Genomic DNA, 111,399 nt, shown 5'->3' on the forward strand with positions numbered 1-111,399 from the left:
ACCGTCGGCCCGCTGACCTCGAACGGATCCTGTTAAAGCTCGTCCGCGATGTCTGGGATGCTTCGGGTATGCCGTAGAGGCGTACGGGGGGCAGGGCCGTCGCGTTCGCGACTGAAGCACCTGCATCTAGTGCTACTGCCGTCGGGCGCCCCGGGGATCTCAGACCCGCGACGCGGGCGTCCTCGAGCATGGAAGCGAAAGGCGCCCGGGTGGCGGCGAGAGGCCACCATAGACGCCATGCCCGAACGAACGTCACCCCGGGCCTGAGCTGGAGTCCCGCTCACCTCCGCCGTGGCGAAAGGAGCGGGACCCCCGATCAGATCCGGGGTGCCAGAGCTTCTGAAATCAGATGCCGCTCAGGCGGCGGTCTTTGCCTTCTCGACCGCCATGGCGACGCGGTTCGAGATCGGCTGGGCGATCTCGCCGGCCAGCTTCAACGCCGTCTCCGTGGAGCGCGAGGTCTCGGCAACGAACGCGTCGAACGACGCACGGGCGAAGTCGCTCTGCAGCTGGAACAGCTCGGCTGGCGACTTGACGCCGCTCAGCAGGCGGAACGCGCCGGTCGCGCTTTCATAAGAGGTCTTGAGATAGCTGGCGGCGTTCTGCCCCATCTGCTCGAAGCCCTTGGCAGCGATCTTCGAGGATTCAACCACGGCTTCAAGGTTCGCCTTCTGGAAGGCGTTCATATCCTCGAACGCCTTGGCGCTCTGTTCCATCTGCGCCTTGGCACGCTCGTTCGCCTGAGCGAAGATCGCCTTCGTCTGTTCGGTCATCGACTGAAATGCTTCGACCATTATCCGTTCCTTCGCGCTGCGGACCGCCCCTGCAGGGAGGGCGTTCGTTAAGGGCGGTCTCGTGCGGGATAATCGCCTGCCGCCTTATGCTGATATGCTGCGGTGCAAAATAATATGCGGCAAGCTATTGTTCAAGCACATTGTGCGGTGCAGCATGACGGTAGTTATCGCGCCCGCACGTAGCTGCCCGGCGCGTCTTCAAGAGCCGGTAGCGCGCCAGCGCCGGGCACGCGGGCGCCGTCCGCCGGAACGGTGGCTCCGCCCTGCCGCCGCAACCAGGCGAGCCAATGCGGCCACCAGCTGCCCTTGGTCTCGGTGGCACCGCTCACGAACTCCGTGAAGGAAGCCACCGGCGCAGTGTTGGTCCAATATTGATATTTGCCGGCGGACGGCGGGTTCACGACTCCGGCGATGTGGCCGGAACCGGCGAGCACGAACTCGATCGGACCTCGGAAATGCCGGGTGATTTCCCAGACGCTCTCCGCCGGCGCGATATGATCCTCGCGCCCCGCCTGCACGAAGCATGGGGTGTCCACCTTGCCGAGGTCCAGCGGCGTGCCGTCGATCGTGAGCGCGCCGGGCGAGACCAGCAAATTGTCACGATACAGGTCGGTCAGATAGCTGTGATGCCATCCGACGGGCAGGTTGGTGGTATCTCCGTTCCAGTGCAGCAAATCGAAGGGAACGTAATCGTTGCCGAGCAGGTAATTGTTGGTGACGTAGTTCCAGATCAGGTCGCGCCCGCGGAGCAGATTGAACGTCGCGGCCATGTAGCGGCCATCGAGATACCCCTCCGGCGACAGCGAGGCGAGCAGCTGCAATTGTTCGTCGCTGATGAAGGTCTTCAGGTCGCCGGCACTTCGAAAATCCACCTGGGCGGTGAAGAAGGTGGCGCTCGCCACCTTTGCGGCCTCGCCGCGCGCGGCGAGCAGTGCAAGCGTGGCGGCAAGGGTCGTGCCCGCGACGCAATAGCCGATCGTGTGAACCGACGGGACGGCGAGCAGGTCGCGGATCACGTCCACCGCCTCGACTTGCGCCGAGATATAGTCGGCCCAGACGACATCCTTCATCGATGCATCCGCCGATTTCCAGGACACCATGAAGACGCTGATCCCCTGATCCAGGCACCATCGGATGAAGCTTTTCTCCGGCGTCAGATCCAGGATGTAGAAGCGGTTGATCCACGGCGGGAAGATCACCAGCGGGATGGCCAGCACCTCGCTGGTCGTCGGCGCGTAGTGGATCAGCTCGAACAGGGGCGTGCGATGGATCACCTTGCCCGGTGTGGTGGCAAGGTTCCGGCCAAGCTCGAACGCGTCGGGCGGGGTGTGAGTCATTTGCCCGCGACCGATGTCGGCCAGCATGTGCTGCAGGCCCTTCAGCAGATTCTCGCCGCGCGTCTGCAGCGTGCGTTCGATCACTTCGGGATTGGTGAAGGGGAAATTGGTCGGGCTGATCGCATCCACGAAGCCGCGCATGGCGAAACGAAGCTGCGCCCGCTTCGTGTCGTCGACACCCTCCAGTGTGTCGACGCTGCGCAGCAGGTGATCGGCGAGCAACTGGTAGGATTGGCGGATCCAGGCGAACAGCGGGTTCTGGTGCCAGGCGGGGGCGGTGAAGCGCTTGTCGATGCGCCCTCCACCAGGCTCCGGCGCCGGCGCGGATGGGGCGCTCGCAGCGAGGAACTGCTGCCACATCGACAGGCTTTCGGACCAGAAGTCGCCCGTTTTCGCGGCGCCGCCGTCCCCGCCCGCCGCCTCATCCTTCGGCCGGGCGTCCAGCATCGCGAGCCCCTGTTCCAGCATCATCTGCTGCGCACGGCCGATCACCCATGTCCAATGCTGCAGATCGGCGAGGTTCGGCGGCGGGGGCTGGTCGGTCATCTGATCCTCTCCGCGCGTCACCATAGCGTGGCTATACGTGGGCGATAGTCCTCGCCTGCTTTCGCTGCGGCGGCGCAGGGTCTATGCCACCGACTCCGCAACCGAGGTTCGCATGTCCGACGAATTCTACCGCATCAAGCGTCTGCCGCCCTATGTCATCGCCGAAGTGAATGCGATGCGGGCCCAGGCGCGCGCGGCCGGTGAGGATATCATCGATCTAGGCATGGGAAATCCCGATCTGCCGCCACCGCCGCATGTGATCGCCAAGCTGGTCGAAGTGGCGCAGAAGCCGGATGCGCATGGCTATTCCGCATCCAAGGGCATTCCCGGCCTGCGCCGTGCCCAGGCGAATTATTACGGCCGCCGTTTCGGCGTGGACGTCGATCCCGAAACCGAAGTGGTGGTGACCATGGGTTCGAAGGAGGGGCTGGCCAGCCTCGCCACGGCTATCACTGCGCCTGGTGACGTGATCCTGGCGCCAAATCCGTCCTATCCCATCCACACGTTCGGCTTCATCATTGCGGGCGCGACGATCCGCGCGGTGCCGACGACGCCGGATGACCGTTATTTCGAAAGCCTGGAACGGGCGATGGCGTTCACCGTACCGCGGCCGAGCGTTCTGGTGGTCAATTACCCATCGAACCCGACCGCCGAGGCGGTGGACCTTTCCTTCTATGAGCGGCTGGTTGCCTGGGCGCGGGAGAACAAGGTCTGGGTGATTTCAGACCTCGCCTATTCTGAGCTGTATTACGACGGCAATCCGACGCCTTCGATCATGCAGGTGAAGGGCGCCAAGGATGTGGCGATCGAATTCACCTCGCTCAGCAAAACCTATTCCATGGCGGGCTGGCGGATCGGTTTCGCCGTCGGGAACAAGACGCTGATCGCGGCGATGACCCGCGTGAAGTCCTATCTCGATTATGGTGCCTTCACGCCCATCCAGGCCGCCGCCTGTGCCGCGCTGAACGGCCCGCAGGACATCGTGGATCAGAACCGGAAGCTTTACCACAAGCGCCGCGACGTGATGGTCGAAAGCTTCGGCCGCGCGGGCTGGGATATTCCAAGCCCCCGCGCCAGCATGTTCGCCTGGGCACCGCTGCCGCCGGCGCTGGCGCATATGGGCAGCCTGGAATTCTCCAAGCAGCTGCTGACCCATGCCAAGGTCGCAGTGGCTCCTGGCGTCGGCTATGGCGAAAACGGCGAGGGCTTCGTGCGCATCGCCATGGTCGAAAACGAGCAGCGGCTGCGCCAGGCCGCGCGCAACGTGAAGAAGTATCTGGCCAGCATGGGCGTGAACGTGCCTGCGCGGAACGCCGGTTGATCGCGACGTTGCCGCCCGCCACGGGCCTCGCATGACCGGCTATGATCCGCTCTATTCCCTCGCCGGAGTCCTGGTGGGGATGCTGGTGGGATTGACCGGCGTCGGCGGCGGCTCGCTGATGACGCCGCTGCTGGTGCTCGCATTCGGCTTTCATCCGGCGACTGCGGTGGGCACGGACCTGATCTATGCTTCCGCCACCAAGACGGTGGGCGGGGCTGTGCACGGGTTGCGCGGCACGGTGGACTGGAAGATCGTTCGCCGCCTGGCTGCCGGGAGCCTGCCGGCCGCCGCCCTGACCCTGCTGGTGCTCAGCCGCAGCGCGGACCGGGGTAAGGACAGCGGCGCGACAATCGCCTTCGTGCTTGGCCTGGCTTTGGTGGGGACCGCCGCGGCCACCTTCTTTCGCGGGAGGATCGTTGCGGCGATTGGCCCGAAGTTTCGAGGGATGGCACCGCGCACGCTTGGCGTGTTGACGGTGGCGCTTGGCGTGGTGCTCGGCGTGCTGGTCTCGCTCACCTCGGTTGGGGCAGGGGCGCTGGGCATGACCGCGCTCCTGCTTTTGTATCCCACAGCGCCGGTCAGCCGTCTCGTTGGGTCCGATATTGCGCACGCGGTGCCGCTGACGCTGATTGCCGGCATTGGCCATTGGTGGCTTGGCTCAGTTGATGTGATGCTGCTTCTGTCGCTTCTGGCGGGTTCGATCCCTGGCATTGTGATCGGCAGCCTAGTCGCCTCGCGCGTGACGGACCGCGTGCTGACGCCGATCCTTGCGGCCACGCTGGCGGTGGTCGGGCTCAAGCTGATCCTGTAGGTGCTTCCCGCTCGTTTCGGACCCTGGCCGTAGAAGGGCTGCGGCGCCACGCTCGCGCCCGTTGTCCCGACCGGCCTATCAAGATTCAGGACTGAACCCATGCCCCGTCCCGGCTTTTCCTTTTCGACCGCGTTCAAGGTGCGTTATGCGGAGATCGACGGCCAGCGCGTCGTCTTCAATTCGCGCTATCTCGAATATGCCGATGTCGCCGTGACCGAGTTCTGGGAGTGGACCGGGATCGCCGACGCGTTGGGCGATACGTGGCGTGAGATGGAGTTTCACGTCCGCCGCGCAAATGTCGATTATCTGAAGCCACTCATGCTGGGTGATACGGTGGATACGTCGGTGCGGATCGAGCGGATCGGCTCATCCAGCCTTACCAAGCGGTTCGAGATCGCCAACCAGCACGGCGAATTGTGCAACATCATCGAGTTGGTGAGCGTGAACGTCCATCTGCCGACCGGCCGGCCGGTGCCGATCGAGGGGGAAGTGCGCAGCTTCCTGGAAGCCCTGATGGTGGCACAGCCCGATCGGGTGGCGTAAGGTAGCCGCCATGCTGGAAATGCGCCCCGACTGCGAACGCTGCGGTACCGATCTGCCGGCCGATGAGGGCGGCGCGTTCATCTGTTCGTTCGAATGCACCTTTTGCGCGGACTGCGCTGAGGCGCTGGACGAACGTTGCCCGAATTGCGGGGGCGAGTTGCTCGACCGGCCGGCGCGAGTTGGGGCCGCGCTGAAGAAGCATCCGGCATCGACCAAGCGACACTTTCAGGGCTGACGGACCGGACGGCTGACGCACCGGCCTGCTTGCGGGCCGGTGCAGGGACGGGCATGCCGCTGGCGTGCCTGTTGACGTAACCGCCGCTTCTACCGCAGCCCCCGCGGGAGCCCTGCGCACCAGCCGCATCCTGATCATCGCCGGATCGGATTCTGGCGGCGGCGCTGGTATTCAGGCGGATATACGCACGGTCACGATGCTGGGCGGCCATGCAATGACTGCGATCACGGCGCTGACCGCGCAGAACACGCTGGGCGTGCAGGCCGTGCATGCCATTCCGGCCGCCATGGTGGTCGAGCAGATGCGCTCTTGCCTCCATGATATTGGCGCCGACGCGGTGAAGATCGGGATGATCGGATCGGCTGAGACCGTTCACGCTGTCGCCGACGTGCTGGAGCCGCTGGGGCAGGCCGGCGTGCCAATCGTGTTCGATCCGGTGATGATCGCGACCTCGGGTTCCGTGCTGGCCGACCCGGAGACCATCGGTGCCTTCGCCCGGCTGATGCGGGTGGCGACACTGATTACCCCCAACGCCCCGGAACTGGCCGCGCTGACGGGCCGGGCGGTGGAAACGGCCAGTGATGCGATGGTGGCCGGCCGTGATCTGGCGCGCGAGACTGGCGCGGCAGTGCTGGCGAAGGGCGGGCATCTGACGCTCGGCGCGGCAGAGCAGGCGCGGTCGAGGGAAGCGGACGCGCGTGATCTGGTCGCGGATCATCTGATCCTCCCCGACGGCACGGACAGGGTGTGGACCGACCCGCGCATCGAATCGCAACATACCCATGGCACGGGCTGTACGCTCGCCAGCGCGGTTGCGGAGGGGCTTGGCCGTGGCCTGACGCTGGCCCACGCGATTGCACGGGCGCGGTGCTTCGTCCGGGTTGCGCTCCGCGAAGCGCCGGGCCTGGGTGCCGGCCATGGTCCGATGGGGCACCAGCGGGTGCGGCTGGACTGCGATATCGGCGGCGCAACGCCCAATCACGTGACGCTGCCCGCCGATGATCACGCCGCCAGCATATCCTTCTATCGGGCGCTTGGCCTGACCATGATCGTGGAAAGCGCCGGCCGCTACGCCCGGTTCGAGAGCGTCGGGGGAACCACCCTCTCGGTCGAAGCTGTGGACGAAATTGGTGACAGGCCCGTCATCTTCGTCGAGGTCGCGGACCTTGACCGCGCGGTCGCTTCAGCACGCGCGCAAGGAATTGCGGTTGCCGATCCGCGCGCGGAGCCTTGGGGCTGGCGCGAGGCGCGACTGACGGATCCGGCGGGCAACAAATTGTGCCTGTATGTCGCGGGTGAGGAACGGCGCTTCCCGCCGTGGCGGCTCGTCTGACGTTGCTGCCGCCCCGACGTTCGGGGCAGCTGCTTTCGTCAGGCGGCGTCCAGCGCCTGCTCCAGCCGATCGCGAATAGCGCGTAGAGCCGCGACCATATCGGCGGAGGGCTTCGCCGGTGCCGCTGGCGGTTGGGCGATCGCGGGCGTTTCAGCCTCTGGCGCAGGCGACGGCGCCATCTTGCCGCCGCGGCCTTCCGCCGCCAGCAGCTTCTGCACGCCCTTCACCGTATAGCCTTCGGTTCCCAGCAGACGCTGGATACGCTCGATCAGCGCGACGTCGGCCGGGCGATAATAGCGACGGTTGCCAGCCCGGGTGACCGGGCGAAGTTCGGGGAAGCGCGTTTCCCAGTATCGCAGCACATGGGGGGCGACGCCGGTCGCGGTCGCCACCTCCCCAATGGTGCGAAAGGCACCTTCAGACTTTTCGTTAACGCTCACGCGCCTGCATTGACGATGCGATCGCGCATCATCTGGCTGGCCCGGAAGGTAAGCACACGACGCGGTGCGATCGGCACTTCGACCCCGGTCTTGGGGTTGCGACCGACCCGCTCGCCCTTGTCACGCAGGACAAAGGTGCCGAAGCCGGAGATCTTCACGTTTTCGCCACGGGCAAGCGCACCGCAAAGCGATTCCAGAATCTGTTCCACCAACCGGGAGGAATCAGCGCGTGACAGCCCCACTTGGCGATGCAGCGATTCCGCCAGATCGGCCCTGGTCAACGTGCCAGCATCACTCATGTGTAAACTACTCCCCGCCGCTTATTGCGTCAGGTTATCATCAATATGCGGGAATCGGAAGGCGCAACTGGCAACTCGCCGCGTCTCAGAACCGGACGACGGCGGCACCCCAGGTGAAGCCGCCGCCCATCGCCTCCAGCACGACGATCTGGCCGGGCTGGATACGCCCGTCGCGTACCGCGGCATCAAGCGCCAGCGGCACCGACGCGGCCGAGGTGTTGGCGTGCTGGTCCACCGTCATCACCACCTTTTCGGCGGGCAGGCCAAGCTTGCGCGCGGTGGCGTCGAGGATGCGCGCATTGGCCTGGTGCGGCACGACCCAGTCGACATGATCAGCGGTGAGGCCGGCGATCACGAGCGATTCCTCCATCACCGCAGCAAGGTTGACCACGGCGTGGCGGAATACTTCGCGGCCCTTCATGCGCAGCTTGCCGACGGTCCCGGTAGTGGAAGGACCACCATCGACATAAAGCAGGTCGTTATGCCGGCCGTCTGCATGAAGGCGGCTGGCAAGGATGCCGCGGCCGTCGGCTTCTTCGCTTTCCTGCGCTTCCAGCACGATGGCGCCGGCGCCGTCGCCGAACAGCACACAGGTGGTGCGGTCTTCCCAATCAAGAATGCGGCTGAAGGTTTCTGCCCCGATCACCAGTGCGCGGCGGTGTGCCCCGGCCCGCAGCATGCTGTCGGCGACCTGCACGGCGTAGAGAAAGCCGGAGCAGACTGCTGCGACGTCGAACGCGACGCAGTCGTCGATGCCGAGCATCGCCTGCACCTTGGTGGCGCTCGACGGAAAGGTCTGGTCAGGCGTGGCGGTGGCAAGAACGATCAGGTCGATGTCCTGCGCGTCCACGCCAGCGCTCACCAGCGCGACCGTCGCCGCGTCGCGCGCCAGGGTGGCGGTGGTTTCCTCCGGGCCGGCGATGTGGCGGAAGCGGATGCCGGTCCGCTCGACGATCCACTCGTCGGTGGTGTCGACCATCTCGGCCATCTCGGCGTTCGAAACGCGCCGCGCCGGCAGCGCCGATCCGGTGCCGGTGATGACGCTGCGAATCATGCCGCCTGCCTCTCGAAGTTCCTCAGATCCTCGGCGATGCGCCGGGTCAGATCCGCCCGCACCATCTTGGCCGCAACGCCAATCGCCGTCGCCACGCCGAGTTCGTTTGCGCCGCCATGGCTCTTCAGCACCAGGCCGTTCAGGCCCAGGAAGACAGCGCCGTTGTGATTATTGGGGTCCAGCCGGTCGCGCAGCAGCTGGGTTGCGGGGCGCGAGATCAGGAAGCCGATCTTGGAGCGGATCGAACTGGTGAACGCGCGTTTCAGCAAATCGGCGACGAACCGAGCGGTGCCCTCCGCCGTCTTCAGCGCGATGTTGCCGGAGAAGCCGTCGCAGACAACCACGTCATGCGCGCCGCGCGACAGCCGGTCGCCTTCAACAAAGCCGGTGAAGGTCATCGGCAGGTGCGATGCGTTGCGCAGCACGGCAGCAGCGTCGCGGATCTCCTCCGTGCCCTTCTGATCCTCGCTGCCGATGTTCAGCAGCGCCACACGCGGACTTTCGAGATCCATGGTGACGCGAGCATAAGCCGCACCCATGACCGCGAACTGAACAAGGTTCTTGGTCTCCACCTCGGTATTGGCACCGAGATCGAGCATGACGAGATCGTTCTCGCCCAGTGTCGGAAGCAAAGCTGCCAAGGCAGGGCGATCGATGCCGGGCATGGTGCGCAGCGCAAGCTTCGCCATCGCCATCAGCGCGCCGGTGTTGCCGGCCGAAACGGCGGCGGCAGCGCGGCCTTGCTTCACGCAATCAATCGCGACGCCCATCGAGGTCGTCTTGGCACGACGCAGCGCCTGACCAGCCTTTTCGTCGCCCGATATGACATCGGGCGCGTGGACGATCTCGGCATTTTGGCTGAGATTCGGGTGGCGCTTCAGGCCGTCGCGAATCGCTGCTTCATCACCGACGAGGAGAAACTTCATCTCCTCGAATTGATGACGCGCACGCGCGACGCCCGCCAGCATGACCGCCAGCCCCTCGTCGCCGCCCATCGCATCGACGGCGATCCAGGAACTATCGGCCATGACGGGACGATCTCCGTGCTCTAGTCAGCGTAACCGAATCTCCGGCGGGCACGCGTGTGCGGCCCACCGCAGACGGCGTCAGCCCTCGACCGAGATGACCTCGCGGCCATTGTAGTGGCCGCAGGACGTGCACAGGTTGTGCGGACGGCGCAGCTCACCGCAGTTCGGGCACTCCTGGAACGCCTCGACCGACAGTGCGTCATGGGCGCGGCGCATGCCACGACGGGAGGGAGAAGTCTTTCGCTTGGGGACGGCCATCGCGGCACCTTGATCAATATTGTTCTAAACAAATACGATTGGCCCGACGACGATCAGCGCAGGCCGGAAGATCACCGGCCGCGCCGGGCAGTCGGGCGCATCGCGAAGACCCGCGCCTATAGCGGATCGCGCGGGCGTTGCAAGCGGCGTGGCAGGCTGGCAGGCTCCCTTGCAACAAAAAGGGGGAGGATAGGATGGTGTTGCCAGTCACGCTCGTCATCGCTGCGGCCTGCGCGGTGATCAACATCTGGCTGGCCGTGCGCTTGGTGCGCGGGCGGCTGAAGGGCAAGGTGATGGTCGGGGACGGCGGCGATCCCGCGATGCTCTCCGGCATGCGCGCTCATGCCAATTTCGTCGAATATGCACCAATCGTGCTGATCCTGATGGCCTTGATCGAGCTCGCGCGTGGGCCGCAGGTGGCGCTGTGGATCATCGGCGCGGTGTTCGTCGTCGCGCGAATCGCTCACCCGCTGGGCATGGGGCGGTCCGCGCCCAATCCGATGCGGGCGGGCGGCGCCATGGCAACGTGGATCGTGACGCTCGTGCTCGCCGGCTGGGCGCTGGCGATCGTCCTGGGCGGTGAGAGCACGAGCAGCTTCACGATTGCGCCTGTGGAAGCGCCGCGCGGCTGACCACGGCGCCCGTTGCCGCTGCGCCGCCGGGTAACGGGCCAGCGGGATCAGTCTTCGCGCTTTACCCCGTCGAGCAGGCGATCGTGTCGCGCGGCCTCTGCAACGGCTGCCTCACGTTCCGCCTTGGTCCGACCGAAGGCGAGGCGATTCGCGGCGGCCTTGTCCTGGGCGTCGGCGCGAGCGCGGGCTTTTCGGGCTCGCCGCAGGTTGATCACCTCCCCCACTTAGGGGCGCACCTCGCGAGCGATTCCGTCGAGCAGGCCATTCACGAAGCCGGCCTCGCGCCGCTCGTAGAAGGCGTGGGCGACGTCGACATATTCGCTGATCACCGCGCCCTTCGGCACGTCCACGCGCGACAACAATTCATAGGTGCCGGCACGCAGGATCGCCTTCATCGGCTTGTCGAGCCGGTCGAGCGTCCAGCCACTGGCCAGCTTGCTTTCGATCAGCTTGTCGATCTCGCCGATCCGGGCGTGGGCGCCGGTAACGATATCGTCGAAGAAGGCGACGTCCGCTTCCGCATATTCGGCGCCTTCGATGGTCGCGCCTATGCGGTGGTGGTGGAATTCATGAAGGAGGGCCTGCATGGCCGTGCCCTCCATCTCATGCTGGTAGAGCGCCTGGGTGGCGGCGAGGCGCGCGGCGGCGCGGGCCTTGGAACGAGCAGCGGTACGGGACATGGCGGCCGCCCTTACGCGGATGGGCGCGGATCGGCCAGTCCCTCGACGCAAGCCCGCGCGAGGCAGCAATGCTGCGGGCGGCGTGTTTGTATGCACGAAAGTGAATCATTCCGGGCCTGCGCCGGCCTCCCAGAGGAGCTGCGAGTCGCGATCGCTGGTCTCCCCGGCCGGAGCGCCCGCGACATCATGGATGCTCGGCTCTCTGGATCGGTGATTTACTTCCGAAGCCGCAGGGCCACCGATTGCGCATGCGCCGGGAGACCCTCCGCCTCGGCCAGCGCCACCGTTGCGGGACCCAGCTTCGCCAGCGAATCAGCGTCGAGCTGAAGAAAGCTGGTGCGCTTCATGAAGTCGGTCACGCCCAGCCCGCTGGCGAATCGCGCGCGCCGTCCGGTGGGCAGCACGTGGTTGGGTCCGGCGACATAATCGCCGATGGCTTCGGGCGTGTGCCGGCCAAGGAACGCTGATCCGGCGTGGCGCAGGAGATCGAACAGCGGCTGCGGATCGTCGACAGCAATCTCGACGTGCTCGGGGGCCAGCGCGTCCACCAGCGGCATCGCTTCGACCAGGTCGCGCACGATCACGATCGCGCCGCTACGATCCCAGGCGATCCGTGCAGTTTCACGCGTCGGCAGGTCGTCCAGCTGCCGCTCAACCGCAGCCACGACTGCGTCGGCGAAATCGGGCGAATCGGTGAACAGGATCGATTGGGTGGTCACGTCATGCTCGGCCTGGCTGAGCAGGTCGGCGGCGATCCAGTCCGGATTGTTGGCCCCATCGGCGACCACCACGATCTCGCTCGGGCCAGCCACCATGTCGATGCCAACCACGCCATAAACCTGGCGCTTGGCCTCCGCGACCCAAGCGTTGCCCGGCCCAGTGACCACATCGACGCGGGCGATCCGGTCGGTGCCCCAGGCGAGCGCGGCGACTGCTTGGGCGCCGCCGACCCGCCACACCTCGTCTGCGCCGGCCAGATGCGCAGCGGCGAGGACCAGCGGGTTGATCGCGCCTTTGGGCGTCGGCGTCACGACCACAAGCCGCTCCACACCCGCAACCTTGGCGGGGATGGCGTTCATCAGCAGCGTGGAAGGATAAGCCGCCCGGCCGCCGGGAACATAGACGCCGGCTGCATCCACCGCCCGCCACCGGGCGCCGAGGCGCACGCCGGCCGCATCGGTGAACTCGGTATCGGCGGGACGCTGCTTTTCGTGATAGGCACGGATGCGCGTTGCCGCGAGCTCAAGCGCTTCGCGCAGCACCGGGTCCAGCGCCTCGAACGCGGCCGCGCAGTCCGACAGCGGGATCATCCAGCCGCTCTCGTCCAGGTCATGGCCGTCGAGCTTTTGCGTGAACGCCTTCAGCGCGGCATCGCCCTCATCGCGCACGCTGCGCAAGATGGTGGAGACGTCACGCGCCACGTCGGCGTCCGATTCGCGGCGCGCATCCACCAGCGCGGCGAAATCGCGCGCGAAGGATGGATCGGCGGTGGAAAGGCGGATCATGCCGCCAACGCCTCATTCACGGCGCGGCGGAACGCCTCCACCAGCGGCACCACCAGCCCGGCCCGCATCTTCATGGCCGCGCGGTTGACGATCAGGCGGGACGATACTTCGACGATCGTCTCCACCTCAACGAGGCCGTTTTCCTTCAGCGTGCGACCGGAGGACACCAGATCGACGATGCGCGGCGCAAGACCAAGCATCGGCGCCAGCTCCATCGCCCCGTTCAGCTTGATGCATTCCGCCTGCACGCCGCGGTTGGCGAAATGCTGGGCGGTGAGGTGGGGATATTTGGTGGCGACGCGCACATGGCTCCAGCCGCGCGGGTCATCCGCCTCGGCCAGTTCCTTCGGCTCTGCGACCGAGAGGCGACAGTGGCCAATGTTGAGGTCCACCGGCGCATATAGTTCGGAATAGGCGAATTCGCCGAGCACGTCGGAACCGACGATGCCCAGCTGCGCCGCGCCGTGTGCGACGAAGGTGGCAACATCGAACGCGCGTACCCGGATCAGCGCGATGGCCGGATCTTGGGTGGCAAAACGAAGGGCGCGGCTGTCCTCATCGAAGAAAGCAGCTTCGGGCACGACGCCAGCGGCGGCGAGCAGGGGCTGCACCTCGGCGAGGATCCGCCCCTTGGGTACGGCGATGACGAGCGGTTCGGCCATGGTGGCGGGCTTTACGCACGGGCCGGAACAGGCGCAACACGTCACCATGGGCAGCGAAGCAGAGAACCGCGAGTCGTTTCACGTCCAGGCGGCCTATTGCGAGGCCATGGCCGCGCCGATCACGGCGCGCGTCTGTGTTGCGCTGGCCGATGCGCTGGATTGCGACAGCGAGACCGGGCGGCGGGTGCTCGACTGGTCGGGAGAGCCGGTGGCGGATGCGCTTGTCCTGCGCCTGGTCGGCGGACTCCATGCGCTGCATCGGCGCGGGGGCGACGCAGGGCTCGATCGGGTCTTCACCGGGGCAGTCACGGATGGGGCGGAAGTGACCGCGATCTTGCGATCGGTGGTGCGGGCGCATGACGCAGCATTGCTGCCGTGGCTGGACGGCCCGCCGCAGACGAATGAAGCGGGGAGATCAGCCGGGTTGATGACCGGGCTGCTCCATGTCGCGGAGCGATACGGCCCCGAGATGGATCTGCTGGAGATCGGGTCGAGTGCCGGGCTCAACCTGCTGATTGATCGCTACGCCTTCGATCTTGGCGGAATGCGGCTGGGGCCGATCGATTCGCCGGTCCTCATCGCGCCGGAATGGCGTGGTCCGCCGCCGCCGGACGCCGCCATGACGATCCGCTCGGTCCAGGGCGTCGACATCGCGCCGGTCGACGTGGCCGATCCAGACCAGGCGGAGCGGCTGGCCGCTTACGTGTGGGTGGACGCTGCCGAGCGCCTCGAGCGTATCGAGCGCGGTATCGCCATGATCCGCGCGCATGGCGTGTCGCTGGCGCAGGGGGATGCAGCGGAGTGGGTGGAGGCGCGGCTTGCCGAACCGCAACCCGCCGGGACGACCCGCGTGCTGATGCACTCCGTGGTCTGGCAATATCTTCCACCTGCATCACAGGCCCGCATTCGCGAGGCGATGGACGCGGCCGGCGCGCGCGCGACGCCGGAGCGGCGGCTCGCCTGGGTGATGATGGAGCCCAACCGCGATCTTCACCGCCACGAAGTGCGCGTACAGACATGGCCCGGCGATCGACCGATGGAGCTGGTGGCGCTCACCCATGCACATGGTGCCTGGGTAGAGGCTTTGTCCCCGCCCTATGAAACGCGCGACTATGTGATGCGGCGCGGCCCCTACGAGCGGGATTGAGGAGCGGGCCGAACGCGTCCGGCCCGCCCGTGCCAGTCAGGGGTAGCTCACTGTGTTCGGCTGACCGGGGATGGGGATCCATTCAATTTCGTCACCGGGCACGACCGGGAATTCGCGCGCCATCCAGGCCCGCTTCGCTTCCTGGATCCGCTCGCGCGAAGAGCTGACGAAATTCCACCAGGCATGGCGCGGCGTTGCAAAGGCATCGCCGCCCGCCAGCATCGCGCGCGCGCCGCCGCTGGAGCGCAGCATCGCCGCGATGCCGGGGCGAAGAACGTACAGCCGCTGCGGCTCCAGCGGCACGCCCTCCAGGGTGGCGTCTCCCTCCACCAGATAGATCGCGCGCTCGTCCGCCTCCGCGTCGATGGGCACGCTTGTGTTCGGGCGAAGCAAAATGTCGGCGTAGATCGTGCCGGCATAAGTGGTGGTCGGCGCAGCCTGGCCCCACAGACTGCCCATGATGACACGGGCGCTGACGCCGCCGTCGCTGATCACCGGCAGGTCACCGGCCGCGACATGCTCGAACGCGGGATCGATCTCCTCGCGCCCATCCGGCAGCGCAAGCCACGTCTGGATGCCCGACAGCGCCGGCCCGCCGGGCCGAACGTCTGCCGGGGATCGCTCCGAATGAACGATGCCGCTGCCCGCCGTCATCAGGTTCACCGCGCCAGGCTGGATGGTGATCGCGGTGCCCAGCGAATCGCGGTGTCCCATCGCGCCTTCGAACAGATAGGTGACGGTGGCGAGGTTGATGTGCGGGTGCGGGCGCACGTCGATGCCCTGGCCCGGTGGCAGGTGTGCGGGGCCCATCTGGTCGAAGAAGAGGAACGGGCCGACCATCGTTCGTTCGCGATGCGGCAGGGTACGGTGAACCTTGAACCCGCCGATGTCGTGGGTCGCTGGCAGCAGCGTCAATTCGATCAGTTCGTCACGCGTCATGGTCCGTTGCCTCCAGCATCGCGAGTAGATCGTCGGGATAGATCGTTTCGTACCAGCCGGCGATCTCGTCCCGACGGAACCATCGCCATTTCGTCATCACCCGCTGCTCCAGCTCGGTATGGCCGGATGGGTCGATGTCGCCAACGTCCACATCGACGCGGAACCAGCGTTCGTCCGCTGTCACTTCGACGCGTTCGATGGTGAGAAAGTCGACCTGCCGCCGGGCCACTTCAGGGCCGGGATCTGCGCGAATGCCGGTTTCCTCGAACAATTCGCGCCGGGCCGCCTCGGCATAGCTTTCGCCCGGGTCGACCGCGCCGCCCGGCGTGCACCAGAACGGCGCGCGATCGTCGCCGGGGGCGAAGCGGAACAGGAGGACATCGCCGTTCCGGTTGACCAGCAGGATGCGCGCTGCCGGCCGCGCGACCCGGGCGATTAGCGGTTGCCCGGCGGCGCCCGCGCTGCTCACCGCGGCTCGCCGGGCGCCAGGGTTTTCATGGCCAGCGCGTGGACATGGTCGCGCAGCAGATCGGCGAGGGCCTGATTGATCAATCGCTGTCGCGCAACCCGGTTAAGCCCTGTAAAGACGGCACTTTCCACGACGACGCGAAAGTGCGATTCGCCCGATCCGTCGTCCCCGGCATGGCCGCGGTGATGCGCGCTTTCGTTGATCACCTCGAGGTGTGTCGGTTCGAGCGCCGAGGCGAGGCGGGCGGTGATGGCTTGCTGAACGGGGCCGGTGGAAGGCGTGGTCATCGCGCCTATATAGTCGGTTTTGCTGGGGATGTTCTGATTTTGGCAAAGGATCGGCCGAACGCGCGTTTTCACGGGAGGATCGAGGGCAACCGGCCGTGCGAAGCGCCCGGATGCGAGGCGGCTGGCGAGTTCCGCGCCCCGCCGCTGGAAGGCCCGGGGGGCGATGGGCCCGGCACCTATCGCTGGTTCTGCCTCGACCATGTCCGCGCGTTCAATTCGAGCTACAATTACTTCGACGGCATGACGGCGGAGGAAATCAACCGCGCGCAGCGGCCGATGGCCGGCTGGGAACGGGAGACTCGCGCCTTCGCCCGTGCCGGTGGCGGTGATCAGGGGCCGCGCTGGGCCGATTTCGCCGATCCGCTGGATGCGATCGGCGCGCGGTACCGCCGCGAAGTCGCGCCCGAACGTACCGATGGCAAGCCGCTGTCGGGACAGGACCGGGCGAGCCTGAAGGTGCTGGGCCTCGCGCCCGACGCCGACCGCACCGCGCTGCGCAAGCGGTACAGCGAATTGGTGCGAAAATATCATCCCGACCGGAACGGCGGGGATCGCAGTCATGAGGGAATGTTGCAGAAGGTGATTGCCGCGTATCAGCAGTTGCGGCAGGCGCCGGCCTTCGCCTGAGCGGCGGAATTCGGCAGAATTCTGTCGTGCGGCGGCAATGCTGGGCCCTTGCCCTCGATAGGCGACGTGCCATATTTCAGGCGGTGACGATGACCAGCTTTCAGATCGACATGGCGGAACGACGGGAGGACGGCGGTCGCGAGGATGGCGGCGGCACCGGCGTTGGCGTGGCGACTCGGACCCGCGCCAAGGTCAAGGAGCCGACCCCGTATCGCGTCCTGATGCTCAACGACGATTATACGCCGATGGAGTTCGTGGTGCTGTGCCTGCAGCGCTTCTTCCGCATGAATGCCGAGGAAGCGACCCGGGTGATGCTTCACGTTCACCAGAAGGGCGTCGGCGTGTGCGGCGTGTTCAGCTACGAAGTGGCGGAAACCAAGGTGGGGCAGGTGATGGATTTCGCCCGTGCCAACCAGCATCCGCTGCAATGTACGCTCGAAAAGGCCTGATCGCCCCCGGGCGGCCGCTATGATCCTGGCATTGTTGCTTGCCGCGGCGGCTCCCGCGGCTGCGGAGCGCGACGCCTGGTACGCGTGCCTTGAGGATTTCACGCAGGTCGCGATGGCGAGTTCCGGTACGCCGGCGACCATCGCGCTCCAGACCGAACGGGCCTGTGCCGCGGAGCGGAAGGCGTTCCAGATCGCACTGTTCCGCTCCCGCACCGTGGACGGCGATGCCGGGGCGCTGACGGCACGCTTCGCCGCCGAGGACCGTTCCGCCTACGAATATGTGATCGCTCTGGTCGATCGCCTGCGCTGACCGGCGGCGGTCGCCGGCTCTAGTGAAGGCGGCGGGCGCCTGCTCAGGCCACCATTCGCCAGCCGAGCGTTTCCCCGGCATGGAACGGGACCACGGATAGTGCATCATCGCCGATCCGGTCAGGTACGCGCACCTCGGTGCGCTTGAGCGTCACCGTGCCTTCGTTCAGCGGCAGGCCGTAGAACCGTGCGCCATTCTCGCTGGTGAACGCTTCGAACCGATCCAGCGCGCCTTCCTCGTCGAACACCCGCAGGTAGCTTTCGAGCGCAAAGGGCGCGTTGAAGATGCCGGCGCAGCCGCAGGACGATTCCTTGGCCTCCACGACGTGCGGCGCGCTGTCCGTGCCGAGGAAGAACTTGGGCGACCCCGACACTGCCGCCTGACGCACGGCGAGACGGTGCATCTCGCGCTTGGCGACGGGCAGGCAGTAGGCATGGGGGCGAAGGCCGCCGTCGAAGATCGCGTTGCGATTGATCAGCAGGTGCTGCGGCGTGATCGTCGCCGCGACATTGGCGGGTGCTTCGGCGACATATTGCGCCGCCTCGGCAGTGGTGATGTGCTCCATCACGATCTTCAGCGCGGGAAAGTCGCTGACCAGCCGCCGCAGGATACGATCAATGAACACCGCTTCGCGATCGAAAATGTCGATGTCGCGATCGGTCACCTCGCCGTGGATCAGCAGCGGCATGCCGATCGCCTGCATGCGCTCCAGCACGGGCGCGAGCGCGAAGATGTCAGTCACGCCGTGCGCGGAGTTGGTGGTCGCATGCGCGGGATAGAGCTTGCACGCGGTGAACACGCCCTCGGCATGGGCGGCAGCAATCGCGTCGGCATCGGCCTGATCGGTCAGGTAACAGGTCATCAGCGGCGTGAAGCCGGCATCCGCCGGCCCGCTATTCGCCGACAGGGCGGTGAGGATCCGATCGCGATAGGCGCGCGCCGCATCGGCGGTAGTCACCGGCGGGGTCAGGTTCGGCATGATGATGGCGCGGGCGAACTGGCGCGCGGTGTGCGCTGCGACCAGCTCCAGCATCGCGCCGTCGCGCAGGTGGACGTGCCAATCGTCGGGGCGGCGGATGGTGATGCGGTCGGTCATGCGGGTCCTGCGATGCTTGGAATGCGCGCGCGATCCCCTAGCTTGTCGGCATGACTGATGCCACCACCCCTGCAACGACCCTGATCGACCGCGCCGTGATCCGCCTTTCTGGGGAGGACGTGCGCGGCTTCCTGCAGGGATTGGTGACGAACGACGTTACGGGCCCGCTGCCGGTCTGGGCTGCGCTGTTGTCGCCGCAGGGCAAGGCGCTGTTCGATTTCATCATCTGGGGAGAAGGCGACGACTTGCTGCTCGACTGTGAAGCCGAGCAGGCGGACGCGTTGGCCAAGCGGCTGACGCTGTATCGCCTGCGTCGTCCGATCACGATTGCGCGCGATCAGACGCTGGCTGTCCATTGGTCGCGAGAAGGCGAGCGGGGGGTATCCGATCCGCGTCTGGCGGCGCTGGGTCGCCGGTGGATCGCGCCAGCGAGCGGGACGGCAGCGGAGGGCTGGGTAGCCCATCGCTTGTCGCTCGGTGTCACGGAGGGCGTGGCGGAGCTCGGCAGCGCAGAAACGCTCTGGCTGGAGTGCAATGCCCGCGAACTGAACGGCGTCAGCTTCATCAAAGGTTGCTATGTCGGGCAGGAGAATACGGCCCGGATGAATTACCGCTCGAAGGTAAACCGGCGCCTGGTAGTCGCTCCGATAAGCGAGCCGGGCAGCCGCACCCGCGCGACCTATCCGGAGCTCGGCCTGATGGTGGAGCATCGCCGCATCGAGTCGCTCGGCGATGCGCTGATTCCCGCATGGCTGGCCGGGGCGCTCGCGGAGTAGACGGACCGGAACTTCCCGCCCGCCCGTCATCCCCGCGCAGGCACGGATCCATATGCGCCGGTCTCGCGAGAGCGCTCTATGTCAGCTCATGGATTACCGCCTGTGCGGGGATGACTCGCGGTGATTGCCCACCCAGCACCGCCGGCCCTCAGCTTGTCGAAGACCGTACCCACAGGAAGGCGCATCGTGAAATGCGCGTGCTACAACAGGCGCAGCGGCCGCTGATCTTGCGCGCACGCATCACGCCATTCCGAACGGCACCACCCGATTGGTTTGCGTATGGCCGATTTCCGCTTGCCCCAGGAACGGCACGCCCATGTCGCGGCACCAGCGCTCGATCATCACCGACAGCGTCTCACCCCAGGGCGGGTTATTGTCCTTCACCCCAGTCACCGCGCCCAGCCGCACGCCGGCAATGCCGCGCAGCTGCGTCGCGTTCGCCATGGTGAAAAGCAGCCTGTCGATGTTGTACATCGGCTCCGACACTTCCTCGATCAGGATTTCGTGGTCGGTGAGGTCCGGCAGCCAGGGCGTACCGATCAGTGCGCCCAGGATAGCCAAGTTAAAGGCCGCGGCCGGGCGCTTGCCAAGCCCCGGCTCCAGTCCCTGGCGCTCGCCCCGCGCGATCCAGCCGAGCGATCGTGCGACCGTTGCATCGCCCCCGCCGGCGCTGCGCAGAATGTCGGTCGGCATCGGTCCATGCGCCACCCGCCCGATCCGGCGGGCGTAAAGCGCGCCCAGCATGAATCCCATGTCGGAATAGCCGACATATTTCTTGCGCCGTGCCGCATTGTTCAGCCGCGGCATGACGTGATCGAGGATCCTGTTGGACCCATAGCCGCCGCGCGCGAACCAAATCGCCTCGAACCCCGGGTCATTGGCGAATTCGAGAAAGGCGGCCGCACGCCGCGCGTCCGGCCCCGCGAAATGGCCGTCGCTTTCCCAGCATTGCGGATGAAAGATCAGCTCGACATCGGGATAGGCAAGGGCGGCGTAAGCGGTGAGCGGCGCCACCATCTGCGGGTTGGCCGTGTTCGCTGGCGCGACGATCCCGATTTTCATGAGGGCCCGATCTTCATACGTGTCGCCGCCTTCGCCTTGCCCGAATACGCCGGCGGCGATAGCCCGCTGCCATGCAGGACGGCAACATCGCAGGACAATCCTTCTTCTTCGTGGGCGTGGGAGGCTCCGGGATGATGCCGCTGGCGATGATCCTCGCCGGGCGCGGCGCAGTCGTTGCCGGATCCGATCGCGGGCTCGATCAGGGGCGGGTGCCGGCGAAGTTCGCGGATCTGGAGGCAAAGGGCGTGCGCCTCTTTCCGCAGGACGGCAGTGGGATCGTGTCGCCCGACCAGATCGTCGTCGCCTCCGCCGCGGTGGAAGCCACGGTGGCCGACATGGTGGCGGCGGACCGGCTCGGTTGCCGCCGGATGAGCCGCGCGGAGCTGAACGCTGCCCTGTTCAACGCCAGCCGTTTGCCGATCGGCGTGGCCGGGACCAGCGGCAAGTCCACCGTCACCGGGATGATCGCGCGCATCCTCCACGATGCCGCTCTTGATCCGACCGTAATGAACGGCGCCGTGATGAAGGATTTCGCCGGCGCGGATCGCCCTTTTGCCAGCGCGCTGGTCGGGACGGGCGAACCCTATGTCAGCGAGGTGGACGAAAGCGACGGCTCCATCGCCCTGTACGCGCCGTGCATCGCAGTGCTGAACAACGTCAGCCTGGATCACAAGTCGCTGGAGGAGCTGAACGTCCTGTTCGGCGATTTCATCGGCAAGGCGGCTCATGCCATCGTCAATGCCGGCAACCCCGATGCCGCCGCCCTGGCGATGCGCTTGCCGCGTGATCGCGTCACGACCTTTGCGCTGAACGGCGAGGCCGATCTGACTCCGCTCGATATTGAGGAGGAGCCATTTGCGGTCTCTTTCACCCTGCGTGGCACGCGCATTCGGCTGAATGTGCCCGGCAAACACAACGTCGCGAACGCGCTGGCGGCAATCGGTGCAGCGCTGGCGGCGGGCATTGCGTTCGATACGGCAGCAGCCGCGATCGCCCGCTATACCGGGTTGAAGCGTCGATTTGACCTCGTCGGGGAGGCGGGCGGCGTCGCGGTGATCGACGATTTCGGGCACAATCCCGACAAGATCGCCGCTACCCTGGCGACACTCCACGCCTTTCCCGGCCGTCTGCTCATGCTGTTCCAGCCGCACGGCTACGGGCCCCTGAAAACCATGCGAAAAGAGCTGGTTGAGACCTTCGCTCAAGGCCTCGGCTCGGACGATCTGCTTGTCCTGCCGGATCCGGTTTACCAGGGCGGCACAGTGACGCGGGAGGTGACCAGCGGCGACATCGTCAACGATATTGCCATCGGCGGCGGCAACGCCCGCCACATTGCAGACCGCGGCGCTGCCGCGGCGCACCTTGTTGCGAATGCGCGTGCTGGCGATCGCATCGTGGTGATGGGCGCCCGCGACGACACCTTGCCGCTGCTGGCGGCGGAGATGGTGGCGCAGCTCGGTGCGCGTGATACTATCGCCTGAACGACGACGAATTCACTAGGGAACCCTTCCTATGCTGCGCCGCCTGTTCCTCGATCATCCCGCCTCGGTCGGGGAGAGCTATGCCGAGCATTTCGGCGTTGCCTCACGCTTTGGTGCCCGGATGATGGCGGGCGGTGTCGGTGCCCTGGTCCACGCCGTGCTGCCATTTGCGTTCAAAACCACCGGCAGTCGCACCATCGCTGAGCTGCATGCCGAGATGGTGGCCAAGCGAACGGCGAAGCGGGACGCCGAAACGCAGCTCAAGACGGTCGAATATGTGATCTGACGAGGGTGGGCCGGGTGGCTCGGCGCAGCTACCCGGCCCTCTCGCCTTTCACTCGCCGCTACCCGTCGCTACATCGCGAAGGATGACCTCCGCACAGCGACCCCGCCTTGCCTATCACCTCACCGAAGGCGCCGGCCCAACCATCGTCTTTCTTCCCGGCTATGCCTCCGACATGACCGGCACCAAGGCGCTCGCGCTGGAAAAGTGGGCGCAGGACAGCGGCCGTTCCTTTCTCCGGTTCGATTATGGTGGCTGCGGCGCCAGCGAGGGGGCGTTCGAGGAACAGTCGCTCATCGACTGGCGGGACGACGCCCTCGCAATGATCGACCATGCGGTTCAGGGTCCGGTGGTACTGGTCGGTTCCTCGATGGGCGGATGGATCATGCTTCTGGCGGCGCTTGCCCGTGCCGACAGAGTCGCTGCCATGGTAGGAATCGCCGCGGCGCCGGACTTCACCGACTGGGGCTTCAGCCAGGAAGAAAAGCTCTACATCCTTCAGCATGGTCGGCTCGAGCGACCGAACCCGTACGGTCCGCAGCCAACGGTCTACACCCGGCGTTTCTGGCAGGCGGGCGAAGCCAGCCGGCTGATGCATGGCCCGATCGCCTTGGACATGCCGGTGCGGCTGATCCATGGGCAGCGCGATGCTGACGTGCCGTGGGCGCAATCGGTTCGGCTCGCAGAGCTGATCCGCTCCGACGATGTTCAGGTGACGCTGGTCAAGGACGGCGACCATCGCCTGTCGCGCGACGAAGACATCGCCTTGTTGATCCGCACGGTCGAGGATGTGCTGCGATGATCCTGCTCGGCCTTGCCTTGCAGGCCGCCGCCCTGCCGCCGGCAGAAAACTGTGCTGCAATGGCCGCCAGCGACCCGCTGGCGGCAGAGCGGCGCGCGAGCGCCGATCGAAGCGCGAGCGGGCGTGCCTGCCTGGGCATCGCGCTGACGGGGCAGGATCGCTTCGTTGAAGCGGCATCGGCATTCGAGGAGGCCGCCCGGGTGTCCGAACTCGCCCGCGACGGTTCGGCAGCGCGATACTGGGCGCAGGCGGGCAATGCCTGGCTGGCGGGACAGGATCCGACCAAGGCGCGCGCTGCGCTCGACGCTGCTCTTGCGGCGGGAACCCTGACCGGCCTTGAGCGGGGGGAGGCTGCCCTCGACCGGGCTCGCGCTCTTGTGGCGCTGGGCGATGTCAAAGCCGCGCGTGGCGATCTTGATCTGGCGCTGAAGGATGCGGCGGACGATCCGCTGGCTTGGCTGCTTTCCGCCACGCTGGCGCGGCGTACCGGCGATCTGGTGCGGGCCAAGGCGGATATCGGCCAGGCGCTTCGGCGCTCCGCTGACGACGCGCAGGTGCAGCTGGAAGCCGGCAATATCGCGGCAGCGAGCGGCGACGAAGCAGGCGCCAAGGCTGCCTGGACCGAGGCTGCACGGCTCGCGCCCGATCGCCCGGCGGGCCAATCCGCCGCTCGTGCGTTGACGCAATTCGCTGCCGACCAACAGAAGTAACCTGGAGGATAGATGCGTTATCTCCACACCATGATCCGGGTCGCCGATCCGGAAAAGACCATTGCCTTCTTTGAGGTGCTGGGGCTGAAAGAAGTCCGCCGCATGGATAGCGAGGCAGGCCGTTTCACCCTGATCTTCCTCGCGACGCCGGAGGATATGCGCGGGCCAGGCGAGCGTGCGCGTGCCGAGGTGGAACTGACCTACAACTGGCCTGCCGAGGACGGCAGCCCGGCGGAGGAATATACCGGCGGGCGCAATTTCGGGCATCTCGCCTATGATTGCGACGACATCTACGCGACGTGCCAGGCGGTGCTGGACGCAGGCTACACCGTTCACCGCCCGCCGAGGGACGGCTATATGGCGTTCGTGAAGACGCCGGACGGCATTTCGATCGAACTGCTGCAGCTCAATGGTCCGAAGCCGCCACAGGAACCCTGGGCGTCGATGCCGAACACCGGCACCTGGTGATGCCGGCGCCCGCGCGACTGATCGTGAACCTTGATGTTCCCGATCTCGCGCGGGCGGAGCGTTTCTACTGCGACGTATTCGGCGTGACCGTCGGTCGACGGCTTGGTGGCGGCGCGGTCGAACTGCTTGGCCTGGAAGCGCCGCTGTATCTGCTGGAGGTGGCCGGTGGCAGTGTGGCAAGCCGCGCTTCCCCGGCGGTGCGGGACTATCGCCGTCACTGGACGCCGGTGCATCTGGACGTGGCAGTCGAGGATATCGACCGTGCCCGTTCCGTCGCGATTGCCGCAGGGGCCGTGGACGAAACTGGCGTGCGCGATGCACCCTATGGGCGGATCGCAACCTTTGCCGATCCGTTCGGCCACGGCTTTTGCCTGATCGAATTCAATGAAGGGGGCTATGATGCCATCGCCACTTGAGATCGTCCGCGTGCCCGTGCTGAGCGACAATTACAGCTGGCTGGTCCACGATCCGGACAGCGGCGCCACCATGGTGATCGATCCGGGCGAAGCGCAGCCATTGCTTGATGCCGCTGCGGCGCGGGGGTGGACGATTGGCGAGATCTGGAACACGCACTGGCACCCCGATCACGTGGGCGGCAATGCGGCAATCGTCAGCGCCACGGGCGCGAGCGTGACCGCACCGGAGGCCGAGCGCGCAAAGATCGGCGCAGTCGACCGGGGTGTTGGCGAAGGTGACACGGTGATGCTGGGCGATCATCGCGCAACGGTCTTGGCGGTACCCGGCCATACCCAGGGCCATGTCGCTTTTCACTTCGCCGACGATGCGGCCATCTTCACCGGCGACACGCTTTTCGCCATGGGCTGTGGGCGGTTGTTCGAGGGTACGCCGACCGACATGTTCGGCAACATGCAGCGTTATGCCCGATTGCCGGCCGAAACGCGCGTTTACTGTGGCCACGAATACACCCAGTCTAACGGCCGCTATGCGCTGGTCGCGGAGCCGGAGAACGCCGCAATCAGGGAACGGATGACTCGGGTCGACGCAGCGCGCGCCGCTGGAGAAGCGACCATCCCGACCACGATCGGGGAGGAATTGGCCACCAACCCGTTCCTGCGCGCGCAAAGTGCCGAGCAATTGGGCGAACGCCGCACGGCGAAGGATAATTTCCGCGGGTGACGGCGTTATGCGGATGAGCGGCGGGCAGGAGTGACGATGATGGCCAAGGTACTGATTTCCTTTGCGCTCGCGGCCGCGGCCGGGGCTGCTGCCATGTCTGCCGCCAGCGCTGCCGACGATCGCCGGCCCGGTCCCTACACACGCGAACAGATCCGGCTGGAAAAGGAGCTTGCGCGTCTGCAGCCGCAGCAGCCGGTCGATTGCATCGACACGCGCTTCCGCAACATCTCCCTTCGGGCGATCGGTGACAAGCTGATCTATCGCGAAAGCCGCAATCGCATCTTTGTCTCTCAAACCGCCGGCGGGTGCGAGAATGTCGCCAGGGGCGACGCATTGGTAACGCGCCAGTTCGGCCCTCGCCTGTGCCGCGGCGATATCGCGACCACCGTCGACCGCGCAGCGCGTTTTCCCACCGGCAGCTGCGCCATCGGCCCGTTCACGCCTTATACTGCCGGTTGATCGCCAGTTCGGGGTGTTGGTGCTAGGTGCAGCGTCTGGCGCTGAATGCGCCCCTATTTCCTAGCGGAGCCAAAGAATGACCAAGGAAACCGAAGCCGATCTGACCGGCGTTGCGCCGCGTGTATCGCCCAAGCCGGCGGTGGACGAGATCGGCGGACGGAAGCTGAAGCCGGCAACGCTGATGATGGGGCATGGCTATGATCCGGCCTTGTCCGAAGGCTCGCTGAAGCCGCCGATCTTCCTCACCTCCACCTTTGTGTTTCCCAACGCCGCGGCCGGCAAGCGCCACTTCGAGGGCGTTACCGGCAAGCGGCCGGGCGGCGCGGAAGGGCTCGTCTATTCGCGCTTCAACGGGCCGAACCAGGAGATCCTGGAGGATCGCCTTTCCGTCTGGGAAGATGCCGAGGATGCGCTGATCTTTTCAAGCGGCATGTCGGCCATTGCGACCTTGTTCCTGTCCATGGTGAAGCCCGGCGATACGATCGTCCACTCCGGCCCGCTTTACGCCGCCACGGAGACGCTGATCGCCCGCATCCTCGGCCGCTTTGGCGTGCACTGGCTCGATTTCCCCGCCGGCGCGACACGCGAGGAAATCGATGCGGTGCTGTCGAAGGCGGCGTCGGGCAATGTGGCCCTGATCTATCTCGAAAGCCCCGCAAACCCGACCAACGCGCTCGTCGATGTGGAGGCAGTTGCGGCGAGCCGCGACGCGATCTTCACCGGCGCGAACAAGCCGCCGATCGCCATCGACAACACCTTCCTTGGTCCGCTGTGGCATAAGCCGCTGCGCCATGGCGCCGACCTCGTCGTGTATAGCCTCACCAAATATGCCGGCGGCCACAGCGATCTCGTTGCTGGCGGTGTGCTTGGGTCGAAGGCGCATATGGACACGATCCGGCTGATGCGGAACACGATCGGCACGATCTGCGATCCGAACACCGCCTGGATGCTTCTGCGCAGCCTGGAAACGCTGGAACTGCGCATGAGCCGTGCTGGCGAGAATGCGGCCAAGGTCTGTGCCTTCCTGCGTGATCACCCCGCGGTTGAAAGGGTCGGCTACCTCGGCTTCCTCGAAGGCGGCAGCGATGAGCGGCAGGCCGACATTTACCGCCGCCATTGCGACGGCGCCGGCTCCACTTTCTCCCTGTATCTGAAGGGTGGTGAAGCGGAGGCGTTCGCGTTCCTGGATGCCTTGAAGATCGCCAAGCTGGCGGTGAGCCTGGGCGGCACGGAGACGCTGGCGAGCCACCCGGCCGCCATGACTCACCTGTCGGTGCCGGATGCGCGCAAGGCCGCGCTGGGGATCACCGACAATCTGGTGCGCATCTCGATCGGTGTGGAGGATGCGGACGATCTGATTGCCGACTTCGCCCAGGCCCTGGACGCGATCAGCGGCTGAGGCCGCGCATCGGCAACTCGCGTGATTGTCGTCGCGCCGGGCAAACCGGCGCGACGGCAGAATCATCAGGCTGCGGCGAGCGGCGTTACACGATGCCGTAGCAGGTCCTTTTGATAACCATGCAGTCGACGTTCCAATCTTGCTGCCGCCGCGTCGCTTGCTGCGCCGCGCAATGTGAGAGCGTAGCCGTAGCCAACGTGCGCTTCGAGCTCGTGAACTTCGACGCTCCCGAGCACCCACGCCAGCATTGCCGCGACATAGACGGAATCAAGCGCGCGCAAGAGTGGGTCGATCTCCAGATCCGGGAGCAGCGCACCCTCGCCGCTGGCTTCGTTCAGAAGCGCCCACCAGAAGCCGTAGCGTTGCGGTGTTTGCAGTTCGCCGCGCAATTCCTTGCTGTCGAAGCGCAAGGCCTCGGTCCACAAGGTACGATAGAAATCGGGATCGTCCGCGAGGTAGGCGAGCGAGATGGACACCGCCTGAAAGATCCGGTCGATCGCGCCGACACGATGGAGTTGCGAAAATCGTTCGTGGAATTCGCGAACATCCTCAAGAAGCGCGATGACAATGGCGCGCTTCGATCCGAACAGGTTGTAAGGCGTCGTCAGTGACACGCCGGCCCGTGCCGCGATGGCGCGCATCGACAGGCCCGTATCGCCCGTTTCCTTGATCAGATCCCGTGCCGCGGCGATGATCCGACGGCGACGTTCTGCCTTGGCGTCCTCTCGCCGGCTCATCCCTTTATCCTTCGCATCTGCAGGGCAGTAGGCTGCGGGGCGGCCGGCTGCAACGCCGCGGCGCCCCTGATTACCATAACGCGTTCAAAAAGTGTCTAGTCACGCGAGCATGCCCGCCCTAGCATCCGCCACAAAGATGATCGGAGGAGAGAGAGATGGCCGGGGACAAAATCCGTTTCGGCGCCTTCATTGCGCCGTTTCACCCGCTGAACGAAAATCCCACGCTTGCGCTGGAGCGGGATCTCGACCTCGTCGTGCATATGGACAAGCTTGGCTTCGACGAGGCGTGGTTGGGTGAGCACCATTCCGCCGGCTACGAACTGATCGCCAGCCCGGAATTGTTCATCGCTACGGTTGCCGAGCGTACCCGCCACATCCGCCTGGGGACGGGCGTGTCGTCGCTGCCCTATCACCATCCGTTAATGCTGGCAGATCGTATCAACCAGCTGGATCATATCACGCGGGGTCGCGTGATGTTCGGCATTGGCCCAGGCGCGCTGCCTTCCGACGCCTTCATGATGGGCATTCCGGTGTCGCGGCAGCGCGATCGCATGGACGAGGCGCTGGACGTGCTGGTGCCCTTGCTGCGCGGCGAGCAGGTGACGAAGAAGACTGACTGGTTCGAGCTGAACGAGGCGCGGCTGCAGATGCTGCCGTACAGCCGCCCGTCGGTGGAGATCAGCGTTGCCAGCCAGGTGTCGCCATCAGGCGCGACGGCGGCTGGCCGGCACGGGCTTGGGCTGTTGTCGATTGGTGCGACCCAGACCGGCGGGTTCAACGCACTGACCTCGAACTGGGCGATTGCGGAGCAGCAGGCCGCCGAAAGCGGGACAAAGGTGGATCGCAGTCAGTGGCGGCTCGTCGGCCCCATGCATGTGGCGGCATCCCGTGAAGAGGCGCGCGCGCAGGTTCGCGCCGGCCTGGACAAGTGGCTGTATTATTTCCGCGAAGTGGCGGCTTTGCCGCTGGCGCCCACCGATGGTTCGGATCCGGTCGATGCGATCGTCAACTCCGGCATGGCAGTTGTGGGTACGCCGGAGGATGCGGTGAAGCAGATCGAGCGCCTGCGCGAGCAGTCAGGTGGCTTTGGCGCCTTCCTCCTTCTCGATAACAATTGGGCCGAATGGGAGAACAAGAAGAAATCCTATGAAATGATCGCCCGCTATGTCGTGCCGGAGGTGAATGGCATGAACGCCAATCGCCAGGCTTCGATCGAATGGGCGGCCACCAACCGGCCACGGTTCATCGGCGAGGCGCAGGCTGCCGTCGGGGCGCGGCTGGCGGAGCATATCCAGAAGAAGGGAACGGAAAACATCCGTCCCGAAATTCTCGCCGCGATGGGCCTCGACAAGAAGGCGGAGGCCGCGGAGTGAGCGCCGCCGCAAACGGCCGAAAGGCGATCTTCATCACTGGCGCGGCCTCCGGCATGGGGTTGGAAACGGCGCGGCTGTTCGCCCGGCAAGGCTGGTTCATTGGCGGCGTCGACATCAACGAGGCTGGCCTGGCACGGTTGGAGCAGGAGCTGGGCAGCGACAACTGCTTGGTCCAGCGTCTGGATGTGACCGACCGGGCGGCCTATGCGGCGGCACTGGATCGGTTCGCCGCGGCCAGCGGGGGTCGGCTCGACATTCTCTACAACAACGCCGGCATCGGCCGCGGCGGGCCCTTTGCGGATCAGCCTTGGGAGGACGTGCTCGCCGTCGTGAACGTGAACCTCGTCGGAGTGTTGACCGGCATTCACCTGGCGATCCCGTTGCTGAAGGCTACGCCGCAGTCGATGTGCTTCACCACATCCTCCTCGTCGGCCACTTATGGCATGCCGATGATCGCGGTCTATTCGGCCACCAAACATGCGGTGAAGGGGCTGACCGAGGCGCTGGCGATCGAGTTGAAGCCATACGGTATCCGCGTGGCGGACGTGCTGCCGGCGCTGATCGACACGCCGATCCTTCCCGAAGGCGCAGCAGCAGCAGCACCGAAGGCAGGCGTTTTCCGTGCGATCCCGCCGCGCGAAGTGGCCGAGACGGTCTGGGAAGCATATCATAGCGATCGCTTGCACTGGTATGTTCCGCGCGAGCTGGTCGCGCTGGACCATATGGCCACGTTGCACCCGGAACAGACCCGCGACGAGATGGCGGAAGGCCGATTGTTTGCCACGATCGACGCACAAGTGGCCGCAGCCACACCGGTCCCGATCGGCGCTACGGCAGGTTGAACACGGGTGCAGGCGCGGAACGGCGCCGCTCGCCCATGCTCCGGTGCGTGTTGAGGGCAGAATAGTCATGGCAAAACGGGTGCTTATCTTGCCGCGAAGCAGCGTTGGCGACTACCTTCGCTGGCAACCGCGTTCCTGCGTTTAAATGGTGCTCCTTCGAACCGAGTCCGTTACTCGGCCTCTCTTCGGTACCGCTTTTCGTTGGTGATGCGCTCTGCCCTTAGGGGAAGTTGTGCCGTAATCGTGCGTGACTCGAGCAACGAAGTGACCTAATAGATTGTTCGCGATATAAGTCCGTCGGGTCGTGTAGAGGTGATGTGGGCATATGTTCCAGCACGACTCCCCGACGCGGATGCTTGTTCCAGTCACTTCGATTGCTGTTCCGGAGCCTGGCGCATCGCGGATTAGCGTCGGTACATCCGCTGCCTTATCTGCGAAGTCGGGATCTCAGGCGCTCGGCGGAGCGGTCTTGTGGTCATGCCGGAACGATTGCTCCCCAGACCTGAATGGGGGAGAAAACCATGGCTGACGATACACTGGCCGAGCTGGCGCGCGCGATACTGGCGGTTCGGCGCGATCGCCGCCGGGAATTGCCAGCGGAGCTGTTCGGCGGCGAACTCGCCTATGAACTGCTCCTCGTGCTGTTCGTGGCAGATGCGCGCGGCGAGCGGCTGACCGGCTTCACCGCACTCGAGCAGATCGGCGGGGTGAGCGCCACGGGCCGCCGATGGATTGAGTATCTCACTCGAGAGAAGCTGATCCTCGGCGACGGCGAAGGGGACCTGAGCGATACGCTTACCCTGACCGCCAAGGCGCTGAACGCCCTTGAGGGCTGGCTTTCGCGGGCGCGCGAGACGTTGGACGGCTTTCCCGGGGATAATGACCCAGCTTGGGCGCGCCTGTCCCGGTGACGTTCGGACCGACATCGGGAGTGATTGGCCTTGATCCGGAGGTGCTTGGCCTCGACCGGTTGTTCGTTGGAGCACCGTCCCGATGCAGGCCGATCACCGCCGCGGCCGGCCCGGATAGCGCGGCGCGGCGTACCAAATCGTCGGTTCGGAGCGCGCTTTGCCGATCTCAGGCGGCCTCCAGCAAATCGGCGCGGGCATCAAGGCCGATGGTCGCCATCAACTCTGGACGGTCAGGCCCAGGCTGCGGCGCATAGGCATCGGCGTTGAGGCGTCGCCCACGCGCCCAATAGCCAAGCACCTTGCTGAGATTCTGCGGACGCTTCAGCCAAGCCTCAGGATGTTCGAGCATGTGGAAGCCGCGCATCATTGCCCGCATTAGCTGAACATCGGACCGGGCTGCGATCGTGATGCCGTCTTCCACGAAGCTTTTTGCCAATCGTGCCTTGAGCCGTGGCCGATGGTCCGGTGTGAGGGTGGCGCGGGCGCGACGAATGGCGGCGCGATCCTGCTTCAGCATGAGATCGTAATAAGGCCTAACCTCCGCCAGGATGCCGCTGTCATAGATGCCCAGCCGGGCAGCAGGATCGCGCGTGCTGTCCAACGCGCGGCGCAGGACTCCGGCACTGACGGCGGCGAGCGAACAGCCCCGTCCATAAAGTGGATTGGTGCGCACCAACGCGTCGCCAATGGCGAAGAAACCCAGCACTGCCGGTCTGCCATCCACCATGAGGCTACGCCATCGGCTGTGCAGATCGCCCATGCCGATGACCTTGCCCACCGGCTCCGATGTGGCGGGATCCACCCATGGGGCCATGCCGGGCATGGCCATGCAGATGCGCTGGAAAGTGTCGCCGTCCATGACCGCCTTGCGCAGCTCATGCTCGATTTCCGGCACGCAAAGGGTGATCGAGAAGCGGCGATTGTCCGCAGGGAATACGCCGAACTTGAGATAGCCAAGATCGCCCGAGGCGGGCACGTCGCCCCGCGGCGGCTCCTCCTGCCCATCGCGCAGGCGATAATGGCGGGTGAAATAAAGGACGCCCGCCGTCTCCGCCGTTTCGGCGATCGGGGCACCGGCCTTGATGAGCTGTTCGATAAGGTTCGCCGCCTTGCCGCCAGCGTCGACCACCACGTCGGCGGTGATTTCCTCGCGCCCGTTCGCGGTATCCGCGGCGACGCCCGTCACCACCATCGTGCCCTCAATGTTCTTGTGGAACAGCGGGCTGCGCACCTTCACGCCGCTGCGGATCGATACGCCGGGAAGACGCTCGACATAGCGGCGGATCACCAGCTCCAATGTGGTGCGGCGGCTGGTGAGAATGGTGAGATCGCTGTCACCCGGCGCCGGCACATAGGTCGCCTTCAGCTTGGGCGGCAGCATATCCTGAAAGGTAATGTCGCGGCAGCCGGCGGCGTAGAGATCCTCCAGCAGCCGGGGATGTTCGTCGCGGATGATGTTGCGCAATCGCGCCAGAAAGGCGTGGCTCTGACGCAGCTGGCTGACGCCGCGGCGCTGCCATTGATCGAACGCGACATCGGGCCCACCCTCCGGCGGCGCTTCGTCGCGCTCCAGCAGGGTAACCTGACGCGATCCGCCGCCGAGGCGAAGCGCCGTGCACAGGCCCGCGATGCCGGCCCCGACGACGATCACCTGCTCGCCCGACGCGCCTGAAATGGTGCTGCCCGACATTCATCCCTCCGACATTTTGGCGACATATATTTCCAAAAACGATCAGCCGCAATAAATTCAAACGCGTTATGAATATGCGGCTTGCGCCCACCAACGGCAGGGGCCACGATGCGGCAACGATCCGGCGATCACGTCGGACAATCGGAGAGGGAGGGGCTGCGATGCGGGCCGTGGTGAGACGCAACAAGCAATTGATCTGCGACGAGGTGCCCGATCCGGTACCGGGCCAGGGCGAAGTGCTGGTGAAGACGTTGGCTTGCGGCATCTGCGGATCGGATCTTCACGCCGTCCATTCATTCGAAAACATGCTGGAGCTTGGCGCGCGCACGGGTGAAAAGCCGCGCACGGATCCGTCCAAGGACATGATCTTCGGTCATGAATTTTCGGCCGAAATCCTGGATCACGGCCCTGGTTCGGCCAAGACGCTGAAAACGGGTACGCGCGTCGTCTCCATGCCGATCGCGATGAAGCCCGAAGGCTATGAAGCGATCGGATATTCGAACACGTACCCGGGCGGTTACAGCGAGCAGATGGTGCTGAGCGAGGCAATGCTCCTCGAAGTGCCCAACGGCCTGTCCGATGTGCAGGCAGCCATGACCGAGCCGTTTGCAGTGGGCGAACATGCCGTCGCCATGTCTGCGGCTGGCGCGGATACGGTGAACCTGGTCATCGGCTGTGGCCCAGTGGGCCTGGCGGTGATCGCGGCGCTGAAATCGCGCGGGCTGGGGCCGGTGGTGGCGGCGGATTTCTCGCCTGCCCGGCGCGCGGTCGCGGAGAAGATGGGCGCGGACATCATCGTGGATCCAGCGAGGGAATCGCCGCACACGAAGTGGAGTGAACTGGGCGTGCCGCGCACGTCCTCGGAACGGATGGCCGCCATGATGACCGGCCAGACCGGCAAGCGCGCGATCGTGTTCGAATGCGTCGGCGTGCCAGGCGTTCTCCAGAACATCATCGAATCGGTGCCGGTCAGCACCCAGGTGATCGTGGCGGGCGTGTGCATGGAAACGGACACGATCGAGCCGTTCCTGTGCATCAACAAGCAAATCGATTTCCGGTTCGTGCTTGGCTACACGGCGGGCGAGTTTGCCGCGACGCTGACCAACATCGCCGACGGCAAGATCGACGTTCTCCCGGCAATTACCGACGAGGTGGGCCTCGACGGCGTCGCCGCTGCCTTCGCCGCGCTCGCCGACCCCGAACAACAGTGCAAGGTCGTCGTCCGACCGGGAGTGACCGCATGAGCTCGGCCGTGAACGATGTGATCGAAGCGCCGCGGGCGCTCGCGGAGGCAATGCCACCGGTACAGTTCGTGGAAACGAACGGCATTCGCATGGCCTATTACGAGGTCGGGCCGAAAGGCCAGGGCGTGCCCGTGATCTTCTGCCACGGCTTTCCCGAGCTCGCCTTTTCGTGGCGCCACCAGTTGGACGCCTTCGAAAAGGCAGGTCGTTGGGCAATCGCGCCGGACCAGCGCGGCTATGGCCAGACCAGCCGGCCCGAGAAGATCGAGGATTATGACCTGGAGCATCTGACCGCCGACATTGCCGGCATGATGGATGCGCTGGGCATCGAAAAGGCGATCCCCTGCGGCCATGACTGGGGCGGCATGGTGGTGTGGCAGTTCGCACTGCGTTACCCCGAGCGATGCGCCGGCGTGATCGGGGTGAACACGCCGTTCCTGCCCCGCGGCGAGATCGATCCGATCGCCGGCATGCGCGCGGCCTATGGCGACGACATGTACATCGTCTGGTTCCAGAAGCCGGGCGAGGCGGATGCGGCGCTGGCAGCGGACCCGGAGCGGTCGATGCGCTTCTTCATGCGCAAGCCGCAGATGACGCTGAAGGAATATGAGCAATTGCCAGCCGAGCAGCGCACGCTGGCGCTGGGCGAGGGGCTGAAGCTCTATGATCCAGCGAACGATCCGCAACAGTTCCTGAGCGATGACGAGATCGCTGCATTCGCCGGGACCTTCGCGGAAACGGGCTTCACTGGCGGCATCAACTGGTATCGCAACTTCACCCGCAACTGGCAGAATTCCGTCGATCTGGTCGAGAAGGTCGAGGTGCCGTCGCTGATGGTGATGGCGGAGAATGACGTGGTGCTGAGCCCCGCGATGACCGAGGGCATGGAGCGCTACGTCCCCGATCTGGAGCGGGTGCTGGTGGAGAAGTCCGGGCACTGGACCCAGCAAGAATTTCCCGAGGAGGTGAACCGAGCGCTGCTTGGTTGGTTGGACAAGAGGTTTCCGGGCTGACGCCGTCGGCCCGAGTGTCTCGGGCCTAGCATTTGGCGGGTTGCTTGATTCTGGGCTGAGCTGGGGGGAGGAGCGGAACTCCGCCCGTTCGGATGAGCCGGTCGGAGGTACAGGCCGCGGCACTCCACGCGGTTGACTTCGGCAGGCTCGGCTCGTTTCGGCGAGTGTGAGGGTATGGCTCGTGTCGGCAGATGGATGGCTGTCGATGCGGGCTGTGCCTTTGCCGGGGGCACAAGCGTGGATGATGGGGGTTGGTCTGCAAACGTTCAGTTGCGGACATACCCATTTGCGGGAACCCTACGCGTCTTGGCAGGGACTTGTTGATGCGGGGAAACCGAATGGCGCGCGGTGTGATGCTGGCAGTTGCGGTTGCTGCCGCCGTCGCCGGTTCCTTCATCGCTCTTGGAACGCGCCCGGACGGCATCGCTGACTACTATCGTGACACGCTAACCAGACCGGCGTTTACCGTTTGGGTCTTCGGCCTAGTAGTAGCCACGCTGTCCCCACCCATCATAGGGATAACCTTCTGGTTCAGCTCGACAAGAAGTCGCCGCGGCTGGCTTCTTCACTTTCTTCTTTTGCCCGCTAGCTACGCAATTGTACGCGGGGCCATTGCTATCATGCTGATGGTCGCCGGTGAGCCGGACAATGATGGTCTGACAGGATGGGCTACCGAACCCGCCGTCATGCTGATGCTGCTTTGCCCGCTGGTGTACTTCGCCGCTCTTGCTTTCACAAAATCGCATAGGCGCGCGCCCGGGCACGGCAGCTAACCAAAAGCCGCCATTTCGCTCGTGCTATACCCGGCTTGCGCGCAGCGCTCTGCCTAGTCCGCAAATCCCACGAAGCGCGCCGCTTCGCTGACCGACTTGCGGCGGGAGACGACGGCATTGGCGGGGAAGCTGTCGTCGGGCCAACCCATGGCGACGCAGGTCTGGATCACCTGATCGTCGGGAATGCCGGCGTGTTCGCGGACCACCGGCGATTGCATGATGCCCTGGCTGTTGATGACGCAGCCCAGGCCGCGCGACCAAGCGGCGTTGACGAGGGCGGTGGTGACGGCGCCGCAATCGAACGGTGCAATGTCGCTGCCGAGCAGGACGCGATCATAGGTGACGACGATCGAGACGGGGGCGTCGAATTGGCGAAAGCCGCGCAGCACCCAGTCGTGGCGCTTCGCCTTGTCCTCGCGCGCGATGTCCATGGCGCCGAAGAGTTGCTTGGCGATCTCGATCTGCCGCTCGCGGTGGACCCCGCCATATTCCTCGCCCAGGCGGAATTCGCGCGAATGGGGCACGCCGGCGAGGTTGCGCTCAGTGTTGCCCTGGCGGATGCGGTCGAGCGGTTCGCCGGTGACGACGGTGAAATTCCACGGTTGCGTGTTGAGCGAGGAGGGGGAGCGCATCGCCAGCGCCAGCACTTCTTCAATCAGCGTGCGGGGGACGGGATCGGGCTTGAAACCGCGGATGCTGCGGCGGCCGTTCACGACGTCGTCATAGGTCTGCATTGATGCCTCTCCCGTATTTTCCTCCGCACATAACCAAGTCCGTCATCCCCGCGAAGGCGAGGATCCATAGACGCTGAGGCTGGCGAAAAAGCCGGTGCGGTAGCGCTCATGGATCCCCGCGTGCGTGGGGATGACGGATCGAGTGGTCAGGCCTTCAGCATCCGCTCCGTCACCATGCGCTCCAGGATGGTCAGCGGCATCGCGCCGTCGAGCAGTACCGCATGGAACTTGCGCGGGTCGAAGGCGGCGCCCTGCTTCTGCTTCACCGCATCGCGCAGGCGCACCCACACAGTGTGGCCGATCTTGTAGCTGCACGCCTGGCCCGGCCAGCAGGTGTAGCGATCGATCTCATTCTGGCTGCGACCCCGCGCGATTCCGGTGGTTGCGATGAAGTAATCGGTCGCCTTCTCCCGGCTCCAGCGCTTGTGGTGCATGCCGGAGTCGACGACGAGGCGCGTCGCGCGGAACAGCAGCGACTGGAGATAGCCGACCTGGCCGAGGGGATCGCCCTCGTACATGCCCATCTCGTCCGCCAACTGCTCGGTGTAGAGCGCCCAACCCTCGGTATAGCCGCTGAAGCCGCCGCGGCGGCGGATGAGCGGGATGTCCTGCGATTCAAGCGCGGTCATCACCTGCAGGTGATGGCCCGGCACCGCCTCATGGTACGACAGGGTTGCAAGGCCGAACTTCGGACGGTCGAAGCTATCGCGCAGGTTGATGTAATAGATGCCCGGGCGCGACCCATCGAGCGAGGCGTTCTGGTAATAGCCGCCGGGAGCCCCCGCCTCGATCGACTTGGGCACGCGGCGGACCTCCACCGGCGCCTTCGGGATAAACGAGAATTGCTCTGGCAGGCGCTTCTGCATGGCGATGACCTGCGAATTGAGCTGCGCGATCAGCTGCTCCTTGCCGGCATCGGTATTGGGATAGACCTGATCCGGGCGCTTGTTGAGCGCGACCAGCCGCTCGCCGACGCTGCCCTGCGTCATGCCCTGCGCCTTGAGGATGCCGTCGATCCGGTTGCTGATTTCTGCCACCTGCGCGAGGCCAAGGCGGTGAACCTCCTCGCCCGGCATGGCGACGGTGGTCGCAGCCTCGACGGCGGCGGCATAATAGGCCTCGCCGTCGGGCAGGCGCCACGCGCCGGCGTCGTGCGACGCGCGGCCGCGCAGCTCGGTCACCAGCGCACGCTGGCGATCGAGGGCGGGGAAGACCTGATCGTTCATGATCTTCGTCACCTCGGCGACGCGCGAGTTGGGTAGGTTGGCGGCCTTCAGCTTGCCGGCGAGCGCCGTGACCGGCACCGTGGACCCTGCCGGCTGATCGCGCAGCCCGCCCATCAGCTTCAGCGTGGTGTCGAGGATGTAATCGGGCGCGAACACGCCGCGTGCGGCGTCTGCCCGCTGGCGCTCGGTATCCTGATCGATCGCGGTGGCGAAGGCGGCGACACGGGCGACATAGGCGTCAGCGTCGGCGGCATCCTTGATGCGGTGCTGCGCGTCGAGGAAGTCGGGCACCTCGCGATAAGCGCCGGTGAGCTGCGTCAGGATGTAGGGCGCGAAGCGGCCCATGCTGGCGCCGTACGTGAACTTCTCACCACCTGCGATGCTGCGCTGGAGCTGGTACGACACGACCTCATAGTCGAGCCGCGCCGTCGGGGAGAGCGAGGCGGGGTTGATCTTGCGCAGTTCCGCCAGCTCGCGCTTGGAGCGGGCAAGATCCTGTTGCGCGCCAGCGGCGGATCCGTCGTTCAGCTTTGACTTGAGACCGGCACGCTCGCCGGTGTCCAAGCCCAGCGCAGTGGCGCCTTCTGGGTTTTCGCCGATGCGATCGTAGAAGAAGCGGTCCAGCAACGTGCGCAGCTGGGCGTCGTTCGCGTTGGTGCCGGCGGCGGCTGCCTTTTGCGCTGCAGCCGGAACGGCGGTCGCCAGAGCGGCAGCGCCGGTGCTGCCAAGAAAGGTGCGACGATCCATGTTTCTTACTCCTGGGGGGGGACTGCCCGTTCGTCCCGAAGCGGATCGGGACGAAACGGGAAGGGTGAGCGGTTAGAGCCGGAGAGCGGCGGTCATTCGGTGGTGGCGCCGGCCTCCCAGAAATAGCGGCCGCGTTTCGCCGAGCCAGTCGCGACCTCGTTCAAGGTGGCGGCATCGTAGAGACGCCCGCCCAGCATGACCTGGCGCACCTTGTCGCTGTTGCGGATGTCGGCGGTGGGATCGGCATCGAGCACGAGCAGGTCGGCGAGCTTGCCCGCCTCCAGCGAGCCGATGTCCTTGGACATGCCCAGCGATCGGGCGGAGACGATCGTGCCCGCGCGCAATGCCTCCAGCGGGGTCATGCCGCCGCGCACGAAGGACCAGAGCTCCCAATGCGCACTCATGCCAGCCTGCTGGCCATGAGCGCCGATCGACACCAGCACGCCGCGCTTGGCGAGCTTGTGGGCCTCGCGCGCATTTTCATCGTCAACATAGTCGCTTTCCGGCGCCATCAGCCGCCGCGCCGATTCCGCCCTCAGCTGCGCCGGCGGCGTATGCGCCTGAAGCAGCGGGTGAGCGAACAGGTCGGTGTGCTGACGCCAATAGGGATCGGCGGCGAGTCCGCCGAAGGTGACGACCAGAGTGGGCGTGTAGTTCGTCTTCGAGCCGGAGAAAAACTGCACGATATCCTCGTAGAACACCTCCAGCGGGATGTTGTGCTCGATGGTAGAATTGCCGTCTGCGATGTGCGTGACGTCCAGGCCGTAGATCGAGCCACCTTCGGCCACGACCTGCATGTTTTCGCGCCGGCCAGCCTCCGTCACCTGCTGGCGCTGTTCGCGCCGCGGCTGATTGTAGTTCTTCACACTATGCCCGCCCTGCGCCTTCAGGCGCCGGACGTGGGCGAGCGCATCGTCGAAGCTGTCGATCTGAGCGTAAACGTCGGTCGCCTTGGCGCCATAGACCGCTTCACCGGTAGAGAAGATACGCGGGGCGAGGATCAGCCCGGCGCGCTGCATTTCCGAAGCGACGAAGATCTCGCTGGCGCGGTTTGAGGGATCGTGCAGCGTCGTGGTGCCGAGCGCGAGGTTCTGCATCATCGACCAGTTGCGCTGTGGCACCAGTTCGTCCGTGCCCGCCGGGCCGTGGGCGTGCGCATCGATCAAGCCCGGGATGATGGTCTTGCCGGTAGCATTGACGGTGGTCGCACCCGCCGGAATGGCGGTGGACGCGCGCGGGCCGACCGCGATGATGCGGTCGCCGCGGATTACCACCACGCCATCATCGATGATGCCGCCATCCTCGCTAGCCATGGTGACAAGCCGTGCGCCGGTGATCGCGACGGTGCCGGTCGGCTTGGCCGCAGTTTGCTCCATCGCCAGCGAAATGCCGGTTGTCGGGGGCACGAACGAAGGCGTGCCATCGGCGCGCGGTGCCGCGGCGAACAGGCTGGACGTTTCCACGGTGTACAGCGTCGGGCCGAGGCTCCAGTGCAGACGTGTGCCATCGTTCGACCAGTTCATATAGTCCGCGCCGCCGGCGCTGACCCGTGTCACCGGCAGGGCGCGCGCTTCCGGCGACAAGGCAATGGTCTGCCCGCCCGGCATCAGCGGCACGACATAAGCGGCGTAGTTCTGCCGGAAGGCGACATATTCGCCGGTTGGCGAGACGATATAGTCCGTGGCCAGTTCACCGTTGGCGTGAACGCGCTTGTCCTGCCCGGACAGATCGGTGCTGACGAGCTGACGCACGGCCTTGCCGTCCTTGCGCTCATCCTCCAGCATGAAGATGCGATCGTTGCCCGCGCCGAATTGCGGCGAAGCGGCGCCCCGCGCCACGCGTGCGACGGCGCCGCCGGTGGTTGGGACGCGGTACACTCCCGCATCCTCCGCCCATTTTGGGCTGGTCAGGCCGCCATGGCTGGTGCGTTCGAAGACGATCGTCTTGCCATCGGGCGAGAAGCGGGGACGCGCGTAATGGCCCGGCTGACCGGTCACGTCGCGCGCGGTGCCGCCGGTGGCAGCGATCACTCGCAAGCGGCCCAGGCCCTCATCAGTCCAGCTGACGAACACGAGGCTCTTGCCGTCGCGCGACCAGCTGGGGAAGAGTTCGAACCCGTCATCGCCGCGGGTCAGCCGCCGCGGTGCGCCGCCCGCGACGGACTTGACCCACAGTTTGCCAAGCGTCTCGAACACGACCTGTCGTCCATCCGGCGACACGCTGGCGAAGCGCGGCATGGACGTCGTGAAGCGATCAGGCGCGACCGCAATCTGCGGGTGCGGCCCGTCAATGACGCCGCGGCTGTCGTCGATGGAGAAGGGGATCTCGCGCGCGTTGGTGCCGTCCGCATTGATGCGGCGGATCTTGCCGCGCGCCCAGAATACCAGACCGCTGTTATCCGGCAGCCAGGCCATGTTCGGATAGACGCCCGTGACCGCCCAGGTTTCCTGCACGTCCTGATCGAGATCGTCATAGATCTTGCGCTCCTCGCCGGAGGCGAGATCCTTCACGTACAACTTCGATCGGGTGGCTTCGCGGCGGACAAAGGCGATCTTCTTGCCATCGGGCGACGGCGTCGGGCGCACCGAGCCGCCAGCGCCCGTCACCGCCTTGGTCACTTCGCCGGTTTGCAGATCGTAGCGCTCGATGTCGAACAGGTCGGTGTTTGAATCCTGCGCATATTCGAAGATCGGGCCCGGCGTCACGTTGCGCGTGTAGAAGACGGATTTCCCGTCGGCGGCGTAGATCGGCTCGCCCAGTTCCTTTTGATGCGCCTCGTTCGGACGCTTGACGAGCGGCACGCCGGCGCCCCCGGAAACATGGTACATCCACACTTCACCGGTGCCGAGCGAGCGGCCGGTGGTGAAATGCTTCTTGGCGACGATGAAGCGGCCGTCCTTGCTCCAGCTCGGCTGGTTGAGGAGGCGGAAATCCTCCTTCGTCACCTGGCGCTTGTCGCTGCCGTCGACGTTCATCACCCAGATGTTGTCGCCACCGCCGCGATCGGAGGTGAAGGCGATGCGCCGGCCATCCGGCGAGAAGCGCGGCTGCACTTCATAAGCGAGCCCTTCCGCGATCCGCGTCGGCGTGCCGCCGGTGATCGGCATGGTGTAAATATCGCCCAGCAGGGTGAAGGCGAGCGTGCGGCCATCGGGGCTGACGTCCACGTCCATCCAGCTGCCTTCGTTCACGCGGATCGGAACCTGGCGAATGGTGGCCCCCGGAGGAGCGTTCACATCCCACTTCGGCTTGGCAGCGGAGGTACGGTCCGCGCTCTGCGCCGAGGCGCCATGCGCAACAAGCGCGGCCAGAGAAACGAGCGACGCCGCGTAAAACTTCATGAATTCCCCCGGAAACGACAAGATGATTGCCGTACTATCCGGCTGCACGGCGAACTGGCAATGCCGTACGGTCAATGTTCGCCGGTGCACCGAAAGCGGGCGTCGGACGATTTGGGAGAGGGCCGATGAGCGAGCGAACGGTGCTGATCGCAGGGGCAAGTGGTGTGATCGGCCAATCGGCGGTTCAACGCTTTGCCGCCGCCGGGTGGCGGGTGATTGCGGTTTCGCGGCGAGCGCCCGATGTGTCGGCCGACACGCCTTTTCAGCATCTGCCGCTGGATCTGCTCGATAGCGCCAGGTGCCGTGCAGCCGCTGGTGAGTTCGGCGGCGTAACGCACGTGGTTTACGCCGCGCTCTACGAGAAGCCGGGTCTGTACGCCGGCTGGTTCGAACAGGACCAGATGGACACCAATCTCACCATGATGCGCAACCTGATGGAGCCGCTGATCGCCGCAGCGACCGGGCTTCGGCACGTCAGTGTATTCCAGGGGACCAAGGCATATGGCGCGCACGTCCACCAGATCGCGGTGCCGGCGCGTGAACGGTCGGCACGTGATCCTCATGCCAATTTCTATTGGTTGCAGGAGGATTTTCTGCGCGAGCGACGCGCGCGGGCGGACTGGTCGCTGACGATCTGGCGACCGCAGGTGGTGTTTGGCGGTGCGACGGGCGTGGCGATGAACATCGTGCCGGTGATCGGAGCCTATGCCGCGATCCAGCGCGAGCTTGGCCAGCCGCTGATCTATCCGGGCCGGCCGGGCGGCGTGGCGGAAGCGGTGGACGCGGACCTGATCGCGGACGCGCTGCTATGGGCGGGCGAGGCAGAGGCGGCGCGGGACGAGACGTTCAATATCACCAATGGCGATGTCTTCACCTGGGCCGATACCTGGCCGGCGATCGCCAGCGCGCTGAACATGGAGCCGGCATTCGGCGAGCCATTCTCTCTGGTCGATTACCTGCGGCAGCATGAGGGCGTGTGGGACGATCTTGTCCGGCGGCAGGGATTGCGCGCCACGCCGCTGCCTGAATTACTAGGCGAATCGCATCATTATGCCGATCTCTTGTTCGGCGTGAACGCGCCGGCGGATGCGGCCCGTGCACCTGTGCTGGTGAGCACGATCAAGCTGCGGCAGGCCGGATTTGGCGAGTGCATCGATACGGAGGAAATGTTCGCCAAGTGGCTGTGGCGCCTTGCCGAGCGCAAGGTCATTCCGGCCGCCTGACCGGTACCGGACGCAGCGGAAAGCTGCGTCACCCCAACGACGTCGGGGTGACGCCAATCGTTCAGATGTCGAGGCAGATCTTGCCGAAATGCTTGCCCGATTCCTGATGGCGGAAAGCATCCGCGATCTGTTCGAGCGGGAAGTGGCGGTCAATCACAGGACGGATCCCGTTCGCCTCGATGGCGCGAATCATGTCCTGTTGATGCCGGCGCGCGCCGACGGTGAGGCCGATGATGCGCTGGTTGCCCTGCATGACAAAGACGGTCGGCACATTGCCGCCGACCCCGGCGAGGACGCCGATAAGCGAGATGTGACCCCCGATCCGTGTTGCGGCGATCGATTGCGGCATGGTGCCGGATCCGCCGATCTCGACGACATGATCAACGCCGCGGCCGCCGGTCAGCTTGCGTGCGGTTTCACCCCATTTTTCGTCCTGACGATAGTTGATGAGGTGATCAGCGCCCATCGCGCGCAGACGCTCCAGCTTCTCGTCGGAAGAAGAGGTGGCGATCACCGTGGCGCCAGCCGCCTTGGCGAACTGCAACGCAAAGATCGAGACGCCGCCAGTGCCCTGAACCAGCACGGTCTCCCCGCTCTTCAACTGTCCGTTCACGACCAGCGCGCGCCATGCCGTGAGGCTGGCGCAGGTCAGCGTGGCCGACTCCGCGTCCGAAAAGCCCTGGGGCGCGCGAGTGAATGACGTCGACGGAGCAGTGACGAATTCACGGGCAAAGCCGTCAGCGCCGTCGCCGGGCACATCGCCCATGACTTCGCGGGCGGGCTCGCCATCCATCCAGTGCGGGAAGAAGGTGGATACCACCTTGTCGCCAACCGCGAACTCGGTGACGCCTTCACCGACCTCGACCACCTCGCCCGCGCCATCGGACATGGGGATGCGACCGTCCGGCGTCGGGATCATGCCGGTGACAACGGCGTAATCATGAAAGTTCAGCGAGCTGGCGCCTACACGAACAACGATCTCGCCGCGGCCCGGCGCCTGGCGCTCGGTGTCGGTTACCTGGAGGCGGTCAAGCCCACCGGGCTTCTGCAACTGGATTGTGCGCATCTATCTCTCCCTGGCACTGATGGCCTTTGGGAGAGGGCGTAGATGGCCCGCGTACGAGGCGCAACGACAATTAAGTCGGACCGATTAAAGTGCCACTTTCCGCAGCTGCCACCCTGCTGGCGGTAGTCGCCGGCAGGGTGGGGCAGAAGCGATCAACCGGCCAGATCAGCGTCGATCGTTGTTGCCACGCCGGGGGCCGCCCCGGGCAGGGCCATCGCCCTGCTGACGCGCGCCATGCTGACGGGGCGCATGCTGACGAGTGCCGGCGGGCGCGCGTGCCGGGACAGGGGCGCGGTCGGACGGCTCGATCAGCACATCATCGTCAGCGGTTGCCGTCTTGGCCACTGCGGCCATGAACTTGTTGGCAAGCGCCCGCGGGATCTGGAACGCCGTTTCGTTCGGGCCAATGCGGATCGCGCCAACATCGTTCTTGGTCAGATTGCCGCGGCGGCAGATCAGCGGCAGCACCCAGCGGGGATCGGCGTTCTGGCGGCGGCCAAGGTTCATACGGAACCACAGCACGTCCTCAAAGCCGGGGCGGTGCTTTTCGCGTTGGGCGGCGCGATGCGCCTCCGGCGTCGCCGCGATGATCTCCTCCGGCTCCGGCATGGCGGCACGATACGCGCGGACCAGCGCGGCCGCGATATCCTCGGGGCTCTTCTCAGCGATCAGCTTCTCGGCAAGGGCGCGATCCTCGTCCTCCACCTCTACGGGTGCGAGCAACTGGGAGAGCAGGCGGTCCCGATCCTTGGCGCGCACGTCCTCGGGCGTGGGCGCGTCGACCCATTCCACCGGGATGCGGGCGTTGCGCAGCATCGATTCGGCCCAGCGGCGGCGCTGATACGGGACAATCAGCACGGCTGTGCCCTTCTTGCCGGCGCGTCCCGTCCGGCCGGAACGGTGCTGAAGCGTTTCGCCGTCGCGCGGCAGTTCAACGTGAATGACGAGGCTGAGGCTCGGCAAGTCAATGCCGCGAGCGGCCACGTCGGTGGCGACGCAGACACGGGCGCGGCGATCGCGCAGCGCCTGGAGCGCCGCGTTGCGCTCATTCTGGCTGTGCTCGCCAGAGAGCGCGACCGCCGCAAAGCCGCGCTCGACGAGGCTGGCATGGAGGTGGCGCACGTTATCGCGCGTCGCGCAGAACAGGATGGCCGTTTCCGCCTCGTGCAGTCGCAGCAGATTGATGACGGCATGTTCGATGTCGGACGGGCTGACCGCCACAGCCTGATAGCTGATGTCGCCGTGTCCGCGATCTTCCTCGACCGTCGAAATGCGCAGCGCGTCCTTCTGGTAGCGGCGGGCAAGCTGAACGATCGGCTTCGGCATGGTGGCCGAGAACAGGAGGGTGCGGCGGCCATCGGGCGTCGCGTCGAGGATCTCTTCCAGATCCTCACGAAAGCCCATGTCGAGCATCTCGTCCGCCTCGTCGAGCACCGCGACCTTCAGCGCCGACAGTTCCAGCGCGCCGCGCTCCAGGTGGTCGCGAAGCCGCCCCGGCGTGCCCACGACGATATGGGCGCCATGGTTGAGATTACGCCGTTCCTTGGACGCATCCATGCCGCCTACACAGGTGACGATCCGCGCGCCCGTCGGGCCGTAGAGCCAGATCAGCTCGCGGCTGACCTGAAGCGCCAGCTCGCGCGTGGGCGCGATAACCAGCGCGTGCGGTTCCCGGGACGGGATGATGCGATCGTCCTCGCCAAGCAGCTCCGCGGCCATCGCCATGCCGAACGCGACCGTCTTACCCGAGCCGGTCCGGGCCGAAACAATGAGATCGCGACCAGCCGCGTCCGGTTCGATGACGGCAGCCTGAACGGGAGTGGGCGCCTTGTAGCCACGCTCGGCGAGCGCACCGGCGAGCGGCGCGGGTAAAATGTCAAATGTCATGATTGGCCCCTAGATGGCCCATCTGGCGTACACTGCAACCCTGATTGTGGTTGAAGAGGGCGAACCGTTGCCCGGTTGCATCAGATAATTCGCCGCGGCCGCGGGCGCATTGCGTGCCGGCATGGGCCAGCGCACAAGTGCCGCGCCCTGCCATGATCAATCCTGCCATCACTACCGCATCCTCCCGCAATGCCGGGCAGCGATCCTGGCTATTCCTGCTGGCCTATGCCCTGGCCAACGCCGGGGGTGTCATCGCCTATATGCCGCTGCTGACGCTGCTGCTGCCGCTCAAGGTGGAACAGCTGGCTGGCGCGGAACGGATCGGCCTGTTCAGCGCCACCGTGATTGCCGGCTCGCTGGCGGCCAGCATGTGCAACGTGCTGTTTGGCTGGCTGAGCGACCGCTCGCTGCGACGCGGGGGAGGGCGACGCCGGTGGGTCGTTATCGGGCTGGCGGCGACATGCTGTTCCTTTCTTGGCGTCGCCCTGGCTGATGCAGCGGCAACGATCATCGCTGCAATCGTGCTGTTCCAGGCATCAGTGAATGCGCTGCTCGCGCCATTGACGGCGATCATGGCGGACGAAGTGCCGGATGCTCAGAAAGGGGTGGCCGGCGGGTTGCTGTCGGCCGCGGTCCCGATCGCGTCGGCCGTTTCAGCCGGGATCGTGGGGCTTGCCTGGGCGGGCGAGGGCATGCGGCTGACGATCGTCGCGGCCGTTCTGATTGCGACGTGCCTGCCGCTGCTGCTCATCCCGGCGCAGGCCACGCCGCTTGCGCCGCCGCCTCCGCGCGAGGCCGACATTCGACGCCGCGACCTCGTCAGCGCATGGGGCGCGCGATTGCTGGTGCAAGTCGCGGGCAACGCTTTGTCCCTGTATCTTCTCTACTATTTTCAAAGCATCGTGCCGACCATGGCGGGGCGTGAACTCGCGCCGCGGGTCGGCAACCTGCTGACCCTGGCCTATGTGCTCGCCCTCCCAATCGCGCTGGTGGCGGGGCGCGCTTCCGATCGCTTCGGCCGGCGCAAAGCGGTGCTGCTGGTCGGGGCAGTGATCGCCGGGGCGGGGCTGCTTGGCATGGCCTTCGCGAGCGACTGGCGCTGGGCGGCGGTGGCCTTTGCCGTTTACGCCGTCGGTTCGGCGGTGTTCCTCGCGCTTCATTCAGCCTTCGCGATGCAGCTTCTCCCGACTCCGGCAAACCGAGGGCGGGACCTGGGGCTGCTCAACCTGGCCAATACATTGCCCGCACTGCTTGGCCCGTTCCTTACCTGGGCACTCGCCACGCCGGAGGATTTCGCCGCCGTCCTGCTGGTGCTCGCCTTCCTGACCCTCTCGGGGGGAGCGGCGATGATCGGGGTGCGCAGCCGTAGCTGAGCCGCCGGCACAGCCCCGCGGGTGGCCGGCAAAGCGGGGTGGTGGTGACGTCGATCAGCCGTCCAGGATGGAATCAATAGCGGCAGCGAGCTCCACGTCGCGTTCGGACAGACCACCCGCGTCGTGCGTCGTCAGCGTGATTTCGACACGATTCCAGACGTTGGTCCACTCCGGATGATGATCCGCCCGCTCGGCGATCAGCGCGACCTGCGTCATAAAGCCGAACGCTTCCGCGAAATCGGTGAACACGATGGTGCGGGTGATCGCATCGCGCCCTTCGTCATAATCCCAATCGGGCAGGCTATCGAGCGCATCGGCCCGTTCGGCTTCGCTCAGTTGATCGACCACAGTTTCTATCCTTCCGACAAGCTTGTCGCGTGGGAGGCGCAACGCCTATGGCGGTAGCGATGAGCGGACAAGACCTTCCCGGCGAACCGCCCTCCCTGGCGGCGATCGAGCGACATGCGCGGAACGTGATCGAGCGCCTGCCCGAGGCGTTTCGCGCGCATCTGGGCGATGTTGTGCTGCTGGTGGAGGAGGAGGCGGATGTCGAGACGCTCGCCAGCGTTGGGCTGGAGCATCCGTTGGAGCTGACCGGTGTCTATCACGGCCGTCCGATCGGGGAGAAATCAGCTTTCGATTCAGGGGCGATGCCCGACCGCATCCATCTGTATCGGCAAGCAATCCTGGCGGAATGGTGCGAAACGGGCGTCCGGCTCGATGATCTGGTGGCGCATGTCACCATCCACGAGATCGGCCATCATTTCGGGCTGAGTGATGAGGACATGCACGCGCTAGAGGACGCGGTGGCCGATTGAGCCCGGCACTGGCGCTGACAAATGTAGCCTGCCGACGGGGCGGACGGCTGTTGTTCACGGGTCTGTCGCTGGACGCCGGCGCGGGCGGCGCGCTGGTGGTAACGGGCGCGAACGGCTGCGGCAAATCAAGCTTGTTGCGCATGATCGCGGGCCTGCTGCCGCCAATTGCCGGAGACGTGCAGGTTACCGGGCGGATCGCGCTGCTGGGCGAGGCAAGCGCACTGGACGGCGATCGCTTGCTAGGCGCTGCGCTGAATTTCTGGGCGAAGCTCGACGGGTCGGCTGACGAGCACGCGAGGGTTGCCGCCGCATTGGCGGATGTGGCGCTGCAGGATCTCGCTGACGTGCCGGTGCGGTTGCTGTCAACGGGGCAGCGCAGACGAGCTGCGCTCGCGCGGGTAATCGCAAGCGGTGCCGACCTGTGGCTGCTGGATGAACCCGCGACCGGGCTGGACAGCGCCTCCGTCGCGTTGCTCGAAGCAGCGGTGGCGCGGCACCGAAGCGGAGGCGGCATCGCGATGATCGCGACCCACCAACCGCTGGACCTGCCCGGCGCGGCCACGATCGATCTCGCCCTTTTTCGCGCGGAGGTGGCATGATCGCCCTGATCCTGCGCGACGTTCGTCGCGGCTATACAAGCGGGGGAGCCACGCTGACGCTTGGCTTCTTTCTGCTTGTCGCCATCCTGTTTCCCTTTGCAATCGGACCGGATGCCAAGCTGTTGGCCAGGGTCGGCGGCGGTGTGATCTGGGCGGCGACGTTGCTGGCGGCGCTCCTGCCGGTTGAGCGGCTGATCGGGCCGGATCTTGAAACGGGAGTGTTCGATCAACTGGCGGTGCGCGGACACCCGCTGGCGATCGTGGCAGCGGCCAAGATGGCGGGTCATTGGCTCGCCTTCGCTCCGCCGGTGATGGGCGCGGCGCTGCTATCGGCCGCGCTGCTGGGGCTGGATGGCCCGACGATCCTGGCGGTAATGGCCGGGCTGGCTATTGGCACGCCGGGGCTGGCCGCGCTGGCGGTGGCGACAGGCGCGCTTACCGCCGGGCTGCGCGGAGCCGGGGCAATCGCCGGCCTGGTGCTGCTGCCGCTCGCCATTCCGCTGCTGATCTTCGGCGCGGGCGCCATCGAGAGCGGTATGGGCGGGTTGAAGCTGCTCGGGGCCGTCAGCCTTCTGCTGGTCGCGGGGGCGCCGTTCGTCAGCGCGGCGGCAATTCGTATCGGGATGGAATAACCGCTGCGCTGCTCCACGGACGATTAGAGTACGAAGTCGCCCCCAACACTAATGTCTGCGGTTCGGAAGCGCGCATAGGGCTTGGCTGAGGCGTTCGCCCCAAGTCGGCGGTCCGCCGATCTGCCACGGCCCCCAAGGCCACAGCCGCGCCAGAACGTGCGTGATGGTCGGCAGCGCGGCGGATCAGCGCAAGGGCTTGCCGCTGTCCTTCCAGCGATCGAGAATTTGCGATTCCGGCAGGTTGTCCTGAGACGGGGGTGGCGGCAGCGGCAGGCTATTTTCCGCAGGGTGCGGCTGGACCTCGTTTGCTGCGGCGAGCGGCGGCGCGACAGCCACGGCGCGGTTCAGTGCGATCACCGGATCGACGGTGCGCGACGGCGGCCCCGGCACGGGCTCGTGACCAGCATAGGCCTGATGAAAGGCAGCAGAGGTACCCCAAACGCCCTTCCAGCGATGGAAGAAATGCGCGCCGATGGCGTCCGTCATCACCAGCGAGCGGTTCCACGTCGGGGTGACGGCGTAAGTATGGTAATGGGTGGCCAGGCCGACCGGGGCAAAGACATAGCCTGCCAGTGCTGCCGCTGCTGTCCGGGTGGCGCGAGCCCAGGCCGCGCGGGCAGGAACGCGCGCCATCGCGCCGTCACAGGCGAAGCTGAACTGACAACCGCTCGCCCGCTCCGCACCCTGGTAGACGACGCCGCACACTGTCGCGGGGAAGGCTGGGTGGCGGACGCGGTTGAGCACCACTTGAGCCACGGCGCGTTGCCCGTCGTCGGCCTCGGAAGCGGCCTCGTAATAGATTGCTGCGGCAAGGCATTCGAGCGCGCGGCTGCGATCCTGGGCGGACGCTCCGCGCATGGCGAACGGCCGAGCCGGCACAACGCCGTTCGCAAGCGTGTCAGACAGACCGCGCAGCGCGGCGGGGAGCGGAGGCAGCGGCGCGGTGCCGGTCGTGCCATCACCCGGCGAGGCAAGGGCCTCTGGATCGCGGCTGCTTGGTTGGAGCGTGGTTTCTGACGACAGGAAGGGGCGATTGGATGCGGCGGCTGTAGGCCAGTCAAACAAGGTCAGGGTAGCAAACACCACGCCTGCAATAACAGCGACGATCGGCGCAGCGATGCGGGCGGCCTGATACCAGGCACGCCGACGCGCCGGGCCGCTCAATCGGCGCCGCGCAGCGCGTTCGCTGGGATGCAGCGCGATCGTCATGGCCACCCTCCCCCTTCGCGCGCGGCAAAAGCGCCGCGCGCGAGCGCATCTAGGCAATCGGTCGCGCGATTTCTCGGGTGAATTCAGCAGTGTCCGATAGTTGGACGGAAGAAGGTTAACACGAAATGCCTTATTTCGGCTCGGTCGGCGGCGGCGAGGCCGAGTTACTCAGCATGTTGCGGCTGGGATCGTTACTGTCGGTTCCTGGAACCGGCATGGTTGCGTTGCCCGGACCGCTGGCGTTGTCCATGATGTTGCCCTCCGGAGGTGGCGAGGGATCCGAAACCTGGGCGAGTGCGGCGGTGGACAGCGCGATCAGCGCAGCACTGATAGTGGTAGCGAGGCGCATGGTGAGTGACCCTCTATCTCGGTTGAGAAACGATCGTGGGTGGCGAAGCCGAAGGAGCCGGCGCCACACCCGAGCCGAGCCGCTGAACGCCGGCGGGACCGTCGATCAGGGTCGATGTGGTCGGCGGTGCGCGGCGTGCGGCGGCATCGCGCGCAGCCTGTTCAGCGCGCAATCGATCCACCTCGGCCGGACTTGCTGACTGAGATTGGCTCCGCATCGCACTGCCGGAACTGAGCGACCGATCGATCGCGTTCGGCCCCATCCCACGGGAGAGGCGATCGGCAACCTGGGCGGCGGCATTACCGCTGACGAAAGCGGCAACGGCGACCAGGATGGCGAGGCGCATGGCTCATCTCCCTCTGATTCTCGGCGATGATATCACAAAAACGAAAACCCGGCAGCTGGGCTGCCGGGCTCCCGCCCCGTAGTAACTGTCTTAGCGGTGTGGCGGGACCGTAGGTGTGGTGGTCGACGGCGAGGTTGGGCTCGCCGTGCTGTCAGCACTCGGATCATTCAGATCGCTGCTCGGCTGTGTCGACGAAGGAGCCGTACTTGGCGAGCGCGTCGATGACGAGGTGCCGGTTGTCGGATCCTGCGTCGAAAGCGTGGAGTCAGTCGCGGTACCTGCCGGGGCCGTGGTCGTCGACTGCGACGGCGAGCTAGTGGTAGACTGAGCCAGCGCTGCGCCCGGAAGCGCCAGCGCCGCGGCGGCAATAAGACCAAAGGTCTTCATTTTACTCTCCTATGAGAAGTCTGAAACTTGTAGGAGTAAAATGCGCGGCGACGGAAAAGGTTCGCCCAGTCGTCTCCAATCAGGCTCGTTTCATCTCAAGATCAGAATCAAAATAGAGAGCGTATTTTGAGGGCCCTGTTCATCCGCATTGTGCGCGATGAAGCAGGAATTGATCGGCGAGCGCCAGTGCCATCATTGCCTCAACCACGGGAACACCGCGGATGCCGACACAAGGATCGTGACGTCCACGCGTTGCAATTTCGGTGGCCTCGCCCGTTCGCGATATGGTTTGCACCGGCGTCAGGATCGAACTCGTGGGCTTGAACGCGGCTCGAACTCGGATGGGCTGCCCGGTCGCGATACCGCCTGCGATGCCGCCGGCGTGGTTGGCAAGAAATGCGGGACCATTTGCGCCGGGACGCATGGGATCGGCGTTTTCCTCCCCGCGCAGCGCCGCGGCGGCAAAGCCGTCGCCGATCTCCACGCCCTTTACGGCATTGATCGACATGATTGCTGCCGCGAGTTCGCTGTCGAGCTTGGCATAAAGCGGCGCCCCCCAGCCTGCCGGCACGCCAATCGCTTCGCAGGCGACGACGGCACCAAGCGACGATCCGGCCTTGCGGGCGGCATCCACCTGTTCCTCCCAGCGGGCAGCGGCGGCTGCGTCTGGGCAGAAGAAGGGGTTGGCGTCGATCTGGTCATCGTCGAACGCGGCGGGATCGATCGCGTCGCCGCCGATTGCCTCCACCCACGCGCGGATCCTGACGCCGGGGATCACCGCCCGTGCCACTGCGCCCGCGGCAACCCGGGCCGCCGTTTCACGCGCGGAGGAGCGCCCGCCGCCGCGGTAATCGCGAAAGCCGTACTTTGCGTCATAGGCGTAATCGGCGTGACCCGGGCGATAGGCTTGGGCGACTTCCGAATAATCCTTCGACCGCTGGTCGACATTCTCGATCATCAGGCTGATCGGAGTGCCGGTGGTGCGGCCCTCGAAAACGCCAGACAGGATGCGCACCTGATCGGGCTCACGCCGCTGCGTGGTGAAGCGCGACGTGCCTGGACGCCTCTTGTCCAGCCACGGCTGGATGTCCGCTTCGGTCAGCGAAATCCCTGGTGGGCAACCATCCACAACCGCGCCCAGTGCAGGGCCGTGTGATTCACCCCAGGTGGTGAAGCGGAAGACGCGGCCGAACGTGTTGAAACTCATGCTGCCCCCAAGCGCGAAAAAGCAGGCGCGTGCCGGGCGGCTTCACGAACGCCGCATGGCACCAAGCCACCCTGTAGCGGCAGGGCCATGAAATATTCACCGGAACAGGGCGAGTCGAAGTTTCGAGCGACGGCGGGATCATAGCCGAACCGCCCGTAGAATTCGGGATCGCCGAGCACGAAGCTGAGCACCACGCCGACGGATTCCAGCCGCTCATGCGCGGCGTGGACCAGCGCGTCGGCAACGCCCTGGCGGCGATAAGCAGGTGCAACGGCAAGCGGCGCCAGCGCGACCGCGGGAACAGCCTGACCACCGACCGTCACTTCCATGCGGCTGAAGACGATGGCGCCAACGATAGCACCGCTATCCTCGTCATCCGCAACGAGCGTCAGGACCATATCGCCGGCGATGCAGAGCTCGCGAACGAGATTGGCCTCTGCAGGCTCGGCAAAGCTGGTCCGTAGCAGCCCGTCGATGGCAGCGACGTCGGCCGCACCCGCGGGGCGGATCGCGATGGCCATCCGGTCAGGCCAGCGCGATGTCCGGCGCGTCCTCCGCTTTCATGCCGATGACGTTGTAGCCGGCGTCGACGTGGTGAACCTCGCCGGTCACGCCGCTGGCGAGATCGCTGAGCATGTAGAGGCCCGCGCCGCCGACATCCTCGATCGTGACATTGCGCTTCAGCGGCGAGTTCAGCTCGTTCCACTTCAGGATCAGGCGGAAATCGCCGATCCCGCTGGCCGCCAGCGTCTTGATCGGGCCGGCCGAGATGGCGTTGACCCGGATATTGTCGCGACCGAGATCGACCGCCAGATACTGGACGCTGGTTTCCAGTGCTGCCTTGGCAAGGCCCATCACATTATAGTGCGGGATCACCTTTTCGGCGCCATAATAGCTCAGGGTCAGCAGGCTGCCGCCGTCCCGCATCATCTTCGCTGCCCGCTGCGCTACCGCCACGAACGAATAGACGCTGATGTTCATCGTCATCAGGAAGTTGTCGAGGCTGGTGTCGACAAAGCGCCCGCGCAGCTCGTTCTTGTCCGAAAAGCCAATGGCGTGGACGACAAAGTCAATGGTCGGCCAGGTTTCGGCCAGCTTGGCGAACGTGGCGTCCAGTGCGGCCATGTCGCTGACGTCGCAGTCAAACAGATGCGGTGTGCCGAGTTGTTCGGCGAGCGGGCGCACGCGCTTTTCCATCGCCTCGCCTTGATAGCTGAACGCCAGCTCCGCGCCCGCCTCCGACAGCTTCTTGGCAATGCCCCAGGCCAGTGACTTGTCGTTGGCGAGCCCCATGATGAGCCCGCGTTTGCCTGCCATCAATGCGTTCACAACACTGCCTTTGCTTCCGACCCGGGGGGCGCCCCCTCTAGACCGTTCTCCGGGGGTTCCGCCAGTGCTGCGTTAAGATGAGCACCAAACACCATGCCGAGGCCGATGAGATAGAAAAACAACAGCATCACCACGACGCCCGCGAGGCTGCCGTAGGTAAGGTCGTAGCCGCCGAGGTTCGACAGGGCCCAGGGGAGGCCCGCCGTCATGCTGACCCACCAAATCGCGGTGAACAGCGCGCCGGGCCATTTGCGGCTGTCCGAGTAGCGGTATTTCGACGGCGTGACGAAGTAGAACAGCATGTACAGGGCGCCAAACATGACGAGGCCCGGGATGGCGCGGCTGATGCCGATCCAGCCAGCAATGTCGCGGGCCCAGGGAAGCAGCTGGTAGATGAACTGTTCCGCGGCAACGAGGATGCCCTGCACGAGGAATGACAGCAGCGCGACGATCACCGAGGCAACGATACCAAGACTGAGGCCGAGACGCGCACGCCAGAGCGATTGCGAGCTTCGGGTGCCATAAGCGCGGCGAAAGATCTCGCGGATGGTTTCCACGAAACTGCCGACTGTCCACAGGCCGACGAAGGCGCCAAACCAGAGCAGCGATCCGGTGCGCGCCGCCAGCACGTCCGCGATCGGCTTTCGAAGAATCTCGGCCACGTCCGACGGCAGGACATGGAGGAAGGACTCTACCGCCTGGCGTGTCTCATGGTTCTGTCCAAACACCGCAAGCACGGCGGCCGCGACAATGAAGAACGGGAACACCGTCATCAGCGCCAGATAGGCAAGGTTGCCGGCATGGATGAAGCCGTCGTTGTATACGCCCGTGCCGGCCCGTTTCAGAACCTCATAGGCGAAACTGCCCGGCTTTACCTTGGCAAGCTGGCGATCAAGCCGCACCCGTGCCGGCCCGTGATGCCTGCGATCCTCGGGCGTCAGCGTGACGGTCTCGTCGCTCAAGATCTCTGCCCCTTTGTGATAGGGATCAGACGCCCATGTCGGCGCGCGGGTTCCCCCCGCCGGACCAGCCCTCCACGAAGCTGGCAAGCGCAGCGTCATTGGCGGGCACATCGATCATCAGTGTGACGAGTTGGTCGCCGCGCGTGCCGTCCTTCTTGTGGAAGCCCTTGCCCTTGAGCCGCAGCGTGCGGCCGGAGGTAGAGCCCTTCGGCACCGTCAGCATCACCGGCTTTTCGACGGTGGGCACCTTCACCGGGCCGCCGTTGACCGCCTCCGCCAGCGTGATCGGCAGGTTCAGGCGAACGTCGTCGCCGTCGCGCGTGAAGAAACGGTGCGGCTGCACGTCAATGGTGACGATGGCGTCACCCGGTCCGCCGGGGCCCTGTTCGCCCTTGCCGGGCAGGCGCATCTGCGTCCCGGTCTCAACGCCGGCGGGCAGCTTCAGGTCAATCGTCTTGCCATCCGCCAAGGTGATCCGCTGCGGCGCGCAGGCGGCGGCGTCAACAAACGGCACGCGCAGGCGATAAGCAGCGTTGGCGCCCTTGGGTGGTGGCTGACGCCGGCCGAAACCGCCAGAGAAACCGCCCCCGGACCCCCCGGCTCGGCCGCCGAACAGCCCTTCAAAGATATCCGACATATCAACGCCCTCGGCGCCGCCGAAATCCTGGCTCCGAAAGCCGCCGCCGCCGGGACGCGCACCGCCGAATCCTGCGCCGAAGGGGGATGCCGGGTTGCCGTCGGCATCGATCTCGCCGCGGTCGAACCGGGCGCGCCTGTCCTTGTCGCTCAGCAAGTCGTAGGCGGCGGTCACTTGACTGAACTTCTCGGCCGCCTTTGGATTGTCCTGATTGCGATCGGGATGCAGCTCCTTGGCGAGCTTGCGATACGCCTTCTTGATATCAGCCTCGGTGGCGCTCCGCGCCACGCCGAGCGTCGAATATGGATCCGCCATTGTTGCCCCAGTTGGTGTATTACCCGACTATGTGGGGGAGGCGCCGAAGGAGTGCAATGCGGCTGAGGAACCTTCGCCTAAAGGGTGGAAAGGAGCCGCGATGGCGCTTTAACCATCTTGGCGCCTTTTCGGTCGAAGCCACAGTGGGCAGGGCGTCGCCATGCGTAAGGAAGCGAGTGTGCATCTGATCGATGCGGTACGGCGGGCGTTGCGGGTGGCAGACGGGCTCGGGTTGTCGGAGACCAGCCTTCATCTGAACGCGGCTTTGGTCACGCTGGACGGGCGCGGTGTCCCGCCGCAGCCGATGCCGAGCCGGGCGGTTCACTGAACCTTGTTGCGCGAGGCCGCTGTCGCCGCTGGCACATCAACGGTTGCGGCGGCGCTGGGCGCGTCGCGCAGGTAGAGGCGCAGCTTGCCATCGGCGGGACGCGGCACCTGCAGCGTGCTGCCCGTGAAGCCATCGGGCACAACGGCGTCGGCGGCCCCCGTGATCCGACTGATCAGGAATAGCCCGGTGCCGGCGAGCGTGCAGGTGTTGTTGTCCGCAGCACAGGAAATCGAGCTGAGGCGCGGCAGGCGTACCAGGGTCGCCAGCGGCTGCCAGTCACCCACAACGTCGCCCTGTACCAGCCGGAAGCGCAGGGGCCCGCGCGCTGATTCGCCCAGCGCGGAAGCGGGATCCAGCGTAGCGATCGCCACGCGATCGTCCTGAAGGCGGATGGGGAGCTGCGTCGAGGCGCCGGTCTCGATTGCTTCCACCTCGACCCGATCGCCTGCCGCGAAGCGGGTGGAGCCGGCGGCGCGCAGCGAAAAGGTTAGCCGTGCATCCTGAGGCACCAGCCCGGCGTCGGCAAGCGTCAGCGGGACTGCCGCTGCAGGTCCAACGCGTTCCAGCGATGTGGATATGGGTGTGGAGCGGGGACGCGCCGGAAGGATTCGGACAGGAACGCGCACGGTTCGGCCGTCGGCCAGCGTAGCGCGGCCAGTTAGTTCGCCGGGCTTTAACTGCTCCGCCGCGCTTTCCGCGGCCATCTCAAGCCGGTCGGCAGTCCCTTCGCGGCCCAGCTTTGCCGCCTCGAAGATCACCGCGCCGATTTCCAGCACCTTCACCTGATCGAGGCGAGTGCCCGCGAGCATGCCCGTGCGGTCACCGGCGTGGAGCGTGAAGCCGGTGATGCGGGAGGCCTCGGCATAGGCCCGTAGGTCCAATCGCCTTGGCCGATCCATGCCGTGGCTGCGGATCAGCAGTGCCACCGGGCCGGGCTCGATGCCGGCAAGCGGAACCTTGAGCGAGAGCGTGCCATTCGCTTCCGCGTTCCAGGTCACGGCGCGTTGCTCGCCATCACGCTCCAGCCAGACCTGCGCCACGCAGGCTGCCGCACCGCCGGACAGGGTAAGCGGCGTGTCGCGTCCGACCACCAGGGTGGCACCATCCGCACGCCATGCGTCGTGCGCCGGGCTGGCAAGGCGAAAGCGTGGGCCGTCGAAGGGCTGGAACCCCCAAAAGCCTTGCAGCCGCGCCTCAGCTCCCTCAGCGAGCGTCACCGGCGGTGTCCCGACATCGCCAACGACAAAGCCGCCGGCTGCCGGATTAGCCGTGACTGGCAGATCGAGCGTTGTTCCGGCGGCGGTCGGCACCCGGAGGGTCATCGCCCGCGCGTAACCGGTGGAAAAGACCAGCGGCGCACCGCCGACCGGGAGGGTGAGGGTGGGCGCCGTCAAACAGCGCGGTCCGATATCCTTCACGGACAGGACCGGCAGGATCGGCGGCGCGACCGTCGGCAGCGCGGCGACAAGCACGGACTGCGGCTTGCGGAACGAAGGCACGGTATTGAGCAGCAATTCCATCCGGCCCTCGCGCGGAACGCCGAGCGCCGGGATGAACCGCAGCTGCGCCGATTGAAACGCGCCGAGCATGCGGGCGAGGTCACGGACCACGCCGATGTAGCCGCTGTAATAGCCAAAGCCGCCCTGCGGGGTGGCACTGAGTTGAAGCGCGATATTGGCCGGGGCGCCGGCGAGCGTCTGCGCGATTGAACTGGTCTGGCTGTCCGCCAGAACGGCGGCATTGCCGCTCTGCGCGAGGCAGGCGGCGCGCGGATCCGGCTGACGCAGGAGGCAAGCGGAATCGAGCTTGATGGCGAGGCTATCGGCCAGTTGGGGAGAAATGCGGGCGACCTCGACCGGTTCGCGGCGGCGCACCTGATCGAGAAATGTTTCCAGCCGGGTGCGATCGAGCATCGCCTGGTTCAGTTCCTGTGACGCGCGAACAAAGGCGCCGGGCTGCTCGCGCACCGCCTTGGCTACGCCGTCGATCGCACCGCCGGTCTCGGGCACCAGGAAGATCAGCGCCTGCTGCGCCCCTTCCGGCACGCGCACGTCAATGGTCGCTTCTTTTGGCTTCCACGTGCGTGCTTCGGCCAGCCAGTCCTTGGGCGGCGGATTGGTCGCGCCCCGCAGGAAGGCGAGCACCATCCGATATTGTGCGCTTTGCTCCGCCGGCAGGTCAGCGACGACGCGGATGCGATCGCCCGCCGACAGGTTGGGCACCTGCGACAGCGGCAGCGTGATGTCGCCGTGAGTGACCAGTACGCGCAGCGAGGGGCCGGCAAGATCAAAGGCGGTGGTTTCCGCGCGCAGCACCGAAGCGGCGGGAGCAAGCAGGAGCAGGCAAGCGAGCGCGGCATGGCGAAGAGCCGTCCGCAAGGGGGAGGGGGTAAGCGGCACAACCCCGTGTAGCCCGCTTTGCCAATGCTGCAATCGCTGGTGGCGCTGTTGAAAAGCAGTCAGCAGCGGTTCAGCGGGCGGAGGGTAAAAGCGATGCATGAAACGCATCGCATCCCTGCTTGCTGCGGCCGTCGTCCTGGCCGCGCCCGCCGGTGCCGCGGCCCGCGACACTGCCGAAACCAAGTTCGAAAAGGCGCTTGCCGGCCGAGTGGCGGGCGCCCCCGTCCGCTGCATCAGCCTGGGCGGTATTACCTCCAGCCAGATCATCGACGGCAAGGCGATCATCTACCGCGTCGGCAGCAAGATTTACGTCAATCAGCCACGGTCCGGTGCGGACCAGCTGGATGACCGCGACGTCCTGCTGACCCGCAATGTCGGCACGCAGCTGTGCGGTGCCGACACTGTGCAATTGATCGATTCCAGCTCACGCGCGATCCACAGCTTTGTCGTGCTAGGTGACTTTGTCCCTTATACGCGGACGAAGGCGAGCTGAGCCCTGGTGGCGAGCGCGCTCAACTGAGCGGCTCGCCAGAGATGGTGATGCGGTGCATCAGTCGGCGGTGGCCGTGATAGTCGTTCATGGCGTGGTGCCAGGTTGAGCGATTGTCCCAGATGGCGATCGATCCCGGTGCCCATTGCACCCGGCACTGGAACTCCTCGCGCATGCCTAGCTGATAGAGGTAGCTGAGCAGCGGCAGGCTTTCATCGCGCGTCCACCCGTCGAAGTGCAGTGTGAAGGCCGGGTTCACGTAGAGGATCTCCCGCCCGGTGCGCGGATGCTTGATGACGACGGGATGCACCGCACGGGTGCGCAGATCGTGCCCCTTCAGATCGGCGGCCTGATCCGTCTTCGAGTAAATGCCGTCCTTGCTGTAGATATGATCCGCCGAATGCACCGCGCGCATGGTGCGCAGCGTGGCCTTCATTCCCTCCGACAGGGAGTCGAAAGCCGCTGACATGCTCGCGAACAACGTGTCGCCGCCGGTCGGCGGCGTTTCCCGGGCCAGCAGGATCGATCCCATCGCGGGAACTTGATCGTAGCTGTGATCGGTATGCCAGCCGCCACCGATATTGGTCTGCTGGTTTTCCGCCTTGCGCACCTCCGCGATTTCCGGGTGGCCGCCGTTGGCGGGGAAGTAATTGTTGATGTCGATCGCGCCCCAGCACCGAGCAAAGGCGATATGCTGTTCGGGCGTAAGCTGCTGATTGCGAACGAAGACGAGACCGTGGTCGGCGAGCGCGGTGCGCATGGCGGCGAACGTCTCGTCGTCCAGGTGGTTCAGATCGACCCCTTCGAACTCTACCCCGACATGGGCCCCGATCGGGCGCGTGGTGACGCGATCCTTCAGCTGCGTTGCCATGATCCACTCCTGCTTATGTCTGTTGCCGGTTTTATCGGATCGGCTTTGCGGATAATGTCACCAAGGTGACAGTTGATCATGGCACCGTCGCGGCGCTGGCCCGCAATGGCTGGTTCGCGCGACAGCCGGCCGCCTTGCAGAACCGGTTGGCAGAGGCAGGGCGGATGGTGACCTTGCGGCGCGGCCAGTGGGTGTACAGCCAGGGCGACGAAGGAACCGGGCTATGCGCTGTTATCGAAGGGGCGGTGCGGCTCGAAGTGGCGCTGGGTGCCGAGCGGGACGTGTTGATCGGGCTGGCGCCGGCGCCGGCCATCCTTGGGCAAACACGACGGAGCGGTGGCGGGCCACGCTTGCTGACGGTGCGGGCAAACACCGCCTCACGGGTGCTGATGATCACCGACGATGCACTGGACCGTGCGGCGGCACGCGACCCGGGATTGTGGCGCGCGATCAACGAACTTGTTTACGCTCAGCTCGAGCAGATGACCCGGCTGGCCGCGCATCTGCTTATCCAGACGCCCGGCGGGCGGGTGGCGATGCGGCTGCTTCAGTTTGCGGAAGGGCATGACGTTCCGGTGAGCCAGGCCGATCTGGCGGAAATGACCGGCCTGTCCCGCAAAACCGTGAACGGCCACCTGGCTGCACTGGAGCGTAGGGGCGTGATCGCGCGCGGATATCGCGCGATCACGCTGCTGGACCGACAGGCGCTGGAACGGATTGCGGCTCGCTGAGGGTCAGCCGGCCTCGCCGCCGCTGCCGATCGGCATGCCCGGCGGGATGCGCGGCTCGGCTGCCTCATCCTTCAGAGCTGCCGCCAGCGCTTCGCGATCCTGCAACAGCCGCGCGGTGGCGAGCGCCCAGGCGCGATCATCGGCATCGGCGAAGCGGCGTCCGACCTGCGCCGTCGCCCAATCGACCAGCGCCTGGTCCAGCCGGTTGGCCGCCGCACTGCCGGTGGCCGGTGCACGCGCGGCACGGGCGAGGCTGAGCACGATCCGGGTACCAACGACGCGGCGAACCGCGGCGAGGCGCGGATTGGCGGCAGGTGCGTTCGTCAGGGCCAGCAGCCGTTCAGCCAGCATGCCTGGCCCTGGCACCGCGGGATCGCGGCGTTGCTGGTCCGCGAGCCGCGCCAGCCGCTCGGGCGACAGCAAGGCGTCGAGCGTGATCTGTGCGGATACCTGTGCCGCCACCAGGGGATCAAAGGCGGTGCTGCCGGCGGTGCGCATCACCTCGATATCGAACTGCCGATCGCGATCGCCGGACCAGCCGGCGGAGAGGAAGGGGATCAACCGCTCAGGAACGTCCAGCGCAGCCGGCTCAAGGGTGGCCAGCAACACGCGCAGCGCTTCTGCCTGCGCCGAACCAGCGACGTGGCGTGACGCGCCGTGGCCGTCACCCGCCATTGCATATTGGGACTCGATCCCGCCCAGCAGCTTGGCGGCAGCTTCCACCTGATAGCGATGCAGCAGCCAGATCGGCACGAACTTGCGGCGCAGATTGGAAGCCGGTTCGTCGGCCGCCAGCACTTCGGGCCCGAACCGCGCGACCGCGGCGGCGCGCACCGTCATCATCCGCGTAAGTTCGGCGGCGGGGTCAGCGCCATCGTCCCACAGGCTGCCCCAGGGCTGTGATGCGGAAACGACACGGGCGTTTTCGTCGGCGACGAAGCGCAGGCCGCGGCGCTGAGCCGCCGCCGCCTTGTCACGGGCGAGGGCATCGGGATCGCTGCCCGGACGATCGCCATACAGCCAGTCGATCGCGTAAAGGTCCCAGCCGCCAAGGCCGACGCCATAAGCGTCCGACAGGTCGGGCGCGCCGTTGACGAGCCCGATACGCGGTGCGGGATAATCCATCACCGATGCGCGATCCTGTGTGCTGCCCGCGAAATTGTGAAGTAGCCCAAGTGCGTGACCTACTTCATGGGCGGCGAGCTGCCGGATGCGCGCCAGCGCCACCTCGCGCGGGTCGTTCGGGCCGCCCTGGCCCGTGGCGGCGGCCCCAACCAGCCCTTCGTAGATCAGCATGTCCTGCCGCACGCGCAATGATCCGAGCAGCACCGACCCCTTCAGGATCTCGCCCGTGCGCGGGTCTGTGACCGCATAGCCATAGGACCAGCCACGCGTCGCCCGATTGACCCAGTTGACCACATTGTAGCGCAAATCGAGCGGGTCAGCGCCGTCGGGAAGGATTTCCACCCGGTAAGCATCGATGTAACCAGCTGCTTCGAATGCCGCTTTCCACCAGGACGCGCCTTCCAGAAGGGCGGTCCGGATCGGCTCCGGCGCGGCATTGTCGATGTAGAAGACGATCGGCTTCTTCACGCGGGAACGGGGCGCATCCGGGTCCACGCGTTCCAGGCGGAACCGATTGGCAAGGTTGCGCACGATCTGCCGGCCGAGCGGCGCCCCGAAATCGAGGATCTGGCTGGAGAAGCTGCCGCCGCGGGGATCGAATTCACGCATGGTATAGCCCCCCTGCGGCAAGGCGGCGAAGCTGTGGCGGACCACCAGCGTGAACTGACGCGAGTCCGGGGCAATATTGCGTACCTCCGGCCCCGGGGAATCGTTGGCAAAGGTCTGGCGTGCCTCGAACACGAGGTTCAGCGGGAAGGCGCAGACCGCATTGACGTCTGCCGCGCTGAGATCGCCGACCAGCTTCCAACCCTTTTCGCCGCCATCCTTCAGCTGATCGGCGATCCCCTTGGTATCGCGGGCGAGGAACGGCGCGATATCGACGAGAAAGCGCCCATCGGCCCCAGGGATGACATCGCCCATCCACAGGATTGAGGTGGCAAAGGCGTCGCTGGCCGCCGCCTGCTCGGCCGCGGAGCCGCCAGCGGCGCGGAAGCGTGGGTTTTCGAGCTCGAAAGCGACCTTCTTGCCCAGGCGGCGTATGACCAGGATCTGTGCCGGGCCGGGTTGGGCACGATCCAGGCCGATCGGCGCGGAGCCGAGGCCGGTGCGCAGCGCCGTCATGTAGAGCAGGCGGGCGGAGACGCCGTCTGCCCCTGCTTCAGGAAGCGACAGCAGGATGCGCCCGTCGCGCTGGTCGACATGAACGGGCAGCAGGCCGTCCATGCGGGTGGTGCCGGCCAGCGGATCCCTGGCCGGTTCGGCCAGCGCTGGCAGCGGCGCGAGGCCAAGCATCAGGCCCATCAGCATCGTCTTGCGGATCATCGGCGTCCCCCTTTTCGCTCACCCTAGAAGTCGGCCGTCTGCTTGGCGAGCGGTTGCTTCCTTGGGGTGAGCGGGAGATATGCCGCGCATGACCGACGCGACCGACGATCACGCCCGCCACAATGAACGCATGCGACGCATGAAGGTGGCGCGGGACCGGATGCAGGCCCGCCGCACGCTCGAACGCGGGCTGCTGATCGTCCACACCGGCAACGGCAAGGGGAAGTCCTCCGCCGCCTTCGGCATGGCGATCCGCTCGATCGGCTGGGGGATGCGCGTCGCGATCCTGCAGTTCGTGAAGGGCACCTGGGAAACGGGCGAGCGCAACTTCTTCACCGATCACCCGTCCGACCTGGTCACTTTCGAAAGCATGGGGGAGGGGTTCACCTGGGACACGCAGGATCGCGCGCGCGACATTGCTGCCGCGCGGCGCGGCTGGGATCGCGCAAAGGAGCTGATCCTCGATCCCGAGATCGACTTCGTGATCCTCGACGAACTCAACATCGTGCTCGCCGATGAGACCTTGCCCTCGGCGGAGGTGCTGGCGTTCCTGAAGGAGCGGCCGCTGACCAAGCATATCTGCGTCACCGGGCGCGGCGCTCGGGCAGAGCTGGTCGAGATCGCCGATCTCGTCACCGAGTTTGGCGAGGTGAGACATCCGTTCAATGCTGGGTTCAACGCGCAAAAGGGCGTCGAATATTGACGGATCGGCCGTACCCGCTCTAGGGGCGCGGCCGCGAACGGTTCCCGGAGACGGGATGAAAAGGGAAGTCGGGAAAGGCTGCTGGCCTGATCCCGCGCTGCCCCCGCAACTGTGATCGGCGAGTGTCGCCCATCCGCGCCACTGGGGTCTTCTGACCTCGGGAAGGCCGGGCGGCACGCTGACCCGAGAGCCAGGAGACCTGCCGGTCGCACGTCGATCCATCGCGCGGACGGGGTGTGCCGGGCGGACGAGGCCGAAACCCTCGAGCGAGCGACAAGAGGGATCGGCTGACGGACGGCGCCTGCATAGTGCCGGCCGCAGCCCTGTTGTTGGGGCAAGAACAATGAAGACAATCTATTGGCTGGCGGCATCCGCCACCCTGATCGCTGCGCCCGCGCTCGCACAGGAGGGGGCGCAGGACGCATCGCCGCGCGGCGATATCGTGGTGACGGCGAGCGGCGTTCCGCAGGATGTCGACACCACCGGGCAGGCGGTGACGATCATCGACCGCGACACGATCGAGCAGCGGCAGACGGTGGTGCTGAGCGACCTGTTGCAGACGACGCCGGGCGTCACGGTGACGCGCAACGGCGGTGTCGGCACCGTCAATTACGTGCGGATCCGCGGCGCGGAGGCGGATCAGACGCTGACGCTGATCGACGGTGTGCGCGTCAACGACCCGTCCTCGCCCGGCGGCGCGTTCGATTTCGCCAACCTGCTCAGTGCCTCGGTCGAGCGGGTGGAGGTGGTGCGCGGGCCCAATTCGGTCCCCTGGGGCAGTCAGGCGATCGGCGGCGTCGTCAACGTCATCACCCAGGCGCCGACGCAGCAGCTGCGCGCGCGCGGCAATGTCGAATATGGCGCGATGGACACGCTGTTCGCCAGCGGCGGCATTTCGGGGGGCAGCGGGATCGTTTCGGGCTCGCTCACCGGCGGTTACCTGCGCACCGATGGGATCTCCGCCTATGATCGCGGGACCGAGCGTGACGGCTATCGCCAATATGGCGCCAGCGGGCGGGTGGAGGTGGCGTTCGCGCCCAACATCCGCCTCGACCTGCGCGGCTATTGGGCGGACAGCCGCACCGACCTCGATGGCTTTCCCGCGCCGACCTTCGCCTTTGCCGATACGCGTGAATATTCGACCGCGCAGGAATTGTACGGCTATGCCGGTCTGAACGCCGATTTCCTCGACGGCCGATTCCGCAACCTGCTCGCCTTCCAGATCGCCGATATCGACCGCGACAATTATGATCCCGACCTCAGCGCCGCGCCGCAATTCCTGTCGCGCGGGCGTAGCGAACGCTACACCTACAAGGGCGATCTGCAGGCAACCGACGAAATCCGCGTCGTGCTGGGGGCGGAGCATGAGACGACCCGCCTCGCCGATGGCACCGATCGCTTCAGCCGCGGCACGACCAGCTTCTGGGGCGAAGTGATCCTGACCCCCGTCGCCGGCCTCGCCATCACTGGCGGCGTGCGCCACGACGACGACGATGCCTTTGGCGGGCGCACCACCTTTGCCGCCAACGCCGCTTATACGCTGCCCACCGGCACCACGCTGCGCGCCAGCTATGCCGAGGGGTTCAAGGCGCCGACCTTGTACCAGCTCTACGCACCGTTCTACGGCACGCCGACGCTCGACGCGGAGACCGCCAGGAGCTGGGACGCAGGGGTGGAACAGCGGCTGATCGACGACCGGCTGGTCGCCAGCGCGACCTATTTCACCCGCCACACGCGCAACCAGATCGATTTCGACGCGCTGACCTTCACCTACAGCAATATCGCGCGCACCAAGGCGGAAGGCGTGGAAATCGGGCTGCTGATGCGTCCGGTCGATCGCTTCACGATCAACGCATCCTACAGCCATATCGACAGCGAGAACCGCAGCGCCGGATTTGTCGGCAACGATCTGGCGCGCCGGCCCGAGGACAGCGTCAGCGTGTCGGCGGATTATCGCTTCCCCTTCGGCCTCGCGCTGGGCGCGACCGTGCTGACGGTGGGCGACAGTTTCGACGACGCCGCCAATCGCGTGCGGCTCGACGGCTATACATTGACGAATCTGCGCGCCGAACTGCCGCTGAATGATCGCCTGTCGATCTATGGCCGCGTCGAAAATGTGTTCGACGCCGATTATCGCGTGGTCGCCAATTACGGCACGATCGGGCGCGCGGCCTATGGCGGCCTGCGCGTGAAGCTGGATTGAGCCATCGCCGCCGCCGTGCCCGCCTCTTTCGCTCATTTTGATCGCGACGGGGCTGGGGCGGGGGCTGTAGGCTGACGATCGATGCGGTTGATCCTGCTCCTTGCGCTGTTGCTGGCTGGCTGTTCCGGCGCGGCGCCGACGCGCGGGGGCGGACAGGATCGCGAAGGCGGGGGCGGCATCGTCTCGCTCAACCCTTGCGCGGACCAGATGCTGCTCGCGCTGGTCCCGCCGCAGCGGATCGCCGCGATCAGCCATTATTCGCAGGATCCCCGCGCCACCTCGCTCCCGCTCGACGTGGCGCGCCGCTTCCGCGCCACCGCGGGCACTGCGGAGGAGGTGATCGCGCTCGCCCCCGACCTGGTGATCGCCAGCAGCTTCACGCCGCCCGCGACCCGCGCGGCGTTCGCCCGGGCGGGGCTCCGCACCCTTTACCTCGATTCCCCGACCACCATCGCGGCCAGCCGGGCGCAGATCGCTGAGGTTGCGGCAGCCGTCGGCGCACCGGCGCGTGGCCGTGCGCTAGATGCACAGATCGCCGGCGCGCTGGCGGCGACCCGCGGGGAAGGGGCGCAGCCGTCCGCCTTGCTGTTCATCGGCGGCGACCTGGCCAATGGTAACGGCACGCTGCTGCATGAGATGATGCGCCATGTCGGGCTGCGCGATGCCGCCGCCGATTACGGCCTGTCGATGACCGGGCGGTTGCCGGTGGAGACGATCATCGCCGATCCCCCCGCGCTGATCATGTCGCCGGACGCTGGCGGGCGCACGGCGGCCACGCGCCGCCGCCTGCTTGCCGCCACCGGCGCGACGACGCGCGACCTTCCCTTTCCCCGCAGCCTCGTCAATTGCGGCGGCCCGACGATCCCGCTGGCGCTGGAGCGGCTTGCCGCGATCCGCCGGGGCCACGGCGCATGAGCCGCGTGTCGCTCAACCCCGCGCTGCTGCTGCTGGTCCTGCTGCTGTTCGCCGCTTCGCTGATGGCGGGCAAGGCGTGGGTGCCGCTGGATGCGTGGTGGTCGGGCGACCCGCGCTGGATGATCATCGTCGAACTGCGCCTGCCGCGCGCCCTGCTCGCCCTGGTGCTCGGCGCGGTGCTGGGCCTGTCGGGCGCGGTGCTTCAGGGGTGGCTGCGCAACCCGCTCGCCGACCCGGGCCTGCTGGGTGTCTCCTCCGCCGCAGCGCTGGGCGCGGTTGCCGCGCTGGTGCTGGGAGTGGGGAGCCAATGGGGCGTGTTCGCCGCCGCCATGGCCGCCGCGATGGGCGCGATGGCGCTGCTGGCCGCGCTCACCTGGCGCGCGGAGAGCCCGGCCGCCTTCGTGCTGGCGGGATCGGTGCTCGCCAGCCTCGCCGCCGCGCTCACCGCCTTTCTCATCTCGGTCGCGCCCAACCCCTATGTGGTGGCCGAGGTGCTCGACTGGCTGATGGGCGCGCTGACCGATCGCAGCTTCGCCGATCTTGCCCATGCCGCGCCCTTCATGCTGGCCGGCGCGATGCTGCTGCTCATCACTGGGCGCAGCCTCGACGCGCTCACGCTGGGCAGCGACGCCGCGCGCTCGCTCGGGGTGGACCTCAGGCGCTTGCAGGCGCTGGTGATCGCGGGAACGGGGCTGGCGGTCGGCGCGGGTGTCGCAGTGACCGGCGTGATCGGCTTCGTCGGGCTGGTCGTGCCGCATCTGCTGCGCCCGCTCGTCGGTGCGCGGCCCTCGGCCTTGCTGGTGCCGAGCGCGCTTGGCGGCGCGGCGCTGGTGCTCGGCGCCGACACCTTGTGCCGGCTCGTCCCCGGCGCGGGCGAGGTGCGGCTGGGCGTCGCCATGGCGCTGATCGGTGCGCCGTTTTTCCTCGCCTTGCTGCTGGGCGAGCGGGGGCGGTCATGGGGCTGATCGCCAGCAACCTTGCCGTCACGCTCGGGCGGCGGCGCATCCTCCACGGTATCGACGCTGCCTTCGCGCCCGGGCGGGTGACGGTGGTGCTGGGCGCCAACGGCGCGGGCAAGAGCACGCTGCTGCGCGCCGCCGCCGCGCTGGTGCCGGTGGAGGCTGGCGCGGTGAGCATCGAGGGGGTCGACGTCGCCGCGCTGCCGCCGCGCGATCGGGCGCGAACGATCGGCTATCTGCCCCAGGATGCGGTGGTGAATTGGAACATGCGCGTGCGTGATCTGGTGGCGCTTGGCCGCCTGCCGCACGGCGACGACGACACCGCCGCCGTTGCGCGCGCGCTCACCGCCACACGCACCACGGGCCTTGAGGGCCGACATGTGCGCGACCTGTCGGGCGGTGAACGTGCCCGCGTCTTGCTGGCCCGCGTGCTCGCCGGGGAGCCGCGCTGGCTGCTCGCCGACGAGCCGCTCGCCAGCCTCGATCCACTCCATCAGCTGGAGACACTGGCGCTGCTGCGCGCGGCAGCGGCCGGCGGCATGGGCGTCGTGGTGGTGCTGCACGATCTGACCCAGACGGCCGCAATCGCTGACGCGGTGCTGCTGCTGAAGGACGGGCGCGTCCTGGCACATGGGCCAACCGATCTGGTGATGACCCCGGCGCATCTCGCGGACGCTTATGGTGTTGGCGTGGAGGTGCTCACGCGGGCTGATGGCCGCCGCGTGATCGTGCCTGCCGGGATGCTCTGAGTACCTGGCTTGAACATATAAAGATATCTTTATATGCTGTGCTTCATGCCCAGCCACGCCCCATCTGCGCCCGAGGGCGCCCGCGAAGCCCTGCTCGCCGCCGCACGCGAGCGGATCCTCGTCACCGACGGGGCATTCGGCACCGAGATCCAGAACTGGAAGCTGTCGGAAGCGGATTATGCCGGCACGCTCGGCCTTGGCCATGATCAGAAGGGCAACAACGACATCCTCGCGCTGACCAAGCCGGAGGTGCCCGAATCGATCCACCGTGCCTATTTCGAGGCGGGGGCGGATATCGCCGAGACCAACACCTTTTCCGCCAACCGCATCAGCCAGGCCGATTATGGCGCCGAGAATTTGGTGCGCGAGATCAACGTGGAAAGCGCCGCCATGGCGCGCCGCATCGCCGACGAATATGCCGCGCGCGATGGCCGCCGCCGCTTCGTCGCCGGCGCGATCGGGCCGACCAACAAGACGCTGTCGCTCTCGCCCGACGTCAACGACCCGGGCTTTCGCGAGATCGACTTCGACTATCTGAAGCAGGTCTATCGCGAGCAGGCCGACGCGTTGATCGAGGGCGGCGCGGACTTCATCCTGATCGAGACGGTGTTCGACACGCTGAACGCCAAGGCCGGCGTGATGGCCGCGCAGGAGGCGGGCGCCGCGATCGGCCGCGACGTGCCGATCATGCTGTCGATGACGCTGACCGACCTGTCGGGCCGCAACCTGTCGGGCCATACGGTGGAGGCGTTCTGGCACGCCGTGCGCCATGCGAAGCCGGTGACGATCGGGCTCAATTGCTCGTTCGGCGCGCAGCAGCTTCGCCCGCATGTGAAGACGCTGAGCGAGATCTGCGACACGCTGATCATGGTCTATCCCAATGCGGGCTTGCCCAACGAACTGGGCGCCTATGACGAGGCGCCGGAGACGACCGCCGGGCTGGTCCGGGAATGGGCCGAGGCGGGGCAGGTCAACGTGCTGGGCGGCTGCTGCGGGTCGACGCCGGCGCATATCAAGGCGATCGCCGACGCGGTGCGCGGCCTTGCCCCGCGCACGATCCCGGCGCCGCCGGTGCGCACGCGCCTCGCCGGGCTCGAACCGTTCACCATGGCCGCCTAGCCGCGGCTTCGCTGTCGCCGGCCGTCCCCGCGCGGCCGAGTCGCGGGCATGCCCGGCACGCACGGAATATACTGGATATCATGGCCTCCCAACCGACCTCCTCCACCCAGTTCGTCAACATCGGTGAGCGGACCAACGTCACGGGCTCCGCGGCGTTCAAGAAGCTGATCATGGCCGGCGACTATGACGCGGCGGTCACGGTCGCGCTCAACCAGGTCGAGAACGGCGCGCAGATCATCGACGTCAACATGGACGAGGGCCTGCTTGACGCGGTCGAGGCGATGACCACCTTCCTGAAGCGGATCGCGGCCGAGCCCGACATCGCGCGCGTGCCGGTGATGATCGACAGCTCCAAGTGGGAGGTGATCGAGGCCGGGCTGAAATGCGTATCGGGCAAGCCGATCGTCAATTCGATCAGCATGAAGGAGGGCGAGGAGAAGTTCCTCGCCGAGGCCAGGAAGTGCATGGCCTATGGTGCCGCCGTCGTCGTCATGGCGTTTGACGAGGTCGGCCAGGCGGACACCGAGGATCGCAAGGTCGAGATCTGCCAGCGCGCCTACAAGCTGCTGACCGGCATCGGGTTTCCGCCGGAGGACATCATCTTCGATCCCAACGTGTTCGCGGTGGCGACGGGGATCGATGAGCACAACAATTACGGCGTCGATTTCATCAATGCGGTGAAGCGGATCAAGGCGAGCTGCCCGCACGTCCATTTCTCGGGCGGGTTGTCGAACCTCTCGTTCAGCTTCCGCGGCAACGAGCCGGTGCGCCGCGCGATGCATTCGGTGTTCCTCTACCATGCGATCCCCGCCGGGCTCGACATGGCGATCGTCAACGCCGGGCAGCTCGACGTCTATGACCAGATCGATCCCGAACTGCGCGAGGCGTGCGAGGATGTGATCCTCAACCGGCCGGCGCGCAGCGCGGACGAGACGCCGACCGACCGGCTGATCCGCATCGCCGAACGCTACAAGGGGCAGAAGGGCGCCGCCGCCGACGACACCGCCGCGCTCGAATGGCGGACGTGGCCGGTCGAGAAGCGGCTCGAACATGCGCTGGTCAAGGGGCTGGACGCCTTTGTCGTCGAGGACACCGAAGAGGCGCGGCAGCAGGCGGCCAAGCCGATCGAGGTGATCGAAGGCCCGCTGATGGACGGCATGAACGTCGTCGGCGACCTGTTCGGTTCGGGCAAGATGTTCCTGCCGCAGGTGGTGAAGTCCGCCCGCGTGATGAAAAAGGCGGTGGCGCACCTGCTGCCCTATATCGAGGCATCGAAGGAGCCGGGCGCCAAGGGCAAGGGCAAAATCGTGCTCGCGACGGTGAAGGGCGACGTCCACGATATCGGCAAGAACATCGTCGGCGTCGTGCTCCAGTGCAACGGCTTCGAGATCGTGGACCTCGGCGTGATGGTGCCCTGGACCCGGATCCTTGAGGCAGCGGTCGAACATGATGCCGACATGATCGGCCTCTCCGGCCTCATCACGCCCTCGCTCGACGAGATGGTGACGGTCGCAGAAGAGATGCAGCGCGCCGGCATGACGATGCCGCTGCTGATCGGCGGCGCGACGACGAGCCGCGTCCACACCGCGCTGAAGATCGACCCCGCCTACAAGGGCGCGGTGGTCCATGTGCTCGACGCGAGCCGCGCGGTCGGCGTGTGCACGCAATTGGTCTCCGACACGCAATCGACCGAGTTCGTTGCGAAGACGAAGGCCGAATATGACGAGGTGCGGGTCAAGCGCGCCAACGCCACCGGTTCGAACTTGGTGTCGTTGGAAAAGGCGCGCGAGAATGCGTTCGTGGCGGACATGGCGCTGAAGCCTGCCGCGCCGCTCGAGCCCGGCGTGCACCGGTTCGACGATTGGGATCTCGCGGACCTGCGCGAGGTGATCGACTGGACGCCCTTCTTCCGCTCCTGGGAGCTGGCGGGCAATTTTCCCGCCATCCTCGATGACGAGATCGTCGGCGAAAGCGCCCGCTCTCTCTACGCCGACGCGCAGGCGATGCTCGACACGATCATCGCGGAGAAGTGGCTCACCGCGCGCGGCGTCGTCGGGCTGTGGCCCTGCCACCGCCATGGCGATGACGTCTTCGTCCAGCACCGCCATTCGGACGATCACCGTACTCCCGATGGCGGCAGCGTGCCCGAGCATATCCGCGTCCCCGACCTCGATCGCCGGAACGAGGACAGCCGCCGGCTATGCTTCCTTCGGCAGCAGGTCGCGAAGCGCGAAGGGCGGGCCAACATGTGCCTTGCCGATTTCATCGATCCACACGGCGACTGGATGGGCGGCTTCGCCGTTGCCATCCACGGCATCGACCCGCATCTCGCGCGGTTCAAGGCCGATACCGACGACTATAACGACATCCTGCTGAAGGCGCTGGCCGATCGTTTTGCCGAGGCCTTTGCCGAGCGGCTGCACCAGCATGTGCGCACGACCTTGTGGGGCTATGCGCCCGACGAGCAGCTCACCAATGAGGCGCTGATCCGCGAGCAATATCGCGGCATCCGTCCGGCGCCGGGCTATCCCGCCTGCCCGGATCACACGCTGAAGCCCGAATTGTTCGCAATGCTGGCCGACGAGGCGGGCGATGTCGCGGGTATCACGCTGACCGAGAGCATGGCGATGCTGCCGACCGCGGCGGTCTCCGGCTTCTACTTCGGCCATCCCGATGCGGCCTATTTCGGTGTCGCGCAAATCGGGCAGGATCAGGTCGCGGACTATGCAGCGCGCCGGGAGCGGCCGAAGGACGAGGTCGAACGCTGGCTGCGGCCGAACCTCAGCTGAGTGCCGCTGCCCGTTCTTCCCAAGTTAGCGGACCGGGGGTGCGGTCAGGCTCGGCTGGCGCGAGGTTGGCTGGGCACGCATCAACCAGGGGCAATGACGCCGCCGCGCGGGCCGGATCCGCGGGTCACCGCAGGGCCAGCGCACCACCGGCCTGCGGCACGCCATCCAAGGTGATCGTTGGGGCGTCCGTTCCGTTTTTCCGAATTTCCAGCACGCGCCCGTTCGCCAGCCGGAGCGTGGCACGGTTCACAAGTGGCGCGGCAACCGCCCATTCCGGCTTCCCCGGCACCAGGGGGTAAAGCCCGAGGCTGCCCCAGACGTACCACGCCGTCATCGCGCCGGCGTCGTCATCCATGCCGTCCGCAAAGCCCTGCGGCGCGAGCGCGAAGCTGCGGCCGTGCCACGGCTGCGGGCGCTTGCCCTCGTTGGCATAAGGGTGATCGACCGGCTGGGTGAGGTAGCGGTGGACGATCGCGCTGGTCGCTGCGGGGCGGCCGAGCGCGGCGTAGAGCCAGGGGACGTGGATGTCCGGCTGGTTGGTCATGTTGTAGAGGCCGCGGGCGAAGAAGGTGTCGAGTTCGCTGAGGAAGCGGTCCCGGCCGAGCGTCTCCACCATCCAGTCGAGATCGAACACCGGCGCCCAGCGATATTGCCACAAGGTGCCCTGGTAGAGGCCGCGCGCCTTCACCACGTCCGCGTCGGCGCCGAGGGTCTCGAAAGTGGCGCGCCACATCGGGCGATACGCGAGCGCCTTGGCGCGGAAGCGGGCGGCGGTGGCGGCGTCGCCGAGATCGGCGGCGAGCTCCGCGATGGCCCAGTCGTCATAGGCGGCCTCGATCTGCTGATCGGGCGTGTCGCGCTGGAGCGTGTCGGACTCGCGCACCATGCCGGTGAGCGCGGCGCGGGCGTCGAAGCCGGTGATCCCGCGACGGCGGAAATCGAGCAGCGCGACGCCGGCATGCTCGGTGCGGACGGTGAGGAAGGGCTCGGTCTTCGTCGCCCAGCGCTGCTTGCCCTCGCCGTAGAGCGCGACGAGCGAGCGGGCGATGTCCGCGGCGCGGGCGGGATCGATGAGCGCGATGAGCGGGAGCTGGGTTCGGTAATTGTCCCACAGCGCCCAGCTGGCGTAGCGCGTCTCGCCCGGGGCGGAGCGGTGGATGCGCCCGTCGCTGCCGCGGTGGCGGCCGTCCGGATCCTGGATCGCGACCGGCGTCTGCATCACGCGGTAGAGCGAGGTGTAGAAGAGCGCGCGGCGTTCGCGCGGGGCGGAGACGTCGAGGCGGGAGAGCTCGTGCTGCCAGCGCGCGCGGGTGGCGGCGAGGACGGTGGCGAAGGGGCGGGCGCCGAGCTCGGTATCGCGCACCATTGCCGCGGCGGCGGGATCGACGGTGGAGAGGCCGGTGCGCACCTCCACCACCGCACCGCGCCTGAGGGTGAGCGGCAGGGTGGCGGCGGCGCCGGTAACGGTGGCGAGGGGGGCCGGCCGGCCGTCGATGGTGACGCGGCTGGCGCTGTGGATGGTGTAGGCGCCCTCGTCGCACACGGTGCCCGCGGTCATGCTCGCGCGAAGATCCGCGGTGATGGTGGCGGCGTGGCGGCGGGTATAGGCGTTGGCCGCGTCGAAGCGGAGGACGTAGCGGCCCGGCTTCGCGACGGTGAAGCGCAGCAGCCCGGCGCCGCGCGTCGCAGTCATCTCGGCGGTGATGCCGTTGGCGTAGGTGACGCGGTAGCGGCCGGCGGAGGCGCGCTCGCTTGCCTTGTCGAACGCGGCGAGCGGCGGGGCGCCCTCCGGGAGCAGCGAGACGAGCAGGTCCCCGCCGCCGCCGCCGCAGCCGACGCCGACCGCGCGGGTGTGCGAGAAGCCGCGCAGCTGGCGGGCGGCGAAGTCATAGCCTGCGTGATTCTTGGGATGCGTGTCCGGGCCCAGCTGCACCATGCCGTAGGGGGCGACGGCGGCGGGAGTGAGCTGGCCGAAATCGCCAAGCGTGCCGACGAAGGGATCGACGAGATCGACCGCCTTCTCCCGCGCGGCAGCCGGCGCCGCGGCGGCGAGGAGGGCGGTCGCGGCCCACAAAGCCGTGCAGACGCGGCGCCATCGCGCGCGGCAAACGAGCATTATCGGTATCACTTATGCGGCGCACGGAAGAAACTGGGCGGGAATGGCGCCATGGCGGGGCCGTTTGGATCGCGCAGTTCGTTGCGCTCGCCAGCGTCCGCGCTGAGCGGGATCTGCATGCCGTTGGTTTCCTCGAGCAGGCGGAAAAGCTTGGCGCTCATCCGTTCGGCAAGATCCTCGTGGCCCGGGCGGGCAAGGAGATTGTCGTTCTCGTGCGGGTCGGCGGCGAGGTCGTAGAGCTCGTCGAGATCCCAGATGCCGTGGAAGTGGATGTACTTGTAGCGATCCTCGCGCAGCGCGTGGACGGTGGGCGTCTGCGGGAAATTCCGTTCCCAGTAATATTCGTACATCAGCTCCTTGCGCCACGGCACGTCGGCCGTGCCGCCACTCGCCGGGGGGACGGTGACCAGCGGCAGCATGTTCGATCCCGCGAGCCCTTCGGGCGCCTCGAGCCCGGCGGCGGCGAGCATCGTTGGTGCGACATCGATGTTGGCGACGACCTGTTCGACGGTGCCGGCGCCGAACAGCGACGGGCAGCGCATCAGCATCGGCACGCGCATCGATTCCTCGTACGCGGCGCGCTTGTCGATCAGGCCATGCTCGCCGAACATGAAGCCATTGTCGCCCATGTAGAGGATCAGCGTATCATCGAGCTCGCCGCGCCGGTCGAGCAGATCCATGATCCGCGCGATGCCCTCGTCCACCGCGAGCAGCGTTTCCATGTAACGCTTGTAATAATCCCCGATGTCGAGCGTGCCGTGGTACGGATAGTCGACGCCGTGCCAGCTGTTGCGCTGGTTCTCAACCCACATCGGGCGGCCGGGAACGCCCGGCTTCATGTTCGCCGGATAGCGGAACGTTTCCTTGTCGTAGCGGCCCTTGTGGCGTTCCGCCGGGATGAATTCGGAATGCACCGCCTTGTGCGCGAGGTGCATCATCCACGGCTTCTTTCGATCGCGCTGGCCGATCCAGTCGAGCGCGTAGTCGGTCAGCTCGTCAGTGATATAGCCCTTCTGCGGGACATGCCGGCCGTTGACGTTGAGCCCGTCGGGGTGCGGCAGATAATAGCCCTGGCCCTTGAAGCTGACCCAGTGATCGAAGCCGGGCTGCGGCGAATCCGTCTCGATCCCCATGTGCCACTTGCCGATGAACGCGGTCTCATAACCCGCGGCCTGGAGATATTCGGGATAGTAAGTGAGGCCGGGCGGGATCGGGTGATTGTTGTCCACCACGCGATGCTGGTGCGCATAGAGGCCGGTGAAGATCGAGGCGCGGCTGGGCGAGCAGAGCGCGGTGGTGACGAAGGCGTTGCGGAAATGAATGCCCTCGCGCGCCAGGCGATCGAGCGTCGGCGTCTCGCCGAAATCCTGCGCCTTCATGAAGCCCATCGCGTCATAGCGATGATCGTCGGTGAGGATGACGAGGATGTTCTTGGGCTTCACGCCGGCCTTGCGGTGCAGCTTCAATTGCTTCGTCGCAGGCGCGGCGCCGGCGGCGAAGCTGTAGAGGCCGAAGGCGCCCCCGGTGCCGGCGAGAAGCACGCCGCGGCGGTCGATACCCTTGGTCATCAATGTTGGCCCACGTGGGAATAGGGATCGGTCTGCCCGGCGAGCCAGGGGTCGCGGGTCTCGGCGCGGATGGCGCGTAGCCGCTCGGCAAGCCGCGCCTTGATCGCGGCATAGGCGGGGTCGGCGGCGACGTTCACAAGCTCGTCGGGATCGCGGGTGAGATCGTACAGTTCCTCCGCCGGGCGCTGAAGGTACGCCGCCTGGCTGCGCTTGCCGAGCGGGATCGCGGGATCGGCGCTGATCGCCTTCCATGAGGGTGAGCCCGCCACGTCCCCGGCGATCGGGTACGGCAGCTGCCAGGCGAGGTTGAGGATGTAATTGTGGGTGCGCGTGCGGATGCTGCGCATCGGATAATATTGATTGATCTCGTGGAAATCGTGGCTGGCGACGATTGCGTCGCGCGCCGGATCGTCCGCCTTGCCGAGGACCGGCAGCAATGATGTGCCGGACAGCTTGTAGGTGGCGGGCGGGGCGACGCCGGCCCAGTCGAGCACGGTGGGGGCGATGTCCGTCCAGCTGACCATCGCGTCGTTCACCGCCGGGGCGCTGCCCGGCGCGTGGACGATGAGCGGCAGGTGGAGGCCGGCCTCATAGAGGTTGGTCTTGGCGCCGGGGAACGGACGGCCATTGTCGCTGAGGAAGATGACCAGGGTATCGTCGGCGCGGCCGGTGGCGGCGAGATCGTCGAGGATCATGCCGACGCCGGCGTCGAGGCGGCTCAGCGATTCATAATATTCGGCGATGTCCTGCCGCACCGCGGGGAGATCGGGCAGATGCGACGGGATCTGCACGCGGCGCGGATCGTAGCTTTCGGGCTTCACGCCCGGCCAGGCGCGATCGTTGCCGTAATCCACGGCGGCGCGGTGCGGATCGCTGTACGCGATGGTGACGAAGAACGGCCGTTCGTCAGTCGAGCGGATGAAGCTCGACGCGGCGATGGCGAGTTCGCGCACGTCGCGGATGCCGCCGCGCTCCGGCACCAGTTCCGCCTCATAAGGAAAGGCGCTGTCGGGCCCGACATGCTTCTTGCCGACGAGCGCGGTGGCATAGCCGGCACGGCGCAGCATTGACGGCAATGTTTCAATGCCCGGCAGCAGCGACTGGTGATGCACGTCGTGCTGCAGGCCGTACATGCCGTTCTGATGCGTATAGAGCCCGGTGTTGATCACCGCGCGGCTGGGGCTGCACGAGGAGACGGCGGCATAGCCGTGGCGGAACAGCGTGCCGCCCCGCGCCAGCCGGTCGAGCCGCGGAGTCTTCACCGCAACGCCATAGCAGCCAAGATCAAGGCCCTGATCGTCGGAGATCAGCAGGAGGACGTTGCGCTGCTTCTTCCCCGGCAGGACGGCGGCGTCAGCAAAGGCCGTGGCGGCGCTGGCGGCGGCAATTCCGGCCATGCCCTTCAATACGTTACGTCTGTCCATGGCACGGACGATAGCGTCTTCCATCATCCACGCGAAGGCGGGAAACAGCCGTCGGAAGTGCCGCGAAAAGAAAAAGGGCGGCGCTTCGTGTGAAGCGCCGCCCCGATTTTGGCAGTGGTCAGATCAGAATTCGAACGCCGCGCTGAAGCGGAACGAACGACCCAGGATCGGACGAGCGAGGATCACGCCCTGGCCCTGGCCACCGATGATGCGCGGGTTCTGTTCGGTCAGACCCAGTTCGTCGGTCAGGTTGTTGCCGGTCACCTGCAGACGGATGCGATCCGCCACCGTCACCGAGACACCGGCGTCGAGCTGATAGAAGCTCGGCAGGATCTGGTTGTTCTCCGGATCGGAGAAACGATCGCCGGTGTACTGCAGGGTAGCGAACAGCGACGGCCGCACGCTGCCGATCGGCAGTTCGTAGGCCGGGGTCACGCGCCACATCCACTTGGGCTGGCGCTGCACGCGATTGCCCGTGTTGTCGATGGTGCCGTTGCCCGTGAAGAAATCACGGTAAGTGCCATCAAGGAACGTGCCGGCTGCGGCCAGGCTGAAGCCCTGGAACGGACGAACCACGCCTTCAACCTCGACACCGGTCGCCTTCGCGCCGCCGTTGGAGCTGGTCGGCACGTCGTTGATGATCGTCGTGGTCGCCAGACCGTCGAAGCGGTTGTGGAAGACGGTGGCATAAAGGTTCGCGATGTCGGTCGAGACCTTCAGGCCGGCTTCGTAGGTATCGACTTCCGCCACAACGGCCAGGCCGGTGTTGTTGGCGATGTCAGCCGCGCTGGCTTCACGCAGGTTGTCGAACTGCGGGAAGCTGTTGCCGCGGCTGTAACGCGCGAACACGCCCACGTTGCGGCTGAAGTCGTAGTTGACGCCTGCCGTCCACGACCACGCATCGTCGCGATAGCGGATGTTGCGCAGCGGACCGAGCACGGTGACATTGTTGTCATACAGCGTGTTCGGGTTGCCATCGAGGTTGACGTTGCCGCCCTGCGCCGCCGAGCGCGGGGTGCTGAGCGTGCCGTCCACGATGTGGCGCTGCCAGCGAATGCCGCCATCGACGCGCAGTTCCGGCGTGATCTGCAGCTCGTCCACCGCATAGAAGGCCAGATCCTGGCCCTCGTACCAGCCGCGCACCTGGAAAGCCGGGCCGCTGGTGAAGCCGCGCAGCGTTGCCTGCTGCGGCGTGCCGGCCGCACTGGTAACCGTCAGGTCAAGCCGGCGCGCGTTCGGCTCTGCCGTCAGCAGCACCTGGTTGCCCAGCGCCCACTGATCGCGCGAGGTGTAGTTGGTGTAGTAGAAGCCACCGGTCAGCTTGTTGTTGCCGCTGGTCCACTCCAGCGCGGAGTCCGTCACAAAGGACGAGATCTTCTTGCGAACTTCCCAAATGCCCGCACGCAGCACCTGCGTGTTCGCGCCAGTCGCCAGCGCGCCGCTGCCATTGGCATAGACCAGCGAGGATACCGTCGCGCCAGCACCCGCCAGACGGGTCGCCATCACGGAAGCAGCCACTGGTGCTTCGGTCGGGACGAGGCCCAGCGTGTCGGCATTGCCGCCCATGTAGCTCACGCGCTCACGCACGCGCAGGCCGTCCAGCACCTCGTAATCGAAGGTGAAGCCGGTGTTGATGACCTTGGCGCCACGGCCGTCCTTCAGATCGACGGTGCGGCCGACGACGTTCTGCACAGCGCGGGTGTCCGGGCCGTTCAGCGTGCCGGTGCCGTGATCGAAGCCGGGATATTGGCTGGTGTTATCGCCATCCACGACCACCGGGATCGGCAGCAGCCACTGGCCGCGGTCGTTCAGGTAGCGGGCGTAGATTTCCACCGAGCCCTTGTCGCCGAAATCATGGTGGATGTTCGCGGTGATCTGACCACCCTGCTCCGCACGGTAGCGCGGGTCACGGATGCCGTTGCTCTGCGCGTAATAGCCGCCGATCATGAAGCCGGTGTCCGGGCCGATCGGGCCGGAGATCCAGGCGTCGCCGCGGATTTCGTCGAAATCGGTGTAGGACAGCTTGGCGAGGCCGTGGAACTCGCTGCCGCCGATGCGCGGCACGACGTTGACGGTCAGGCCCGGCTGGCCGTTGGAGAACAGCGAGCCCGTGCCACCACGCACAGCCTCAACGCGCTGCACCGTCTCGTCGAGGCGGATCAGCTGCGAGTTTTCAAGGAACGACAGCGTCGGCGGCGCGAAAATCGGCGTGCCGGCATATTGGAACGTCACGAACTGAGCGTCGCCGCCCGAGGGATAGCCGCGCACGAAGATGTTCGCGCCGTTCTGGCCGCCCGAGCTTTCCGCCATGACGCCCGGAACGGTGCGCAGCAGGTCCGCCGTGCTGTTCGGGGCCGCGCGCTCGATCGCGTCGTTGCCAAGCGTGGTGACGGCGAAGGATGCGTCCTGACGGCGCGTGCCGCCGCCGGCGGTGCCGACAACAACGATATCCTCGCCGTTCTGAGCGGACGTATCGACCAGACCGGTTTCCGGCTGCGCGCGCTGTGCGCTATCCGCGGACTGAGCGGCAGACGTGTCGGTCTGCGCGGCAACTGGCCCGGCGGCGAGCATGGCGCCGACGGCAGTGCCGATCATGAGACGGCCCATGAAGGTGGAAAGCATGATCTTTACCCTTTTGCTTCGGCCGCTCCTCCCGGTAGCGGCCTGATGCGCGCGAGATAGGAACGAGGCTTGTTCCCGTCGAGGCGTGCAAAAGGGGTGTTGCGCAATCCCGCATATAGTGCAGCCTTTCTGCAACAGTTCACGAGGAGGCAGTGGTGAAGGCAGGCTTGGTGATGACGGCGCTGATGCTGGCGGCGCCGGTGGCGGCGCAGACGGTGAACGTGCCGGCAATGACGCTGCCGCCATCGACGTTGCTGAGCGATGAGGCAAAGCGCGTAATCGTGCAGCAGCAGGCGATCCGCCCCCCCGACTTCGGCAACGACATTGCCGCGGCGCGCGCCTTTTGGGGGCGCTACAATGACGATCGTCTCGCGGAAATGCGGCGCCATTTCCGCACGGTTGAGCGTCGTGAGCGTATGGCCGGCGTGATGGTGGACGTGGTCACGCCGGCCAATGGCCCAGCCGCCCGCAATGCGGAACGCGTGCTGATCAACGTGCATGGCGGCGCCTTCATGTGGGGAAGCGGCAGCGGGGCGCTGGTCGAAGCGATCCCGATCGCGGCAACCATGGGCATTACCGTGGTGACCGTCGATTATCGCCTGGCGCCCGAGCACCGCTATCCCGCCGCTTCGCAGGATGTGGCTGCGGTTTATCGCGAATTGCTCAAGCGCTTTCGTCCGCAGAATATCGGCATCTATGGTTGCTCTGCGGGTGGGATCATCACCGCCCAGTCCGTCGCCTGGTTTCAGCGCAATGGCCTGCCGCGGCCGGGCGCCATTGGAACCTTTTGCGGTACCGGCAGCCCCTATGCCGGCGATAGCGCGTACCTTTCCGATCCGTTGACCGCGGGCAAGCCGATGCGGCAGGGCGCGCTGCCGGCCGACCTGCCCAGCGTCTACATGACGGGCGTGCCGGCGTCCGATCCGCTCGCCTATCCGCTTCGCTCGGACGAGGTGATGCGAGCATTTCCGCCGACGTTGCAGCTTGCCGGAAGCCGCGACTTCGCTGCCAGCGTCCTGACGTGGCAGCACCGTCGCCTGTCCGCGCTGGGGGTCAAAAGCGAACTCCAGATCTTCGATGGCCTCGGCCATGCCTTTTTCGTGTGGCCGGACATGCCAGAATCGTCAGAGGCTTTCCGGCTTGTTTCGGCCTTTTTCGATCGGCATCTGGGGACCGGGGCTGCGGCTCCGGCGAATAAGGGTAAGTAACGATGAAGCTTTGGCAATCGCTGGTTGGAACATCGCTGGCCGTATGCGCGCTGGTTGCGGAGCCGATCGGCGCGCAGCAATCGCCGGCGGCGCTCTACGGTGATTTGTTTAGCGCCGTGCAGACGGGGCGTCTTTTCCCGGACGGCAAGACGTTCGTCGATGCCGTGCCGAAGCGCGATCCGCAGGCGATCATGGCGGATTACCAGCGTGAGCGGCCGGCAACGCCGGAGGCGCTGCGCACTTTTGTTCTCGCGAACTTCTCTGTCCCAGGTGTCAATGATCGCGGCGCAACGGACCTCCGACGCCATATCCGCAATCTCTGGCCCATGCTGGTGCGCCAGCCGGACGATGCCGTGGCGGGGTCATCGTTGCTGCCGATGCCGCAGCCGTACGTGGTGCCGGGCGGCCGGTTCCGCGAGATGTATTACTGGGACAGCTATTTCACGATGCTGGGCCTTGAGGTGGATGGGCAGCAGCCGCTCGTCGAATCGATGCTCGCCAATTTCACCGACACGATCGAGCGGTACGGGCACATCCCGAACGGCATGCGCACCTATTATCTGGGCCGGTCACAACCGCCGTTCTATGCGCTGATGCTGGACGTCTCGAAGAACACCGACCCGGCGATCGCGGCCAAGCGGCTGGCGGCGTTGAAGAAAGAACATGCCTATTGGATGCAGGGCGCCGACTGCCTGGACGCGAGCGGCGCCTGCGGCCGAGTCGTGCGGATGCCGGACGGGACACTTCTGAACCGTTACTGGGATGATCGACCGCTGCCGCGCGATGAATCCTTCGCCGAGGACGTGATCACCGCCAAGGAAGACCCGAGCCGCCCGGCCGAAGAACTGTATCGCCACTTGCGCGCGGGCGCCGAAAGCGGCTGGGATTATAGCAGCCGCTGGCTGTCCGACCCGCAGCGGCTTGCCTCGATCCGGACCACGGACATTGTGCCGGTGGATCTCAACAGCCTGATGCTGATGATGGAGGAGGCGATTGCCAAGCGCAGCGCCGCTGCCGGCGACCAGGCGGGCGCAGCGTCGTTCACCGCGATGGCGAACAAGCGGCGCGCGGCGCTGAACCGCTACTTCTGGGTGGCCAAGGAAGGGCGCTACGCCGATTGGGATCGGATTACGCGCAAGCCGACACCGCGCGTGTCCGCCGCTATGCTCTATCCGCTCTTTGCCGGCGCAGCATCGCCGCAGCAGGCGGCCGCCGTGGCGAAGAGCGTGCGGCGTGACCTGCTGGCGAGTGGAGGGCTGCGCACCACGCCGATCCGTACCGGCCAGCAATGGGATTCCCCTAACGGCTGGGCGCCGCTGCAATGGGTAGCGATCGCTGGCCTGGAGCGTAGCGGGCAGCCCGAACTGGCCCGCGACATTGCGAAGCGGTGGCTGGACACGGTGTCGACCGCTTATGCCGAGACGGGCAAGATGCTGGAAAAGTATGACGTGGAGGAGCGCAAGCCCGGCGGCGGCGGAGAATATCCGACACAGGATGGCTTTGGCTGGACCAACGGCGTGACCAGCGCGATCATGGAACGGTATCCCGACCTGTAACGCGGGTTGCTGTTATAGCCCATCATGCCCGGGTCATTCCGGCGTGATGGGCATGACGGTTATGATCGTCGGACGGTCAGCAGCAGCGTCCCCCGCCGTTGCCGTAGCGCGCCTGTTGGCGATCGCGGAAGAATTCGGCGCGGGTCATTGGCCTAGCGCCCGGGTGCCGATCCGCCATGTGCCGGCAATAGGCATCATAGTCCGGCAAGCCGACCATCAGCCGGGCGGTTTCCGCTAGACGTCCGAAGATGCTCATCGCGCCACCTCAAGCGTGGGCGGGATCTCCCGCACGCTGGGGCGATCCAGCCGACGCGCGGCAAGGCACGTGCGCACCGTGTAGATCAGGATGGCTGCCACCACCGCCAGGAAGATGGCGCATAGGGCGGCATCGATCCGATCGTTGAAGACGATACGGCTCATCTCCGCCATGGAGGCGGCGGGCTTCAGCACCTCGCCGCGCGCGATCGCGCTGGAGAAGACCTCGGCATGGGCGAGGAAGCCGATCTTCGGATCGGGATGGAAAAGCTTCATCAGGCCAGCGGTGCCGGTGCACAGAACCAGCCAGCCCGCCGGGATGATCGTGACCCAGGCGAAACGCTCCCGCTTCATGCGCATCAGCACCACGGTTGCGAGCATCAGCGCCACGGCCGCCAGCATCTGGTTGGAAATGCCGAACAGCGGCCACAGCGTGTTTACGCCCCCGAGCGGATCGGTGACCCCCTGGTAGAGGAAGAACCCCCACGCGCCGACGCATAGCATGGTGGCAATCAGGCCCGGAACGAAGCTGGAGGTGTCCTTGAACCGGGGAGCGGCGAGGCCCAGCAGATCCTGAAGCATGAAACGGCCAGAGCGGGTGCCCGCGTCCACCGCCGTCAGGATGAACAGTGCCTCGAACAGGATCGCGAAATGGTACCAGAAGGCCTTCATGCCAGGGCCGCCCAGCACGTTGCTGAAGATTTCCGCCATCGCCACCGCCAGGGTTGGCGCGCCGCCGGCGCGGCTGACGATCGTCGCCTCGCCCACTTCGCGCGCGGTGGTGGCCAAAGTCTCGGGGGACACGGGGAAACCCATGGCCGTGACGGCGGCAGCGGCTGTCACGGGATCGCCGCCGGTGATCGCGGTGGGTGCGTTCATGGCGAAATAGATGCCAGGATCGAGGATCGATGCCGCGATCAGCGCCATGATCGCAACGGCGCTTTCCATCAGCATCGCCCCGTAACCGATGAACGGCGCATCGCTCTCGCTGGCGATCAGTTTGGGCGTGGTGCCGCTGGAGATCAGGGCGTGGAACCCTGACACGGCGCCGCACGCGATGGTGATGAACAGGAACGGGAACAGCGGCCCGGCCCACACAGGTCCGGTGCCAGTGAAGGCAAACTCTGTCAGGGCCGGCATCTTCAGCGGCGGAGCCAGCACGACGATGCCGATCGCCAGCGCCGCAATCGCCCCGATCTTGAGGAAGGTCGACAGATAGTCGCGTGGCGCCAGCAGCAGCCAGACCGGCAGCAGCGACGCGATGGCGCCATAAGCGATCAGGCCGAAGCAAAGCTGTACCGGCGTCAGCGTGAAGATCGGCCCCCAGACCGGGCTTTCCGCCACCGACTGGCCAAAGATGATCGCAGCGATCAGGCCGATAAAGCCGATGATCGACACCTCGCCGATCGCACCGGGACGGATCCAGCGAGTGTAGGCGCCCATCACCGTCGCCAGCGGGACGGTGGCGATGACAGTGAACAGCCCCCAGGGGCTTTCCGCAAGCGCACGCACCACGATCAAGGCGAGCACCGCCAGGATGATCACCATGATCATGAAGGCGCCGATCAGCGCGATTGTGCCCGGGATCGCGCCCATTTCCATGCGGACGAGCTCGCCCAGCGACTTGCCATCGCGACGCATGGAAATGAACAGGATCATGAAGTCCTGCACCGCGCCGGCGAGCACCACGCCTGCCAGAATCCACAGCGTTCCCGGCAGATAGCCCATCTGCGCCGCGAGCACTGGTCCCACCAGCGGGCCAGCACCGGCAATCGCCGCAAAGTGATGACCGAACAGGACGCGCCGGTCGGTCGCGACATAGTCCAGGCCATCAGCGCGGCGAACCGCCGGCGTTGGGCGGGACGGGTTGATACCGACCACCGCGCGCGCAATGAACAGGGCATAATAACGATAGGCCACAAGATAGACCGACACGGCTGCTGCCACGATCCACAGGGCGTTGACCGGCTCGCCGTGCACGGTCGCGACCACGCCCAGGCTTCCCGCGCCGACCATCGCCAGCGCAATCCATGGAAGATGCCGCGTCATCAACAATCCCCTCCGCGCGTCGCCTTGTTGACCCGCCCGTAGTGCATGGCACGGCCGGCGACCAGCGCCAGGGGCACCGGCAGCGCAATCATCCCCGTTGCGGAACCCTCGCGTGGGTTCCGGCGATTGGGGGCAGTAACGGAACCGCGCGGGAGACGCAGCATGGCGGAAGCCACCTGGGGCGATGCACTCGACCCCTCGATCGACTGGAAGATGAGCGCTTCGCTCGAAGACGTGACCCGCGCAGGCGAAGCGGTTCCCGAGGTGACAAACCTGGAGGCGGCCGTGCGCGCCTGGCAGGATCTGGACGATGCGATGAAGGGCGACGCGGTACTGACCCTTGAACGGCCCGTGCACCTGGACGGCGCCATGCCCCTCGACAGGTTCGTCGGCGAAGCTATCGGCGATCTCGCACAACGCCTGCCGGCCTGAGCCGCCGGCCACGCACCAAAGCAGAAGGAAGTAACTGATGGCAGACGGCCAATTGGAAATCGACACCAGTTCCGTCCTCGACAACATCGATGCCGAGCTCGTGGAGTTCACGGGCGAGGTCGACGGGGACGATTACGAATTTGCGGTTCAGTATGATCTGCTGGAGGCGTTGAGCGGCGATCGTCCAGATGGAGACGCAGTGGACATGTTCAACCGCTTCATTGACCAAGTGACCGAGGCGGCGCTGTCGGCGCTCGGCCGCAATTCCGACGCGAACCCGATCGTGGTGAGCGAATCGGATCTGGAATAGCCCCGCCGCCGGGTTGCGCGATGCCCCTACGCACGTAAGACCTTCCTTCATGAAGCGAAGGGTTCATCGCGCTATCGGCAAAGGAACGCTCCGGCGCCCCGGCTACGGGATTGCCGAGCAGGGTTCGTCGCGATGAGGAGTGACATACGTCCTCCGCGCGGCGGGTTCACTGGGCCCGTCAAGCGGTCGATCACCATCGCCGGGCACCCGACCTCGATCAGCCTGGAACCATTGTTCTGGAAGGCATTGGAGCAGGCGGCGGTTGTGCACCAACTCCCGCTGTCTGCTCTGGTCGCCGAAATAGACGCCGTGCGCATCGTCGTGCCCGATCCTCCCAATCTCGCCAGTGCCCTGCGAACCTGGCTGCTCGACGACAGCATTCGGCGGTTAGATGATAATCAATCGCAACAAGATTGACATGACGGCAGTTCGCGGGCCATCGGGCGTTCAAGCCCGTTAGCAGCGCTGGCACCGGTCGCAGGTGCCCGGCATTGCTCGTTCGTTCCGGCGTGCGTGCCGCCTTCCGGAGGGCCGGGCGAGTCGGCGGCCGCGGGCGAGACGGGCGCCATCACCTTGTCGGAAGAGCCGTTCATGCTGATCGCAATCCCGGATGTTCTCGATGCCGATGAGCTCGGCCAAGTGCGCCGGATCATCGACGCCGCTGAATGGGTCGACGGCAATGTCACTTCCGGCCACCAATCGGCCCTTGCCAAGCGCAACGAGCAACTGCCGGAAGAAGGAGGCGCTGCCCGTGAAGCCGGGAGGATCGTGCTGGACGCGCTCGGCCGGTCGCCACTCTTTTTCGCGGCGACGTTGCCGTTGAAGGTGTTTCCGCCCTTGTTCAACCGGTACGGCGAGGGCCAGACATTCGGCACGCATGTCGATAATGCCATCCGCATCCAGCGTGGCACCGATTTTCGCATCCGCTCGGACATTTCCTGCACGCTCTTCCTGGCGGATCCCGCCAGCTATGACGGCGGCGAGCTGGTAATCGAGGATCTGTTCGGGGAGCAGCAGGTGAAGCTGCCGGCGGGACATGCAGTAGTGTACCCCTCCTCCAGCCTGCATCGCGTGACGCCGGTCACGCGCGGCACGCGTGTGGCTTCCTTCTTCTGGCTGCAATCCATGGTGCGCGCCGACGCCGATCGCCGCATCCTCTTTGAACTTGACCGCAGCATTCAGTCGGTTGCCGCGGAGCGGGGGCAGGGCGATCCCGCCGTGATTCAGCTGACCGGCGTTTATCACAATCTCCTGCGGCGCTGGGCCGACGCCTGAGCTGAGGTGCGTCTCTTCCTGACATTTCCTTGGGCGCACTTTCGCGCTAGCGCGTTCCTGTCGATCCGTTCAGGAAACCGACAGCGAAACGAGTTACGCACGGGCCCGGGGGCATGCCGCCCGGTGCGCGTTAGAGAAAGAAGGAAGCCGCGATGTCGCAGACGGAAACGTTGATCGAGACGCCGGAGGCGCGCGGCCCGCAACGCGCCGATCGACGCGCCTTCTTTGCCACCGCATTCGGGGCGGCGGCGGTTGGTGCGGGCGCCCTGGCGCTGACGACACAGCCGGCTGCGGCACAGACGATCGCCAGCGAAGTCGACGTGCTGAACTTCGTCCTGAACATCGAATATCTGCAGGCGAACTTCTTTGCGGTTGCGACCGGTGGAGCCGCTCTGGCAACGGCAGACATTTCGGGCAGCGGGACAGCAGGTACGGCCAGTGGCGCACGCGCCGTTTCCTTCACCGATGCGGTGTTCGGCTCTATCGCCAAGGAGATGGCGGCCGACGCGCTTGCCCATGTCCGGTTCCTGCGATCCTCGTTGACCACCGCTTACGCCGTCGCGCAGCCAGCGATCGATCTGGGATCGACACCCACCAGCGCGTTCAGCGGCTTGGCGCGTGCGGCCGGGCTGGTCGGTGCAGGGCAAGCGTTCGATCCGTATGCGAGCGAGGAGAATTTCCTGCTCGCGGCGTTCATGGTAAAGGATGTGAGCGTCACGGCCTATGGCGGCATCATGGGCCTGATCACGACCCGCGCCTATCAAGAAGCGGTCGGTGGCATGCTCGCCGTGGAGGCGCATCATGCCGCCGCGATCCGTGGCCTGTTGTACCGCCGGGGCTTGAGCACCCCGTCATTGATCGATGCCAGCGAGGCAATCTCCAACGCGCGCGACACGCTGGACGGCGCCGCTGCCGACCTGGATCAGGGCGTACGGCCGAGTGCCTCGGCCTCCGGCGCGGCGATTGCCAATGTCGCGCCGTTGAACGCCAACGGCCTGGCAATCAGCCGTACGCCGCAGCAGGTGCTCAACGTCCTTTATCTGAACAGTGGCACGGCGACGAGCGGCGGCTTCTTCACCGCTGGGGTGAACGGCACGATCAAGTCAACCGCGACGAGCTGAGGCGACCGCGCTTCGCCCGCTTCCTTAGTTTCCAGGACCATTCGCCATGACCGATCACGACAACCTTCCCCAGCCGCTCGAAGCCACCAGCCGGCACGCCGAGCGTCGCCGCTTTCTTCAGCTCGCCGGTGGCGCCTCGATCGCCGCTGGAGGGCTCGCACTGCTCTCCGCCTGCGGAGGCGATGACGACGACGATTCCGGGCCGTCCCCAACACCGTCCCCTACTCCGACGCCTACGCCCACCTCGACGACGAATGCCGACCGCGCGGCTGTGAACTTCGCGCTGCAGCTGGAATATCTCCAGGCACAATATTTCGCCTACGCAACGACGGGCGCGGGCGTGTCGGCCGACCTGCTGACCGGTACCGGCACCCCCGGTGGTGTGACCGGCGGCGCGCCCGTAACCTTCAGCGACCCGTTCGTTGCCGCCTGCGCGCGTGAGATCGCTGCTGAGTCACAGCGGCGCATCGCTTATCTGCGCGGTATCATCACTGCCGAAGCAGTGGCGCAGCCGGCGATCAACATCTCGGGCGCCGCGGACGGCCCGTTCTCCGCGGCGCTGAAGGAGACGTTCAATCCCTACTCGGGCGACGGCAACTTCCTGCTGGGTGCGTTCTTCCTGCAGGACGTGATCGTCACCGCGTACAAGGGGCTGCAGCCGCTGATCAATATCGGCAATACCCGCACCGGCTTCTTTGGTCTCCTTGGCGCGCAAAGCTATCATGCGGGGCTGATCCGCACTACGCTCTACAGCGACCCCGCGCTTCGCACGCTGGCTGGTCGGTTCAGCGATGCTCGGGACTCGCTGGATGGCAGCAGCGATCTGGATCAGGGCGTTTCCATTGATGGCGCTGCGAACATCACCCCCGCCGATGGGAACGGCATCGCCTTCAGCCGCACCAATCCCGCCGTGCTGAACGTGTTGTACGTGAACAAGGCGTCCGTCTCGTCGGGAGGGTTCTTCCCGGCGGGCCTCAACGGCGACCTCAAGACCAGCGCGGCCAATTGATCCGCTTTCCCGGGCGCGGCGTCGGTCGCGCCCGGCTTTACCGCGTCCGTGAAGGCGCGTAGAACGGCCATATCCCCGGGGGACCGCTGACGGCGGTTGAGAGGGGGGCACGAGCCCCCGACCCGCTGAACCTGATCCGGTTGACACCGGCGGAGGGAGGGAGCGGCGCGCCACCACCGGCAATCCGTCTTTCGCTCTTCGGCTATTGGAGAGTGAGACATGGCCGACGTAGATTCCCCCATCGAAGCAGCGCGCGGCGCCATTGGCGTCACCACCGGCCCGATCCGCGGCTCGCGCAAGATCCATGTCGGTCCGCTCAAGGTCGCGATGCGCGCGATCGATCTGGAGCCGGGCTGCGGCGAGCCCCCGCTCAATGTCTACGACACGTCGGGGCCGTACAGCGACCCGAACGTCCGCATCGACATCAACGCCGGCCTTGCGCCGCTGCGCCGCGACTGGATCATGGGTCGCGGCGATGTCGAGGCGTACGACGCGCGCGAGATCCGCCCGGAGGACAACGGCCAGCTCGGCCCCGATCGCTCCGGCGGCGTCCAGCCCTTCCCCAATGTCGTGAAGCGTCCGCTGCGCGCGAAACCCGGCGCCAACGTCAGCCAGATGCACTACGCCCGCCGCGGCATCATCACGCCCGAGATGGAATATGTCGCCACGCGCGAGAACCTCGGCCGCGAGATGCTGCGCGAATACGTTCGCGACGGCGAGAGCTTCGGCGCGGCGATCCCCGATTACGTAACGCCCGAGTTCGTCCGCGACGAGATCGCCCGCGGCCGCGCGATCATCCCCAACAACATCAACCACCCCGAATCCGAGCCGATGGCGATCGGCCGCAACTTCCTGGTCAAGATCAACGCCAACATCGGCAATTCCGCCGTCGCATCGAACGTCGCGACTGAGGTGGACAAGCTCGTCTGGGCGATCCGCTGGGGCGCGGACACGGTGATGGACCTCAGCACCGGCCGCAACATCCACGACACGCGCGAATGGATCATCCGCAACTCGCCCGTGCCGATCGGCACCGTGCCGATCTACCAGGCGCTGGAGAAGGTCGGCGGCATCGCCGAGGACCTGACGTGGGAGATCTTCCGCGACACGCTGATCGAGCAGGCCGAACAGGGCGTCGACTATTTCACCATCCACGCCGGCGTGCGCCTCCCGTATGTGCCGCTCACCGCCAAGCGCGTCACCGGCATCGTCAGCCGCGGCGGCTCCATCATGGCGAAATGGTGCCTCGCGCACCACAAGGAGAGCTTCCTCTACGAGCGGTTCGACGAGATCACCGAGATCATGAAGGCCTATGACATCGCCTATTCACTCGGCGACGGCCTCCGCCCCGGATCAATCGCCGACGCCAATGACGAGGCGCAGTTTGCCGAGCTCTACACGCTGGGCGAGTTGACCAAGCGCGCCTGGGCGCAGGACGTTCAGGTGATGATCGAGGGCCCCGGCCACGTGCCGATGCACAAGATCAAGGAAAATATGGACAAGCAGCTGGAGGCGTGCGGCGAGGCGCCCTTCTATACGCTCGGGCCGCTCACGACCGACATCGCGCCCGGCTACGACCATATCACCAGCGGCATCGGTGCGGCGATGATCGGTTGGTACGGCACCGCGATGCTCTGCTACGTCACGCCCAAGGAGCATCTCGGCCTCCCCGATCGTGACGACGTGAAGTACGGCGTCGTCACCTACAAGCTCGCCGCCCACGCCGCCGATCTGGCCAAGGGGCATCCGGCGGCCAAGATGCGCGACGACGCCCTGAGCCGTGCCCGCTTCGAATTCCGCTGGCGCGATCAGTTCAACCTCAGCCTCGATCCCGACACCGCGGAAAAGTACCACGATCAGACACTGCCGGCGGAAGGCGCCAAGACCGCGCATTTCTGCTCGATGTGCGGCCCCAAGTTCTGCTCGATGAAGATCACGCAGGAAGTGCGCGACTTCGCTCGGCTGCAGAACCAGGGCAGCGAAGGCTTCCTCGCCACCCAAGAGGCGGAGGCCGGCATGGCCAAGATGAGCAACGTCTATGAGGAAACCGGCCGCGAACTCTATATGGGCGCCGGCGACCGCGAGCATGACTAGGCCGGCCGCACACCGCTGAACCTCACGTACCCGCGGCCCACCAGCCGCGGGTACAATCGTTTTGGGGGTCACGCCCGGCGGATGCCCCGCTAGCCTTGGCGGCAAGATCAGGTTGGATGGCGTTAGGTTTGATGGCCCCGGAGTTGAGGCGCTGACGGAAAAAGGAGAGGCTTCGCCTGCTCCTCGTCTGGCACGACGCCAAATCCATGGCGCGGCATTTCGACCTGTCGGTGCATACGATCAACGAACGGCTGCGCGACGCGCGCCGCAAGCTCGCCGTCTCAAGCAGCAAGGAAGCAGCGCGGCTGCTACGCCAGGCGGAGGGCGACACGTCGCGCCAGCGCGCAAGCCCCGCCGGATCCACCTCTCGCACCGGGCCTGCCGCAATCTGCCGTGCTGTGCAAAGGTCGCGGCGATGCCATCCTGCCGGCCATCATACCATTACGCGATCAGTGCAGCCTTTCCGCATATCCCTGCTACATCCGCCACATGCCTCCCGAATCCACGCTCGAGCATCTCGCTGACACGCCCGCCACGCCGGACCAGACCGCGCCCGAGGGCATCTCACACCCACCCTATGCCTTCATCGCGCTGGCCGCCCTCGCGGGAGCGGTGCTGATCGTCACGCTGCTCGGCGGGACGATCGCGCGCGGCACGCAATTCGATTTCGACCATGCGATCATGCTCGCGCTGCGTACGTCCGGCGACGCCGCGACGCCGATTGGCCCGTCATGGCTGCAAGGGGCCATGATTGACATCACTGCGCTGGGCGGCGGCACGGTGCTGACGCTGATCGTCGCGCTCACCGTTGGCTTCCTCGTCGCCTGCCGCCATTTCCTTACCGCCGCGCTCGTTTTGGGCGGCACGGTGTCGGGCTCGCTCGCGATCTCGTTGGGCAAGGAACTGGTCGGGCGGGATCGGCCAGCGCTGGTCGATCACCTGGTAGAGGTCGCCTCCGCCAGCTTCCCAAGCGGCCATGCCGGTAACAGTGCGATCGTCTATTTCACCATCGCGCTGATGGTGATGCAGATCGTGCCGCGCGCCGCCGCTCGCTGGTTCATCTTTGCTGCAGCGATCGCGCTGGTCGGGTCGGTCGGGTTCAGCCGCGTCTATCTGGGCGTGCACTGGCCAAGCGACGTGCTGGCCGGGTGGAGCGCGGGCGCGCTTTGGGCGCTCGCCTGGTGGGCGCTCGGCTCCTGGCTGCGGCTGCGGAAGGTTCACCGCTAAGAGCCTGTCCTACAAGCATGGCTTCATGTCATGGCACCTGCATCGAACATAAGGAGAACAAAAATGCAGATGCTGGTGGAGCGTGGGATCGACGGTTCGGGCCGTATTCTGCCGCAAGGCGCCCGCAAGCAGGGGCGCAGTGTCACGGTGAACATCGCCGAATCGCCGCTGTCATGGCTTGGCGCTCGCGGACTGCTCGACGCTCGGCAGATTGCCGCCGGTGAGCGATTGCGTGCCGATTATGAACGGGCGGCAATGGCACCCGCGGTGACGATGCGATGGTCCGTTCGGGTTGATGGCGGCGCGGGGCAGGGATTGGATCCGACGAGTGCTCACCTGGCCGCGAAGCGTCGCTTCGATGCCGCCGTGGCGGCGGTCGGACGCGGCCTCAGCGACGTGCTGTGGCGGGTGGTATGTGCGGGCGAAGGGCTCCCGGTCGCGGAAAAGTCGCTGGGCTGGCCCGCGCGGTCCGGCCGACTGGTGTTGACCATGGCGCTCGACCGATTGGCGGATCATTACCGGCTCGATTGATCCGCGCGTTCCGAGGCGGCTAGGGCGGTGACTTGGGACAAGGCTTGCGGCATCGGTACGGGGCGCAGATAAGCCGCAGCCATGCGCTTCGACATCACCAAATGCCATGGCTCCGGAAATGATTTCGCTCTGATCGACGCCCGCGACATCGGGTTGTCGGACGGTGAGTGGGCGCAGGTCGCGCGCGCCCTTGCGGATCGTGCCGGGCCGGTCGGGGGCGACGGCATCCTTCTGCTGACGCAAGGGGATGATCGTGCAGCCTTTGGCATGCGGATTTTCAATGCGGATGGATCGGAGCCGGAAACGTGCCTCAACGGCTTGCGCTGCGTGGCTCGGGCGGGGCTGGAGGCGACTGGCCGGCGTGAGGCATTCGTGCGGCTGAAGACGAGCGAGGCCGAGGTTGCGCGTGACGATGATCTGGCCCCGGGCGTCTACACGGTTCGTGAAACGGCAGGGCCAGCGACGCTGGGCGTGCGCGATTGGCCACTCGAGGGTGAGGGCGACCAGATCCGCGAAGCAGTGATCGAGCGGCTCTCGCCAAGCCTGCGCTTTACCGCGGTCGCCTTGCCCAATCCTCATCTGATCGCCTTTGTCGATCGCGTGGACGAGGCCGAGCTGATCCGCATCGGCGAAATCTGCGAGGCTGCCCCCGCTTGGCTCCCAAATCGTGCCAATGTGTCGTTCGTTGAGGTTCGCGATGGCGCAGAGCTTTACGTTCGTACCTTCGAGCGCGGGGTCGGCCTGACTAATGCCTGCGGCAGCGCGATGGGGGCAGCCACCTTTGTGGCGGGGCTGACGGGGCGCTTGCCGTTCAATCAGATCGTAACGGTGCGCAATCGCGGCGGCCTGGTGCGCGCCGCCGCCAGCGAAGCGGGCATGGTGACGCTAAGCGGCAATGCGACGGTTGAGTGGACCGGCGAAATCTCGGTCGATCTGGCCGAGGGGAAGGCAAGCGGTCTGCTGATAACGCGCCGGCATGAGGACGAAATCGCCGCCTGGGCGACAATCTAGCTAGTCGCTACACCCGAGCGCCGCTTCGTGCCCCGCCGGCGCCTAGCGCCCGGCGCCCCGGCGCCCGGCGCCCAGCGCGCGGGCCAAGCGCCCAGCGCCCGGTCGCGCTCCGCATGTTCCGCGGAGCGCGACAAGGCTCAAGCGGCGCTATGCACCGTCAGGTTCAAGCGCCGGCTGCCTTCAGCGCCTGCTCCACCTGCGGCCAGCTTGCCGCATCGAGCTTCTCGCCGTTCAGGATAAAGGTCGGCGTGCCCGTCACTTCCTTGTCGCGCATGGCGACTTCGGAAACCTTGGCGAGGTCCTCGATGCGCTTGCTGTCAGACAGGCACTGACGCGCCTGCGTCTCGGTCAAGCCGCGCTGCTTCACCCAATCGACATAGCCGAGATGCTCCACCCACGCGGTTGCCTGCTGGGCGGGGCTCATGCCTTGCAGCCGCTGCTGGAAGTCGGCCGGCACGCTTTCGAGCTTTTGGAGAAACTGGTCCTGCTCGACGAACATCTGCTCCAGGATCTGGAAGAACGGCGTCTCGCCAGCGCACTGGCCGAGGATGGCAACGCCAAGGTCGGGCGCGTGAACCAGGAAGTCGCGGAATTCGTAACTGACCTTGCCGGTCTTGATGTAATTGTCCTCGAGGGGGCGCGTACCGGTGCGGCCGAAGTTGCCGCAGGTCGGGCAGGTGCGCGAACCATATTCGACCAGCTTCAGCGGCGCGTTGGGATTGCCCATCACGAAGCCGCCGTCTGCCGTCTTGGAAACGACCTGCGTCCAATCCTGGCCCGCGGGTGCCGGTGCTGCCGCAATGGAGTTCGGCGCAGCGGCATTGGTGTTGCCGCTCTCTCCGCACGCGGCCAGCATCGCGAGCGCGCAAGCCAGGAGAGGGGTGGACGCGGCAAAACGCAGTTTCATGCTATCACTCCGTATCAATCACTTGGCGCCGGCGGCGCGCAGCATCGGTTCAAGCTCCGCCCAACCGGTGTTCTGGATCAGCTTGCCGTTCAGTTCAAAGGCGGGCGTGCCGCTGATCTTGCCCTGAATCGACTGTGCCACCTGCAGTGTTTTCGCGACATTCGACTCGTTGGCGAAACAGGCGGCGATCGCACCGTCAGTCATGCCCGCCGCCTTCGCGATGGCAGTCAGCCCTGCACCGTCGGCCAGCGCGCGCATGATCTGGGTCTGCGACTTGCCGGCATTGGCTTGCCCCGATGCCTGATCATAAGTCGCGGCCTGCTTCAGCCACGCCTCCTGCCGGGTGAACAGCAGGTCATGGATCTTGGGAAACAGCGCGGGGCCGGAGCAGCGCGCCAGCGTAGCCGCCACCAGATCGTAGCGATCGTGGATCGAGCTGCGCACCTCGAGGCTGGTGGAGCCCGACGCGATCATCTTGCCCTTCAGGACAGCGGCGGAATCGCGGGAAAAGTGGCCGCAATGAGGGCAGGTATAGCTGACATATTCGATCAACTTCACCTTCGCTTTGGGATTTCCAATGACATAGCTGCCGGAGGGCGCGACAGCCGCAGTCGCCGTCCACGGCTTCTGGGTCGCGGCGGTCAGCGGCGCGGCAAGGGCGATAGCGGCGAACGCGAATAGCTTTTTCATTTGACGATGGGCAGTCCGCTGGAGGCGCCAACGCTGGCGGCGAGCGCCTCCAGCACGGCCTTGAGTTCGGGATCTTCGATGGTCTTGAGGCTGTGGCCCAGTTCGACCGGGACCGGGCGAGGCTCCGGTACCGGGCGCGGCTTGGGCCGGGGCGCCAGATCGCCCTGGCGAATGGCCACCTTGGCGACAGCGGGATAGCCGAAGAACAGGTTCACCCGGTCCATGATTTCCGGCACGACATGCTGGATCATCACCGCATGGGCACTTCGCACCATCAGGGTCAGTGTGCCGTCCTGTTTCTTGCCGATCGGGAACTTGATCGATTCGGGTGCGGTGGCGGCGGCCAGCTTTTCGCCGACGATTTCGGGCCAGCGGGTCACGATGGACGATTGCACGAAGCCGAAACGACGAAATGCCGCGCCGCCCACAGAGGGCAACAGTTCGGACACCGGGCGCGAACGGTTCGACCGCGCGGGTTCCGGTTGTGATTGGGACGCTCGCACCCGCTTGCTCATCTGGCGCCCCATGCCATAGCCGGGCCGTGGACGCCAAGCGCTCGATCGCCGACAAGCTGCTCGATTGGTATGATCGGCATGCCCGAACCCTGCCGTGGCGCGCGCCGCCTGGTGCGCGCGCGGATCCCTATCGCGTCTGGTTGTCGGAAGTGATGCTTCAGCAGACGACGGTCGCAACGGTGCAACCGCGCTTCGAGGCATGGGTCGCGCGCTGGCCGGACATCGCCAGCCTGGCGGCGGCGGATGAGGCGGAGGTAATGGCCGCTTGGGCAGGCCTGGGCTATTATGCGCGTGCCCGCAATCTCGTGCGGGCGGCAAAGGTGATCGCTGCCGATCATGGTGGGCGCTTGCCGGAGACGGAAGCCGCGCTGCGTGCCCTGCCGGGGCTGGGTGACTATACCGCGGCGGCAGTGGCGGCGATCGCTTTCGGTCAGCGCGCCGTTGTCATCGATGCCAATGTCGAACGGGTGGTGTCGCGCTTGTTCTGCGCTGCCGGGAAGCCGGCGGTACGCGCCGCGGCGGAGCAGGTGACGCCCGATCAGCGCGCCGGTGATCTTGCGCAGGCGATGATGGACCTGGGATCGACCATTTGTTCGCCGAGAAGGCCCAAGTGCCTGCTGTGCCCGCTCGCTGATGATTGCGCTGCCCATCGCGCTGGCATGGAAGAAGCGTTCCCGGTCAAACCGGCGAAGAAAGCGCGGCCAGCGCGTTTCGGCACGATCTTCTGGCTGGAGCGCGAGATGGGCGCGGCTGACAGCGCAAACCGACGCGAGCTTCTGCTGGTCCGTCGCCCGTCCAAAGGGTTGTTGGGCGGGATGCGGGCATTGCCGACCGGGCCGTGGGAGCTCTCGGCGCCCGGTCTCGCCGAAGCGCCAGCGCCTGCCGACTGGGTGATGTTGAACCGTGCCGTCAGCCATGGTTTCACGCACTTCACCCTCGAACTCGCGCTTGCCGTGGGGCGCTGGGACGCGCATTCCACGCATGCCGAGGGCGAATGGTGGCCGGTCGATGATCTTGCGTCAGCGGGGTTGCCGACCGTCTTTGCAAAGGCCGCAGAGGCGATAGGGAGGACGCGATGAGGGCGCATTGGCTTGGCGGCACGGCCGCGTTCCTGGCATTCGCTGCCACGGTCGGCGACGCGCGGCAGGCCCGCCCGGCGGTGCAGCCCGCGCCGGCCGCGGCCAGCGCGACGCCTGCCCGCAATGCGCTGCTGCCTGCAACCCAGGCGCTCTTCGACGGCTTTGTCGCCAGTGGAAAGATGCCGGGCATCGTTGCTGCCTTTGGACTGGGGGATTCCCCGCCGCAGTTCGTTGCCGCCGGCCGTATCGCCGATGATGCCGGCGCACCGATCGCCGGCCCGGATAGCTTGTGGCGGATCTATTCCATGACGAAGCCGGTCACTGGCATCGCCGCCATGCTCCTGGTCGAGGACGGGCGAATCAGTCTTGATGATCCGGTCAGCAAATACTTCCCGGCCTTTGCCAACATGCGGGTGCTGACCAGTCCGGATACGTCGCTCGACAGTGTTCCGGCGAAGAACCCGATCCTGATCCGTCATTTGCTCACCCACACGGCAGGCCTGGGTTACAGCATCAGCGCCAAGGGGCCGCTGCTGCAGGATTATGAGCGGCGCGGCATCGTGCCGGCACAGGTGAATGCACAGGTGGAGGTAAAGGCGCGCCTTACGCGCCCCACGAGCCTTGCCGAATTCGCCAATCGGGTGGCCGCGGTGCCGCTGATCGCCGAGCCGGGCACCAAATGGCACTATTCCATCGGACTCGACGTGATGGGGGCGGTTATCGAAAAGGCGAGCGGGATGCCGTTCGACCGTTTCGTGCAGGCGCGCTTGCTGGATCCGTTGGGCATGCGCTCTACCTATTGGAGCGTGCCGGCAAGTGAGGCTCGGCGCCTGTCCACCAACTATGTCTTCGTCGGCGACAATCGGGCGCCGATCGACCCGGGTGCGACCTCGGTGTACCTGAAGCCGCCCAGTTTCCCCTATGGCGGCGCAGGTCTCGTCTCCAGCGCGCGCGATTACGACCGCTTTCTTCACATGCTGGCCAATGGCGGCACGCTGGACGGACGCCGCGTGATGAGGGCGGAAACGGCGGCGCTTGCCATGTCGAACCTCTTGCCCGCTGGCGTTTCGTTCGCCGGATTGGGTGATGGAACAGGCGGCGCCATGTCGGCCCGCATGGGCTTTGGCGCCGGCGGGTCAGTCTATCTCGAGGATGCGCCCGGCGGCGTACCTTCCAAGGGAACATTCGGCTGGGGCGGTGCCGCTGGCACCATCGCCTGGGTCGATCCGGTCAAGAAGATGCGAGGAACGGTGATGGTGCAATATTTTCCGGCGGAGAAATGGGGTCTGCGGCAGAGCGTGCCCGCCGCTTTGGCGCGCGACATGCAGCGGCTTGCCGCACGATGAGCGTCCCTGGCTTCACCGGCGGCACCCTGACCCGCGTCGCCGATCACCGCAACGATGCCGAGGCATTTGCCGCCGCGCTGGGCGACTGGCGCGCACGGCTGCTCAAGCTCGACGGCTATGATCCCGAAATCACCGAGGACGGCCGCCTCGGCTGGACGATGGTGACCGAGGCCCCGGACGATGCCCATATCGTCCTGCTGGGTTTTGATGAGGGCCGCCCGCGCTTCGCTGCCGCGCCCGAGGGCGTGCCCGCACCCCCGCTGCGCTCGCCGGCGCTGTTCCGTGCGCTGGACCAGCTCGCGCCGGGTGAAGCGGCGACATATGCCATGGCGCGTGCGGTGCTCGACTGGAATGCGCGGCATCGTTTCTGCGCGAACTGCGGCACCCAGACGGAGGCGTTCCGAGCCGGCTGGGGTCGCAAGTGCGCTAACTGCTCCACCGAGCATTTTCCCCGCGTCGATCCCGTCGTCATCATGATCGCGGAGCATGAAGGGCGCGCGCTGCTCGGCCGGCAGCCAAGCTGGCCGGCCGGCCGCTATTCTGCGCTGGCAGGTTTCCTGGAGCCGGGCGAATCGATTGAGGAAGCGGTGGCGCGCGAGATCCAGGAAGAGGCCGGCGTGCGCGTTTCCGATGTGCGCTACGTCGCCAGCCAGCCCTGGCCGTTTCCGTCACAGCTGATGATCGCCTGTGTCGGCGTGGCAGACGATGATGCAATCACGCTGGACGAGAACGAGCTGGAAAAGGCCGGCTGGTTCACCCGCGAGGAAGTCCGCGCGTCGCTGGCCGGCGACGGCCCGTTTGTGGCGCCGCCGACCTATGCCATCGCCCATACTTTGTTGACACTCTGGGCTAACGAAGGCTGATCGCGGGCCCGCCCTTCCCGGTGGTGACCGGGACGGGCGGGCAGCCGCTTATTTCACGACGTTCAGCTGCTGGAGCACGAAGGCGCCCCATTCGGCATTCTGGCGATATCGTTCGAAGCGGCCGGACTTGCCGCCATGGCCTGCTTCCATGTTCACCCGGAACAGCAGCGGATTGTTGTCCGTCTTCTTGTCACGCAGGCGCGCCACCCACTTTGCGGGCTCATAATATTGCACCTGGCTGTCCCACAGGCCGGTGCCGACATACATTGCCGGATAGGCCTTGGCCGCGACCTGGTCGTACGGTGAGTAGCTCAGCATATAGTCATAATATTGCTTCTGAGCCGGGTTGCCCCACTCGTCATATTCGAAGGTGGTGAGCGGGATGGAGGCGTCCAGCATCGTCGTTACCACGTCGACGAACGGCACCTGTGCCACGATCACCTTGTAATCCTCGGGTGCCATATTGGCGACGCCGCCCATCAGCAGCCCGCCCGCCGATCCGCCCATCGCGGCAACGCGGCCCTTAGCGGCATATTTCTGCGCGACGAGATAGCGGGTGACGTCGATGAAGTCGGTGAAGCTGTTCTTCTTGTTCAGCAGATGGCCGTCATCATACCATTGGCGGCCCATTTCCTGTCCACCGCGGATATGGGCGATGGCATAGACGACCCCGCGGTCGAGCAACCCGATCCGGCCCGGATCCACCGCCGGATCCGTTGAGATCCCGTAGCTGCCATAGGCGTATTGGAACAACGGCGCCGTGCCGTCGCGCTTCACGTCCTTGCGATGAACCAGGCTCACCGGGATCTTCGTGCCGTCGCGGGCAGTCGCCCACACGCGTTCGGTGATGTAATTCGCGGGATCGTAGCCGGGGACCGGCGCCACTTTCAGCACGCGCCGCTCGCCCGTCTTGGCGTTCACCTCATAGGTGGTCGTCGGGGTGACGAGCGAACCATAGGTATAGCGCACCCAAGCCGTGTCCGGCTCTTCGTTAACGTCCAGCGCCATGCGATAGGCGGGCTCGTCGGCCTTGACCGGCAGCGACTTGCCAGTGGCATCAAGTACCCGGATCATCCGGTTGCCACCTTCGCGCTGATCGATGGCGATGAAGCCGGTGAACGGCTTGAACCCTTCGATGAACACCGTGTCGCTGGCGGGGGTCAGATCCTTCCACGCGCCGGTGCCCCGGGCAGCATCGCCATCAGCGACCGTCATCAGCGTATAGTTTTTCGCCCGCAGATTCGTGCGGACGATCCAGCGACCGTCCATGTGATCCGCTTCGTAGCGCAGCTCACGCTGGCGGGGTGCCAAAGTCTGGAAAGCAGCGGGGCTCGTCGCGGGCGCGCAGCGCTGCTCATCGCTGACGGTGGACTGGACGATGATGCAGACAAAGCGATCATCGCTGGTGCGCGTGATGCCCATCTGGAAGGTATCGTCCTTCTCCTCGTAGAGCATCTTGTCCTGCGCGACAGGGGTGCCCAAGACATGCGCCATCACCTTGTAACCACGTAACGTGGTGGGATCCTTGGCGACGTACAGGATCGTGCGATTGTCGTCGGCCCAGACGATGTTGGGTTCGGCGTTGGTGATCGTGTCGGCCATCAGCTGACCGGTGGCGAGATCCTTGATCTTCAGCGTGTATTGCCGGCGTCCGACCACATCCTCGGCATAGGCCACCATGCGGTTGTCCGGGCTGACGGCCCAGGCCGACAGAGCGAAGAAATTATGCCCCTTGGCCATCGCCGGCTGATCGAACATCAATTCTGCCGGTGCGTTGCGATCGCCCTTGCGGCGCTCGATCACAGGATAGTCTGCGCCCGTCTCGAACCGAGTCTGATACCAATAGCCGTTCTTCAGATAGGGAACGGAACTGTCATCCTGTTTGATGTGGCTGACCGTCTCCTGGTACAATGTGTCCTGCAGAGGCTTCAGCGTCGCCAGTTGCGTGTCCGCATAGGCGTTCTCGGCCTGCAGGTAGGCGAGCATCTCCGGGTTCTTGCGGGTGTCGTCGCGCAGCCAGTAATATTCGTCGCTGCGGATGCCGTTGGGGGAGGAAACCTCATGCGGCTTCTTTGCGGCGCGCGGCGCACTGGGCGCCCCTTGCGCAACCGCACTTGTAGATACGGCGAGGGCCACGCCCGCCAGCAACATCTTACGCATCGTCATCCGCTCGCCTTCTCCTTGTCGTATCGGGTGATACGACAGCGCGGGCGCGACGCAAGCTGCGGCGTGGCGGCGATGCGACCAGTTGCAGCGGCCTAGCCGCGCTTGCGCGCCTGCCGATAGGTGCCCAGCACGCGAACCCACTTCGTCTGAAAACCGAGTTCTTCCAGCGCGCGGTCCACATTCTCGTCGCCCGGCTTGCCTTCGATATCGCAGTAGAAGTCGGTCGCGGCAAAGGTGCCACCGCGCTGGTAGCTTTCCAGCTTGGTCATGTTCACGCCGTTCGTGGCGAAGCCGCCAAGCGCCTTGTAAAGCGCGGCGGGCACGTTCTTCACCTCGAAGATGAAGGTAGTCATCCACGGGCCGTCACCCACCGGCGGCTTGCTGCCGCGCGCCAGCACGACAAAGCGGGTCATGTTGTGATCGGCATCGGCGATATCGGTGGCGAGCAGGTTGAGGCCGTATATGTCCGCTGCTGCGGGCGGGGCGAGCGCGGCGATGGCGGGATTGGCCTGTTCCGCGACCATGGCCGCCGCACCCGCGGTATCCGGGTAGGAAATCGGTCGAATGTCATGCGCCTTCAGCCAGTGGCGGCATTGTCCCAGCGCCTGCGGATGGCTCATCGCCTCGCGGATGTCGTCCCGTTCGCCCACTCCCATCAGGGCGTGCCGGATCGGCAGGAAATGCTCGCCCGTGATCACCAGCCCCGATTCGGGCAGCAGGAAATGGATGTCGGCGACGCGGCCGTGCAGCGAATTTTCGATCGGGATCATCGCTCGGTCGGCCGTGCCGCCCTTCACCGCGTCGATCGCGTCCTCGAAGGAAAAGCAGGGCAGCGGCAGCGCGTCGGGGAACACTTCCGTCACCGCGACATGGCTGTTTGCCCCCGGCGCGCCCTGGAAGGCGACCGTGCGTTCGGGTGCTTCGGAAGCGGCGGCGATCATGTTGGCGACGATCGGGCGAGCAGGCGCTGCGAAATTTTCCATCGATCTGACCGCTAAGCGACGATCAACTTCCTCTCAAGCGCTTGCCGTCCGATGACGGCTTTTCTATGGACGCACGACTTTGGAGGGGTAACCGCACGACATGGATGATCGGACCAACACGATTGCAGGCTGGGTTCTTGCTGCCTGCGGCGCCGCGCTTGGGCTGTCGATCGTCGGCGGCATGGTCTTCCACTCGGGCGAGGCCGAAAAGTCGGGCTATCCCATTGAGGCCGCCGAGGAAGCCGGTGGTGGCGCCGCCGCCGAAGTGCCGATCGCGTCGCTGCTCGCCAGCGCGGACGCGGCCAAGGGCGCCGACGTGTTCAAGAAGTGCGCGGCCTGCCACACCATGACTCAGGGTGGCGCAAATGGCATCGGCCCGAATCTTTACGGCGTGATGGGCGAAGCGGTGGCGCATGGCCGCGGCGGTTTCGCTTTCTCCGACGCGCTGAAGAAGGTGGGTGGCAACTGGGACTTCGACAAGATGAACGCGTGGCTCACCAGCCCGCGTAAGTTCGCGCCTGGCACGAAGATGACCTTCGCCGGCCTGTCGAATCCGCAGGATCGCGCGAACCTGATCCTGTACATGAACCAGCAGGGCTCAAACCTGCCGCTCCCGGCCGCTCCGGCGCCCGGCGCTGCGGCGGAAACCGATGGCGGAAACGCGGTTGAGGGCGCCGGTGGTGCCGCGCCGGATGCCGTGAACGCGGTGGACGCCGTTGAGAAGGACGTGCGGGGCCAGACCGGCGATATCGCCAACACCGCCACGCCGGCCAGCGGCGCGCCTTCGGTGGATCCGGCAGCGGAGAAGCAGACCGGTCGCTGATCAGAACTGCTTGGACCCGCCCGGTGCGTCAGCACGGGCGGGTTTCCAGGCTTTGGCCTGATGTAACAGGCCGCCGGGCGGCGCCCACTCCCCCAATCCGTTTCCCTGCCGTATCCGCTTATGCTCCTCAGGGCAGTGACACGGCTCGCTTGTCCACCGGATATCGCCGTGCCATAGGCCGCGCCCCGCACGGCGGCTCACCCCGGCGACAAAGGAGCAGGTCGTGGACAGCGGCGTCCCAGCGCTCGGCATTGATTTCGGCACCACCAACACGGTCGTGGCCCGCGGTGGCGGCAATGGCGAATCACGTCTGATTGACTTCGCCGGTGATGCCGCCAGTGGCCCGGTATTCCGCTCCGCGCTGTGCTTTTGGGAGGATGATTCCGCCTGGAACGGGGTCGCTCACGAAGCCGGGCCCTGGGCGATCGAGGAATATCTCGAGGCACCGCTCGACAGCAGGTTTGTGCAATCGTTCAAGACGGTCGCCGCCAGCAGCACGTTCGAACGCGCGCTGATCTTCGGCAAGCCCTTCCGCTTCGAGGATCTGGGCCAGCGATTTCTCCAGAAGCTGATCGGTCACGCTGGCGGTCAGCTGGACGCGCGGCCGGAGCGGATCGTGATCGGCCGACCCGTGCAATATGCCGGCGCCCGGCCGGACGAGTCGCTCGCTCGCGAGCGATACGGGGCGATGTTCGAGTGCCTCGGCGCTGATCTCCACTATGTCTATGAACCGCTAGGTGCGGCCTACAGTTATGCTTCGCGGCTGACCGAGCCTGCGACGATCATGGTTGCGGATTTCGGTGGCGGCACCACTGACTTCTCGATCGTACGCGTGGCAGAACCGGGCGCCATGCGTCGCTGCGTGCCGCTATCGTCGGCAGGAATCGGCATCGCGGGCGATCGCTTTGACCAGCGCATCGTCGACCAGCTGGTCCTGCCGCTGATCGGCAAGGGAACCACCTATCGCTCGTTCGGCAAGCTGCTCGACATCCCCGGCGGCTATTTCGCCGACTTCGCCGATTGGTCGCGCCTTGCCCTGATGCGAAACCGCCGAACGCTTGAGGAACTGCGCCGCCTGAAAAGGGACGCAACGGACCCTCAGGCAGTCGGGCGGATGATCGCGCTGATCGAGAACGAACAGGGCTTTCCGCTCTACGACTCGGTCGGCCGAGTGAAACGTGCCTTGTCGGGATCGGAGGAAGCGGAGTTTCGCTTTGAGGGCGGCGGCGTATCCATCGCCGCAACGGTCCAGCGTGCCGAGTTCGAGCAATGGATTGCCGGCGATCTTCGTCGCATCGAAGGTGCGATGGAAACGGCGCTTACCCGTGCCCAGCTTGACGGGCGGGCGATCGACCGGGTGTTCCTGACCGGTGGCTCGTCACTCATTCCCGCGATCCGCGCGATCTTCGAGCGGCGCTTCGGTGGGGAGCGGATCGCGGCCGGTGATGAATTGACCTCGATTGCCCACGGACTCGCACTGATCGGCGAGCAGCCGGACGTCGCGGAATGGAGCGCGTGATCAAGGCATAGGTGTCGGCCCTCGTCGCGCCACCGGCCGTTTACCAGAAGCGTTTTGCCTTCATCAGGGCCGCATGCGCCTTGGTGGCCTTCGCCAGCAAGGCTTTGCGGCGATCGGGCGGGAGCGAACCGTGGTTCAGGCCAAGGTCCTTCATCAATGACGGCGCAGTCGCGAGGTCGTTCAGTTCGCCCAGATGCTCCTGAAGCCTGGCCAGCCTTTTTCGGAACTTGGCGTATCGCCGGCGGGCCCTCTTGCCCGTGAACAGACTTTCGAAGAATTCAGCGGCGTAACGCAGCTTCTTGGCCTGGATGCGGACGCGGTGGCGGTCTTCGTCTTCAAGCGTGCCAAGCTGGCGACCGCGCTTCTTGAGCCTGCCCCGCAACTTCTTGAGCGCCGCGGCCGCGAATTCGCGCGCCGGCTGGGTGATTGCGCCGGGATCCGCCGGGTGCGTGCGCCACGCGCCAAGCGAGATCCATTCGATGAGATCGATCATCAGATCGCGCGTTCGCTGCGAGTCCAATGTGGCGAGGGCCGCGGCATAGGCTTGGCCATGGGCAGCCTGGATGTTCACGTCGGCATTCGGGCCCAGTCTGCCGACGAGAACGTCGAGGTCGCGTGCCTTGCCGAGCGACCGGGCCAGCAAGCGCAGCTCATCGGCGAGATGGGCGAAGCGATCATCCGCGATCACCGGTTTGAAGATGGACAGCGCCGAGCGGAGCCGGCGCAACGCAACCCGGGCCTGATGAAGCGCATCCGCCCCCGGATTGGTGCGCAGGGCCTCCTCGTTGAGGCGGAACTGGCGCAGGCATGCACCGACGATCGCGGCAAAGGCCTCCGCGACGTCCATGCCCGGATCGAGCAGCACGCGCTGCGCTTTTGCAGGCTCGTTCAACTGCCCGCCGGCCAGGCGAAAGCCACGCTCCGCCTTGGTCAGTACGCCGAGCCGTACGGGTATGTGCTGGCCAATCGCACGCGCAAGGGAGAACAGGGCGTCCGGCGAGCCGCATTTCAGCTCGGCTTCGATCTCCGCAACTGGAGCCTGGCGGCCGTTGGCGTTCGCCGTCCCTTCGTCCGCGACAAGCTCGATGGCGGCGCCTGCCCATTCGACCTGCCAACTTCGGCGCCGTACCGCGACTGAAAACGCGGGGCGGATTCGCGCAACCACGCTGCCATCCACCAGCGCGCGAAGCGGCGATGATTCACCCACATCGGGACCGGGCCCGGCGAGGTCCTGTTCCCACTCGGGCCGCGCAAACATTCCCGCGGTCGCCGCGCCGCCGGCCTTGATCGTCTGGACATGCCGTTCGCCGGTGCGGCGGACGCGAAGCGAAATGCCCGCGGCGCTTAGCGTTTGGTCGGGCGTGTCATAGTAAGTCGCCAGCTGCTCGCGGTCGTCAGCGGCAATCCCCGCCAGCACGGGTAGCCGGCAAAGCGCCGCGAACGCACCGTGACCGACCTCCAGCTTGAGCTCGATCTCCGCGGCCGGACTGCCTGACGTTGTGGTCATGGTCAGACAATCACTACTGACCGGCTTTGATCCTTCTGCCCCGGCGGCGGGTCCGCGTCGCGTCACTTCTGCGCGGACGGGTCCGGCAGTTCCAGCCAGTCGGTGGGGGCAAGCCCGTAGAGCATGTCGAAAAATTCGAGCTGAAGCCGCGCCGCCACGTGGCGGTTGCTGTTCCACAGCATCACGATCCCGCTCCGATCGGCGGGGTCGAACAGGATCAGTGATCCGTAACCGTCGACCGAGCCGCGGTGGCCGACCAATGTGTGCCCGGCATAGTGAAAGCTGCGCCAGCCCAAGCCATAGGATGCGTCGGCCAGCGCCTTGTCCATTGCCGCGCGTCGGCCATGCGGGGGCGTCGCGACTCGGGGACGGTGCATGGTGTCGAGCATTGCGGGCGGCAGCACCTGGGGCGCCGCGCCCATCTGTGCCAGCATCCAGCGCGTCAGGTCCCGCACCGATGAATTCACGCCGCCCGCGGCGGGAACGCGGTAATAATAATCATTCACCACGGCCGGCCGGCGACCCATGTGATGCGGTTTGGCCCAGCGCGCGGCGGACTCCAGTCCGGTACGGCCGACGCTCGCGTTGCTCATTCCCAACGGGGTAAACAGCCGGTCACGCGCCGCGGTGGCATAATCCTGTCCCGTCGCTCGCTCGACGATCTCCGCCGCCGTGTCATAAGCGATGTTCTGATAGGCGTAACAGGTGCCCGGCTTGCAGAACGGCGCAAGCGTGTGGAGTTCGGATCGGATTACCTTGGGATCCGCGCCTGCCTCCAGACGATCGTCCCAGGCATTGCGGACAAGCCCCAGGCGATGCGACAGCAGGTCAGCAACGGTGGCGTTGCGCGTGTCGCCGGGCAGGGTGAGGGTGGTGCCCATGTCCGACAGCGGCGCGTCCAGCGAAAGGCGACCTTCCCCGGCCAGCTTGGTGACCAGCGCGGACGCCACGCCCTTCGACAGCGATGCCCAGCGGAACACCGTATCCGGTGTCACCGCCTCCCCAGATCCGGCGAGCGTCTCGCCATAGCCGCGGATGAAGCGCAGGCGGCCGCGCTCGACCGTTGCGACTGCCAGGCCGACCATGTTCGGCTCCTGCATCACCAGGGCGATCCGCTGATCCAGTTGCTGGTAGTTCACGCGGGGAGGATCAGCGGCCTCTGGACTCGGCGGCCGCATCTTCGCGGTGATCGGATCGGCTGCCCCGCTCGGCTGCTTCGATGTGAACGCCAGCGTCGACCCCACACCGACGAGCAAGGCGACGGCGGCGGCTATAGTGATCCCTTTACCGCGTTGCGGCTTTGTCCACGTTCCGTGCATCAATCTTCCTGAGTGAGCGTGACGGTGAACCGGTCAAGCGCTGCTCCGGCCCATTTCATCCAAATCGCGCCGCGTCGAGCCAGAAGCGGTCAATATCGATGTCTTTGTCGTTCAATGGAGCGGGCGCACCAGCCGAACCCTGACTGATGGCGCCCGCCGTGGCCGCGCGCGAAAACGCGTTTCTGACCCCTGGCGAGCAGGGCTTTGCGTCGCCGCCCGGCGCCATCGCTGCCCCGCCAATGGGAGGTAAACGGGATTAAGCCTTTCTCCGGCGCCGAATTCTGCTAACGAGCGCCGGCATGGCAGGAGCTAAGATTCCCAACTTCGGCGAACGCGCGTCAGCGTCCCGAGAAGCGAAGCAGCGCGCACTGGAGAAATTGCGCAGCAAACCGGCACTCGATCCCGAGGCAGCAGCAGCCCGCACCGCCGCGCTGGAGGCGCGTGAAGCGGCTGCGGCGGAGCGTCGTGCCGCTCACCGCGCTGCGATCGAAACCGAAAAGGCTGCGCGGGCGGAAGCGCGTGCACGGGCGCAGGCAGAAGCCGACGCCGAGGCCGAGCGTATTGCCGCTTCGCGCCGCGCCGCGCCGATCAAGGTGCCGACGCCGGCCGAGTTGAAGGCCGCTCGCGATGCCCGCTACGCTGCACGCAAGGCCCGCCAGCGCGGGTGACCCCGCGTGAGCTGATCGGCACTGCCGAGGTGCCCGGTGGCCCGCCGCTGCGGCTGTTTCGCCGCGGCGCGGACTTCATGATCGTGCTTGAACGCAATGAGCTGATGAGCACGCGCATGAGCGGCTCGGAAGTGGCGCTGGGCACCATGACATGCGATCGGCTTTCCGACCGCCCGGCGCCCCGGTTGCTGATCGGCGGCTATGGCATGGGATTCACGCTGCGTGCGGTGCTGGAGCGGCTCGGTGCGGATGCGCGGGTCACCGTCGCCGAACTGGTGCCCGGAATCATCGAGTGGGCGCGCGGCCCGATGGCGGATCTGACCGCCGGGTGTCTGGATGATCCGCGGGTCACGCTCGACATGGGCGATGTCGCCGAGTCGATCCGGCGCGCCCGTGGCGATTACGACGCTATCATGCTGGACGTGGACAATGGCCCGGACGGTCTGACCCGTCCGGCGAACGATGGCATTTATTCCGCCCGCGGCCTAGCCGCGGCCATGCAGGCGCTGAGGCCGGGCGGAACGCTCGCGATCTGGTCTGCCGCACCCGATCCGCTCTTTGCGCGGCGCTTGGCGAAGGCGGGTTTTGCCGTGGACGAGGTGTGCGTGCGGGCGCGGGACAATGGAAAAGGCGCCACCCACATCATCTGGTTCGCTCGCCGCCCCTGAGGCGGGTGCGGCCTGGGGACATCTCTGCCCCTTTTGCAACCGCGCCGGGCGGATTGCCGCCCGCTGCTGGCCCGTAAGCTTGATCTGAATCGCAACGATCGCCGGGAACTCTCTGCCGCCGCCGTGCTTGGACATGGGGATGATGGAGACGGACCGGTAATGGCGATGATCAACGATCCAGAGGTGAGCGATGGCCGGTCGCTGGCCTGAACGGCTCTGGATCGTGCGCCACGGCGAAAGCGCGGGCAATGTCGCGCGGCAGGCGGCGTACAGCGCCGGCGAAGAACGCATCTCGCTCACGGCGCGCGACGTGGATGTGCCGCTGTCGCCCCGCGGCGAGGCACAGGCGGCGGCGCTTGGCGCCTGGTTTGCGGGACGGCCGGCGGAGGAGCGGCCGGAAGTGCTGCTCGCCTCTCCTTATGTGCGAGCGCGCGAAACCGCCCGGATCTTCCGCGATGCGGGCGGCGGTGTCGGTGACGAGCCGATCTGCCTTGATGAGCGGCTGCGTGAGAAGGAGTTCGGGATCCTTGATGGGCTGACCACCCGCGGGATCGCCGTGAACGAGCCTGAACAAGCTGAATTCCGCCGGCTGCTGGGAAAATTCTACCACCGCCCCCCCGGCGGGGAGAGCTGGTGCGACGTGATCCTGCGGTTGCGCGCGCTGCTGGATACGGTCGCCCTGCATCACTCGGGGCAGCGGGTCATGATCGTTGCCCATCAGGTGGTGGTGCTTTGCTTGCGCTATGTGATCGAGAACATGACGGAGGAGGAGATCATCGCGATCGACCGGACTGGTGAAGTCGCCAATTGCTCCGTCACCGAATATCGGTTCGATCCGTCGCTCGGGTCCGCCGGGAAGCTGGCGCTGGTGCGATACAATGATGTGCGCGCGGTGGATTCAAGTGCGGTGCCGGTGACGGCAGAGCCCGATGCCGCAGCGGTGCGGCGATGATCGAGCTCGATGCAGGCTGGCGCGCCAGCCATCCGATCAAGGCGGCTGAAAGGGGCGCGGACAAGGACGCGCGTGGCCGTCTGCTTGTGGTTGGTGGGTCGATCAATGTGCCTGGCGCCATCGCCTTGACGGGCGAGGCGGCGCTTCGCGTCGGTGCGGGCAAGATCCAGCTGGCCACGGTTCGATCGGCGGCGCTGCCGCTGGGTGTGCGCTTCCCGGAAGGGCGGGTGCTCGCACTGCCCGAGGACGACGCGGGCGAGATCGCGATTGATCCGCCGGAGCCACTGCATCAGGCGCTCGGCCGCGTGAACGTCGCGGTGATCGGGCCTGGAATGACCGATAATGACGCGGCCGCGCGGTTAGTGGTGCAAGCAAGCAAGGCAGAGGTCGAGATCCCGATCATTCTGGATGCGGCGGCGGTGGCCTGCATTCACGGCATGGAAGCGGCGCTGGACCCGCTGCGCGGGCGGCTGATCATGACGCCGCACCCGGGCGAAATGGCGGCGCTGCTCGGATGCGAGGAGGATGAGGTC

The 111,399-nt window shown here is 66.1% G+C and carries 111 protein-coding genes, 1 pseudogene and 2 riboswitches (1 of these 114 only partly in view); of the genes and pseudogenes, 64 read left to right on the forward strand and 48 right to left on the reverse strand.

Annotation, left to right across the window (positions count from 1 at the left end; translation table 11 throughout):
* Nucleotides 1–356: 356 nt before the first annotated feature.
* The gene (locus LK535_RS15015; RefSeq protein ID WP_227772739.1) at nt 357–794 is read right to left on the reverse strand and encodes a phasin family protein; all 438 of its coding nucleotides are present in this window, start codon (nt 792–794) and stop codon (nt 357–359) included.
* 164 nt (nt 795–958) lie between these two features.
* On the reverse strand, nt 959–2,677 hold the full coding sequence (locus tag LK535_RS15020; RefSeq protein ID WP_227772740.1) for a PHA/PHB synthase family protein: 1,719 nt from the start codon (nt 2,675–2,677) through the stop codon (nt 959–961).
* A 112-nt stretch (nt 2,678–2,789) separates the two neighbouring features.
* Between LK535_RS15020 and LK535_RS15025 the strand changes: the two genes are divergently transcribed.
* The 5 genes from LK535_RS15025 (at nt 2,790) to thiD (ending at nt 6,920) form a co-directional block, all read left to right on the forward strand.
* The gene (locus LK535_RS15025; protein ID WP_227772741.1) at nt 2,790–3,998 is read left to right on the forward strand and encodes an LL-diaminopimelate aminotransferase; all 1,209 of its coding nucleotides are present in this window, start codon (nt 2,790–2,792) and stop codon (nt 3,996–3,998) included.
* Between the two features lie 31 nt (nt 3,999–4,029).
* Nucleotides 4,030–4,809, forward strand: a complete 780-nt coding sequence (locus LK535_RS15030; protein ID WP_227772742.1) for a sulfite exporter TauE/SafE family protein — start codon at nt 4,030–4,032, stop codon at nt 4,807–4,809.
* A gap of 99 nt (nt 4,810–4,908) precedes the next feature.
* Nucleotides 4,909–5,352, forward strand: a complete 444-nt coding sequence (locus LK535_RS15035; protein WP_227772743.1) for an acyl-CoA thioesterase — start codon at nt 4,909–4,911, stop codon at nt 5,350–5,352.
* A 10-nt stretch (nt 5,353–5,362) separates the two neighbouring features.
* On the forward strand, nt 5,363–5,587 hold the full coding sequence (locus LK535_RS15040) for a DUF1272 domain-containing protein (RefSeq protein ID WP_227772744.1): 225 nt from the start codon (nt 5,363–5,365) through the stop codon (nt 5,585–5,587).
* A 64-nt stretch (nt 5,588–5,651) separates the two neighbouring features.
* Nucleotides 5,652–6,920 carry a bifunctional hydroxymethylpyrimidine kinase/phosphomethylpyrimidine kinase gene (gene thiD / locus LK535_RS15045; RefSeq protein ID WP_227772745.1) on the forward strand — a complete coding sequence of 423 codons (1,269 nt, stop codon included), beginning with the start codon at nt 5,652–5,654 and terminating at the stop codon, nt 6,918–6,920.
* Nucleotides 6,921–6,958: 38 nt separating this feature from the next.
* Here the strand turns inward: thiD and LK535_RS15050 are convergent, their stop codons facing one another.
* The 5 genes from LK535_RS15050 to rpmF all read right to left on the reverse strand — a co-directional run bounded on the left by LK535_RS15050 (nt 6,959) and on the right by rpmF (nt 9,999).
* Nucleotides 6,959–7,360 (reverse strand): MerR family transcriptional regulator, encoded by a 402-nt coding sequence (locus LK535_RS15050; protein ID WP_227772746.1) that lies wholly within the window; start codon nt 7,358–7,360, stop codon nt 6,959–6,961.
* Nucleotides 7,357–7,659 (reverse strand): integration host factor subunit alpha, encoded by a 303-nt coding sequence (locus tag LK535_RS15055; protein WP_227772747.1) that lies wholly within the window; start codon nt 7,657–7,659, stop codon nt 7,357–7,359. Before LK535_RS15055 ends, LK535_RS15050 begins: the two co-directional genes overlap by 4 nt.
* Before the next feature lie 85 nt (nt 7,660–7,744).
* Nucleotides 7,745–8,713, reverse strand: a complete 969-nt coding sequence (locus LK535_RS15060) for a beta-ketoacyl-ACP synthase III (protein WP_227772748.1) — start codon at nt 8,711–8,713, stop codon at nt 7,745–7,747.
* Nucleotides 8,710–9,741 (reverse strand): phosphate acyltransferase PlsX, encoded by a 1,032-nt coding sequence (plsX, locus tag LK535_RS15065; RefSeq protein ID WP_227772749.1) that lies wholly within the window; start codon nt 9,739–9,741, stop codon nt 8,710–8,712. The genes LK535_RS15060 and plsX overlap by 4 nt, the downstream gene beginning before the upstream one ends.
* Nucleotides 9,742–9,819: 78 nt before the next feature.
* Nucleotides 9,820–9,999 (reverse strand): 50S ribosomal protein L32, encoded by a 180-nt coding sequence (gene rpmF / locus LK535_RS15070; protein ID WP_088333810.1) that lies wholly within the window; start codon nt 9,997–9,999, stop codon nt 9,820–9,822.
* Between the two features lie 194 nt (nt 10,000–10,193).
* Between rpmF and LK535_RS15075 the strand changes: the two genes are divergently transcribed.
* Entirely contained in the window at nt 10,194–10,631 is a 438-nt protein-coding gene (locus LK535_RS15075; RefSeq protein ID WP_227772750.1) for an MAPEG family protein, read from the forward strand.
* Between the two features lie 47 nt (nt 10,632–10,678).
* Here LK535_RS15075 and LK535_RS15080 read toward each other — a convergent pair whose 3' ends face one another.
* From LK535_RS15080 to hisG, 4 genes are all read right to left on the reverse strand, one after another.
* Nucleotides 10,679–10,855, reverse strand: a complete 177-nt coding sequence (locus tag LK535_RS15080) for a DUF4169 family protein (protein WP_227772751.1) — start codon at nt 10,853–10,855, stop codon at nt 10,679–10,681.
* Entirely contained in the window at nt 10,856–11,311 is a 456-nt protein-coding gene (gene nusB, locus LK535_RS15085) for a transcription antitermination factor NusB (protein WP_227772752.1), read from the reverse strand.
* Between the two features lie 215 nt (nt 11,312–11,526).
* The gene (hisD, locus tag LK535_RS15090; RefSeq protein WP_227772753.1) at nt 11,527–12,816 is read right to left on the reverse strand and encodes a histidinol dehydrogenase; all 1,290 of its coding nucleotides are present in this window, start codon (nt 12,814–12,816) and stop codon (nt 11,527–11,529) included.
* Nucleotides 12,813–13,478: an ATP phosphoribosyltransferase gene (gene hisG / locus LK535_RS15095; RefSeq protein ID WP_227772754.1), complete on the reverse strand. Its 666-nt coding sequence runs from the start codon at nt 13,476–13,478 to the stop codon at nt 12,813–12,815. Before hisG ends, hisD begins: the two co-directional genes overlap by 4 nt.
* 46 nt (nt 13,479–13,524) lie before the next feature.
* Here hisG and LK535_RS15100 point away from each other — a divergent pair, with 46 nt between their 5' ends.
* Entirely contained in the window at nt 13,525–14,625 is a 1,101-nt protein-coding gene (locus LK535_RS15100) for a DUF2332 domain-containing protein (protein ID WP_227772869.1), read from the forward strand.
* 36 nt (nt 14,626–14,661) lie between these two features.
* On the opposite strand, the gene LK535_RS15105 is transcribed toward LK535_RS15100, so the two are convergent.
* Genes LK535_RS15105 through LK535_RS15115 form a run of 3 tightly spaced genes read right to left on the reverse strand, consistent with a single transcriptional unit; the run spans nt 14,662 to nt 16,320 of the window.
* Complete coding sequence (locus LK535_RS15105) at nt 14,662–15,564, reverse strand: pirin family protein (protein WP_227772755.1); 903 nt, start codon at nt 15,562–15,564, stop codon at nt 14,662–14,664.
* Nucleotides 15,554–16,033: an NUDIX hydrolase gene (locus LK535_RS15110; protein ID WP_227772756.1), complete on the reverse strand. Its 480-nt coding sequence runs from the start codon at nt 16,031–16,033 to the stop codon at nt 15,554–15,556. Before LK535_RS15110 ends, LK535_RS15105 begins: the two co-directional genes overlap by 11 nt.
* Nucleotides 16,030–16,320 (reverse strand): BolA family protein, encoded by a 291-nt coding sequence (locus LK535_RS15115; RefSeq protein WP_227772757.1) that lies wholly within the window; start codon nt 16,318–16,320, stop codon nt 16,030–16,032. Before LK535_RS15115 ends, LK535_RS15110 begins: the two co-directional genes overlap by 4 nt.
* Nucleotides 16,321–16,359: 39 nt before the next feature.
* On the opposite strand from LK535_RS15115, the gene LK535_RS15120 reads away from it, so the two are divergent.
* The 3 genes from LK535_RS15120 (at nt 16,360) to LK535_RS15130 (ending at nt 17,706) form a co-directional block, all read left to right on the forward strand.
* Complete coding sequence (locus LK535_RS15120) at nt 16,360–16,947, forward strand: DnaJ domain-containing protein (protein WP_415837151.1); 588 nt, start codon at nt 16,360–16,362, stop codon at nt 16,945–16,947.
* 110 nt (nt 16,948–17,057) lie between these two features.
* A complete protein-coding gene (gene clpS, locus LK535_RS15125) occupies nt 17,058–17,396 on the forward strand; it encodes an ATP-dependent Clp protease adapter ClpS (protein WP_227772871.1) in 339 nt (112 codons plus the stop codon).
* A gap of 19 nt (nt 17,397–17,415) precedes the next feature.
* Nucleotides 17,416–17,706, forward strand: coding sequence for a hypothetical protein (locus LK535_RS15130; protein ID WP_227772758.1), 291 nt, complete (start codon nt 17,416–17,418; stop codon nt 17,704–17,706).
* A gap of 43 nt (nt 17,707–17,749) precedes the next feature.
* Here the strand turns inward: LK535_RS15130 and pyrC are convergent, their stop codons facing one another.
* Nucleotides 17,750–18,802, reverse strand: a complete 1,053-nt coding sequence (gene pyrC, locus LK535_RS15135; RefSeq protein ID WP_227772759.1) for a dihydroorotase — start codon at nt 18,800–18,802, stop codon at nt 17,750–17,752.
* 50 nt (nt 18,803–18,852) lie between these two features.
* Between pyrC and LK535_RS15140 the strand changes: the two genes are divergently transcribed.
* A complete protein-coding gene (locus tag LK535_RS15140) occupies nt 18,853–19,578 on the forward strand; it encodes a YgfZ/GcvT domain-containing protein (RefSeq protein ID WP_227772760.1) in 726 nt (241 codons plus the stop codon).
* A gap of 240 nt (nt 19,579–19,818) precedes the next feature.
* On the opposite strand, the gene LK535_RS15145 is transcribed toward LK535_RS15140, so the two are convergent.
* Nucleotides 19,819–20,640, reverse strand: coding sequence for an LD-carboxypeptidase (locus tag LK535_RS15145; protein WP_227772761.1), 822 nt, complete (start codon nt 20,638–20,640; stop codon nt 19,819–19,821).
* Between the two features lie 71 nt (nt 20,641–20,711).
* Here LK535_RS15145 and LK535_RS15150 point away from each other — a divergent pair, with 71 nt between their 5' ends.
* From LK535_RS15150 to LK535_RS15190, 9 genes are all read left to right on the forward strand, one after another.
* Nucleotides 20,712–22,121 carry a glutamate ligase domain-containing protein gene (locus LK535_RS15150; RefSeq protein WP_227772762.1) on the forward strand — a complete coding sequence of 470 codons (1,410 nt, stop codon included), beginning with the start codon at nt 20,712–20,714 and terminating at the stop codon, nt 22,119–22,121.
* A 31-nt stretch (nt 22,122–22,152) separates the two neighbouring features.
* Nucleotides 22,153–22,407: a DUF6356 family protein gene (locus LK535_RS15155; protein WP_227772763.1), complete on the forward strand. Its 255-nt coding sequence runs from the start codon at nt 22,153–22,155 to the stop codon at nt 22,405–22,407.
* Nucleotides 22,408–22,489: 82 nt separating this feature from the next.
* On the forward strand, nt 22,490–23,206 hold the full coding sequence (locus LK535_RS15160; protein WP_227772764.1) for an alpha/beta fold hydrolase: 717 nt from the start codon (nt 22,490–22,492) through the stop codon (nt 23,204–23,206).
* The gene (locus tag LK535_RS15165) at nt 23,203–23,916 is read left to right on the forward strand and encodes a hypothetical protein (RefSeq protein ID WP_227772765.1); all 714 of its coding nucleotides are present in this window, start codon (nt 23,203–23,205) and stop codon (nt 23,914–23,916) included. Before LK535_RS15160 ends, LK535_RS15165 begins: the two co-directional genes overlap by 4 nt.
* Before the next feature lie 12 nt (nt 23,917–23,928).
* On the forward strand, nt 23,929–24,384 hold the full coding sequence (locus LK535_RS15170) for a VOC family protein (protein ID WP_227772766.1): 456 nt from the start codon (nt 23,929–23,931) through the stop codon (nt 24,382–24,384).
* On the forward strand, nt 24,384–24,800 hold the full coding sequence (locus tag LK535_RS15175) for a VOC family protein (protein ID WP_227772767.1): 417 nt from the start codon (nt 24,384–24,386) through the stop codon (nt 24,798–24,800). The genes LK535_RS15170 and LK535_RS15175 overlap by 1 nt, the downstream gene beginning before the upstream one ends.
* Nucleotides 24,784–25,521, forward strand: coding sequence for a hydroxyacylglutathione hydrolase (gene gloB, locus LK535_RS15180; protein ID WP_227772768.1), 738 nt, complete (start codon nt 24,784–24,786; stop codon nt 25,519–25,521). Before LK535_RS15175 ends, gloB begins: the two co-directional genes overlap by 17 nt.
* Before the next feature lie 39 nt (nt 25,522–25,560).
* On the forward strand, nt 25,561–25,980 hold the full coding sequence (locus LK535_RS15185; protein ID WP_227772769.1) for a hypothetical protein: 420 nt from the start codon (nt 25,561–25,563) through the stop codon (nt 25,978–25,980).
* Nucleotides 25,981–26,056: 76 nt separating this feature from the next.
* Nucleotides 26,057–27,379 carry a cystathionine gamma-synthase family protein gene (locus LK535_RS15190; protein WP_227772770.1) on the forward strand — a complete coding sequence of 441 codons (1,323 nt, stop codon included), beginning with the start codon at nt 26,057–26,059 and terminating at the stop codon, nt 27,377–27,379.
* 65 nt (nt 27,380–27,444) lie between these two features.
* On the opposite strand, the gene LK535_RS15195 is transcribed toward LK535_RS15190, so the two are convergent.
* A complete protein-coding gene (locus LK535_RS15195; RefSeq protein ID WP_227772771.1) occupies nt 27,445–28,116 on the reverse strand; it encodes a TetR/AcrR family transcriptional regulator in 672 nt (223 codons plus the stop codon).
* A gap of 155 nt (nt 28,117–28,271) precedes the next feature.
* Here LK535_RS15195 and LK535_RS15200 point away from each other — a divergent pair, with 155 nt between their 5' ends.
* The 3 genes from LK535_RS15200 to LK535_RS15210 all read left to right on the forward strand — a co-directional run bounded on the left by LK535_RS15200 (nt 28,272) and on the right by LK535_RS15210 (nt 31,242).
* Nucleotides 28,272–29,489 carry an LLM class flavin-dependent oxidoreductase gene (locus LK535_RS15200; protein ID WP_227772772.1) on the forward strand — a complete coding sequence of 406 codons (1,218 nt, stop codon included), beginning with the start codon at nt 28,272–28,274 and terminating at the stop codon, nt 29,487–29,489.
* On the forward strand, nt 29,486–30,331 hold the full coding sequence (locus LK535_RS15205) for an SDR family oxidoreductase (protein WP_227772773.1): 846 nt from the start codon (nt 29,486–29,488) through the stop codon (nt 30,329–30,331). Before LK535_RS15200 ends, LK535_RS15205 begins: the two co-directional genes overlap by 4 nt.
* Nucleotides 30,332–30,852: 521 nt before the next feature.
* Nucleotides 30,853–31,242 carry a hypothetical protein gene (locus LK535_RS15210; RefSeq protein ID WP_227772774.1) on the forward strand — a complete coding sequence of 130 codons (390 nt, stop codon included), beginning with the start codon at nt 30,853–30,855 and terminating at the stop codon, nt 31,240–31,242.
* 166 nt (nt 31,243–31,408) lie between these two features.
* Here LK535_RS15210 and LK535_RS15215 read toward each other — a convergent pair whose 3' ends face one another.
* Nucleotides 31,409–32,932 carry an NAD(P)/FAD-dependent oxidoreductase gene (locus tag LK535_RS15215; RefSeq protein WP_227772775.1) on the reverse strand — a complete coding sequence of 508 codons (1,524 nt, stop codon included), beginning with the start codon at nt 32,930–32,932 and terminating at the stop codon, nt 31,409–31,411.
* A 161-nt stretch (nt 32,933–33,093) separates the two neighbouring features.
* Between LK535_RS15215 and LK535_RS15220 the strand changes: the two genes are divergently transcribed.
* The 3 genes from LK535_RS15220 (at nt 33,094) to LK535_RS15230 (ending at nt 35,962) form a co-directional block, all read left to right on the forward strand.
* On the forward strand, nt 33,094–34,176 hold the full coding sequence (locus tag LK535_RS15220; protein ID WP_227772776.1) for a zinc-binding dehydrogenase: 1,083 nt from the start codon (nt 33,094–33,096) through the stop codon (nt 34,174–34,176).
* Nucleotides 34,173–35,189 (forward strand): alpha/beta fold hydrolase, encoded by a 1,017-nt coding sequence (locus LK535_RS15225; RefSeq protein WP_227772777.1) that lies wholly within the window; start codon nt 34,173–34,175, stop codon nt 35,187–35,189. The genes LK535_RS15220 and LK535_RS15225 overlap by 4 nt, the downstream gene beginning before the upstream one ends.
* Before the next feature lie 338 nt (nt 35,190–35,527).
* Nucleotides 35,528–35,962, forward strand: a complete 435-nt coding sequence (locus tag LK535_RS15230) for a hypothetical protein (protein ID WP_227772778.1) — start codon at nt 35,528–35,530, stop codon at nt 35,960–35,962.
* Between the two features lie 53 nt (nt 35,963–36,015).
* On the opposite strand, the gene LK535_RS15235 is transcribed toward LK535_RS15230, so the two are convergent.
* From LK535_RS15235 to LK535_RS15245, 3 genes are all read right to left on the reverse strand, one after another.
* Nucleotides 36,016–36,696: a nitroreductase family protein gene (locus LK535_RS15235; protein ID WP_227772779.1), complete on the reverse strand. Its 681-nt coding sequence runs from the start codon at nt 36,694–36,696 to the stop codon at nt 36,016–36,018.
* A 146-nt stretch (nt 36,697–36,842) separates the two neighbouring features.
* Nucleotides 36,843–38,669: a DUF885 domain-containing protein gene (locus LK535_RS15240; protein ID WP_227772780.1), complete on the reverse strand. Its 1,827-nt coding sequence runs from the start codon at nt 38,667–38,669 to the stop codon at nt 36,843–36,845.
* A 92-nt stretch (nt 38,670–38,761) separates the two neighbouring features.
* Nucleotides 38,762–42,010 (reverse strand): amidohydrolase family protein, encoded by a 3,249-nt coding sequence (locus LK535_RS15245; protein ID WP_227772781.1) that lies wholly within the window; start codon nt 42,008–42,010, stop codon nt 38,762–38,764.
* A gap of 125 nt (nt 42,011–42,135) precedes the next feature.
* Here LK535_RS15245 and LK535_RS15250 point away from each other — a divergent pair, with 125 nt between their 5' ends.
* Nucleotides 42,136–43,233: an SDR family oxidoreductase gene (locus LK535_RS15250; RefSeq protein WP_227772782.1), complete on the forward strand. Its 1,098-nt coding sequence runs from the start codon at nt 42,136–42,138 to the stop codon at nt 43,231–43,233.
* A 61-nt stretch (nt 43,234–43,294) separates the two neighbouring features.
* Here LK535_RS15250 and LK535_RS15255 read toward each other — a convergent pair whose 3' ends face one another.
* Complete coding sequence (locus tag LK535_RS15255; RefSeq protein ID WP_227772783.1) at nt 43,295–44,299, reverse strand: zinc-dependent alcohol dehydrogenase family protein; 1,005 nt, start codon at nt 44,297–44,299, stop codon at nt 43,295–43,297.
* Nucleotides 44,300–44,464: 165 nt separating this feature from the next.
* Nucleotides 44,465–46,186, reverse strand: coding sequence for a DEAD/DEAH box helicase (locus LK535_RS15260; RefSeq protein ID WP_227772784.1), 1,722 nt, complete (start codon nt 46,184–46,186; stop codon nt 44,465–44,467).
* A gap of 152 nt (nt 46,187–46,338) precedes the next feature.
* On the opposite strand from LK535_RS15260, the gene LK535_RS15265 reads away from it, so the two are divergent.
* Nucleotides 46,339–47,559, forward strand: coding sequence for an MFS transporter (locus LK535_RS15265; protein WP_227772785.1), 1,221 nt, complete (start codon nt 46,339–46,341; stop codon nt 47,557–47,559).
* 54 nt (nt 47,560–47,613) lie between these two features.
* Here LK535_RS15265 and LK535_RS15270 read toward each other — a convergent pair whose 3' ends face one another.
* A complete protein-coding gene (locus LK535_RS15270) occupies nt 47,614–47,907 on the reverse strand; it encodes a 4a-hydroxytetrahydrobiopterin dehydratase (RefSeq protein WP_227772786.1) in 294 nt (97 codons plus the stop codon).
* Between the two features lie 59 nt (nt 47,908–47,966).
* Between LK535_RS15270 and LK535_RS15275 the strand changes: the two genes are divergently transcribed.
* The 3 genes from LK535_RS15275 to LK535_RS15285 are packed head-to-tail and all read left to right on the forward strand — an operon-like array spanning nt 47,967 to nt 49,608.
* A complete protein-coding gene (locus LK535_RS15275) occupies nt 47,967–48,377 on the forward strand; it encodes a metallopeptidase family protein (RefSeq protein ID WP_227772787.1) in 411 nt (136 codons plus the stop codon).
* Complete coding sequence (gene ccmA, locus LK535_RS15280) at nt 48,374–48,976, forward strand: heme ABC exporter ATP-binding protein CcmA (RefSeq protein ID WP_227772788.1); 603 nt, start codon at nt 48,374–48,376, stop codon at nt 48,974–48,976. Before LK535_RS15275 ends, ccmA begins: the two co-directional genes overlap by 4 nt.
* Complete coding sequence (locus LK535_RS15285; protein WP_227772789.1) at nt 48,973–49,608, forward strand: heme exporter protein CcmB; 636 nt, start codon at nt 48,973–48,975, stop codon at nt 49,606–49,608. Before ccmA ends, LK535_RS15285 begins: the two co-directional genes overlap by 4 nt.
* 183 nt (nt 49,609–49,791) lie before the next feature.
* On the opposite strand, the gene LK535_RS15290 is transcribed toward LK535_RS15285, so the two are convergent.
* From LK535_RS15290 to LK535_RS15300, 3 genes are all read right to left on the reverse strand, one after another.
* The gene (locus LK535_RS15290) at nt 49,792–50,817 is read right to left on the reverse strand and encodes a cell wall hydrolase (protein WP_227772790.1); all 1,026 of its coding nucleotides are present in this window, start codon (nt 50,815–50,817) and stop codon (nt 49,792–49,794) included.
* A 130-nt stretch (nt 50,818–50,947) separates the two neighbouring features.
* Nucleotides 50,948–51,166, reverse strand: a complete 219-nt coding sequence (locus tag LK535_RS15295) for a hypothetical protein (RefSeq protein ID WP_227772791.1) — start codon at nt 51,164–51,166, stop codon at nt 50,948–50,950.
* Nucleotides 51,167–51,179: 13 nt separating this feature from the next.
* Nucleotides 51,180–51,512 (reverse strand): hypothetical protein, encoded by a 333-nt coding sequence (locus tag LK535_RS15300; protein WP_227772792.1) that lies wholly within the window; start codon nt 51,510–51,512, stop codon nt 51,180–51,182.
* A gap of 115 nt (nt 51,513–51,627) precedes the next feature.
* Between LK535_RS15300 and LK535_RS15305 the strand changes: the two genes are divergently transcribed.
* Entirely contained in the window at nt 51,628–51,840 is a 213-nt protein-coding gene (locus tag LK535_RS15305; protein ID WP_227772793.1) for a hypothetical protein, read from the forward strand.
* Nucleotides 51,841–52,038: 198 nt separating this feature from the next.
* Here LK535_RS15305 and aroC read toward each other — a convergent pair whose 3' ends face one another.
* From aroC to LK535_RS15330, 5 genes are read right to left on the reverse strand one after another with little or no spacing between them, the layout of a single operon-like run.
* Nucleotides 52,039–53,106, reverse strand: a complete 1,068-nt coding sequence (gene aroC / locus LK535_RS15310) for a chorismate synthase (protein ID WP_227772794.1) — start codon at nt 53,104–53,106, stop codon at nt 52,039–52,041.
* Complete coding sequence (locus LK535_RS15315; protein ID WP_227772795.1) at nt 53,103–53,627, reverse strand: GNAT family N-acetyltransferase; 525 nt, start codon at nt 53,625–53,627, stop codon at nt 53,103–53,105. The genes aroC and LK535_RS15315 overlap by 4 nt, the downstream gene beginning before the upstream one ends.
* A gap of 4 nt (nt 53,628–53,631) precedes the next feature.
* The gene (gene fabI, locus LK535_RS15320) at nt 53,632–54,435 is read right to left on the reverse strand and encodes an enoyl-ACP reductase FabI (protein WP_321576570.1); all 804 of its coding nucleotides are present in this window, start codon (nt 54,433–54,435) and stop codon (nt 53,632–53,634) included.
* The gene (locus LK535_RS15325; protein WP_265334275.1) at nt 54,432–55,397 is read right to left on the reverse strand and encodes a YihY/virulence factor BrkB family protein; all 966 of its coding nucleotides are present in this window, start codon (nt 55,395–55,397) and stop codon (nt 54,432–54,434) included. Before LK535_RS15325 ends, fabI begins: the two co-directional genes overlap by 4 nt.
* A 25-nt stretch (nt 55,398–55,422) precedes the next feature.
* Nucleotides 55,423–56,349, reverse strand: coding sequence for a DnaJ C-terminal domain-containing protein (locus LK535_RS15330; protein WP_227772797.1), 927 nt, complete (start codon nt 56,347–56,349; stop codon nt 55,423–55,425).
* Between the two features lie 160 nt (nt 56,350–56,509).
* On the opposite strand from LK535_RS15330, the gene LK535_RS15335 reads away from it, so the two are divergent.
* Nucleotides 56,510–56,677: a hypothetical protein gene (locus LK535_RS15335; RefSeq protein ID WP_227772798.1), complete on the forward strand. Its 168-nt coding sequence runs from the start codon at nt 56,510–56,512 to the stop codon at nt 56,675–56,677.
* Here LK535_RS15335 and LK535_RS15340 read toward each other — a convergent pair.
* A complete protein-coding gene (locus tag LK535_RS15340) occupies nt 56,671–59,184 on the reverse strand; it encodes a hypothetical protein (protein ID WP_227772799.1) in 2,514 nt (837 codons plus the stop codon). The genes LK535_RS15335 and LK535_RS15340 overlap by 7 nt on opposite strands.
* On the opposite strand from LK535_RS15340, the gene LK535_RS15345 reads away from it, so the two are divergent.
* The gene (locus tag LK535_RS15345) at nt 59,174–59,569 is read left to right on the forward strand and encodes a hypothetical protein (protein ID WP_227772800.1); all 396 of its coding nucleotides are present in this window, start codon (nt 59,174–59,176) and stop codon (nt 59,567–59,569) included. The two genes, LK535_RS15340 and LK535_RS15345, sit on opposite strands and share 11 nt — an antisense overlap.
* 19 nt (nt 59,570–59,588) lie before the next feature.
* Here the strand turns inward: LK535_RS15345 and LK535_RS15350 are convergent, their stop codons facing one another.
* Nucleotides 59,589–60,437, reverse strand: coding sequence for a TauD/TfdA dioxygenase family protein (locus tag LK535_RS15350; protein WP_227772801.1), 849 nt, complete (start codon nt 60,435–60,437; stop codon nt 59,589–59,591).
* A 65-nt stretch (nt 60,438–60,502) separates the two neighbouring features.
* Between LK535_RS15350 and LK535_RS15355 the strand changes: the two genes are divergently transcribed.
* The gene (locus LK535_RS15355; protein ID WP_227772802.1) at nt 60,503–61,168 is read left to right on the forward strand and encodes a Crp/Fnr family transcriptional regulator; all 666 of its coding nucleotides are present in this window, start codon (nt 60,503–60,505) and stop codon (nt 61,166–61,168) included.
* Nucleotides 61,169–61,171: 3 nt separating this feature from the next.
* Here LK535_RS15355 and LK535_RS15360 read toward each other — a convergent pair whose 3' ends face one another.
* Entirely contained in the window at nt 61,172–63,616 is a 2,445-nt protein-coding gene (locus LK535_RS15360; protein WP_227772803.1) for a zinc-dependent metalloprotease, read from the reverse strand.
* Between the two features lie 88 nt (nt 63,617–63,704).
* On the opposite strand from LK535_RS15360, the gene cobO reads away from it, so the two are divergent.
* From cobO to metH, 7 genes are all read left to right on the forward strand, one after another.
* Nucleotides 63,705–64,319, forward strand: a complete 615-nt coding sequence (gene cobO, locus LK535_RS15365) for a cob(I)yrinic acid a,c-diamide adenosyltransferase (protein WP_227772804.1) — start codon at nt 63,705–63,707, stop codon at nt 64,317–64,319.
* 21 nt (nt 64,320–64,340) lie between these two features.
* Nucleotides 64,341–64,541, forward strand: a riboswitch (cobalamin riboswitch).
* Between the two features lie 121 nt (nt 64,542–64,662).
* A complete protein-coding gene (locus LK535_RS15370) occupies nt 64,663–66,522 on the forward strand; it encodes a TonB-dependent receptor plug domain-containing protein (protein WP_227772805.1) in 1,860 nt (619 codons plus the stop codon).
* An 81-nt stretch (nt 66,523–66,603) separates the two neighbouring features.
* Entirely contained in the window at nt 66,604–67,437 is an 834-nt protein-coding gene (locus LK535_RS15375; protein ID WP_227772806.1) for an ABC transporter substrate-binding protein, read from the forward strand.
* The gene (locus LK535_RS15380; protein WP_227772807.1) at nt 67,434–68,402 is read left to right on the forward strand and encodes a FecCD family ABC transporter permease; all 969 of its coding nucleotides are present in this window, start codon (nt 67,434–67,436) and stop codon (nt 68,400–68,402) included. Before LK535_RS15375 ends, LK535_RS15380 begins: the two co-directional genes overlap by 4 nt.
* The gene (locus LK535_RS15385; protein WP_227772808.1) at nt 68,393–69,145 is read left to right on the forward strand and encodes an ABC transporter ATP-binding protein; all 753 of its coding nucleotides are present in this window, start codon (nt 68,393–68,395) and stop codon (nt 69,143–69,145) included. The genes LK535_RS15380 and LK535_RS15385 overlap by 10 nt, the downstream gene beginning before the upstream one ends.
* A 33-nt stretch (nt 69,146–69,178) precedes the next feature.
* The gene (locus tag LK535_RS15390; protein WP_227772809.1) at nt 69,179–70,264 is read left to right on the forward strand and encodes a homocysteine S-methyltransferase family protein; all 1,086 of its coding nucleotides are present in this window, start codon (nt 69,179–69,181) and stop codon (nt 70,262–70,264) included.
* Between the two features lie 80 nt (nt 70,265–70,344).
* Nucleotides 70,345–73,053: a methionine synthase gene (gene metH, locus LK535_RS15395; protein WP_227772810.1), complete on the forward strand. Its 2,709-nt coding sequence runs from the start codon at nt 70,345–70,347 to the stop codon at nt 73,051–73,053.
* Between the two features lie 124 nt (nt 73,054–73,177).
* Here metH and LK535_RS15400 read toward each other — a convergent pair whose 3' ends face one another.
* The 4 genes from LK535_RS15400 to LK535_RS15415 form a co-directional block, all read right to left on the reverse strand.
* Entirely contained in the window at nt 73,178–75,169 is a 1,992-nt protein-coding gene (locus LK535_RS15400) for a glycoside hydrolase domain-containing protein (RefSeq protein WP_227772811.1), read from the reverse strand.
* 8 nt (nt 75,170–75,177) lie between these two features.
* Nucleotides 75,178–76,737 carry a sulfatase gene (locus LK535_RS15405; RefSeq protein WP_227772812.1) on the reverse strand — a complete coding sequence of 520 codons (1,560 nt, stop codon included), beginning with the start codon at nt 76,735–76,737 and terminating at the stop codon, nt 75,178–75,180.
* The gene (locus tag LK535_RS15410) at nt 76,737–78,134 is read right to left on the reverse strand and encodes a sulfatase (protein ID WP_227772813.1); all 1,398 of its coding nucleotides are present in this window, start codon (nt 78,132–78,134) and stop codon (nt 76,737–76,739) included. Before LK535_RS15410 ends, LK535_RS15405 begins: the two co-directional genes overlap by 1 nt.
* Before the next feature lie 150 nt (nt 78,135–78,284).
* Complete coding sequence (locus LK535_RS15415; protein ID WP_227772814.1) at nt 78,285–80,783, reverse strand: TonB-dependent receptor; 2,499 nt, start codon at nt 80,781–80,783, stop codon at nt 78,285–78,287.
* Nucleotides 80,784–80,938: 155 nt separating this feature from the next.
* On the opposite strand from LK535_RS15415, the gene LK535_RS15420 reads away from it, so the two are divergent.
* Nucleotides 80,939–81,991, forward strand: coding sequence for an alpha/beta hydrolase (locus tag LK535_RS15420; protein WP_227772815.1), 1,053 nt, complete (start codon nt 80,939–80,941; stop codon nt 81,989–81,991).
* Between the two features lie 2 nt (nt 81,992–81,993).
* A complete protein-coding gene (gene treA / locus LK535_RS15425) occupies nt 81,994–83,547 on the forward strand; it encodes an alpha,alpha-trehalase TreA (protein WP_227772816.1) in 1,554 nt (517 codons plus the stop codon).
* A gap of 76 nt (nt 83,548–83,623) precedes the next feature.
* Here the strand turns inward: treA and LK535_RS15430 are convergent, their stop codons facing one another.
* A complete protein-coding gene (locus tag LK535_RS15430) occupies nt 83,624–83,803 on the reverse strand; it encodes a YbdD/YjiX family protein (RefSeq protein WP_227772817.1) in 180 nt (59 codons plus the stop codon).
* Nucleotides 83,800–85,851: a carbon starvation CstA family protein gene (locus tag LK535_RS15435; protein ID WP_227772818.1), complete on the reverse strand. Its 2,052-nt coding sequence runs from the start codon at nt 85,849–85,851 to the stop codon at nt 83,800–83,802. Before LK535_RS15435 ends, LK535_RS15430 begins: the two co-directional genes overlap by 4 nt.
* A gap of 162 nt (nt 85,852–86,013) precedes the next feature.
* Here LK535_RS15435 and LK535_RS15440 point away from each other — a divergent pair, with 162 nt between their 5' ends.
* From LK535_RS15440 to dapF, 11 genes and pseudogenes are all read left to right on the forward strand, one after another.
* Nucleotides 86,014–86,283, forward strand: coding sequence for a hypothetical protein (locus LK535_RS15440; protein WP_227772819.1), 270 nt, complete (start codon nt 86,014–86,016; stop codon nt 86,281–86,283).
* 37 nt (nt 86,284–86,320) lie between these two features.
* Nucleotides 86,321–86,593, forward strand: a complete 273-nt coding sequence (locus LK535_RS15445) for a hypothetical protein (RefSeq protein ID WP_227772820.1) — start codon at nt 86,321–86,323, stop codon at nt 86,591–86,593.
* Between the two features lie 132 nt (nt 86,594–86,725).
* Entirely contained in the window at nt 86,726–87,010 is a 285-nt protein-coding gene (locus tag LK535_RS15450; RefSeq protein WP_227772821.1) for a ribbon-helix-helix domain-containing protein, read from the forward strand.
* 174 nt (nt 87,011–87,184) lie between these two features.
* Entirely contained in the window at nt 87,185–87,868 is a 684-nt protein-coding gene (locus LK535_RS15455) for a Fe2+-dependent dioxygenase (protein ID WP_227772822.1), read from the forward strand.
* Between the two features lie 152 nt (nt 87,869–88,020).
* On the forward strand, nt 88,021–88,989 hold the full coding sequence (locus LK535_RS15460) for a ferritin-like domain-containing protein (RefSeq protein ID WP_227772823.1): 969 nt from the start codon (nt 88,021–88,023) through the stop codon (nt 88,987–88,989).
* Nucleotides 88,990–89,035: 46 nt separating this feature from the next.
* Nucleotides 89,036–89,998 (forward strand): ferritin-like domain-containing protein, encoded by a 963-nt coding sequence (locus LK535_RS15465; protein WP_227772824.1) that lies wholly within the window; start codon nt 89,036–89,038, stop codon nt 89,996–89,998.
* Between the two features lie 72 nt (nt 89,999–90,070).
* A riboswitch (TPP riboswitch) is annotated at nt 90,071–90,160 on the forward strand.
* Between the two features lie 57 nt (nt 90,161–90,217).
* Nucleotides 90,218–92,092 carry a phosphomethylpyrimidine synthase ThiC gene (thiC, locus tag LK535_RS15470; protein WP_227772825.1) on the forward strand — a complete coding sequence of 625 codons (1,875 nt, stop codon included), beginning with the start codon at nt 90,218–90,220 and terminating at the stop codon, nt 92,090–92,092.
* Nucleotides 92,093–92,268: 176 nt separating this feature from the next.
* A pseudogene (locus tag LK535_RS15475) lies at nt 92,269–92,418 on the forward strand (LuxR family transcriptional regulator); the annotation flags it as partial.
* Between the two features lie 163 nt (nt 92,419–92,581).
* Nucleotides 92,582–93,319 (forward strand): phosphatase PAP2 family protein, encoded by a 738-nt coding sequence (locus LK535_RS15480; RefSeq protein ID WP_227772826.1) that lies wholly within the window; start codon nt 92,582–92,584, stop codon nt 93,317–93,319.
* Nucleotides 93,320–93,382: 63 nt separating this feature from the next.
* Complete coding sequence (locus tag LK535_RS15485; protein WP_227772827.1) at nt 93,383–93,850, forward strand: DUF6456 domain-containing protein; 468 nt, start codon at nt 93,383–93,385, stop codon at nt 93,848–93,850.
* A gap of 81 nt (nt 93,851–93,931) precedes the next feature.
* Nucleotides 93,932–94,861 carry a diaminopimelate epimerase gene (dapF, locus tag LK535_RS15490; protein ID WP_227772828.1) on the forward strand — a complete coding sequence of 310 codons (930 nt, stop codon included), beginning with the start codon at nt 93,932–93,934 and terminating at the stop codon, nt 94,859–94,861.
* A gap of 163 nt (nt 94,862–95,024) precedes the next feature.
* Here dapF and LK535_RS15495 read toward each other — a convergent pair whose 3' ends face one another.
* Genes LK535_RS15495 through LK535_RS15505 form a run of 3 tightly spaced genes read right to left on the reverse strand, consistent with a single transcriptional unit; the run spans nt 95,025 to nt 96,973 of the window.
* Nucleotides 95,025–95,768: a thioredoxin domain-containing protein gene (locus tag LK535_RS15495; RefSeq protein ID WP_227772829.1), complete on the reverse strand. Its 744-nt coding sequence runs from the start codon at nt 95,766–95,768 to the stop codon at nt 95,025–95,027.
* An 18-nt stretch (nt 95,769–95,786) separates the two neighbouring features.
* Nucleotides 95,787–96,458 carry a thioredoxin domain-containing protein gene (locus tag LK535_RS15500; RefSeq protein WP_227772830.1) on the reverse strand — a complete coding sequence of 224 codons (672 nt, stop codon included), beginning with the start codon at nt 96,456–96,458 and terminating at the stop codon, nt 95,787–95,789.
* Nucleotides 96,455–96,973: a DUF721 domain-containing protein gene (locus tag LK535_RS15505; RefSeq protein ID WP_227772831.1), complete on the reverse strand. Its 519-nt coding sequence runs from the start codon at nt 96,971–96,973 to the stop codon at nt 96,455–96,457. Before LK535_RS15505 ends, LK535_RS15500 begins: the two co-directional genes overlap by 4 nt.
* Before the next feature lie 26 nt (nt 96,974–96,999).
* Between LK535_RS15505 and LK535_RS15510 the strand changes: the two genes are divergently transcribed.
* Genes LK535_RS15510 through nudC form a run of 3 tightly spaced genes read left to right on the forward strand, consistent with a single transcriptional unit; the run spans nt 97,000 to nt 100,261 of the window.
* The gene (locus tag LK535_RS15510) at nt 97,000–98,052 is read left to right on the forward strand and encodes an A/G-specific adenine glycosylase (RefSeq protein ID WP_415837153.1); all 1,053 of its coding nucleotides are present in this window, start codon (nt 97,000–97,002) and stop codon (nt 98,050–98,052) included.
* The gene (locus tag LK535_RS15515) at nt 98,049–99,398 is read left to right on the forward strand and encodes a serine hydrolase domain-containing protein (protein ID WP_227772832.1); all 1,350 of its coding nucleotides are present in this window, start codon (nt 98,049–98,051) and stop codon (nt 99,396–99,398) included. The genes LK535_RS15510 and LK535_RS15515 overlap by 4 nt, the downstream gene beginning before the upstream one ends.
* A complete protein-coding gene (gene nudC / locus LK535_RS15520; protein WP_227772833.1) occupies nt 99,395–100,261 on the forward strand; it encodes an NAD(+) diphosphatase in 867 nt (288 codons plus the stop codon). Before LK535_RS15515 ends, nudC begins: the two co-directional genes overlap by 4 nt.
* Nucleotides 100,262–100,309: 48 nt before the next feature.
* Here nudC and LK535_RS15525 read toward each other — a convergent pair whose 3' ends face one another.
* Both LK535_RS15525 and LK535_RS15530 read right to left on the reverse strand, forming a co-directional pair.
* Nucleotides 100,310–102,427 (reverse strand): S9 family peptidase, encoded by a 2,118-nt coding sequence (locus tag LK535_RS15525; RefSeq protein WP_227772834.1) that lies wholly within the window; start codon nt 102,425–102,427, stop codon nt 100,310–100,312.
* Between the two features lie 92 nt (nt 102,428–102,519).
* Nucleotides 102,520–103,410, reverse strand: a complete 891-nt coding sequence (locus LK535_RS15530; RefSeq protein ID WP_227772835.1) for a prephenate dehydratase — start codon at nt 103,408–103,410, stop codon at nt 102,520–102,522.
* Between the two features lie 100 nt (nt 103,411–103,510).
* Here LK535_RS15530 and LK535_RS15535 point away from each other — a divergent pair, with 100 nt between their 5' ends.
* Entirely contained in the window at nt 103,511–104,233 is a 723-nt protein-coding gene (locus tag LK535_RS15535) for a c-type cytochrome (protein ID WP_227772836.1), read from the forward strand.
* A 223-nt stretch (nt 104,234–104,456) separates the two neighbouring features.
* Nucleotides 104,457–105,752, forward strand: coding sequence for an Hsp70 family protein (locus LK535_RS15540; protein WP_227772837.1), 1,296 nt, complete (start codon nt 104,457–104,459; stop codon nt 105,750–105,752).
* 40 nt (nt 105,753–105,792) lie between these two features.
* Here the strand turns inward: LK535_RS15540 and LK535_RS15545 are convergent, their stop codons facing one another.
* Nucleotides 105,793–107,259, reverse strand: a complete 1,467-nt coding sequence (locus LK535_RS15545) for a CHAD domain-containing protein (protein WP_227772838.1) — start codon at nt 107,257–107,259, stop codon at nt 105,793–105,795.
* 62 nt (nt 107,260–107,321) lie between these two features.
* Nucleotides 107,322–108,578 carry a serine hydrolase domain-containing protein gene (locus tag LK535_RS15550; RefSeq protein ID WP_227772839.1) on the reverse strand — a complete coding sequence of 419 codons (1,257 nt, stop codon included), beginning with the start codon at nt 108,576–108,578 and terminating at the stop codon, nt 107,322–107,324.
* Between the two features lie 299 nt (nt 108,579–108,877).
* Here LK535_RS15550 and LK535_RS15555 point away from each other — a divergent pair, with 299 nt between their 5' ends.
* The 4 genes from LK535_RS15555 to LK535_RS15570 all read left to right on the forward strand — a co-directional run.
* Complete coding sequence (locus LK535_RS15555) at nt 108,878–109,246, forward strand: DUF6481 family protein (RefSeq protein ID WP_227772840.1); 369 nt, start codon at nt 108,878–108,880, stop codon at nt 109,244–109,246.
* The gene (locus tag LK535_RS15560; RefSeq protein ID WP_227772841.1) at nt 109,243–109,914 is read left to right on the forward strand and encodes a spermidine synthase; all 672 of its coding nucleotides are present in this window, start codon (nt 109,243–109,245) and stop codon (nt 109,912–109,914) included. Before LK535_RS15555 ends, LK535_RS15560 begins: the two co-directional genes overlap by 4 nt.
* A 190-nt stretch (nt 109,915–110,104) precedes the next feature.
* Nucleotides 110,105–110,866: a histidine phosphatase family protein gene (locus LK535_RS15565; RefSeq protein WP_227772842.1), complete on the forward strand. Its 762-nt coding sequence runs from the start codon at nt 110,105–110,107 to the stop codon at nt 110,864–110,866.
* Nucleotides 110,863–111,399: the 5' portion of an NAD(P)H-hydrate dehydratase gene (locus LK535_RS15570; protein ID WP_227772843.1), read on the forward strand. It continues 333 nt past the right edge of the window; the window shows 537 of its 870 coding nt (coding positions 1–537); it begins with the start codon at nt 110,863–110,865; its stop codon lies beyond the right edge, outside the window. The genes LK535_RS15565 and LK535_RS15570 overlap by 4 nt, the downstream gene beginning before the upstream one ends.

The organism is Sphingomonas sp. IC4-52, assembly GCF_020707225.1.
Classification (GTDB): domain Bacteria; phylum Pseudomonadota; class Alphaproteobacteria; order Sphingomonadales; family Sphingomonadaceae; genus Sphingomonas.

Excerpts from the sequence above, each read along its gene's own strand:
- LK535_RS15315 (WP_227772795.1), bottom strand. The coding sequence starts at position 53,627 with ATGGCCATCGCGATCCGCCCCGCGGGTGCGGCCGACGTCGCTGCCATC.
- LK535_RS15295 (WP_227772791.1), bottom strand. The coding sequence starts at position 51,166 with ATGCGCCTCGCTACCACTATCAGTGCTGCGCTGATCGCGCTGTCCACC.
- LK535_RS15380 (WP_227772807.1), top strand. The coding sequence starts at position 67,434 with ATGAGCCGCGTGTCGCTCAACCCCGCGCTGCTGCTGCTGGTCCTGCTG.
- LK535_RS15350 (WP_227772801.1), bottom strand. The coding sequence starts at position 60,437 with ATGGCAACGCAGCTGAAGGATCGCGTCACCACGCGCCCGATCGGGGCC.
- LK535_RS15235 (WP_227772779.1), bottom strand. The coding sequence starts at position 36,696 with ATGCAGACCTATGACGACGTCGTGAACGGCCGCCGCAGCATCCGCGGT.
- LK535_RS15055 (WP_227772747.1), bottom strand. The coding sequence starts at position 7,659 with ATGAGTGATGCTGGCACGTTGACCAGGGCCGATCTGGCGGAATCGCTG.
- LK535_RS15265 (WP_227772785.1), top strand. The coding sequence starts at position 46,339 with ATGATCAATCCTGCCATCACTACCGCATCCTCCCGCAATGCCGGGCAG.
- LK535_RS15230 (WP_227772778.1), top strand. The coding sequence starts at position 35,528 with ATGGCGCGCGGTGTGATGCTGGCAGTTGCGGTTGCTGCCGCCGTCGCC.
- LK535_RS15140 (WP_227772760.1), top strand. The coding sequence starts at position 18,853 with ATGACTGATGCCACCACCCCTGCAACGACCCTGATCGACCGCGCCGTG.
- LK535_RS15485 (WP_227772827.1), top strand. The coding sequence starts at position 93,383 with ATGCAGATGCTGGTGGAGCGTGGGATCGACGGTTCGGGCCGTATTCTG.
- LK535_RS15525 (WP_227772834.1), bottom strand. The coding sequence starts at position 102,427 with ATGACGATGCGTAAGATGTTGCTGGCGGGCGTGGCCCTCGCCGTATCT.
- LK535_RS15375 (WP_227772806.1), top strand. The coding sequence starts at position 66,604 with ATGCGGTTGATCCTGCTCCTTGCGCTGTTGCTGGCTGGCTGTTCCGGC.
- LK535_RS15215 (WP_227772775.1), bottom strand. The coding sequence starts at position 32,932 with ATGTCGGGCAGCACCATTTCAGGCGCGTCGGGCGAGCAGGTGATCGTC.
- LK535_RS15030 (WP_227772742.1), top strand. The coding sequence starts at position 4,030 with ATGACCGGCTATGATCCGCTCTATTCCCTCGCCGGAGTCCTGGTGGGG.
- LK535_RS15025 (WP_227772741.1), top strand. The coding sequence starts at position 2,790 with ATGTCCGACGAATTCTACCGCATCAAGCGTCTGCCGCCCTATGTCATC.
- clpS (WP_227772871.1), top strand. The coding sequence starts at position 17,058 with ATGGCGGAACGACGGGAGGACGGCGGTCGCGAGGATGGCGGCGGCACC.
- LK535_RS15555 (WP_227772840.1), top strand. The coding sequence starts at position 108,878 with ATGGCAGGAGCTAAGATTCCCAACTTCGGCGAACGCGCGTCAGCGTCC.
- LK535_RS15020 (WP_227772740.1), bottom strand. The coding sequence starts at position 2,677 with ATGACCGACCAGCCCCCGCCGCCGAACCTCGCCGATCTGCAGCATTGG.
- LK535_RS15130 (WP_227772758.1), top strand. The coding sequence starts at position 17,416 with ATGATCCTGGCATTGTTGCTTGCCGCGGCGGCTCCCGCGGCTGCGGAG.
- LK535_RS15175 (WP_227772767.1), top strand. The coding sequence starts at position 24,384 with ATGCCGGCGCCCGCGCGACTGATCGTGAACCTTGATGTTCCCGATCTC.
- LK535_RS15105 (WP_227772755.1), bottom strand. The coding sequence starts at position 15,564 with ATGACGCGTGACGAACTGATCGAATTGACGCTGCTGCCAGCGACCCAC.
- LK535_RS15220 (WP_227772776.1), top strand. The coding sequence starts at position 33,094 with ATGCGGGCCGTGGTGAGACGCAACAAGCAATTGATCTGCGACGAGGTG.
- LK535_RS15115 (WP_227772757.1), bottom strand. The coding sequence starts at position 16,320 with ATGACCACGCCTTCCACCGGCCCCGTTCAGCAAGCCATCACCGCCCGC.
- LK535_RS15150 (WP_227772762.1), top strand. The coding sequence starts at position 20,712 with ATGCAGGACGGCAACATCGCAGGACAATCCTTCTTCTTCGTGGGCGTG.
- nusB (WP_227772752.1), bottom strand. The coding sequence starts at position 11,311 with ATGTCCCGTACCGCTGCTCGTTCCAAGGCCCGCGCCGCCGCGCGCCTC.
- LK535_RS15190 (WP_227772770.1), top strand. The coding sequence starts at position 26,057 with ATGACCAAGGAAACCGAAGCCGATCTGACCGGCGTTGCGCCGCGTGTA.
- LK535_RS15260 (WP_227772784.1), bottom strand. The coding sequence starts at position 46,186 with ATGACATTTGACATTTTACCCGCGCCGCTCGCCGGTGCGCTCGCCGAG.
- LK535_RS15430 (WP_227772817.1), bottom strand. The coding sequence starts at position 83,803 with ATGAGCATCTTCGGACGTCTAGCGGAAACCGCCCGGCTGATGGTCGGC.
- LK535_RS15400 (WP_227772811.1), bottom strand. The coding sequence starts at position 75,169 with ATGCTCGTTTGCCGCGCGCGATGGCGCCGCGTCTGCACGGCTTTGTGG.
- cobO (WP_227772804.1), top strand. The coding sequence starts at position 63,705 with ATGACCGACGCGACCGACGATCACGCCCGCCACAATGAACGCATGCGA.
- LK535_RS15545 (WP_227772838.1), bottom strand. The coding sequence starts at position 107,259 with ATGACCACAACGTCAGGCAGTCCGGCCGCGGAGATCGAGCTCAAGCTG.
- LK535_RS15465 (WP_227772824.1), top strand. The coding sequence starts at position 89,036 with ATGACCGATCACGACAACCTTCCCCAGCCGCTCGAAGCCACCAGCCGG.
- LK535_RS15480 (WP_227772826.1), top strand. The coding sequence starts at position 92,582 with ATGCCTCCCGAATCCACGCTCGAGCATCTCGCTGACACGCCCGCCACG.
- LK535_RS15460 (WP_227772823.1), top strand. The coding sequence starts at position 88,021 with ATGTCGCAGACGGAAACGTTGATCGAGACGCCGGAGGCGCGCGGCCCG.
- LK535_RS15440 (WP_227772819.1), top strand. The coding sequence starts at position 86,014 with ATGGCGGAAGCCACCTGGGGCGATGCACTCGACCCCTCGATCGACTGG.
- metH (WP_227772810.1), top strand. The coding sequence starts at position 70,345 with ATGGCCTCCCAACCGACCTCCTCCACCCAGTTCGTCAACATCGGTGAG.
- LK535_RS15505 (WP_227772831.1), bottom strand. The coding sequence starts at position 96,973 with ATGAGCAAGCGGGTGCGAGCGTCCCAATCACAACCGGAACCCGCGCGG.
- hisD (WP_227772753.1), bottom strand. The coding sequence starts at position 12,816 with ATGATCCGCCTTTCCACCGCCGATCCATCCTTCGCGCGCGATTTCGCC.
- LK535_RS15500 (WP_227772830.1), bottom strand. The coding sequence starts at position 96,458 with ATGAAAAAGCTATTCGCGTTCGCCGCTATCGCCCTTGCCGCGCCGCTG.
- LK535_RS15210 (WP_227772774.1), top strand. The coding sequence starts at position 30,853 with ATGGCTGACGATACACTGGCCGAGCTGGCGCGCGCGATACTGGCGGTT.
- LK535_RS15100 (WP_227772869.1), top strand. The coding sequence starts at position 13,525 with ATGGGCAGCGAAGCAGAGAACCGCGAGTCGTTTCACGTCCAGGCGGCC.
- LK535_RS15240 (WP_227772780.1), bottom strand. The coding sequence starts at position 38,669 with ATGGATCGTCGCACCTTTCTTGGCAGCACCGGCGCTGCCGCTCTGGCG.
- LK535_RS15160 (WP_227772764.1), top strand. The coding sequence starts at position 22,490 with ATGACCTCCGCACAGCGACCCCGCCTTGCCTATCACCTCACCGAAGGC.
- LK535_RS15035 (WP_227772743.1), top strand. The coding sequence starts at position 4,909 with ATGCCCCGTCCCGGCTTTTCCTTTTCGACCGCGTTCAAGGTGCGTTAT.
- LK535_RS15145 (WP_227772761.1), bottom strand. The coding sequence starts at position 20,640 with ATGAAAATCGGGATCGTCGCGCCAGCGAACACGGCCAACCCGCAGATG.
- LK535_RS15550 (WP_227772839.1), bottom strand. The coding sequence starts at position 108,578 with ATGCACGGAACGTGGACAAAGCCGCAACGCGGTAAAGGGATCACTATA.
- LK535_RS15360 (WP_227772803.1), bottom strand. The coding sequence starts at position 63,616 with ATGATCCGCAAGACGATGCTGATGGGCCTGATGCTTGGCCTCGCGCCG.
- LK535_RS15565 (WP_227772842.1), top strand. The coding sequence starts at position 110,105 with ATGGCCGGTCGCTGGCCTGAACGGCTCTGGATCGTGCGCCACGGCGAA.
- LK535_RS15390 (WP_227772809.1), top strand. The coding sequence starts at position 69,179 with ATGCTGTGCTTCATGCCCAGCCACGCCCCATCTGCGCCCGAGGGCGCC.
- LK535_RS15075 (WP_227772750.1), top strand. The coding sequence starts at position 10,194 with ATGGTGTTGCCAGTCACGCTCGTCATCGCTGCGGCCTGCGCGGTGATC.
- LK535_RS15185 (WP_227772769.1), top strand. The coding sequence starts at position 25,561 with ATGGCCAAGGTACTGATTTCCTTTGCGCTCGCGGCCGCGGCCGGGGCT.
- LK535_RS15335 (WP_227772798.1), top strand. The coding sequence starts at position 56,510 with ATGCGTAAGGAAGCGAGTGTGCATCTGATCGATGCGGTACGGCGGGCG.
- LK535_RS15285 (WP_227772789.1), top strand. The coding sequence starts at position 48,973 with ATGATCGCCCTGATCCTGCGCGACGTTCGTCGCGGCTATACAAGCGGG.
- gloB (WP_227772768.1), top strand. The coding sequence starts at position 24,784 with ATGCCATCGCCACTTGAGATCGTCCGCGTGCCCGTGCTGAGCGACAAT.
- thiC (WP_227772825.1), top strand. The coding sequence starts at position 90,218 with ATGGCCGACGTAGATTCCCCCATCGAAGCAGCGCGCGGCGCCATTGGC.
- LK535_RS15410 (WP_227772813.1), bottom strand. The coding sequence starts at position 78,134 with ATGGCCGGAATTGCCGCCGCCAGCGCCGCCACGGCCTTTGCTGACGCC.
- nudC (WP_227772833.1), top strand. The coding sequence starts at position 99,395 with ATGAGCGTCCCTGGCTTCACCGGCGGCACCCTGACCCGCGTCGCCGAT.
- LK535_RS15515 (WP_227772832.1), top strand. The coding sequence starts at position 98,049 with ATGAGGGCGCATTGGCTTGGCGGCACGGCCGCGTTCCTGGCATTCGCT.
- LK535_RS15415 (WP_227772814.1), bottom strand. The coding sequence starts at position 80,783 with ATGCTTTCCACCTTCATGGGCCGTCTCATGATCGGCACTGCCGTCGGC.
- LK535_RS15275 (WP_227772787.1), top strand. The coding sequence starts at position 47,967 with ATGAGCGGACAAGACCTTCCCGGCGAACCGCCCTCCCTGGCGGCGATC.
- LK535_RS15385 (WP_227772808.1), top strand. The coding sequence starts at position 68,393 with ATGGGGCTGATCGCCAGCAACCTTGCCGTCACGCTCGGGCGGCGGCGC.
- LK535_RS15250 (WP_227772782.1), top strand. The coding sequence starts at position 42,136 with ATGAGCGAGCGAACGGTGCTGATCGCAGGGGCAAGTGGTGTGATCGGC.
- LK535_RS15225 (WP_227772777.1), top strand. The coding sequence starts at position 34,173 with ATGAGCTCGGCCGTGAACGATGTGATCGAAGCGCCGCGGGCGCTCGCG.
- LK535_RS15405 (WP_227772812.1), bottom strand. The coding sequence starts at position 76,737 with ATGACCAAGGGTATCGACCGCCGCGGCGTGCTTCTCGCCGGCACCGGG.
- LK535_RS15345 (WP_227772800.1), top strand. The coding sequence starts at position 59,174 with ATGAAACGCATCGCATCCCTGCTTGCTGCGGCCGTCGTCCTGGCCGCG.
- LK535_RS15450 (WP_227772821.1), top strand. The coding sequence starts at position 86,726 with ATGAGGAGTGACATACGTCCTCCGCGCGGCGGGTTCACTGGGCCCGTC.
- pyrC (WP_227772759.1), bottom strand. The coding sequence starts at position 18,802 with ATGACCGACCGCATCACCATCCGCCGCCCCGACGATTGGCACGTCCAC.
- hisG (WP_227772754.1), bottom strand. The coding sequence starts at position 13,478 with ATGGCCGAACCGCTCGTCATCGCCGTACCCAAGGGGCGGATCCTCGCC.
- LK535_RS15255 (WP_227772783.1), bottom strand. The coding sequence starts at position 44,299 with ATGCGCACAATCCAGTTGCAGAAGCCCGGTGGGCTTGACCGCCTCCAG.
- LK535_RS15370 (WP_227772805.1), top strand. The coding sequence starts at position 64,663 with ATGAAGACAATCTATTGGCTGGCGGCATCCGCCACCCTGATCGCTGCG.
- LK535_RS15155 (WP_227772763.1), top strand. The coding sequence starts at position 22,153 with ATGCTGCGCCGCCTGTTCCTCGATCATCCCGCCTCGGTCGGGGAGAGC.
- LK535_RS15060 (WP_227772748.1), bottom strand. The coding sequence starts at position 8,713 with ATGATTCGCAGCGTCATCACCGGCACCGGATCGGCGCTGCCGGCGCGG.
- LK535_RS15015 (WP_227772739.1), bottom strand. The coding sequence starts at position 794 with ATGGTCGAAGCATTTCAGTCGATGACCGAACAGACGAAGGCGATCTTC.
- plsX (WP_227772749.1), bottom strand. The coding sequence starts at position 9,741 with ATGGCCGATAGTTCCTGGATCGCCGTCGATGCGATGGGCGGCGACGAG.
- LK535_RS15455 (WP_227772822.1), top strand. The coding sequence starts at position 87,185 with ATGCTGATCGCAATCCCGGATGTTCTCGATGCCGATGAGCTCGGCCAA.
- LK535_RS15535 (WP_227772836.1), top strand. The coding sequence starts at position 103,511 with ATGGATGATCGGACCAACACGATTGCAGGCTGGGTTCTTGCTGCCTGC.
- LK535_RS15300 (WP_227772792.1), bottom strand. The coding sequence starts at position 51,512 with ATGCGCCTCGCCATCCTGGTCGCCGTTGCCGCTTTCGTCAGCGGTAAT.
- LK535_RS15290 (WP_227772790.1), bottom strand. The coding sequence starts at position 50,817 with ATGACGATCGCGCTGCATCCCAGCGAACGCGCTGCGCGGCGCCGATTG.
- LK535_RS15330 (WP_227772797.1), bottom strand. The coding sequence starts at position 56,349 with ATGGCGGATCCATATTCGACGCTCGGCGTGGCGCGGAGCGCCACCGAG.
- LK535_RS15040 (WP_227772744.1), top strand. The coding sequence starts at position 5,363 with ATGCTGGAAATGCGCCCCGACTGCGAACGCTGCGGTACCGATCTGCCG.
- LK535_RS15245 (WP_227772781.1), bottom strand. The coding sequence starts at position 42,010 with ATGAAGTTTTACGCGGCGTCGCTCGTTTCTCTGGCCGCGCTTGTTGCG.
- LK535_RS15445 (WP_227772820.1), top strand. The coding sequence starts at position 86,321 with ATGGCAGACGGCCAATTGGAAATCGACACCAGTTCCGTCCTCGACAAC.
- dapF (WP_227772828.1), top strand. The coding sequence starts at position 93,932 with ATGCGCTTCGACATCACCAAATGCCATGGCTCCGGAAATGATTTCGCT.
- LK535_RS15170 (WP_227772766.1), top strand. The coding sequence starts at position 23,929 with ATGCGTTATCTCCACACCATGATCCGGGTCGCCGATCCGGAAAAGACC.
- LK535_RS15195 (WP_227772771.1), bottom strand. The coding sequence starts at position 28,116 with ATGAGCCGGCGAGAGGACGCCAAGGCAGAACGTCGCCGTCGGATCATC.
- aroC (WP_227772794.1), bottom strand. The coding sequence starts at position 53,106 with ATGAGTTTCAACACGTTCGGCCGCGTCTTCCGCTTCACCACCTGGGGT.
- LK535_RS15340 (WP_227772799.1), bottom strand. The coding sequence starts at position 59,184 with ATGCGTTTCATGCATCGCTTTTACCCTCCGCCCGCTGAACCGCTGCTG.
- LK535_RS15165 (WP_227772765.1), top strand. The coding sequence starts at position 23,203 with ATGATCCTGCTCGGCCTTGCCTTGCAGGCCGCCGCCCTGCCGCCGGCA.
- LK535_RS15435 (WP_227772818.1), bottom strand. The coding sequence starts at position 85,851 with ATGACGCGGCATCTTCCATGGATTGCGCTGGCGATGGTCGGCGCGGGA.
- treA (WP_227772816.1), top strand. The coding sequence starts at position 81,994 with ATGAAGCTTTGGCAATCGCTGGTTGGAACATCGCTGGCCGTATGCGCG.
- rpmF (WP_088333810.1), bottom strand. The coding sequence starts at position 9,999 with ATGGCCGTCCCCAAGCGAAAGACTTCTCCCTCCCGTCGTGGCATGCGC.
- LK535_RS15530 (WP_227772835.1), bottom strand. The coding sequence starts at position 103,410 with ATGGAAAATTTCGCAGCGCCTGCTCGCCCGATCGTCGCCAACATGATC.
- LK535_RS15495 (WP_227772829.1), bottom strand. The coding sequence starts at position 95,768 with ATGAAACTGCGTTTTGCCGCGTCCACCCCTCTCCTGGCTTGCGCGCTC.
- LK535_RS15200 (WP_227772772.1), top strand. The coding sequence starts at position 28,272 with ATGGCCGGGGACAAAATCCGTTTCGGCGCCTTCATTGCGCCGTTTCAC.